General features: G+C 72.8%; 89 protein-coding genes (1 of these 89 cut by a window edge). 40 read left to right on the top strand and 49 right to left on the bottom strand.

Annotated elements, in window-relative coordinates; genetic code table 11:
• The 7 genes from AB7F12_RS13470 to AB7F12_RS13440 all read left to right on the top strand — a co-directional run.
• The coding region (locus AB7F12_RS13470; protein ID WP_428517941.1) for a YihY/virulence factor BrkB family protein at positions 1–537 on the top strand (537 nt) is incomplete at its 5' end.
• Positions 538–671: 134 nt separating this feature from the next.
• The gene (locus tag AB7F12_RS13465; protein WP_428501483.1) at positions 672–1,544 is read left to right on the top strand and encodes a Rieske 2Fe-2S domain-containing protein; all 873 of its coding nucleotides are present in this window, start codon (positions 672–674) and stop codon (positions 1,542–1,544) included.
• A gap of 15 nt (positions 1,545–1,559) precedes the next feature.
• Positions 1,560–2,537, top strand: coding sequence for a hypothetical protein (locus AB7F12_RS13460; RefSeq protein WP_428501482.1), 978 nt, complete (start codon positions 1,560–1,562; stop codon positions 2,535–2,537).
• A complete protein-coding gene (locus AB7F12_RS13455) occupies positions 2,422–3,495 on the top strand; it encodes a histidine phosphatase family protein (protein ID WP_428501495.1) in 1,074 nt (357 codons plus the stop codon). The genes AB7F12_RS13460 and AB7F12_RS13455 overlap by 116 nt, the downstream gene beginning before the upstream one ends.
• On the top strand, positions 3,473–4,384 hold the full coding sequence (locus AB7F12_RS13450; RefSeq protein WP_428501481.1) for an NAD(P)H-hydrate dehydratase: 912 nt from the start codon (positions 3,473–3,475) through the stop codon (positions 4,382–4,384). Before AB7F12_RS13455 ends, AB7F12_RS13450 begins: the two co-directional genes overlap by 23 nt.
• Before the next feature lie 184 nt (positions 4,385–4,568).
• Positions 4,569–6,251, top strand: coding sequence for a SpoIIE family protein phosphatase (locus AB7F12_RS13445; RefSeq protein ID WP_428501480.1), 1,683 nt, complete (start codon positions 4,569–4,571; stop codon positions 6,249–6,251).
• Positions 6,248–7,327, top strand: a complete 1,080-nt coding sequence (locus AB7F12_RS13440) for a cobalamin B12-binding domain-containing protein (RefSeq protein ID WP_428501479.1) — start codon at positions 6,248–6,250, stop codon at positions 7,325–7,327. Before AB7F12_RS13445 ends, AB7F12_RS13440 begins: the two co-directional genes overlap by 4 nt.
• Before the next feature lie 45 nt (positions 7,328–7,372).
• On the opposite strand, the gene AB7F12_RS13435 is transcribed toward AB7F12_RS13440, so the two are convergent.
• Positions 7,373–8,230, bottom strand: a complete 858-nt coding sequence (locus AB7F12_RS13435; protein WP_428501478.1) for a hypothetical protein — start codon at positions 8,228–8,230, stop codon at positions 7,373–7,375.
• A gap of 286 nt (positions 8,231–8,516) precedes the next feature.
• Between AB7F12_RS13435 and AB7F12_RS13430 the strand changes: the two genes are divergently transcribed.
• From AB7F12_RS13430 to AB7F12_RS13420, 3 genes are read left to right on the top strand one after another with little or no spacing between them, the layout of a single operon-like run.
• A complete protein-coding gene (locus tag AB7F12_RS13430) occupies positions 8,517–9,425 on the top strand; it encodes a hypothetical protein (RefSeq protein ID WP_428517171.1) in 909 nt (302 codons plus the stop codon).
• On the top strand, positions 9,422–10,096 hold the full coding sequence (locus tag AB7F12_RS13425) for a phage holin family protein (protein WP_428517173.1): 675 nt from the start codon (positions 9,422–9,424) through the stop codon (positions 10,094–10,096). The genes AB7F12_RS13430 and AB7F12_RS13425 overlap by 4 nt, the downstream gene beginning before the upstream one ends.
• 10 nt (positions 10,097–10,106) lie before the next feature.
• Positions 10,107–10,808, top strand: coding sequence for a DUF3618 domain-containing protein (locus tag AB7F12_RS13420; RefSeq protein WP_428517175.1), 702 nt, complete (start codon positions 10,107–10,109; stop codon positions 10,806–10,808).
• Positions 10,809–10,857: 49 nt separating this feature from the next.
• Here the strand turns inward: AB7F12_RS13420 and AB7F12_RS13415 are convergent, their stop codons facing one another.
• From AB7F12_RS13415 to AB7F12_RS13400, 4 genes are all read right to left on the bottom strand, one after another.
• The gene (locus AB7F12_RS13415) at positions 10,858–11,547 is read right to left on the bottom strand and encodes a PadR family transcriptional regulator (RefSeq protein WP_428517177.1); all 690 of its coding nucleotides are present in this window, start codon (positions 11,545–11,547) and stop codon (positions 10,858–10,860) included.
• Positions 11,534–12,478, bottom strand: coding sequence for a ParA family protein (locus AB7F12_RS13410; RefSeq protein ID WP_428517179.1), 945 nt, complete (start codon positions 12,476–12,478; stop codon positions 11,534–11,536). The genes AB7F12_RS13415 and AB7F12_RS13410 overlap by 14 nt, the downstream gene beginning before the upstream one ends.
• Before the next feature lie 9 nt (positions 12,479–12,487).
• Positions 12,488–13,888, bottom strand: coding sequence for a hypothetical protein (locus tag AB7F12_RS13405; protein ID WP_428502627.1), 1,401 nt, complete (start codon positions 13,886–13,888; stop codon positions 12,488–12,490).
• A gap of 593 nt (positions 13,889–14,481) precedes the next feature.
• Positions 14,482–15,399 carry an ATP-grasp fold amidoligase family protein gene (locus AB7F12_RS13400; protein ID WP_428517939.1) on the bottom strand — a complete coding sequence of 306 codons (918 nt, stop codon included), beginning with the start codon at positions 15,397–15,399 and terminating at the stop codon, positions 14,482–14,484.
• A 299-nt stretch (positions 15,400–15,698) separates the two neighbouring features.
• On the opposite strand from AB7F12_RS13400, the gene AB7F12_RS13395 reads away from it, so the two are divergent.
• From AB7F12_RS13395 to AB7F12_RS13380, 4 genes are all read left to right on the top strand, one after another.
• Complete coding sequence (locus AB7F12_RS13395; protein WP_428502625.1) at positions 15,699–16,082, top strand: ATP-binding protein; 384 nt, start codon at positions 15,699–15,701, stop codon at positions 16,080–16,082.
• 247 nt (positions 16,083–16,329) lie between these two features.
• Positions 16,330–17,448: a glutamate--cysteine ligase gene (locus AB7F12_RS13390; RefSeq protein WP_428502624.1), complete on the top strand. Its 1,119-nt coding sequence runs from the start codon at positions 16,330–16,332 to the stop codon at positions 17,446–17,448.
• Between the two features lie 82 nt (positions 17,449–17,530).
• Complete coding sequence (locus AB7F12_RS13385) at positions 17,531–18,049, top strand: hypothetical protein (protein WP_428502623.1); 519 nt, start codon at positions 17,531–17,533, stop codon at positions 18,047–18,049.
• A 22-nt stretch (positions 18,050–18,071) separates the two neighbouring features.
• Positions 18,072–18,551, top strand: a complete 480-nt coding sequence (locus AB7F12_RS13380) for a DUF421 domain-containing protein (protein ID WP_428516936.1) — start codon at positions 18,072–18,074, stop codon at positions 18,549–18,551.
• Positions 18,552–18,648: 97 nt separating this feature from the next.
• On the opposite strand, the gene AB7F12_RS13375 is transcribed toward AB7F12_RS13380, so the two are convergent.
• The 4 genes from AB7F12_RS13375 to AB7F12_RS13360 all read right to left on the bottom strand — a co-directional run bounded on the left by AB7F12_RS13375 (position 18,649) and on the right by AB7F12_RS13360 (position 24,443).
• Positions 18,649–19,920, bottom strand: a complete 1,272-nt coding sequence (locus AB7F12_RS13375) for a Rid family detoxifying hydrolase (protein WP_428500446.1) — start codon at positions 19,918–19,920, stop codon at positions 18,649–18,651.
• A 138-nt stretch (positions 19,921–20,058) separates the two neighbouring features.
• The gene (locus tag AB7F12_RS13370; protein ID WP_428500447.1) at positions 20,059–21,642 is read right to left on the bottom strand and encodes a Na+/H+ antiporter; all 1,584 of its coding nucleotides are present in this window, start codon (positions 21,640–21,642) and stop codon (positions 20,059–20,061) included.
• A 123-nt stretch (positions 21,643–21,765) separates the two neighbouring features.
• Entirely contained in the window at positions 21,766–23,289 is a 1,524-nt protein-coding gene (locus tag AB7F12_RS13365; RefSeq protein ID WP_428500448.1) for an aldehyde dehydrogenase family protein, read from the bottom strand.
• A complete protein-coding gene (locus AB7F12_RS13360; protein WP_428500449.1) occupies positions 23,289–24,443 on the bottom strand; it encodes an LLM class flavin-dependent oxidoreductase in 1,155 nt (384 codons plus the stop codon). The genes AB7F12_RS13365 and AB7F12_RS13360 overlap by 1 nt, the downstream gene beginning before the upstream one ends.
• A gap of 296 nt (positions 24,444–24,739) precedes the next feature.
• Between AB7F12_RS13360 and AB7F12_RS13355 the strand changes: the two genes are divergently transcribed.
• Positions 24,740–25,702 (top strand): MarR family winged helix-turn-helix transcriptional regulator, encoded by a 963-nt coding sequence (locus tag AB7F12_RS13355; protein ID WP_428516934.1) that lies wholly within the window; start codon positions 24,740–24,742, stop codon positions 25,700–25,702.
• Positions 25,703–25,780: 78 nt separating this feature from the next.
• On the opposite strand, the gene AB7F12_RS13350 is transcribed toward AB7F12_RS13355, so the two are convergent.
• On the bottom strand, positions 25,781–26,518 hold the full coding sequence (locus AB7F12_RS13350; RefSeq protein WP_428500451.1) for a class II aldolase/adducin family protein: 738 nt from the start codon (positions 26,516–26,518) through the stop codon (positions 25,781–25,783).
• A gap of 182 nt (positions 26,519–26,700) precedes the next feature.
• On the opposite strand from AB7F12_RS13350, the gene AB7F12_RS13345 reads away from it, so the two are divergent.
• The 10 genes from AB7F12_RS13345 (at position 26,701) to folP (ending at position 36,281) form a co-directional block, all read left to right on the top strand.
• Positions 26,701–27,840 (top strand): cupin domain-containing protein, encoded by a 1,140-nt coding sequence (locus AB7F12_RS13345; RefSeq protein WP_428500452.1) that lies wholly within the window; start codon positions 26,701–26,703, stop codon positions 27,838–27,840.
• Positions 27,837–29,129: an FAD-dependent monooxygenase gene (locus tag AB7F12_RS13340; RefSeq protein ID WP_428500453.1), complete on the top strand. Its 1,293-nt coding sequence runs from the start codon at positions 27,837–27,839 to the stop codon at positions 29,127–29,129. The genes AB7F12_RS13345 and AB7F12_RS13340 overlap by 4 nt, the downstream gene beginning before the upstream one ends.
• A gap of 16 nt (positions 29,130–29,145) precedes the next feature.
• Positions 29,146–30,051: a fumarylacetoacetate hydrolase family protein gene (locus tag AB7F12_RS13335; protein WP_428500454.1), complete on the top strand. Its 906-nt coding sequence runs from the start codon at positions 29,146–29,148 to the stop codon at positions 30,049–30,051.
• The gene (locus AB7F12_RS13330) at positions 30,048–30,737 is read left to right on the top strand and encodes a nuclear transport factor 2 family protein (protein ID WP_428500455.1); all 690 of its coding nucleotides are present in this window, start codon (positions 30,048–30,050) and stop codon (positions 30,735–30,737) included. The genes AB7F12_RS13335 and AB7F12_RS13330 overlap by 4 nt, the downstream gene beginning before the upstream one ends.
• Positions 30,730–31,254, top strand: coding sequence for a flavin reductase family protein (locus tag AB7F12_RS13325; protein ID WP_428500456.1), 525 nt, complete (start codon positions 30,730–30,732; stop codon positions 31,252–31,254). Before AB7F12_RS13330 ends, AB7F12_RS13325 begins: the two co-directional genes overlap by 8 nt.
• An 11-nt stretch (positions 31,255–31,265) precedes the next feature.
• Positions 31,266–32,630: an aminomethyl transferase family protein gene (locus AB7F12_RS13320; RefSeq protein ID WP_428500457.1), complete on the top strand. Its 1,365-nt coding sequence runs from the start codon at positions 31,266–31,268 to the stop codon at positions 32,628–32,630.
• Between the two features lie 130 nt (positions 32,631–32,760).
• Positions 32,761–33,639 carry a formyltetrahydrofolate deformylase gene (gene purU / locus AB7F12_RS13315; protein WP_428500468.1) on the top strand — a complete coding sequence of 293 codons (879 nt, stop codon included), beginning with the start codon at positions 32,761–32,763 and terminating at the stop codon, positions 33,637–33,639.
• Positions 33,636–34,517: a bifunctional methylenetetrahydrofolate dehydrogenase/methenyltetrahydrofolate cyclohydrolase FolD gene (gene folD / locus AB7F12_RS13310; protein WP_428500458.1), complete on the top strand. Its 882-nt coding sequence runs from the start codon at positions 33,636–33,638 to the stop codon at positions 34,515–34,517. The genes purU and folD overlap by 4 nt, the downstream gene beginning before the upstream one ends.
• The gene (locus AB7F12_RS13305) at positions 34,514–35,371 is read left to right on the top strand and encodes a methylenetetrahydrofolate reductase (protein WP_428500459.1); all 858 of its coding nucleotides are present in this window, start codon (positions 34,514–34,516) and stop codon (positions 35,369–35,371) included. The genes folD and AB7F12_RS13305 overlap by 4 nt, the downstream gene beginning before the upstream one ends.
• A 118-nt stretch (positions 35,372–35,489) precedes the next feature.
• A complete protein-coding gene (gene folP, locus AB7F12_RS13300; protein ID WP_428500469.1) occupies positions 35,490–36,281 on the top strand; it encodes a dihydropteroate synthase in 792 nt (263 codons plus the stop codon).
• A gap of 78 nt (positions 36,282–36,359) precedes the next feature.
• Here the strand turns inward: folP and AB7F12_RS13295 are convergent, their stop codons facing one another.
• Genes AB7F12_RS13295 through AB7F12_RS13275 form a run of 5 tightly spaced genes read right to left on the bottom strand, consistent with a single transcriptional unit; the run spans position 36,360 to position 41,557 of the window.
• Positions 36,360–36,677 (bottom strand): nuclear transport factor 2 family protein, encoded by a 318-nt coding sequence (locus AB7F12_RS13295; RefSeq protein ID WP_428500460.1) that lies wholly within the window; start codon positions 36,675–36,677, stop codon positions 36,360–36,362.
• Positions 36,674–37,780 (bottom strand): hypothetical protein, encoded by a 1,107-nt coding sequence (locus AB7F12_RS13290; RefSeq protein WP_428500461.1) that lies wholly within the window; start codon positions 37,778–37,780, stop codon positions 36,674–36,676. The genes AB7F12_RS13295 and AB7F12_RS13290 overlap by 4 nt, the downstream gene beginning before the upstream one ends.
• Positions 37,777–40,056 carry a xanthine dehydrogenase family protein molybdopterin-binding subunit gene (locus AB7F12_RS13285; protein WP_428500462.1) on the bottom strand — a complete coding sequence of 760 codons (2,280 nt, stop codon included), beginning with the start codon at positions 40,054–40,056 and terminating at the stop codon, positions 37,777–37,779. Before AB7F12_RS13285 ends, AB7F12_RS13290 begins: the two co-directional genes overlap by 4 nt.
• Positions 40,053–41,045: an FAD binding domain-containing protein gene (locus AB7F12_RS13280; protein ID WP_428500463.1), complete on the bottom strand. Its 993-nt coding sequence runs from the start codon at positions 41,043–41,045 to the stop codon at positions 40,053–40,055. Before AB7F12_RS13280 ends, AB7F12_RS13285 begins: the two co-directional genes overlap by 4 nt.
• Positions 41,042–41,557 (bottom strand): (2Fe-2S)-binding protein, encoded by a 516-nt coding sequence (locus AB7F12_RS13275; protein WP_428500464.1) that lies wholly within the window; start codon positions 41,555–41,557, stop codon positions 41,042–41,044. Before AB7F12_RS13275 ends, AB7F12_RS13280 begins: the two co-directional genes overlap by 4 nt.
• Before the next feature lie 253 nt (positions 41,558–41,810).
• Here AB7F12_RS13275 and AB7F12_RS13270 point away from each other — a divergent pair, with 253 nt between their 5' ends.
• On the top strand, positions 41,811–46,820 hold the full coding sequence (locus AB7F12_RS13270) for an AAA family ATPase (protein WP_428500465.1): 5,010 nt from the start codon (positions 41,811–41,813) through the stop codon (positions 46,818–46,820).
• Between the two features lie 9 nt (positions 46,821–46,829).
• On the opposite strand, the gene AB7F12_RS13265 is transcribed toward AB7F12_RS13270, so the two are convergent.
• The gene (locus AB7F12_RS13265) at positions 46,830–47,219 is read right to left on the bottom strand and encodes a LytR/AlgR family response regulator transcription factor (protein WP_428500466.1); all 390 of its coding nucleotides are present in this window, start codon (positions 47,217–47,219) and stop codon (positions 46,830–46,832) included.
• 99 nt (positions 47,220–47,318) lie between these two features.
• Between AB7F12_RS13265 and AB7F12_RS13260 the strand changes: the two genes are divergently transcribed.
• Complete coding sequence (locus AB7F12_RS13260) at positions 47,319–47,978, top strand: response regulator (protein ID WP_428500773.1); 660 nt, start codon at positions 47,319–47,321, stop codon at positions 47,976–47,978.
• A 156-nt stretch (positions 47,979–48,134) separates the two neighbouring features.
• Here the strand turns inward: AB7F12_RS13260 and AB7F12_RS13255 are convergent, their stop codons facing one another.
• The 5 genes from AB7F12_RS13255 to AB7F12_RS13235 all read right to left on the bottom strand — a co-directional run bounded on the left by AB7F12_RS13255 (position 48,135) and on the right by AB7F12_RS13235 (position 52,616).
• Positions 48,135–49,604 (bottom strand): catalase, encoded by a 1,470-nt coding sequence (locus AB7F12_RS13255; protein WP_428500772.1) that lies wholly within the window; start codon positions 49,602–49,604, stop codon positions 48,135–48,137.
• Between the two features lie 95 nt (positions 49,605–49,699).
• The gene (locus AB7F12_RS13250; RefSeq protein ID WP_428500771.1) at positions 49,700–50,338 is read right to left on the bottom strand and encodes an HD domain-containing protein; all 639 of its coding nucleotides are present in this window, start codon (positions 50,336–50,338) and stop codon (positions 49,700–49,702) included.
• Between the two features lie 51 nt (positions 50,339–50,389).
• Complete coding sequence (locus tag AB7F12_RS13245; RefSeq protein ID WP_428500770.1) at positions 50,390–51,223, bottom strand: alpha/beta fold hydrolase; 834 nt, start codon at positions 51,221–51,223, stop codon at positions 50,390–50,392.
• Between the two features lie 305 nt (positions 51,224–51,528).
• A complete protein-coding gene (locus tag AB7F12_RS13240; RefSeq protein ID WP_428500769.1) occupies positions 51,529–51,990 on the bottom strand; it encodes an ester cyclase in 462 nt (153 codons plus the stop codon).
• 47 nt (positions 51,991–52,037) lie between these two features.
• Positions 52,038–52,616, bottom strand: coding sequence for a TetR family transcriptional regulator (locus tag AB7F12_RS13235; protein ID WP_428500768.1), 579 nt, complete (start codon positions 52,614–52,616; stop codon positions 52,038–52,040).
• A gap of 235 nt (positions 52,617–52,851) precedes the next feature.
• Between AB7F12_RS13235 and AB7F12_RS13230 the strand changes: the two genes are divergently transcribed.
• Positions 52,852–54,054 (top strand): low temperature requirement protein A, encoded by a 1,203-nt coding sequence (locus AB7F12_RS13230; protein WP_428500767.1) that lies wholly within the window; start codon positions 52,852–52,854, stop codon positions 54,052–54,054.
• 517 nt (positions 54,055–54,571) lie between these two features.
• Positions 54,572–55,351, top strand: coding sequence for an IclR family transcriptional regulator (locus AB7F12_RS13225; RefSeq protein WP_428500766.1), 780 nt, complete (start codon positions 54,572–54,574; stop codon positions 55,349–55,351).
• A 44-nt stretch (positions 55,352–55,395) separates the two neighbouring features.
• Here the strand turns inward: AB7F12_RS13225 and AB7F12_RS13220 are convergent, their stop codons facing one another.
• The 11 genes from AB7F12_RS13220 to AB7F12_RS13170 all read right to left on the bottom strand — a co-directional run bounded on the left by AB7F12_RS13220 (position 55,396) and on the right by AB7F12_RS13170 (position 68,591).
• The gene (locus AB7F12_RS13220) at positions 55,396–56,643 is read right to left on the bottom strand and encodes an acyl-CoA dehydrogenase family protein (protein WP_428500765.1); all 1,248 of its coding nucleotides are present in this window, start codon (positions 56,641–56,643) and stop codon (positions 55,396–55,398) included.
• A 14-nt stretch (positions 56,644–56,657) separates the two neighbouring features.
• A complete protein-coding gene (locus tag AB7F12_RS13215) occupies positions 56,658–57,698 on the bottom strand; it encodes a phosphotransferase family protein (RefSeq protein WP_428500764.1) in 1,041 nt (346 codons plus the stop codon).
• Complete coding sequence (locus AB7F12_RS13210) at positions 57,695–58,861, bottom strand: CaiB/BaiF CoA transferase family protein (protein WP_428500763.1); 1,167 nt, start codon at positions 58,859–58,861, stop codon at positions 57,695–57,697. The genes AB7F12_RS13215 and AB7F12_RS13210 overlap by 4 nt, the downstream gene beginning before the upstream one ends.
• Positions 58,862–58,939: 78 nt before the next feature.
• Positions 58,940–59,656: an ABC transporter ATP-binding protein gene (locus AB7F12_RS13205; RefSeq protein ID WP_147115419.1), complete on the bottom strand. Its 717-nt coding sequence runs from the start codon at positions 59,654–59,656 to the stop codon at positions 58,940–58,942.
• Positions 59,649–61,505 (bottom strand): ABC transporter permease subunit, encoded by a 1,857-nt coding sequence (locus tag AB7F12_RS13200; RefSeq protein WP_147115415.1) that lies wholly within the window; start codon positions 61,503–61,505, stop codon positions 59,649–59,651. Before AB7F12_RS13200 ends, AB7F12_RS13205 begins: the two co-directional genes overlap by 8 nt.
• A 48-nt stretch (positions 61,506–61,553) precedes the next feature.
• Positions 61,554–62,435 carry a branched-chain amino acid ABC transporter permease gene (locus AB7F12_RS13195; RefSeq protein ID WP_186817241.1) on the bottom strand — a complete coding sequence of 294 codons (882 nt, stop codon included), beginning with the start codon at positions 62,433–62,435 and terminating at the stop codon, positions 61,554–61,556.
• Positions 62,436–62,478: 43 nt separating this feature from the next.
• Entirely contained in the window at positions 62,479–63,723 is a 1,245-nt protein-coding gene (locus tag AB7F12_RS13190; RefSeq protein WP_428516932.1) for an ABC transporter substrate-binding protein, read from the bottom strand.
• A 178-nt stretch (positions 63,724–63,901) separates the two neighbouring features.
• On the bottom strand, positions 63,902–64,792 hold the full coding sequence (locus AB7F12_RS13185) for a phytanoyl-CoA dioxygenase family protein (RefSeq protein WP_428500761.1): 891 nt from the start codon (positions 64,790–64,792) through the stop codon (positions 63,902–63,904).
• 500 nt (positions 64,793–65,292) lie between these two features.
• On the bottom strand, positions 65,293–66,108 hold the full coding sequence (locus AB7F12_RS13180) for a cyclase family protein (protein ID WP_147115405.1): 816 nt from the start codon (positions 66,106–66,108) through the stop codon (positions 65,293–65,295).
• A 43-nt stretch (positions 66,109–66,151) separates the two neighbouring features.
• Entirely contained in the window at positions 66,152–67,873 is a 1,722-nt protein-coding gene (locus AB7F12_RS13175) for a thiamine pyrophosphate-binding protein (protein ID WP_428500760.1), read from the bottom strand.
• A 370-nt stretch (positions 67,874–68,243) separates the two neighbouring features.
• A complete protein-coding gene (locus tag AB7F12_RS13170; RefSeq protein ID WP_428500759.1) occupies positions 68,244–68,591 on the bottom strand; it encodes an ArsR/SmtB family transcription factor in 348 nt (115 codons plus the stop codon).
• Between the two features lie 75 nt (positions 68,592–68,666).
• On the opposite strand from AB7F12_RS13170, the gene AB7F12_RS13165 reads away from it, so the two are divergent.
• A complete protein-coding gene (locus tag AB7F12_RS13165; protein WP_428500758.1) occupies positions 68,667–69,869 on the top strand; it encodes an MFS transporter in 1,203 nt (400 codons plus the stop codon).
• A 16-nt stretch (positions 69,870–69,885) separates the two neighbouring features.
• Here the strand turns inward: AB7F12_RS13165 and AB7F12_RS13160 are convergent, their stop codons facing one another.
• Positions 69,886–70,554: a TetR/AcrR family transcriptional regulator gene (locus AB7F12_RS13160; RefSeq protein WP_428517937.1), complete on the bottom strand. Its 669-nt coding sequence runs from the start codon at positions 70,552–70,554 to the stop codon at positions 69,886–69,888.
• A gap of 8 nt (positions 70,555–70,562) precedes the next feature.
• The gene (locus AB7F12_RS13155) at positions 70,563–72,449 is read right to left on the bottom strand and encodes a flavin-containing monooxygenase (protein WP_428500756.1); all 1,887 of its coding nucleotides are present in this window, start codon (positions 72,447–72,449) and stop codon (positions 70,563–70,565) included.
• A 157-nt stretch (positions 72,450–72,606) separates the two neighbouring features.
• On the opposite strand from AB7F12_RS13155, the gene AB7F12_RS13150 reads away from it, so the two are divergent.
• Positions 72,607–73,257 carry a nitroreductase family protein gene (locus AB7F12_RS13150; protein WP_428500755.1) on the top strand — a complete coding sequence of 217 codons (651 nt, stop codon included), beginning with the start codon at positions 72,607–72,609 and terminating at the stop codon, positions 73,255–73,257.
• An 11-nt stretch (positions 73,258–73,268) separates the two neighbouring features.
• On the top strand, positions 73,269–74,810 hold the full coding sequence (locus AB7F12_RS13145) for a class I adenylate-forming enzyme family protein (protein ID WP_428516930.1): 1,542 nt from the start codon (positions 73,269–73,271) through the stop codon (positions 74,808–74,810).
• Positions 74,811–74,865: 55 nt separating this feature from the next.
• On the opposite strand, the gene AB7F12_RS13140 is transcribed toward AB7F12_RS13145, so the two are convergent.
• Genes AB7F12_RS13140 through kdpF form a run of 5 tightly spaced genes read right to left on the bottom strand, consistent with a single transcriptional unit; the run spans position 74,866 to position 81,932 of the window.
• Positions 74,866–77,469: a DUF4118 domain-containing protein gene (locus AB7F12_RS13140; RefSeq protein WP_428499824.1), complete on the bottom strand. Its 2,604-nt coding sequence runs from the start codon at positions 77,467–77,469 to the stop codon at positions 74,866–74,868.
• A gap of 37 nt (positions 77,470–77,506) precedes the next feature.
• Positions 77,507–78,130: a potassium-transporting ATPase subunit C gene (locus AB7F12_RS13135; RefSeq protein ID WP_428499823.1), complete on the bottom strand. Its 624-nt coding sequence runs from the start codon at positions 78,128–78,130 to the stop codon at positions 77,507–77,509.
• Position 78,131: 1 nt separating this feature from the next.
• On the bottom strand, positions 78,132–80,171 hold the full coding sequence (gene kdpB, locus AB7F12_RS13130; protein ID WP_428499822.1) for a potassium-transporting ATPase subunit KdpB: 2,040 nt from the start codon (positions 80,169–80,171) through the stop codon (positions 78,132–78,134).
• Entirely contained in the window at positions 80,168–81,829 is a 1,662-nt protein-coding gene (gene kdpA / locus AB7F12_RS13125) for a potassium-transporting ATPase subunit KdpA (RefSeq protein ID WP_428499821.1), read from the bottom strand. Before kdpA ends, kdpB begins: the two co-directional genes overlap by 4 nt.
• A 1-nt stretch (position 81,830) precedes the next feature.
• Positions 81,831–81,932: a K(+)-transporting ATPase subunit F gene (gene kdpF, locus AB7F12_RS13120; RefSeq protein WP_428499820.1), complete on the bottom strand. Its 102-nt coding sequence runs from the start codon at positions 81,930–81,932 to the stop codon at positions 81,831–81,833.
• 457 nt (positions 81,933–82,389) lie between these two features.
• Here kdpF and AB7F12_RS13115 point away from each other — a divergent pair, with 457 nt between their 5' ends.
• Together AB7F12_RS13115 and AB7F12_RS13110 are read left to right on the top strand one after the other, a co-directional pair.
• Positions 82,390–82,665, top strand: coding sequence for a hypothetical protein (locus AB7F12_RS13115; protein ID WP_428499819.1), 276 nt, complete (start codon positions 82,390–82,392; stop codon positions 82,663–82,665).
• A 170-nt stretch (positions 82,666–82,835) separates the two neighbouring features.
• On the top strand, positions 82,836–83,291 hold the full coding sequence (locus AB7F12_RS13110; RefSeq protein ID WP_428499818.1) for a CBS domain-containing protein: 456 nt from the start codon (positions 82,836–82,838) through the stop codon (positions 83,289–83,291).
• A gap of 65 nt (positions 83,292–83,356) precedes the next feature.
• Here the strand turns inward: AB7F12_RS13110 and AB7F12_RS13105 are convergent, their stop codons facing one another.
• Together AB7F12_RS13105 and AB7F12_RS13100 are read right to left on the bottom strand one after the other, a co-directional pair.
• Positions 83,357–84,274, bottom strand: coding sequence for a universal stress protein (locus AB7F12_RS13105; protein ID WP_428499817.1), 918 nt, complete (start codon positions 84,272–84,274; stop codon positions 83,357–83,359).
• Positions 84,275–84,542: 268 nt separating this feature from the next.
• Positions 84,543–85,415, bottom strand: a complete 873-nt coding sequence (locus AB7F12_RS13100) for a universal stress protein (RefSeq protein ID WP_428499816.1) — start codon at positions 85,413–85,415, stop codon at positions 84,543–84,545.
• Between the two features lie 307 nt (positions 85,416–85,722).
• Between AB7F12_RS13100 and AB7F12_RS13095 the strand changes: the two genes are divergently transcribed.
• Entirely contained in the window at positions 85,723–86,583 is an 861-nt protein-coding gene (locus tag AB7F12_RS13095; RefSeq protein ID WP_428499815.1) for a universal stress protein, read from the top strand.
• A gap of 243 nt (positions 86,584–86,826) precedes the next feature.
• On the opposite strand, the gene AB7F12_RS13090 is transcribed toward AB7F12_RS13095, so the two are convergent.
• Together AB7F12_RS13090 and AB7F12_RS13085 are read right to left on the bottom strand one after the other, a co-directional pair.
• Complete coding sequence (locus AB7F12_RS13090; protein WP_428499814.1) at positions 86,827–88,590, bottom strand: GAF domain-containing protein; 1,764 nt, start codon at positions 88,588–88,590, stop codon at positions 86,827–86,829.
• A gap of 148 nt (positions 88,591–88,738) precedes the next feature.
• The gene (locus AB7F12_RS13085) at positions 88,739–89,329 is read right to left on the bottom strand and encodes an Rv1733c family protein (protein ID WP_428499813.1); all 591 of its coding nucleotides are present in this window, start codon (positions 89,327–89,329) and stop codon (positions 88,739–88,741) included.
• Positions 89,330–89,633: 304 nt separating this feature from the next.
• On the opposite strand from AB7F12_RS13085, the gene AB7F12_RS13080 reads away from it, so the two are divergent.
• Positions 89,634–89,891, top strand: coding sequence for a hypothetical protein (locus AB7F12_RS13080; protein WP_428499812.1), 258 nt, complete (start codon positions 89,634–89,636; stop codon positions 89,889–89,891).
• 111 nt (positions 89,892–90,002) lie between these two features.
• Here the strand turns inward: AB7F12_RS13080 and AB7F12_RS13075 are convergent, their stop codons facing one another.
• Together AB7F12_RS13075 and AB7F12_RS13070 are read right to left on the bottom strand one after the other, a co-directional pair.
• Complete coding sequence (locus AB7F12_RS13075) at positions 90,003–90,926, bottom strand: universal stress protein (protein ID WP_428499811.1); 924 nt, start codon at positions 90,924–90,926, stop codon at positions 90,003–90,005.
• Between the two features lie 41 nt (positions 90,927–90,967).
• Positions 90,968–91,582 carry a CBS domain-containing protein gene (locus AB7F12_RS13070; RefSeq protein ID WP_428499810.1) on the bottom strand — a complete coding sequence of 205 codons (615 nt, stop codon included), beginning with the start codon at positions 91,580–91,582 and terminating at the stop codon, positions 90,968–90,970.
• Between the two features lie 448 nt (positions 91,583–92,030).
• On the opposite strand from AB7F12_RS13070, the gene AB7F12_RS13065 reads away from it, so the two are divergent.
• Complete coding sequence (locus AB7F12_RS13065) at positions 92,031–92,252, top strand: hypothetical protein (protein WP_428499809.1); 222 nt, start codon at positions 92,031–92,033, stop codon at positions 92,250–92,252.
• Positions 92,253–92,482: 230 nt separating this feature from the next.
• On the opposite strand, the gene AB7F12_RS13060 is transcribed toward AB7F12_RS13065, so the two are convergent.
• The 4 genes from AB7F12_RS13060 to AB7F12_RS13045 form a co-directional block, all read right to left on the bottom strand.
• Complete coding sequence (locus AB7F12_RS13060) at positions 92,483–93,412, bottom strand: universal stress protein (protein WP_428499808.1); 930 nt, start codon at positions 93,410–93,412, stop codon at positions 92,483–92,485.
• A gap of 45 nt (positions 93,413–93,457) precedes the next feature.
• Complete coding sequence (locus AB7F12_RS13055; protein ID WP_428499807.1) at positions 93,458–94,342, bottom strand: universal stress protein; 885 nt, start codon at positions 94,340–94,342, stop codon at positions 93,458–93,460.
• A gap of 243 nt (positions 94,343–94,585) precedes the next feature.
• Positions 94,586–95,158, bottom strand: coding sequence for a hypothetical protein (locus AB7F12_RS13050; protein WP_428499806.1), 573 nt, complete (start codon positions 95,156–95,158; stop codon positions 94,586–94,588).
• A gap of 121 nt (positions 95,159–95,279) precedes the next feature.
• The gene (locus AB7F12_RS13045; RefSeq protein ID WP_428499805.1) at positions 95,280–96,521 is read right to left on the bottom strand and encodes an MFS transporter; all 1,242 of its coding nucleotides are present in this window, start codon (positions 96,519–96,521) and stop codon (positions 95,280–95,282) included.
• Positions 96,522–96,718: 197 nt separating this feature from the next.
• Here AB7F12_RS13045 and AB7F12_RS13040 point away from each other — a divergent pair, with 197 nt between their 5' ends.
• The 3 genes in view from AB7F12_RS13040 to narJ are tightly spaced (at most 2 nt apart) and all read left to right on the top strand, a layout consistent with a single transcriptional unit that may run on beyond the window.
• Positions 96,719–100,423 (top strand): nitrate reductase subunit alpha, encoded by a 3,705-nt coding sequence (locus AB7F12_RS13040; RefSeq protein WP_428499804.1) that lies wholly within the window; start codon positions 96,719–96,721, stop codon positions 100,421–100,423.
• 2 nt (positions 100,424–100,425) lie between these two features.
• A complete protein-coding gene (narH, locus tag AB7F12_RS13035) occupies positions 100,426–102,138 on the top strand; it encodes a nitrate reductase subunit beta (protein ID WP_428499803.1) in 1,713 nt (570 codons plus the stop codon).
• Positions 102,138–102,468 carry the 5' portion of a nitrate reductase molybdenum cofactor assembly chaperone gene (gene narJ, locus AB7F12_RS13030; protein ID WP_428499802.1) on the top strand. 311 nt of this gene lie beyond the right edge of the window, so the window shows 331 of its 642 coding nt (coding positions 1–331); the start codon lies at positions 102,138–102,140; the stop codon falls past the right edge of the window. The genes narH and narJ overlap by 1 nt, the downstream gene beginning before the upstream one ends.

Below are 102,468 nucleotides of genomic sequence, written 5' to 3'. Positions count from 1 at the left end.
TTCCTCAAGCTCCGCGGCACCGCGCTGCTGCTGACGCTGGGCGCCGTGGTGTTCGTGCTCGTCGCGGTGGCGCTGGTCGCGGCGATGCCGGCGCTGTTCGACGCGCTCGGCCTCGGCGGCGTCGGGCTCGTCCTCGCCCAGGTGGTGCGGTGGGTCCTGCTCGTGGCGCTCGTCGTCGTGGCGCTCGCCGTCGTGTACCGCGTGGCCCCCGACCGGGACGCGCCCCGGTTCCGGTGGGTCAGCGTGGGCGCCGTCGTCGCCACTGTGCTGTGGGTCGTCGGCAGCGTCGTGTTCAGCCTCTACGTCGACAACTTCGGCTCCTACAACAAGACCTACGGCGCGCTGGCCGGTGTCATCGTCCTGCTGCTGTGGCTGTACCTGACCGGCTACATCGTGCTGCTGGGCGCCGAGGTCAACGCCGAGAGCGAACGGCAGACCGCACGCGACACCACGCGCGGACCGGAGGAGCCGATGGGCACCCGCGGCGCGGAGGCCGCCGACACCGTCGCCGGCGACCCGCGGACCCCGCGCCGTTGAGCTGAGGCGCCGCGCGACGGGGCATCGACGAGCAGCAGGCGTTCGCGATCTCCGAGGTCGGGTTCGTCCGGGACCGTGGTGTGTTCGTCGGCGACGCGAGGTTTCACCGCGTCCTCGCGGTCTAGTACAGCGGCATGAGGATCCTCGACGCCATCACCGGCGGACTCGAAGGGGCGACCGCGCTCGACCGGCCCGCGGCCATCGCCCGCGGCGCGGTCTCCGCGGTCGTGGCCGACCGGCGCGTCAAGGACGCGCTGCACGGGGTGTGGCTCGGGCACTCCCTGCATCCGGCGCTGGCGCAGCTGACGCTGGGCTCGTTCACGTCCGCAGCCGTGCTCGACCTGACCCCAACCGCGCGCCGGGCCTCGTCCACGCTGATCAAGGTGGGGCTGGCGAGCACCCCCGTCACGGTGGCCGCGGGCTGGGCCGACTACGCCGAGAGCCACGAGGAGCAGCAGCGCGTCGGGATCGTCCACGCGGCGACCAACGCCACCGCGGTGCTGCTGTTCTCGGTGTCGCTGCTGCAGCGCGCCCGGGGCCGGAGCGGGCGGGTGACGTCGGTGCTCGCAGGCACGGTGGCCGGTGTCGGGGCCTGGCTCGGGGGTCATCTCGCCTACCGTCAGGCGTTGGGCCCCAACCAGGCCGAGTCGGTCCCGCACACCGGGCCCGACGACTGGCAGACCATCGGCCCGGTCGCCGACCTGCCCGACGGGACCCCCGTCTGCCGCCGCGCCGGGGCGGTCGACGTGCTCGTCGTGCGCCGCGGTGACGACGTGTCGGTGCTGTCGAACCGCTGCCCGCACCTCTCGGCGCCGCTGCACGACGGGGAGCTCGACGCCGCGACGGGCGAGATCACCTGCCCCTGGCACGGCAGCGTGTTCCGCCTCGACGACGGATCGGTCGTGCACGGCCCCGCGACCGCACCCGTCCCCGGGTTCGCGACGAGGGTCACCGACGGCGTCCTGCAGGCCCGGGTGCTCACCCATCCCGGCGTGCCGGCGAGCTGACCCGGAGACGACGAAATGACCACGGCGGCGCTCGGCACGCACCCGGTGACAGGAGGACTGACCGTGCTCGCGGCACTGGTCGGGCGCGCGACCGCGATGCGCACGCTCTGGAGCGGCCGGCCGGCTCCCCTCGACGACATCCCGCGGCGATGGCGCGGCAGCGGGCCGGTGATCGTCGTCGGCGGGGTGGGCACCGTCGCCGCGGGCCTGCAGCCGCTCGTCGACTGGATCGGACGGCTCGGGTACGACGTCACGACCCACACCGCCGGCATCGGGACGGCGTGCGGCGCCCGCAGCACCGAGGCCCTCGCGCAGACCATCGCCGAGGCCGACCGCGGCGGCGGCGTGCACCTGGTCGCGCACAGCCGCGGCGGGCTGTTCGCCCGGGCCGCCGTTGCCGCCGGGGCGCCCGTGCGGTCGCTGGTCACCCTCGGCAGCCCGTTCGACCTGCGCCGCCTCGGCTTCGCCCGCCTCGTGCTGGGCAGCCTGGTTAGCACAGCGGGCACCCTCGGGGTGCCCGACCTCGCCCGGCTGGAGTGCCTGTTCGGCGAGTGTTGCGCCGAGTTCCGGCGCGCCGTCCGCGGCCGGGTCGAGGTGCCGTTCACGTCGGTGTACAGCCGCCGCGACCGGGTGGTGCCGTGGCGCGCCTCCGTCGACCCCGCCGCCCGCAACGTCGAGGTCGACGGCAGCCACCTCGACCTGATGGACCACCCGGAGCCGCTCGCCGCGGTGGCCGAGGCCCTGGCACGCGGGAACCGGGCTGCCCCAGGACGGGAACGGCGCCGCGGCGCGGCGCGCACACGGGTGGACGCCGCCCGGCGCCCCGTGACGGTGACGGGCGGCCGGTCCATGCGGGCAGGGCAGGGTGACGGGGCCGATCCCCGCAACACTGCCGGGCCGCGCGTCGGTCACCTTCGTCGGCACGGCGACGACGCTGCTGCACCTGGGTCCCGTCACCGCCCTCACCGACCCGAACTTCCTGCACCGCGGTGAGCGGGCCCATCTCGGCCACGGCCTGTGGAGCCGGCGCCGGACCGCGCCCGCGTGCGGCCTGCACGAGCTCCCACCGCTCGACGTCGTCGGCCTGCCGCACCGCGGTGAGACCGCGCACCTGCGCGGGCGGGCCGACCCGGCCACGGCGGCGCCCGGCGACGGCCGGGGGATGACACCGGCAGGCATGGTCGGGGCCACGTCCGGGTACGGCCGATCCGTGTCCTACCGCGGCCCCGACTCGCTGTGGCTCGTCCGTCACGGCCAGAGCACCGGCAACGTCGCCAACGACGAGGCCCGGCGCGCCGGCGCCGAGCTGCTCGATCTCGAACGCGACGCCGACGTCCCGCTCTCCGATCTCGGCGCGCAGCAGGCCGACGCGGTCGGGAAGTGGTTCGCGGCGCTCCCGCCCGACCGGCGTCCCACCCTCGGCCTGAGCTCGCCGTACCGGCGCGCCCACGACACCGCCCGCCGGGTCCTCGAACACCTGCCCGAGGTGCCGCTGCGGGTCGACGAACGACTGCGCGACCGCGAGCTGGGCATCCTCGACCTACACACCGCCGCCGGCATCGCCGCCCGGTTCCCGCAGGAGGCCGCCCGCCGCCGCCACCTCGGCCGTTTCTACCACCGCCCGCCCGGCGGCGAGTCGTGGGCCGACGTCGCGCTCCGCCTGCGCGCCCTGCTGACCGACCCGATGCTCGACCTCGACGGCCGTCGCGTCGTCGTCGTCAGCCACGAGGCCCCGATCCATCTGGTGCGCTACATCCTCGAGCGGATGGACGAGGCCGAGGTGCTGGCGGCGTTGCGCGACGCCCCGATCGCGAACTGCTCACTCACCTGCTTCGAGCGCCCCGCACCCGGCGAGCCGCTGCGCGTCGTCGACGTAGGCCTCGTCGACCCCCTGCCCCGCAACGATGTCCCGACGACGAAGGAGCCACGTGTCAGCTCCGACGAAAAATGACCACGGCCCCGCCGACGGCACGGTCGTCACCCCGGCCGTCCTGCGCGACTGGGCCCTGCCCTCCCCCGAGGGCGGTTCCAAGACCGCCCGCGGCACCGCGCTCGTCGTCGGCGGCAGCCGCGGCACCCCCGGCGCACTGCTACTGGCGGGCGTCGCGGCGCTGCGCGCGGGGGCCGGTGTCCTGCAGATCGGCGCGCCCGCCTCGATCGCCACGGCGCTGGGCATCAGCGTGCCGGAGTCGCTGACCCTCCCGCTGCCCGAGAGCCCCGCGGGCTGCGTCGCCGCGACGGCCGTCGACGACCTCGCCGACGTCCTGCCCACGGCGGACGCCGTCCTGGTCGGCCCCGGGCTGTTCGACGACGAGGCCTCCCTGCAGACGCTCGTCGCCGCCGTCCTCGCCCGGGTGGGCGACGACGCCACGGTGGTCCTCGACGGCTACGCCCTGCGCGGGCTCGGCCCGGGCACGGTCGCCACGCTGGGCGGGCGGCTCGTCGTCACCCCGAACAAGGGCGAGGCCGCCGCACTGCTCGCCGGTGTGGACGGCGCCCCGGACCCGGCCGAGGAGGGGGCCGCCGCAGCTGCGGCCGTCGCCGACCGCTACGGCGCCGTCGTCGCGCTGGGCGGCGCCGTCACCACACCCGGCGGTCGCCGCTGGGTCGACGGCAGCGGGCACGCCGGGCTGGGCACGTCCGGCAGCGGCGACGTGCTGGCCGGGCTGGTCGTCGGCCTGCTCGCCCGCGGTGCCACGCCCGCGCAGGCGGCGTGCTGGGCGACCCATGTGCACGCGTCGGCCGGTGAGCGCCTCGGCACCCGCATCTCCCACGTCGGGTTCCTCGCCCGTGAGCTCCTCGACGAGGCGCCGCTGGTTCTCGCCGAACTGACGGGGTGACGTCTGCGCAGGTGGTGGCTCCGAGCAGGACAAGGGGTGGCCAGGCTGGGTAGGCTCACCGCGTCGGCCTCGGTCGACGAGCCCATCCGGCGCCTCGAGCCAGCGGGAGTCGGCACGTCGGCCGCGCGTGCAACGCTGCGGACGCGATCCGAAACAGGGAGACAGCGGCCCCGGCCGCGACGCCGTGACTCAGACCCGACGCGAACCGGTCGGGGTGCACCGACACTCCGACACCGCCCTGACCGAGAACGCGCCCTGTGCGGTGCTCTCGGTCGATCCCACCGGTGTCGTGACGGCCGCGAACCGGCACGCGAGAGTGCTGCTGCCCACCGCCGGGATCGGCGCGCCGCTCACCGCCGCGGCCCCGCGGTGGCTCGCCGACGCGCACGACCACATGACCGGGCACCCCATCCACGACGATGCCGACGACGTCGCCGGCATCGTCGGTTCCGTTCCGTCGGAGGGCGGGCCGCGCTGGGTCGAGGCGCACGCCCGCCCCACCGGGGACGGCACCGTCACCTGGTGGCTGCTCGACGTCACCGAGCTGCGCGAGGCCCGCGCGGCGCTGCACACCGAGCAGGGCCGGGCCGCGTTCCTGTCCGAGGTGTCGTCGAGGCTGCTGGGGTCGCTGAACGTGCAGCGTTGCATGGAGATCACCGCCGAGCTCGCCACCTCCCACCTGTGCGACGCCGCGGTGGTGATCGCACCGGCGCGCCGCGGCAGCCACGCGACGGTGGTGTCGGTCCGTGGCGGCGGGACGACGCTCGGCGAGCTGGGTGGCGACCCGGCCGAGGTCGCCGGGCTCGCCGAGGCGCTGCAGGGGTTCCCGCCGGTGCCGTCGCGCTGGCTCGATCCGACGACCGCACCGGCATGGCTGGTCCCGCCCGGTGTGGGCGGGGTCGGCTCGGTCGTCGTCACCCCGCTTCCCGGGCACGGTGTCCCCGCGGGCGCGCTGGTGCTGCTGCGCACCACCGACGGCGACGGGGCGTTCGCCGAGGACGAGGAGATCTTCTCCCGGCTGTTCGCTGTCCGCGCCGGGAACGCGATGTCCGCGGCCCGGCTCTACGCGCAGCAGGCGTCGATCACCGAGACGCTGATGCGCGAGCTGCTGCCGCCGACCGTGCAGCAGCTCGACGGTGTGGAGTTCGCCGCGCGCTACCGGCCCTCCCAGGACGAGGAGCGGATCGGGGGCGACTTCTACGACGTCCACCCCGTCGGCGGCGCCGGCAAGCCCGACGAGTCGCTGGTCGTGCTGGGCGACGTGTGTGGGAAGGGCCTCGACGCGGCCGTGATGACCGGCAAGATCCGCAGCGGGCTGCGCGCGCTGCTGCCCTTCGCCGACGACCACCTCCGGCTGCTGCAGCTGCTCAACGCCGCCCTGCTGGACGCCGACGACACCCGGTTCGCGACGCTGGTGCTGGCCTCCGTGCGACGCGCCGGCGGCACCGCCCGCCTGCGGCTGACCTGCGGTGGGCATCCCGCGCCGCTGGTCGTGCGCTCCGACGGGACCGTCGCGGAGGTCGCCACGGCGGGCACCCTCGTCGGGGCGCTCCCGGAGGTCACGGCGACCACAGCGGAGGTCACGCTCGGTCCGGGCGAGACCTGCCTGCTCTACACCGACGGCATCACCGAGGCGCGTGGCGGCCCCTTCGGCGACGAGCAGTTCGGCGACGACCGGCTCCACGACGCGCTGGCCGGGTGCGCCGGGATGCCGGCCGACGCCGTCGTGGAGCGGATCCAGATGCTCGCCTCCCAGTGGGTCGGTCGCCGCCGCCACGACGACATGGCGGTCTTCGCCGTGACGGCGCCCCGCGGACAGCACCTCACGGCGGTGGGTGGTCACGGACGGGGCAGGTACACGGCATGACCGGGGTCGACGCGGGCGCCCACGTCCCCGTCTCCGCCGACATCGGCGCGCTGTGGGACGCGGTGATCGGTGGCGACGAGTACACGGCCACCGACGTCGTCCTCGCCGCGCTCGACCGAGGGGTTGCGGCGGAGGCGGTCCTCCTCGACGTCATCGGGGCCGTGCAACGGCGCGTCGGCGCGGAGTGGGCCGCGAACCGCATCGACGTCGCCCACGAGCACACCGCCACGGCGATCAACGAACGCGCCGTCGCCGCCGTCGCGCAGCGCACGCGCGTCGAGCCCACGGGGCCGAGGATCGCGGTCGCCTGCGTCGACGGCGAGTGGCACGCGCTGCCCGCGCGGCTGCTCTCCGAGGTTCTGCGCCTGCGCGGGTTCCGGGTCGACTACCTCGGCGCCCAGGTGCCCACGCCGCACCTGGTCGGCCATCTGCACCGGACCGCGCCGGACGCCGTGGCGCTGTCCGGCTCGATCGTGACCCGGCTGCCCGCCGCGCACGCCACGATCACCGCGTGCGGGGCGACCGGGGTCCCGGTGATCGCCGGGGGCGCGGCCTTCGGCGTCGACGGCCGCCACGCCACGCGCCTGGGCGCCCAGGCCTGGGCCCCGGACGCCCGGTCGGCCGCCGACCTGCTCGCCGCCGGTCCGCTCCCCCGCCGCGCCGCCGACGCGCAGCCGTCCGACGACCTGCCGCACCTGGTCGACCAGGAGTACACGATGGTCAGCCGGACCACTCCGACGCTGGTGAAAGCGGTCTACACCGGACTCGAACGGCGCATCCCGGCGATGGCCGGGTACACCGACCGGCAGCGTCTGCACACCGCCGAGGACCTCGAACACGTCGTCACGTTCCTGGCGACCGCCCTCTACCTCGACGACGTCACGGTGCTGCACGACTTCCTGGCGTGGACGGGCGCGGTGCTCGACGCGCGTGGCGTGCCCGCGATGGTCCTCGACCCGGCCCTGGAGCTGTTGCTCGACGAGCTCCACGACTTCACCAGGGCGGCCGGGATGCTCACCGCGGCACGGGCCCGGCTGCGCGAGGCGGCGACCACACCGCCGGCCGCGACCGCCTGACCGCCGCCGACCCGGCCGGGCGCACGGGCCACGGTCCGGCCGAGGTCAGGGCAGGAGCGCCCGCATCACCGCTCCGGTCACCACCATGCGACCGATCATGATCGTCGCGAACTCCTCGACGACCGGGGCGATCCTCGTCCGGACGTCGTCGTCGACCGCGAGGCGGGCGTGCGGCAGCAGCGGGATCAGCTCGTCGACGACGACTCCCCGCGCGACCCCGATCAGCTCGCGCTGGGCGGCCTGCAGCGCGCCGGACCGGTGCAGGGGCGACAGCGCGACGTGGGCGGTCGCCAGGAACGGCGGCCACAGCGTGAGGTGCCGGTAGAGGCTGGCGTGGGCGGCGCTCGCCCCGAGCCGGCCCAGCCCGTCGCACGCGAGGACGAGTGCCCGCAGGTCCGGGGACAGCGCGTCCATCGGCGGGAGCGGTGCAACAGCGGCGGGCCGGGCGGCCGGCGCCGGAGCCCCACCGGTCCCGGCCCGCGTGTGGGTGCCCGGTGCAGGGCCGCCCCGCATGAGGACGTCGATCGCGGTGAAGACGAGGAAGTTCGTCGAGTTGGCCCGGTTGTAGGAGTCGATCAGGGCGGCGACGTCGAGGCGGGCCGTCTCGTCGAGGCCCAGCACGGCCCACACCGGCGGCGGCACCGGCTCGACGCCGTCGGTCCGTGCACCCGCGCCGATCTCGGCGGACCGGGCGGCGAGCTCGGCGGTCAGGTACAGCGGCCGCACGGCCCGCCACACCGCCGGCAGCGCGCCGGGGACGGTGGCCAGGTGCCGCCAGATCAGGTTGACGAACGGCAGCCCGAGCGTCGCGCGCAGGTCCGCGAACACGTCCGCGGTCTCACCGACCGCCTCCTGCTCGCGGATTGCCGGGATCGGGTCACCGGCCATGTCGGTGGTGCTCATGTCGGCGGCTCCTGACGTCGGGCGTGGCGGGTGCCGTCCACACATACACGACCCCGGCCGGGTGCCGGTCCCGGCCCTCCCCCGGTCCGCGACACGTCGACCTCCCGCCGGGCGCCGTCGAGGCCACGCCCGGGTCGACGAATCCGCGGACCGGGCAGCGCAGCGCCTCCGAGTGGGACGACCGCTCTCGCCGTTCGAGTGATTCGGTCACCGGTCGAACGCAGGCGGTGTCCGTCACCAGCGACCGGGTATCGCTGCGGACACCGATCGAGCGAAAGGAGCCGCAATGACAGGGACACCGACATGGGGCGCCGGCACAGCCGCGCACGACACCGGCGGCACCGTCACGCACACCGCAGACACCGCCCGCTCCGAGGGCGCCGAGGTGGCCCGGACGGCCGCCGACGCCGGTAGCTCCGTCGCGAGCACCGCCGCGGACGCGACCAGGGAGGTCGCCGGCGAGGCCCGCCGGCAGGCCAAGGACCTCGTCGGCGAGGCTCGCACCCAGCTCCAGCAGCAGGCGGGCGCTACGCAGCGGCAGGCCGCGGGCGGCGTACGCAGCATCGCCGACGAGCTGCGGCAGCTGGCCGGGGCCGGTGACGGGGGCCCGGTCGCCGACCTGGCGCACCAGGCCGCGGGCCGCGCCGACGAGCTCGCCGGCTGGCTCGAGGAGCGTGAACCCGGTGACCTCGTCGAGCAGGTCCGCCGGCTCGCCCGGCGGCGACCCGGCGCGTTCCTCGCCGGTGCCGCCCTGGCCGGGGTGCTCGCCGGTCGCCTGACCCGGGGCGTGGTGGACCACGAGCGCGGCTCGTCCGACGGTGCGGCGACCGCGGGACGGGCCCCGGTGACGCAGCCCGGCCGCCCGGACCCGGCGACCGCGCCGCCGAGGACCCCGGCCACGACGGTTCCGCCGGCGCCGACCACCCCCCACGCGCCGTCGACGTACTCCGACACGGATCCGGCGCGCACGGGTGGTCCCCCGCCGGGGCCCGGGTTCGGTCCACCCACGGGTCCCGGCGGTTCCGTGCCCGTCGCCGATCCGGTTGCCGGCGCCCGGACCGACCCGGCTCCGTCCGGGGCCGGAACCGACTCGGGACCCGCGCACGCACTCCGGCCGGGATCGCCCACCGTCGGCGACTACGTCGACGAGATCGGCCGTCGCGGTGATCCCCGCGTCACCGAGGACCCACGGTGACCGGGCCCGGCACCACCCCACCGGGCCACGGCGTCCCGACCGGCCCCGACCCCGCGCCCGGTCAGGGAGGCCGTCCGGGGTACGGCGCGCAGCCCGGGTACACGGAGCCCGGCCACGAGTACCCCGGCCGTGCGGCGCAGCCCGGGGACGGCACCCAGCCCGGACACGAGGCTGCACCGCGGCACGCCGCCCCGCCGCGGTACGACACGCCGCCCTCGTACGACACACCTCCGCGGTACGACACGCCGACCCGCCAGGAGCCCCACGGGGCCCTGCCGCACGACCCGCACCCGGACGTCGAGGAACTGTCCGTCGGTGACCTGATGGGCCGGGTCTCCCGCGACCTGTCCACGCTGCTGCGCCAGGAACTGGCGCTGGCCCGGGCGGAGCTGAAGCAGGAGGCCCGCACGGCCGGGCGCGCCGCCGCGGGGTTCGGCGGGGCCGGGTTCGCCGGCTACATGGTGCTGCTGTTCCTGTCCGTCGCGCTCTGGGCCGGCCTCACGAACGTGATGGACGGCGGCTGGGCCGGCCTGGTGGTCGCCGCGGTCTGGGCCGTGATCGCCGCCGTCGGCTACGCAATCGGCCGGTCCAACCTGCGCCGGACCAACCCCACGCCCGAACGGACCGTCGACACGCTCAAGCAGGTTCCCGACGCCCTGAAGAGCCGGTGAGGAGAGCCCCATGACGACCCCCTACGACACCCCCCACACCACCTCCGACGACGACCCCGAGGCCATCCGCCGCGAGATCGAGCGGACGCAACGCCGGCTCGGGGGCGACGTCGACGCCCTGACCGAGAAGGTGACCCCCAGCCGCATCATGGAGCGTCGCGTCGGTCGCGTCCGCAACCGCGTGGCCGGCTGGCGTGACGCGGTGATGGGCAGCGACGCCGGCGACAACCCGTCCGGAGCCCGCGGGCTCGCGAGCCAGGCCTCCGGCCGTCTCGACGACGTCACCTCCACGGTGTCGGACACGGCATCCGACGCCGCGTCGCGGGTCGCCGACACCACCCGCGACCTGCCCGACGCCGCACGCCGCCAGACCCGGGGCAACCCGCTGGCCGCCGGCCTGATCGCCTTCGGGGCGGGCTGGCTCGTCTCGTCGCTGCTGCCCGCGACCCGGCAGGAGCAGGAGCTCGCCGGCCAGGTCAAGGACAAGGCCGTCGAGGCCGGGCAGCCCCTCGTCGAGCAGGCGCAGGAGAAGGCGAAGGAGCTCGGCGAGAACCTCCGCGAGCCGGCCCAGGAGGCTGTGCAGTCAGTCCAGCAGACCGCGCAGGAGGCCGTCTCCACCGTCCAGGACGAGGGCCGCTCCGCGGCCGAACAGGTGCAGGGCCGGGCGCAGCAGGCCGGCAGCACGGTCAAGGACGAGGCGACAGGACGCTGACACACGACACGACCGGGGCCGGAGGAGTTCCTCCGGCCCCGGTCGTGTGTCAGCCGTCGATCAGCGCGTCCATCCCGTCGACGAACTGCCGCCAGGCCCGGACCCGCCCGTTCAGGACGCGCACGCCGAGGTCCGTGACGCGGTAGCGCCGCTGCCCCGGTGAGCGCACCAGCAGGCGGTTGCGTTCGAGGTAGATCAACCTGTGGGTGACCTGGTCCCGGGCGGGCACGAACCGGCCGAGTGATCGCGACGTGATCAGGTCGAGCAGCTCGGCGCGTGATCTCGGTGCGTGCTCGAGCACCGCGAGCAGGATCATGTCGACCTGACGGGGGTCCCGGACGACGACCGGCCGGGGTGCCCGCCGCCCCTGCGCGCGCGGGATCCCCTTCGCACGCGGGCTCCGTGACCTTCCGCGACGCGACGGCCCGTCGGACGGCCGGGCCGCTTCCACCGGCCCACGCTCGTCCTGCTCCGGCTCCGTGGTCGGCTCCTCCTGCGGCGTCGGTGCGGTGATGTCCACCCGATCCGCGGGCGCCGTCGCGTCCGTCCCCTCTGCACGCGTTGCGTCGTCGTCCCGGGTCGCGGCATCGTCCCGGGTCTCGGCGTCGTCCCGGGTCGCGCCGCCGTTCCAGGTCGCGGCGCCGTTGCGGATCGTCGCCGCCGGCAGCACGGCCTTCGTCGCCGCGGCCGGTCCGAACGTCGACGACAGACCCGCCGGCTCCCCGTCACGTCCGCTCATGTCGATCCCCTCCCTGCCCGGACCGCTCCGTCTCCTCGGCAGCCTGCAGCGCGGTCAGGATCTCCACGCCGAGAGCCCGGTAGTCACCGGCCACGTTCGCCGCCGTCGCCGCGATCCGCGGGGTCCGCACCCCCGACCGCAGCGACTCCCACCACGCCGGCTGGTGCGCGGCCTCGATCTCCAGCTCGTGCGCCAGCTTGCCCAGCCGCCGCGCGTCCTGCGCCGTCCGCTCCGCGTGCCGGATCGTCGTCCGGAACCGCGGCGAGGTGTCGCCGAACGCCCTGTCGATCGCCGTACCCGCCTCCGCGTGGATGGCACGCGACCGGCTGCCCGTCCCGAACAGGACGACGCCGAGCAGCCCCAGCCGCTCGTTGATCTCCCGGGCCAACGCGAACCGCTGCGCCACCAGCCCGATGCCGACGAGCCCACCGACGTCCGTCTTCGTCGGCATCAACACCCACCGGGCCGCGGCCAGCGCCAGGTCCGACAGGATCGTCGACTCCGGCGGACAGTCGACGAACACGATGTCGTAGCCGCCGGCCACCGGCGCGAGGACGTCACCCAGGACCGTGAAAGCGCCACGCCCGTGATGCTGCAACCGCGACACCATCACGGGCGTGAGGTCCTCCAGCCGGGAGCCACCGCACACGACGTCCAGGTCCGGGCGCACGTCCACCAGCGGCCGCAGCGGCGTCCCCGCGATCACCGCCGCCAGCAGCCCGGCGCCCTGGTCGTCACCCTCGGAGCCGCGGTAGCCGAGGTCGTCGGCCAGGTTGGCCTGCCGGTTCAGGTCGACCAGCAGGCAGCGGTACCCGGCCCCCGCGAACTGGCCGCCCAGGTTCGCGGCGATCGAGGTCTTCCCGACCCCGCCCTTGTCGTTGACTACCGCGACGACCCTGGCCAGCGCGGCGTCGCGATCCTTCCCTGCCACCCGCAACCCCTAGTCGGCGGTCCGCGACCGGCGTCCGCCGCCGCGACCCGACCGGCTCCGCGCCGGCCGTGCCTCCGTGGGCTCGGGCCCGCCCTCCGCGACCGGCGGACCCGCCTCCCGCGTCGCCTTCCGGCGCGTCGACCGCTCGCCGCCCCCGTCGTCACGGTCGGCCGCCCGGGCACGCCCGCCGCGCGGCGTCGCCCCGCGCTTCTCCTCGGCCGGTTCGTCGCGGGACGCCGTCCGCCGCCGACGCGGCTTCGCCTCCGCGGGCTCCTCGCGCGGCTCGGTACGACGCCGACGCGGCTTCGCCTCGGCCTCCCCGTCGCCCCGCTCTGCGGCGGCCGAACGGCTGCGGGGTCGGGCACGGCCCCGGTCGCCCTCGTCAGAGCGCTTGCGGCCCTTGCCGTCCCCACCTGCGGAGCCGCGGCGACGTCCGGTCGGCGGCTCCTCGACGTCAACGTCCGTCGACGAGCGCCGGGTCCGCAGCAGGCCCTGCAGGCCCGTGGGGCCCTGCGCCGCGCCCGCGAAGCGGTCGTCGGAGCCGGACTCCTCCTCGGACTCGTCGGCCTCGTCGGCCTCATCTTCGGCGTCCGCGTCCTCGTCGATGTCCTCCACGGCGTCGGCGTCAGCATCCTCGTCGATGGTCTCGTCGCCGGTCTCGTCCGATTCCTCGTCCGATTCCTCGTCGGCTTCGCCGGCCTCGGCGTCCTCTGCCTCGGGGCTCCCGTCGACCTCGGCGGATTCCTCGTCGACCTCGCCCACGTCCTCGTCCGCGTCCTCGTCGTCGCTGTCCGCGTCGGCCTCGTCCTCTTCGCCCTCGTCGTCGGCGGCCTCGCCCTCGAGGTCCTCGTCGCCGTCGTCCCCGAGGTCCTCGTCGCCATCGCCCCCGAGGTCCTCGTCGCCGTCGTCCTCGACGTCCTCGTCGCCATCGCCCCCGAGGTCCTCGTCCACGACGTCCACGACGTCCTCGTCGCCATCGTCCTCGACGTCCTCGTCCACGACGTCCACGACGTCCTCGTCGACGTCCCCGTCGGAGGTGTCCCCGTCGGAGGTGTCCCCGTCGAAGGCGCCCTCGTCGGAGTCGGCGTCCACGGCACCTCCCTCGGCGGCCTCGTCCTCCGCCTCGCCGACGTCGTCCTCGCCGTCGTCCTCGTCGGCGCCGTCGTCCGTCTCCGCGTCCGGAGCCTCGGCGGCGGACTCGTCGGCGTCGCCCTCGGAGTCCGCGTCGTCGCCGTCCTCCTCGACGGTGCCGGCGTCCTCCTGCTCGTCGAGGGCGGGAGCCTCCTGCTCCGCGGCCTCCTCGCCGCCGGCCGCGGTCTCCTCGACCACGATCTGCACGTCAACCCGCTTCGTGCCGATCATGAAGTACCCGCTGATGTTCGCCACCTCGGACGATGACCGTTCGGTCATGATGCGCTTCCTTCGTCGGACGGACTTCTGTCCCCACCACGTTCCCGGCACCCGGGAAGCGAAGCGGGTACGACCCACGTGCGAGGGCGACCGGGCCGAAGTTGCCCTGCTCGGGGGGTGCACTTGCGCCGGACGCGCACGACCGGGTCGGCCGATCGGGTTGCGATCGCCACCACGACGCCGCGCGTCAGGCCGTCGGGGCGCCGCGGGCCCGTTCCGGAGCGGCCGACTCCACCTCGCGACGACGCAGGTCGCTCACCCGTCGCCGGTCGGGCAGGACGTGGCTCGTACGACCACACTCCGGTGGCCGGCCCGGTTCCAGGCCCGCGGGGTGGCTGGATCGAGCGGGGGCTGGGATCGCCTGGGGGCGTTGGGCTCCGGTGAACTTCGCCGCCATCGCCGTGCATCTCGTCGGCTCGACGGGCTTGCACGTGGTCGCGGCTTCTCCTCGACCCGGATCCGGTACGGGCCGCGATATACCATCGCTCGCACGCCGACCTCCCTCGTCCGTGAGCGACGTGGGCGTCGCCGCCCCGGAGCACGTCCGGCCGGTCCAGGCGGCCCACCCGCGCCGGCACGTTCATGTCCTGCGCTCACCGGTAGCGGCGGGGTGGGGTCCAGGGCCTCCCGAACTCCCCGTCGAAGCTGTCCGGGTCGAAGGTGCTGTCGCCGCCCGCGGGGAAGCTGGTCAGTTCCCCGACGACGACCCGCCCGTCGAGGTCGTAGAGGTCGACGCGCACGAAATCGGTGTCCGCGCCCAGCCGCTCGGCGATCGCGATCATCTCGGTCAGGCCCGCCGGTGGGGCCGGCTCGGGCTCCGCCCACGGCGGTCCCCCGCTGAGCGGGAGGTGCTCCCAGTTCGGCCGGAAGAAGTCCTGGGTCCGCCGGCCGAACCGGCCTGCGTCGACCTGCACGAAGTGGCAACGCCCGTGGAACACGAAGAACTTGTGGTCCACCGGCAGCGCCCCGTCGACACCGGCCAGCAGCTCCTCGACGACGATCCGGCGCGGCACCTGTCCGTAGACCCACTCGCGGTTCGGTCCCTGCCCGTAGAGCTGGGCCAGCCAGCCGCGGCAGATGGCGACGACACACTCGCGGTCGGCGAACTCCGGGCGCACGTGCCGGTACACCCAGCTCCCCGGCTCGGTGGGCAGCCGCGCCCCGGCCGGGGCCGAGTCGGAGACGACGATCGCCGCTCCGCTGCCGTGCGTCGGCTTCACCACGTAGGCGGCCGGGAGCTGGATGCCACGCAGCACGGCGGGGTCGTCGACGAGCGCGTGGACCCGCGGCAGGTAGCGCTCCCCGACGACGTCGGCGACATAGCCGCGGACCGCCGCCTTGTCGGCGAAGGTCACCATGAGCTCGCGGTGGTCGCGCAGCATCTTGTAGCGCACCTTCTCCCGGAAGCCCCGGGGGTTCCGGGTGCGCCACAGGCGGACCAGGCGCACGAGCCGGCTCCGTTCACGCCACCGGATCCGTCGCTCCGGGACGACGGCAGGCCCGCGGGTCACGGCACACTCCTCTGTGGTCGGTCGACGACGGCTCCCGGTCACTACCGGGACGCATGCGATCGAAACCCGGCCGGCGACGGAACGCCGCGGCTCTCACCGGACCCCGACCTCGCGCGGCGTCCGAGCCCCGCAACGGCTGCGCTCGCGATCGGACGGCCCGCCCGGCCACACCAGGATGCGACGTACCCGTGCCCCGGCCCACCGGATGCGGCCGGCGGTTTGCGCTGATCCGCACCGGGGCATCCCGTCCCTGAACCGCGGCTCCCCGCAGGCCGACGGTGAGGATGGGAGGAACGCGCATGCGCCACCGCTACCGACCGGATCGCGAGTCGTGCGTCCAGGTCCGACGCGACATGCGCGCCTTTCTCGACCGATGCCGGGTCGATGCGGACGTCGCGGAGAACGCGATGCTGATCGCCAACGAGCTGGCGTGCAACGCCGTCGACCACGCCCATACCCCGTTCAGCCTCACGGCGACGCTGAGCCCGGGGAGACTGCGGATCGAGCTGACCGACGGCTCGGCCGAGGAGCCCCGCCTGCAGCCGCACGACACGACCGCCGTTCGCGGCCGCGGCCTGCAGATGGTCCAGCACCTGTCATCGAGCTGGTCCTTCCGGCGCGACACTGTCGGCAAGACCGTTGTCGTCGACGTCCTCCTCCCGGCGATGCACGTGCCCGCCTGACGTTCGTCGCCGCCGGCGGCTCGTTCGTGGTCGCCATCGGAACGCTCGTCGTCGTGACCGACGCGTTCGTCGCGGGGCACAGCAGCGCGGTTTGTCCGGCCCTACGGCCGGGAACGGTCGTCAGGACACCAGACCCGTACGCCGGTCCCCGATGCGAGGCCGTCCCGCCCGGGTCCCGCCCGCCACGCCGGCACGGCGCGGCCCGACCGTTGCGCGGTCCAGCACGACCGCGCGTGAGAGGACGCAGGTGCGTTCTGTCGGCATCGAGGAAGAGTTCGTGCTCGTCGACCCGGACACCGCGGCGGCGGCCGCCGTCGCGAGCACGGTCCTGCGCATCGACGAGGCCCGGCGCGGGGCGTCGGGTCCGCCGGCGGACGAGGGCGGCGAGCTCACCTCCGAGCTCCATCGCGAGCAGCTGGAGACCGGTACCCGTCCCAGCCTCACCCTCGCCGAGCTCCGCGCCGAGGTCGTCGCCCGCCGCGCGGACGCGCGGCGGGCGGCCGAGAACGCAGGTGTGGTACCCGTCGCCCTGGCCACCTACCCGCTCGCCGTCGACCCGACCGTCTCGGCGGGCGCGCGGACCCAGCGCATCCTCGAACGGTTCGGCCGGACCGCCCAGGAGCAGCTGACGTGCGGATGCCATGTCCACGTCGGGGTCGAGGGCGCAGACGAGGGGGTGGCTGTCCTCGACCGGATGCGCCCCTGGCTGGCGGTGCTCGCCGCCCTGTCGGTGAACTCGCCGTTCTGGGACGGCAAGGACTCGAACTACGCGAGCTACCGCAGCCAGGTGTGGTCACGCTGGCCATCGGCCGGACCGTTCTCCCTGTTCGGGACCGCGGCGCGCTACACCGAGGTGGAACGCACGCTGCTCGGCACCGGCACGTTGCTCGACGAGGGGATGGTCTACTTCGACGCCCGGCTGTCCCGCCGGCATCCGACGGTCGAGATCCGGGTGGCCGACGTGTGCCGCGACCCCGACGACGCCGTGCTGATCGCCGCCCTGGCGCGGGCGCTCGTCGACACCGCCGCCGCACAGTGGCGCGCCGGCGTCGACCCCGATCCGGTGCCGACGGAGGTGCTGCGGCTGGCGGCGTGGCGGGCCGGTCGGTCGGGACTGGCGGGCGAGCTCGTCCGCCCGGGCGTGTGGGTGCCCGCCCCGGCGCGCACCGTCGTCGACGACCTGGTCGCCCACGTCGGGCCGGCGTTGTCCGCCGCGGGTGACCTCGACGTCGTGGCCGGGCTGCTCGACGCGGTGGTCCGTCGCGGAACCGGGGCCGAGCGCCAGCGGGCGGTGTACGCCCGGACGCGGGACCTGCGGGCGGTGGTGCTCGACGCCGCCGACGCCACACACCTGGTCACGACGTGACGAGCGCGTACCTCGTCCGGGTCGTTTGCGGGCGCGCACACCGGGAAGGCCCCCCGCACATCGGGTGAGGCGTGGAGGGGTCATGCGTGGCGAGGAGGAGTCGACACTCTCCGACGTCCGCGATTCCGCGGCACCGCGCCGCGCCGGGATGCGGATCGTCGCCGTCGCGCTCCTCGTGGTCGTCGTGCTCGCCGGGCTGGCCGGGCTGCTCGGTGTCCGCAGCACGTCGAGCGTGACCACGGACGGGCCGTGGTCGGTGTCGGTGGAGTACGCGTGGGTCGCCCGGGCGGGCCTCGACGTCCCCTGGACCGTGACCGTGCACCGGGAGGGCGGGTTCCCCGGCCCGGTCACCGTGGCGGTGACCGCCGAGTACTTCGACATCTACGAGAGCCAGGGTCTCGATCCCGAACCCGCGTCGCAGACCGCCGACGCCACCCACCTGTACTGGACGTTCGACCCGCCGCCGGGCGAGGACCTCACCATCGACTTCGACGCCTACGTCCAACCCTCGAGCCAGCTCGGGGGATCCGGCGAGGTGTTCGTCCTCGACGCCGGCGCGCCGCGGGCCACGGTGTCGTTCTCGACCTTCCTGCTGCCCTGACGTGCCGAAGGAGCGGTGACCGATGGAACTCGTCGTACGGGCCGTCGTCATGTTCGGTTTCCTGTGGCTGATCACCAGGGTCGCGGGCCGGTCCACCCTCGGTGAGCTCAGCACCTTCCAGCTCCTGCTCTACGTGACGATGGGCGACCTGGTGCAGCAGTCGATCACGCAGCAGGACTACTCGGTGACCTCCGGGGTCCTGGCGGTGAGCACGTTCGCGTTGCTGACGATCGCCATCTCGTGGGCCAACACGCGCTGGCGAGGGGTCCGCCCGATCGCCCACGGCGTACCGGTCGTCGTCGTGCGCGGCGGCGACCCGCTGCTCGAGGTGATGACCCGGGAACAACTGCCCGTCACCGACCTGATGGCCGCGGCCCGGGAGAAGGGGATCCGGCGCTTCACCGAGATCGACCTGGCCGTGCTGGAGACCGACGGCAAGATCTCCTTCTTCACCGCGTCCGCCGGCGACAGCGGCTCCCCCGATCGCCCGTCCGTGGGGTGAGGTCGGTTCCGGACCCGGTGGCCCGGACGGCGGCGGGCGGATCCGGGCCGCCCCGTGACGGCGGGGTCGCAGCAGCCACGGGGACGGATCCGGGTGGTCACACCGCCGGCGGGGTTCCCTCGGCGTTGGCCACGACGGCGTCGACCTGGATCAGGGCGCCGCCCGGCAGGGTGGAGACGCCCACGGTCCGGCGGGCGGGCACACCACCCGGGAAGAACGTGGAGTAGACCTCGTCCACCGCGGGGATGTCGGCGAGGTCGGCGAGGAACAGGTTGACCTTGACGACGTCGTCGAGCGAGTGGTCGATGCTCTCCACGATCGCCTGGATGTGGGCGAGGCACTGGCGCGCCTGGTCGGCGACACCACCGGGGACCGGGTCGCCGGTCGTCGCGTCGATCGGCAGCTGGGCCGAGATGTGGTTGTAGTGGGAGAACGCGACGGTCTGGGTCGACAGCGGGCTGCGGGGCGCCGCGTCGGTGTTGTTCGCCCGGATGACGATCCCGTGCCGGTCCTCGACCTCCTGCGGCGGCGTGCCGTCGCCGTGGGAGACGACCGCCTCGATCTGGACGAGGGCACCGGAGGGCAGGGCCGACGCCTCCACCACGGTGCGGGCCGGCAGGTAGCCCACGGCGCGGGCGATCGCCGAGTCGGGGAAGAAGGTCGTGTAGACCTCGTCGACCACGTCGAGGTCCGCGAGGTCGGTGAGGAAGATCGTGATGCGGACGATGTCGTCGAAGGGGACGTCGATCCCCTGCAGCACGGCCTTCACGTTGGCCAGGCACTGCCTGGTCTGCTCGGCGACGCCGCCGGCCACGACCGCGCCCGTCGCCGGGTCGAGGGGCAGCTGCGTGGAGATGTTGTTGTAGTGCGAGAACGCCACGGTCTGTGACGACGCCGGGCTCTGCGGCGCGTTCGCCGTGTTGCCGACGACCTTGACGAGGTCGCCTGCCTGCGGGGCGTTCGGGATCGTGCCCTCGCCGCAGGAGATGAGCGCGTCCATCTGCACGGCGGCACCGAGCGGGAGCGCGGCGACGGCGACGGTCGTGCGGGTGGGCAGGTGGTCGGTGAAGGCGGTGGCGACCACCGAGTCGACGGCGTCGACGTCGGCGATGTCGGTGACGAACACGGAGAGCCGGACCACGTCGTCCATGACGTGGTCGATCCCCTCGACGACGGCGCGGAGGTTCGCGAGGACCTGCTTGGCCTGCTCGGTCACACCACCCGACACGATCTCGCCGGTCGCCGGGTCGATCGGCAGCTGCGCCGACAGGTTGTTGTAGTGGGAGAACGCGACGGTCTGGGAGTACGGACCGATCGGCGTCGGCGCCTGCTCCGGGTTCCGCGCCAGGACTGCGTTGTAGTCACTCATGTCGGGCACCACTTTCTGGTCGATAAACACAGGGATGGTGCCGGGCCGTTCCGGCGCGGGTCAGCCACGTCGGGGGGATCGGCCGGGGGAACAGTCGACGGATCGGGGGGTGGCGGTGGCGGCGGACCGGCCGCCGCCCTACTCGTCGGCGGCCGGGTCGGCCCGGGAGAACCGGACCTCGTCGATGTCGAGCCGGGCCTGGATGCGGCGCAGCACGATGTCGTCGATCCGCTTCTCGTCGCGCAGCTCGAGGAGGGCTTCACGCTTGCGGGCGAGCAGGGCGAGGTGCAGGCTCGCGTACTGGTCGTCGTGGCGGATCATCGGGTCGTCCTCGGCGCCCTCGGCCGCCAGCACCTGGCGCCGCTTCTCGATCTCGGTCCGCACCCGGGCCACGACCCGCTCGTCGATGCCCAGCTCGGCCGCGGTGTCGGGGATGGACCCGATCGCGACGTCGGTGATGAACAGCTCGGCGTAGCGCTGCTCCTCGGCCACGGAGTCGTCGGGTGGGAGCCGGGCGAACCGCACGACCCGCGGTAGCGCCAGCGCCTGGACCAGGCTCAGCACGATCACCCCGGACGTGATCACCACGATGAGGTCCCGGTCGGGGAAGGGCGCGCCGGAGTCCAGGGTCTGCGGCACGGCCAGGACCGCGGCGAGCGAGACCGCGCCGCGGAACCCGGCCACGCCGCTGACCGTGCGCTGGCGCGCCCCGATCCGGCGTTGCCGCTGCGCGGGCCGGCGGTCGAGCACCCGGATGACGTAGGGCGTGGTGTACAGCCACACCCAGCGCACCCCGATCACGACCGCGGTGATCAGCAGGATGTCCAGCAGCGCCCGCAGGAACGACACGCTGGACAGGCCGCGGAACGCGGTGTGGGCCTGCAGCCCGACGAGGACGAACAGCGCGCTGCTGAGCACCGTCGTGGTGACCGTCCAGAACGGCACGGACGTCTGCCGGGTGACCGCGTTGGTGATGCGCGGGGTCACCTGGCTGATGAACAGCCCGCACGCGACGACCGCCAGCACCCCGGACGCGTCGACCGACTCGGCGAGCAGGAACGCCGCGAACGGTGTCACGAGCATCGCGATGTTCTCGAGCATCGGGTCGTGCATGCGCCGCCGCAGCTGCCAGCTCAGCAGGCCCACGAGCGCGCCGGCGAGCAGCCCGCCGCCGTAGGCCAGCACGAGCAGGCCGCTGACGTGCAGCGTGGTCAGGTGTTCCTCACCGATGGTGACGCCGACCGCGAGGCCGTAGATCACCAGCGCCGTGCCGTCGTTGACCAGGCTCTCCGCGCGCAGCACCGTCACCGTCCGGCGGGGCAGTCTGCGGGCCAGGACGCCGACCGCGGTCGCGTCGGTCGGCGCGAGCGCGGCGCCGAGCACCCATGCCGCGCCCCACGCCAGGCCGAGCGCGTGGGCCACGGAAGCCACCGCGGCGGCCGTCGCGAAGACCAGCACGGTGCTGGTGAGCACCACGACCCGCAGGTTGTTGCGGATCTCGCGCAGCGAGGTGGTCAGGCTCTCCCAGTAGAGCAGTACCGGCAGGAACACCAGCAGCACGACCTCGGGAGGCAGCTGCGCCTCGCGCAGGCGCGGCGCGAACCCGATGAGCACCCCGACGAGCACCAGCAGGATCGCGGGCGCGATCGGGTAGCGACGCGCCAGCGCACCGCACACGACCAGGGCGACGCCGAGGACCACCACCATCTCCAGTCCCAGCACGTGCCCATCGTTGCGCCTGGCCCGGCGGCTCCGGCAAGTGGCGTGCGGACCGTCACGGCATCGGTACCGCCGCTCGGCGGCCAGGCGGCGGCCGCGGATCGTCGCGGCCGGCGGGCCCGCGGCTCAGGGAGCGCCGGCCAGGTTGACGTTCACGGACTTGACCTGGGAGTAGCTGAGCAGCTCCTCGAGACCTTCCTCCTTGCCGGTGCCCGAGTTCTTCCATCCACCGTAGGGCACACCGAGGTAGTGAGGCCCGGCCGCATTGATCCACACGAAGCCGGTCTGCAGTGCGCGGGCAACGCGGTGGGCTCGTCGGATGTCGTTGGTGAACACGCTGCCCGTGAGTCCGTAGCGCACGCTGTTCGCCAACGCGACCGCCTCGTCCTCCTCGTGCCAGCGCAGCACCGAGATGACGGGGCCGAAGATCTCCTCGTTCGCCACACGGTGATCCGGCTGCACACCGTCGAGCACGGTCGGCGCGATGAACAGCCCCTCGTCGACGCCGTCCGGGCGGCCGCCGCCGACGGCGACGCGGGCACCTTCGGTCCGGGCGGCCTCGACGTAGCCCAGCACCCGGTCGTACTGGGTGCGGTTGACCATGGTGCCCTGGACGGCCGCGGGGTCCAGCGGCGAGTGGTACGTCCGGTCCCGGAGCAGCCGGACGACCCGTTCGACCACGGCGTCGGCGATGTCCTCGTGCAGCAGCAGCCGCGACGTCGAGCCGCAGGACTGTCCCGACCAGGTGAAGTTCATCCCTTGCACGGCGGCGCGGGCGACCTCGTCGAGGTCGGCGTCCGGGAAGGCGATGAGCGCGTTCTTGCCGCCCAGCTCCAGGGTCACGGTCTTGACCGCCGACTCGGCGGCGGCGCGCTGGATCGCCCTTCCCGCACCTTCGCTGCCGGTGAACCCGATGCGGTACACGTCGGGGTGGCGCACGAGCGCGTCCGGGACCTCGATGCCGTCACCGACGACGACGTTGACCACCCCGGGCGGCAGCACCTCGCGGCAGATCTCGCCGAGCAGCAGCGCGGACAGCGGGGTCGCCTCGGCGGGCTTGAGGACGACCGTGTTGCCCGCGACCAGCGGCGCGGCGATCTTGCTCGCCGCGAACATGATCGGGTGGTTGAACGGGATGATCTTCGCGACGACGCCGTAGGGCTGGAGCTCGGTGTAGTGCAGGCCGGTGCTGGCGGGAACGGTGTAGCCCTTGCTCTCCAGCGCGAGTCCCGCGAAGTAGCGCAGCGCGTCGACCGCCATCTTCACGTCCGCGGACATGACGGCGATGGGGCTGCCGCCGTCGACCGTGTCGAGGAGCGCGAGGTCGTGCCCGCGGGCCTCGACCGCATCGGCCAGCGCACGCACGGCGTCGGCGCGTGCACCGGCGGACCGTGCCGCCCAGGCCGGGAACGCCGCGGCCGCGGCCGCGACCGCCCGGTTCGCGTCGTCCTTCGTGCCGTCGGGCACCGTCGCGACGACCTCGCCGGTGCAGGGGCTGGAGACGTCGAAGGTACGGCCACCCACCGAGCCGACCAGCTCGCCGCCGATGAGCAGCCGCCACTGCCGGTCCAGCAGCTCGGCGACCCGCTTCTCGTTGGCCTCCAACGTGGTCCCCGCGTCGGTGCGCCGGGTCGTGGTGTCCGCCGACATCAACGCACCCCGGCCTGGACCAGGAGCGGGTAGGTCTCTTCCTGGAAGCGCTTCATGTCCTGGACGTAGCGGGGCCAGGACAGCAGCACGCCGTCGAGTCCGCCCTCGTCGGCGAGCGCGATGAGGGTGTCGGCGACCTGCTCCTTGGTGCCGACGACGGGGTAGCCGGCCCAGCCGGCGATGAAGTGGTACTTCATGGCCTGCATCGTCTCGGGGGCGAAGGACTGGGAGTTCATCCCCATGCTGGTGACGAGGTTGTCCACGGCCTCCCAGTCGCCGCGCTGGTTGACGTAGTGGTCGAGGAACTGCTTGGCCTCGGCCTCGGTGTCCTCCTGGACGACGTAGGCGTTGGTCCACACCTTGATCTCGCGGCCGTACTCCTCACGGGCGAGCCGCTTGAAGTCGTCGACCTTCGCGCGCATCGCCTCGGGCGACTGCTGGGCGAGGTCGGAGCTGACGAAGACGACGTCGCAGTTGCGCGCGCCGAAGTGCCGCCCGGCCCCGGATCCACCGGCGTTCATGAGCACCGGGTGCGGCGCCTGGAGGGGCCGCGGGGCGATGGAGGCGTCGGTGACGGTGAAGTACTTGCCGTCGACGCTGATGGGCTCGTCGGAGGTCCACAGCTGCCGGATGATGTCGACCCATTCCTGGGCGACGTCGTACCGTTCGTCGTGGGGAAGCTGCTTGACACCGAACATCTCGATCTCGGGTGCGTGCCAGCCGGTGACGACGTTGAGTGCGAGCCTGCCCGCCGAGATGTGGTCGATGGTCGCGGCCTGCTTCGCCGCGAGCACGGGATGGATCGTGGGCACGTGCGAGGTGACGAACAGCCCGGCCTTCTCGGTGGCGCTGCCCATGCCGGCCGCCCAGGTGAAGCATTCGAAGCCGGCCCCGTTGAAGTTCGTCTCGCCGCCGAAGCCCCGCCAGCGACCGACCGGGACGAGCGCCTCGAAGTCCATCTGGTCGCCCATGGTGGCCAGGGCCAGCGTCTGGTCCCAGGTGGCTTCGAGGACGCCGTCGATCGTGGAGATCGCGCAGCCCCCGCTGAGGTTGGACGAGAAAGTCCCGAGGTGGAGCTTGCGGTCGTTGTGGACCGGGTGGCGCACTGCGGACTGACCGCTGCTGCCCGCCCCGGTGGTGGTTCGTTCGGTCACGGCGTCCTCCTCGACGGCACAGGCCCGTGTGCTCGTTGCTCGACAGATGACTCAGCGCCATCTCATCCTGGCCGCTCGCAATACAACGTGTACGGAGCAATTGGAGACGCTACGACGGTGTTACCAAGATGTCAACGGCATCACAGCTCGATGACAAGCACTGTTCGCGCACGAGATCAGCGGTTCGCCTGTCACACGAAGATCATGCGTACAGCAACGACCACACCCGTCTAGTATGGTTCGTGAGCGGAGGAACACCGACCCGCCGTGTCCACCGAAGGGGAGGACCACACCAGGTGTCAGGACCGTCGGCGAAGAGCCGCCCGGGCGGCGAGGCGACCCCGATGCTCGCGCTGGGTGAGGCCACCGGCCACTTGATCCGGCGCGCCCAGCAGCGTCACTCATCCCTGTGGAGCCAGGAGTTCAACGGCGACCTGACGGGCCCGCAGTACGCGGTGATCAGCGCCATCGGCTCGGACCAGGGACTGGACCAGCGCGCCGTCGGCGAACGCGCCTCGCTGGACAAGTCCAGTACCGCGAACATCGTCGCGCGCCTGGAGGGACAGGGCTGGCTGCGGTTCACCAAGGACCCGGGCGACGGACGCAGGAAGTCGCTGAGCCTGACGCCGCTGGCCCGGACCGCCCTCCCGGAGGTCACCCGTCGCGTGGCACTGGTTCAGCACCGCCTGCTCGACCCGGTGCCGGAAGGGACCGTCGAGGCGTTCGTCGCGGCGCTGCGTGAGGTCGCGTACGCCGGTCACCCGCCGCGTGCCGGGCAGGCCGAGGAACAGGTCCTCGTCCTCGGCCAGACGCCCGGGCACCTGATCCGCAGAGCCCAGCAGATGCACACCGTCGCGTGGAGCGAAGAGGTCGGGCGTGTCATGACCGCGCCCCAGTACGCGGTGCTCAGCGCGCTGTGGGCCCACCCGGAGGGGATCGACCAGGGCACCGGCGCCGAGCTGGCGTCGGTCGACAAGTCGAGCATGGCCGACATCGTGCAGCGGCTGGTCAGGCGCGACTGGATCGCGCGCACCCGGGACCCGTCCGACGCCCGGCGCCGGCTGCTCTGCCTGACCGACACCGTCCGGGCCGAGCTGCTCGACCTGACGCCGGCCGTGCGCCGGGTCCAGGACCGTCTGCTGGCACCACTGGACCCAGCACAGCAGCGGGAGTCCTTCCTCGCCGGGCTGCGGGCGCTGGCCTTCGCCACCGACGTCGAGGTGGCGGCCGGACCTGACGCTCACGCACCGGACGACTGACGCCGGGTCCGACCCACCCCGCCGGATCCCGGATCCCGCCGTCCGGTCCCCGTCGGCCGGCGCCGCCGCCGGCGGCGGTCAGCCGCCGTGGACGTCCGTACCGTGGGCAGCGTCGCCGAACCGGCGGTCGGCCGTGCGGACCAGATAGTCGTAACCCGCGGCCAGCTGCGCCGCGGTCCAGAGGTTTCGCCGCTTGGCGGCGACATCGGCATCCGACGACCAGACGACCGGACCTCCCCCGCCACCGGCCGACAGCTGGATGCGGCAGGCGCGCTCGAGCAGAGCCGCATGCATGACCGCGGTGGCGACATCGGGTCCGACGGTGACCATTCCGTGGCCGGGGATGAGGCAGCCGTTGGCGGTGCCGATGGCGGTGGCGAGCGCGTCGCCGAGGGCCCGGGTGGCGACGAGGTCGCTGGTGCCGGTGAAGCGCACGACGTCGGGCGCCAGGAAAGGCACCGCGTCGTGCGACAGCGGCCTGAGGGGTACACCGAGGGCGGCGAAGGCGACGGTCGCCTCGGCGTGGGTGTGGACGGTCGCACCGACGTCCGGGCGGGCACGCATGAGTGCGGCGTGGATGTGGAACTCGATGTGGCGCGGGCCGTCACCGGCGAGGACCTCGCCGTCGTCCGACAGCAGCACCACGCGTTCGGGGGTGATCTCCTCCAGCCCCCAGCCCGAGGCCTTGGTCCACAGACCCCGGCCCTCCGGGTCGCGGACCGCAGCGTGCCCCCAGACCATGTCGGCCTGGCCCGCGGCGGCGAGCGCGCGGTGGGCGGCTGCGACCTCGTCTGCCGCGGTGGTTCCGTGAGCCACTCGACTCTCCTCGATGACATGTCGACCGTCAGGACATCTTGGAACGTATGCGTAATAACTGTGCTAGTCAACGCCAGGACAGCCATCTGTGCACCTCCTGAGCTTGACCACGCTGCCGTCACGTCGTAGCGTCGGCGCAGTTAGTACGTATACATATGGATTTCCGCCAGATCGGAGTGGAGATGGCGACACAGCGCTTCGGCGCGACCGACCCCGACCTGGACCGGCTCTACCAGCAACTCGCCGACCGGTCCCTGCAACCGCTGTGGGAGCTGTCGGGCCTGCTCACCCCCGAACCCCGGGTGAAGGGCGTGCCCTTCCGGTGGGCGGGGCGGGAGCTGCGCGAGCTGGGCGCTCGCGCGGGCGACCTCGTCCCGGTCGACCGCGGGGGTGACCGCCGCGTCCTCGCCTGCTGCAACCCCGGACTCGACGGTGCGCCGTACGCGGTGTCGACGCTGTGGGCCGCGGTGCAGTACCTGCGCGGGCACGAGGTGGCGCCCGCGCACCGGCACACCCCGGCGGCGCTGCGCTTCGTCGTCGAGGGGAAGGGTGTGTGGACCCTCGTCGACGGTGACCCGCTGCACATGGGCACCAGCGACCTGGTCCTCACCCCGAGCTGGACATTCCACGAGCACCACAACCCGGGCCCCGAGCCGATGATCTGGATGGACGTTCTTGACCTGCCCGTCGTCGCCGCGCTCGACGCCGTGTTCTTCGAGGGAGGCCCCTCGGCGGACGCCGACACCCGGACCACCGCGCGGTCCGCCTCCGAAGGATGGTTCGGGGGCGGACCGGGCCTGGTCCCCGCGGACGGGCCTGCGTTGCCCCCGCACCGGTCTCCCCTGCTGGCGTACCGGTGGGCGGACACCGACCGGGCGCTCGACACGTTGCTCGACACCAGCGGTGGCCGCTGGGCGACCCTTCGCTACACCGACCCCGTGCGGGGCGGCGACGTCATGCCGACGATGCGGTGCGAGATCACCCGCACGCTCGCCGGGGCGTCGACCGACAGCGTCCGTCAGACCGGCGGCCGGGTGCTGTGCGTGCTGCACGGCACCGGCGAGGTCCGCATCGGGACCGAACACTTCGACGTGGCTCCCGGGGACATCCTCGCGGTTCCCTCGTGGACGCCCTGGTCGGTCCACGCCGTCGAGCAGCTGGACCTGTTCAGCACGAGCGACGCCCCGGTCCTCGATGCGCTCGGCCTGATGCGGACCGAGAACCTCACCTCCCGGGAGGCCGGGGCCGGCACCCGCGCCGCCGACGAGTCGCCCGGGCCGCACCTGCACACACCGACGGACCCGGCCGGAGCACCCCGATGAACGAGCACGTCCACGTCCCCGCACTCGTCGTCGGAGGTGGCATCGGCGGGTTGGCGACGGCACTGTCGCTGGCCCGCGCCGGGCAGCCCGTGCACCTGGTCGAGCGCGCCGCGGAGTTCGCCGAGATCGGGGCCGGACTCCAGTTCGGCCCCAACGCCAGCCGCGCGCTCGACGCCCTGGGGGTGCTCGACGACATCCTGCCCCTGGCGGTGCGGCCGCCCAGGGCGGTGATGATGGATGCACTGACCGGCGAACCGCTGACCACCCTGGACCTCGGCTCCTCGTTCACCGACCGCTACGGCTACCCCTATCTGGTGCTGCACCGCCACGACCTGCTCGACATGCTGGTCGAGCACTGTCGGCGGCATCCCCTGATCACCCTGGAGAACCGGCGCGACGTCACCGACGTCGAGCTGCACTCCGATGTCGCGCTGGTCAGGTGCGCCGACGGGACCGTCTACCGGACACCGGCACTCGTCGGGGCCGACGGGTTGAACTCGACGTTGCGCCGCAAGGTGGTCGACGACGAGCTGGTCTGCAGCGGGTACGCGGCCTACCGCGGGACGGTACCCAGCCACCAGGCCGGCCACGCGATCGCGCCGAACGACGTCGTGCTCTGGATCGGCCCGGGCATGCACCTCATGCAGTACCCGGTCCGGCGCGGGGAGCTGTACAACCAGGTTGCCGTCTTCCGGAGCCCGCGCTTCGCGGCCGGCCACACCGCACCGGGCGACTGGGGCGGCCCGGAGGAGCTGGATGCCGCATTCGCGGCCGGTGCGCGGCCGGTGCGCGATGCGGTGGCCAAGATCGGGCGGACCCGCAGGTGGTCGATGTTCGACCGGGCACCCGCGCGGACCTGGATCAACGGCCCCCTCGTCCTGACCGGTGACGCCGCGCACCCGATGCTGCAGTACCTCGGGCAGGGTGCCTGTCAGGCGCTGGAGGACGCCGTCGAGCTGGGGCACCGGTTCCAGCAGCACACCGCCGGCGGCGCGGTCGACGTGGCACGGGCCTACCGCGAGTTCGAGCAGGCCCGGCTGCCGCGCGCGACGCGGTGCCAGACCAGCGCCCGCCCGTGGGGGGAGCTCTGGCACACCGATTCCCCGCTCCTGCTCGCCCTGCGCGACCGGGTGCTGACCCAGCGTGCGGCCGACGACTACCGCGAGCTGGACTGGCTCTACTCGCCGGCGCCGTCGGGGACGGCGGCCCCCGCCCTGAGCATCCAGCCCTCGCAGTCCCCGATGCGTGCGCCCGCCCCTGCGGGCGCGTCGACGCTGCCGAGACCCTGAACGACCTGGAGCACACATGCGTTATCTGTCCTTCCTCGACGCGAGCGGCCGGCAGCGGGTCGGTGCGGTGCAGGCCGGTTCCCTCGACACCGCACGGGACCTGACCGACCTGCTCCCCGGCGGGGACGCCAGCCCGATGCGGCGGCTCATCGCCGCCGGGGCGGACGCCGCCGCCCTGCTCACCGCGGCCCCGGAGGTCGAGGTCGCCACGGTGCTGCCCGTCGTCCCCGATCCCGGCAAGATCGTCGCGGCACCGGTGAACTACCGCGCCCACCAGGCCGAGATGAACGAGGCGAGCCACATCGACTCGCTCGGTGTCTTCCTGAAGGCGCCGACCTCGGTCATCGGCCACGGTGACGTCGTGCGGCTGCCCTACACCGACCGCCGGTTCGACCAGGAGGGCGAGTTCGCCGCGATCATCGGGCGCCGCACCCGCGACGTCGACGAGACCGACGCGCTCGGTGCGGTGTTCGGCTACACGAGCCTGCTGGACATGACGATGCGCGGGGGCGAGGACCGCTCCGTGCGCAAGTCCTTCGACACCTTCACCCCCGTCGGGCCGACGGTCGTCACCCCCGACGAGGTCGCTCCGATCGACGAGCTCGAGCTGCGGCTGTGGGTCGAGGGCGACCTGCGGCAACGGGCGGACCTGCGGGACCTGATCTGGAGCCTGCCGAGGCTGATCGCCTACGTCTCGTCGGTGATGACCCTGCTCCCGGGTGACATCGTCACCACCGGGACCCCCGAGGGTGTCGGCGAGGTCCACGACGGCGACCGCATCGACATGGAGATCAGTGGGCTGGACCGGCTCGGCGTCGGGGTGAGCGACGCGGGGGCGGTCGTCTGTCCCACCCGTGGCGCCCGGAGCGGGCCGGTGCCGCCGCGGGACCTGACACCCGTGACCGAACGCGGCGTGCGATGACCAGCGCCGCCGTCGCGGCGGGTCTGCTCACCGACGGCGGTCGTGCCGTCGGAGTGGCGGCTCCGCCCTCGGTCTCGGAGGCGGTCCGGCACCTGCTGCTCGCCGAGCGGACCGCGAAGGACCTGGGCCACTGGGACGTGATGGCCCGGGCCTATGCCCCTGACGCCTGGGTGCGGGTGTCCTGGTTCGACGGACCCGTGACCGAGTTCGTCGCGGGGGCACGGGCCCGCGCGCAGCGTTCGGCCGTCCGGTCGTTCCACGAGGTGGGCCCGGTGTCGGTGGCCGTCGCCGGGCCGCGGGCCCTCGCCGACGCCTCGTGCGCGGTACACCTGCGGGGCACACTGGACGGTGTCGAGGTCGACGTCGTCAGCCGGGGCCTGCTGTGCTGGCGCGTCGTGCAGGTCGGCTGTGCCTGGCGGATCCGGTCCATGGACATGATCTACTTCCGCGACTCCCTGAGCCCCGTCCACGCCGGCACGACGGTCGCGGCGCCGCGCCCGGGCGGTACCGACCCCGCCACGGGGGCCCGGGCCGACTACCGGTTCCTCCAGCAGCTCCTGGGTGCAGCGGGCCACACCGTGCCGGGCGACCTCCCGGGACTCGATCGGCCCGATCTCGTCGAACGCCTGCTGGTCGGGCACCGTCGATGGTGGTCGGGGACGGACGAGGTGGGTCGCGATGAGTGAGCTCGAGACGGTCGGCGCCGACACCGACGCGGCCCTGCTGCGGCGGGCCTTCGGGTGCTGTCCCAGCGGTGTGGCCGCGGTGTGTGCGCTGGTCGGTGGCGAACCGGTGGGGATGGCGGTCAGCACCTTCACCCCGGTGTCCCTCGCGCCGCCCCTGGTCTCGATCTGCGCCGACCGGGCCTCCACCACCTGGCCCAAGCTCCGGAGCGCCCCGACGGTCGGGGTCAGTGTGCTGGCCGGCACCCACGAGGTGGCGGGCCGGCAGCTGGCCGCCCGCACCGGCGACCGCTTCGCCGGGCTCGAGATCCACCACGGCAGCGGCGGCGCGGTGCACCTGACGGGTGCGGCCGCGCAGCTCGAGTGCAGCCTTCACGACGAGGTGGTTGCCGGCGACCACACGATCGTCGTCCTGCGGGTGACCGCCCTCGCGGCGCACCACGCCACCGAGCCGCTGGTGTTCCACGGCTCGCGTTTCCACCGACTGACGACCTCGCAGGGCGAGGCAAGCGCACGATGAAGGGACATCCCATGCCCGAGAGCCTCGAGGACAAGTTGCAGCGCGCCGGGGACGCGGTGCAGATGCTGCGCAACTCCCCGGCCAACCGGTTCCGGTTCGACTACCCCGACCAGTACACGAACTGGCAGGACGAGCAGGCCGCCTGGACGCGGACGGCCGTCCTGTTCGACCAGTCCCACCACATGACGGACGTGTACTTCACCGGGCCCGACGTCGACAGGCTGTTGACCGAGACGGGCACCAACAGCTTCGCGACGTGGGGTCCGAACAAGGCGAAACACCTCGTCGTGTGCACCGACGAGGGCAAGATGATCGGCACCGCCGTGCTTTTCGGCCTGGACAAGGAGCACGTGAGTGTGGTCGGCCCGACGCCGACCGCCAACTGGCTCACCTATCAGGCGCAGACCCGCGGCTACGACGTCGAGGTCGTGCGCGACGAGCGCACCGCCGACCAGCCCGCCGGCGGGCGACGAAAGCTCTTCCGCTTCGAGATCGAGGGCCCGACGGCGCGGGCCATCCTGGAGAAAGCGCACGGCGGCCCCCTCGACCCGGTCAAGTTCTTCGCCATGACCGACTTCACGCTCGCCGGCCGGCCCGTTCGCGCGTTGTCCCACACCATGGCCGGTGTCCCGGGCGCCGAGTCGATGGGCCTGGAGATCTGGGGGCCGATGGAGGACTACCAGGCCTGCTGGGACGCGCTCCTGGAGGCGGGCGACGAGTTCGGCCTCGTCCGCGGTGGGGCGCTGGCGTACTACACGGGCGGGATCGAGTCCGGCTACGCGGCGCAGCCCACCCCCGCCATCTACTCCGCTCCCGAGCTGCGGGCGTACCGCGAGTGGCTGCCGGCGAACGGCTACGAGGGCAAGCTCAGCATCGGGGGCAGCTTCGCCTCCGACGACGTCGAGGACTACTACGTGTCGCCGTTCGACTTCGGCTACGGCCACCTCGTCCGGTTCGACCACGACTTCATCGGCCGCGAGGCGTTGGAGAAGGCGGCCGAGCGGCCCCGGCGCAAGAAGGTCTGGTTGCGCTGGAACACCGAGGACGTCGCGCGCATCTACGCGTCGAGCCTGTTCGACGGGGACCGGCGGGCGAAGTTCCTCGACACCCCGCTGGGGCGGTACTCGCGGGTACACCTCGACGACGTGCTCGTCGGGGACCGGCGGGTCGGGGTGTCGACGCTGTGCGGCTACACGGTCAACATCGGCTCCTGGATGTCGGTCGGCTTCCTCGACGAGGACGTGGCCACGGACGGGGCCGAGGTGACGCTGGTGTGGGGTGAGGAGAACGGCGGGACACCGAAGCGCAACGTCGAGCGGCACGTCCAGACCACCCTTCGCGCGCAGGTGCACACCGAGCCGCTGGTTGCCCATTGAGCCGGCCGACGGCGTGGGCCCAAGGCGACCCGACGTCCGAAGGAGAACCATCGTGACCACCCGTACCTCCGCCGACGCCCCCGCGGCCGAGAGCACGGCCAGCGCGGCCGCGTTGACGGCAGGTGGGCCCGTGGCGGCCGGCTTCGACGCGTCGACGGGCGCCGCCCGTCTCGTCGTCCAGGGTCCTGACAGGCCCGGCATCGTGTCGGCCGTCTCGACGCTGCTGGCCGAGCACGGCGCGAACATCGTCTCGCTCAAGCAGTACTCGTCCGATGCCGTGGGAGGCCGGTTCTACCAGCGCACGGTCTTCGGGCTGCCCGACCTCGAGGCGGCGCGGGCGGGACTGGAGAAGGACCTGGACGCTGTCCTCGCCGGCGAGCTGGGGCTGTCGTGGACCCTTCACGAGGCGACCCATCGCAAGCGGGTGGCGATCTTCGCGTCGAAGACCGATCACTGCCTGCTCGACCTGCTGTGGCGGCACCGGCGCGACGAACTGCCGATCGAGGTCGCGATGGTCGTCTCGAACCATCCGGACCTCGCCGCCGAGGTGCGCGGGTTCGGCATCGCGTTCCACCACGTGCCGGTCACCGGGGACAAGCGGGCTGCCGAGGACGAGCACCTGCGGTTGTTGGCGGGCAGCGTCGATCTCGTCGTCCTCGCCCGCTACATGCAGATCGTCTCCGACGACTTCCTCCAGCGGGTCGGGGTGCCGGTCATCAACATCCACCATTCGTTCCTGCCCGCGTTCATCGGCGCGGGGCCCTACCAGAAGGCGAAGCAACGCGGGGTGAAACTCATCGGCGCGACCGCGCACTACGTGACGAAGGACCTCGACGAGGGCCCCATCATCGAACAGGACGTGGTCCGGGTCTCGCACAACGACACCGTGCGGGATCTGGTGCAGAAGGGCGCCGACATCGAGCGGCTGGTGCTGTCGCGCGCGGTGCGCTGGCACTGCGAGGACCGGGTGCTGCGCGATGGCAACCGGACGGTGGTGTTCGCGCCGTGACCGCCACCGTCATCGATGGCCGGGAGATCGCGCGGGACGTGCGGAGCCGGGCGGCCGCGGCTGCGGAGAGGTTCCGGCTCGACCACGGCCGGGTGCCCGGCCTGGCCACGGTCCTGGTCGGGGACGACCAGGCCAGCGCGGTCTACATCGCCAACAAGCGCAGGTCGGCCGCGGCGGCGGGGATCGCCGACTTCCACGAACACCTCGACGCGGACGCGTCGGAGGCCGAGGTGGCCGCCGTCCTCGACACCCTCGCGGCGGACGACCGGGTCTCGGGGATCCTGCTGCAGCTGCCGCTGCCGGGCCACCTCGACCAGGCTCGGCTCATCGACCGGATCCCGCCGGCGAAGGATGTCGACGGTCTGACCACCCTGAGCCAGGGCCTGTTGGCCGGCGGGCGGCCCGGGTTGCGGCCGTGCACCCCGTCGGGCGTCATCGAGCTGCTCGATGCCGCGGGTGTGCCGCTCGCCGGTGCGCGCGCGGTCGTCGTCGGCCGTTCGGTACTGGTCGGCCGACCGATGGCGCAGCTGTTGCTGCAGCGGGATGCGACCGTGACGGTCGCGCACTCGCGGACCGCGGACCTCGCCGGTGTCACCGCGCAGGCCGACATCCTGATCGCCGCCGCGGGGGTGCAGGGCATCATCACCGGGCGGCACGTCAGGGCGGGCGCGGCGGTGATCGACGTCGGCATCCACCGCACCGGTTCCGGCCTGGCCGGCGACGTCGACTTCGACGACGTGGTCGGCACGGCGGGATGGATCACCCCGGTCCCCGGTGGCGTCGGCCCGCTGACGATCGCGATGCTGCTGACGAACACCGTCGCGGCGGCGACCGCGGCCGTCGCGGGGTCCGCCGCGCACACCGGGGTGGCCCGGTGACCTCGACCGGAGCCCCCGACACACGCACCGCGCTGCGCGGCGCCCTGACCAGCCTCGGCTACGAGGTGATGCCGTTCGCGAGGACCCACGACGCGGTCCTCCAACACGTGCCCCGGTCCATCCGGCTGACGGTCACCGCCTCCCCCCAGAAGGGTATGGACGCCACCGTGGATCTGGCGGTGCGGCTGGCGGCGGACGGGTACTGCGTGGCACCGCACCTGTCGGCGCGGATGATCGCCGGCCCGGCACAGCTCGACGAGCTGCTCGCCCGGCTCACCGAGAGCGGTATCCGGCGCCTGTTCGTGGTCGGCGGTGACGGAGACCCGTCCGGGACCTTCACCGATGCGCTCGGGCTGCTGCGGGCGATCAGGGGCAGCGGACACGAGTTCCGGGACGTCGGGATCGGCGGTTATCCGGAGGGGCATGCCCTGATCCCACCGGACCGGCTGGAGGCGGCGCTGGTGGAGAAGGCGACGCTCGCCGATCACATCACCACCCAGATCTGTTTCGCCCCGGCGACGCTGCTCGCCTGGTCCCGCAGGCTCGTCGAGCGGGGGGTGACGCTCCCGGTCGTCGTCGGGGTCCCGGGCGCCGTGAGCCGGCAGAAGCTGCTCCGGATCACCGCGAGCATCGGGGTGGGGGACAGTGCTCGCTTCCTGCGCAAGCAGAGCAGCCTGTTCTGGCGCTTCTTCGTGCCCGGCGGGTACAACCCCACCGCCCTGGTTCGCGGCCTCCGCTCCGGCGTGGCCGGGGAGTCGACCGTGAGCGGGTTCCACGTGTTCACGTTCAACGACGTCGAGAACACCGAACGGTGGCGGCGGCGCATGCTCCGCCGCGTCGACGATCTGTCGTGACCCCGTGACGACGCCGGTGGCGGCCCGCGGCGGCGGGCCGGTCCGCACCCTGCGCACCGGCCCCGTGGCGGGGTGCGGGGCCGCGCCCGATTTCCGGAACATCGGCGAATGCCTGGTCATGGGCATCGTGAACGTCACGCCCGACTCCTTCTCCGACGGCGGGGACTGCGTCGGGGTCGACCGGGCGGTTGCCCGGGGCCGGCTGCTCGCCGCGGAGGGCGCGGACCTCGTCGACGTCGGCGGCGAGTCCACACGCCCCGGGGCCGGGCGGGTGCCGGTCGAGGAGGAGCTGGCCCGGGTGCTGCCGGTCGTACGGGAGCTCGCCGCGGGCGGGGTCGGCGTCAGCATCGACACCTCACGGGCCGCTGTCGCCGCGGCAGCGGTGGCGACGGGCGCGGTGGTGATCAACGACGTGACCGGTGGGCTCGGGGATCCGCGGATGGCCGCGCTCGTCGCCGACGTCGATGTGCCCTACGTGGTGACCCACTCGCGCGGGCCCAGCCTCGACATGGACCGTCGCGCGGTCTACTGCGACGTGGTCGAGGACGTCCGGCGGGAGCTGCGGGTGCGGGTCGAGGCATTGACCGGGGCGGGGGTCTCCCCCGCTCGGCTGGTCCTGGATCCCGGCCTCGGGTTCGCCAAGACCGCCGAGCACAACTGGGCCCTGCTGGGCGGGCTGGACCGTCTGGTGGACCTCGGCCTTCCCGTGCTGATCGGGGCCTCGCGCAAGCGTTTCCTGGCCGCACCGGGCCACCCGGACGCGCCGGTGACCTCCCGCGACGACGCGACCGCGGTGGTCTCCGGGCTCGCGGCGGCGGCCGGGGCGGCGTGTGTGCGGGTGCACGACGTGCGTCGCTCGCGGGACGCCACGAGGGTGGCGCGCGCCTGGACGCAGGCCCGGCGGCGCTGACGGATCACGGGCCCCTCCCGGCCGCCGCCCGGTGTGCCCCGACCGCGACCCGGCCGACGCGACGACCGCGGCCTGCTCTCAGGCCTGACCGGTCTCGATCCGGCTGATCCGGTCGCCGGTCAGCCGGAAACGCCAGAAGGTCGACATCTCGCCCCACAGGTCGTTGCGGTAGCGGGTGAACAGCCGGAGCCCGCCGTCCTCCTCGCGGTCGACCGTGACCCGGCCGTGCGAGGAGAACACCTCACGGTCGACCCAGTCGACGAGCTCTCGCGGCGAGCCGTCGTCGGTCAGTGTCGCGTCCGGGGTCAGGGTCGCCAGGAACGCGTCCCGATCGCCGCGGTTGATCGCGGCGATCAGGTCGGCGACCACCGGGACGGACAGTTGCGTCGGTGTCATGTCTTCTCCTCGGTCGGGGTGGCGAACGGCCAGCGTCGGCCGATCGCGACGTGCAGGATGACGGAGGTCGACAGGGCGTTGAGGGCCGCGTGTTCGATCCACTCGTCGGTACCGGCACGGGTGAACTGCATGGTCTCGGCGAGCCCGGCGAGCCCGGCCGCGAGCAGCGCGGTCAGGGCGAGGGTCGCGAGCAGGAGCAGGGGGCGTGCGCCCCGGCCGGTGATCGTGTCCTCGAACAGCATTCCGAGGGTCAGGCCGGCGGCGATGAAGCAGCCGGCGAGGGCCCCGATCCAGGAGGCCTCGAGTCCCAGGACGCCGCGGGCGAGCAGGTAGGTCAGGATGCCGCCGCCGATCACGCTCGGGTGCGCGACGCCCAGTCGTGCCGTGGTCCGCCGGATCGCACAGAAGGGCCACCCCCGCCAGACGACGTAGAAGAGCACCTGCCACGCGCCGATCACGACGAGCGCGGCCCCGGCGTCCGCGCCGGTCACCGGGCCGGGCCGGGCGAGCACGTCCGAGCCCGCAACGGGGTCGATCCGGACGAGCGCGAGGGTGCCGACGACCGCGACGGCCCACGAGGCCGCCACCGCGAGCAGCCCGGCCGGTAGCCGGGGCAGGCGCTGCAGGGGCCGGCGTTCACCGACGAGCGTGATCTGCAGCATCACCACGAACGCCGCCCCGGCGACCGGGAGCGTGGCGGGGAAGGTCGGCACGTGCCCCGGTCCGGGGGTGGCGACGAACATGCCGGTCAGGTCGAGGCCTCCGACGAGGAGCTGCCCGAGCCCGGTCAGGACGACGGCACCGACGACGACCAGGGCCGTGTCGGCCCACCCGGACAGGGCGGACGGCAGCCGCGTGCCCGGCCAGTTCTGCCACCAGAACGCGATCATCGCCACGAGTGGCAGGGAATGGGTGACCAGTGGCCCGATGACCAGCGTCGAGCCCTCTCCCCCGGCGCCGATCGCCAGCGCGACCGCGATCGGCACGACCAGCAGCAGCCCGAGCAGACCCAGCGCCGGTTGGCCCGGGCCCGGCCGGTCCCGGGCCGGGGCCGGGGCGGTGCCCGGCGGTGAGCCGGGCACCTTCCCTCCGGCGACCGTCACGTCCGGACTTCCACGGGCACCGGGTCCATGACCGTCTCCGGTGTGATGGGCAGGCTTCGGACCCGACGGCCCGTCGCGTGGAAGACGGCGTTGGCGATGGCGGCGGCCACCCCGACCTGACCGATCTCCCCCACACCCTTGGCCCCGAGCGGGCCGACGACGTCGTCGCGCACCTCGACGAAGTCGACCGTGACGTCGGGGGCGTCGGCGTTGACCGGCACCAGGTACTCGGCCAGGTTCGTCTCCGCCCAGCGGCCGGTGCGGGGATCGGCGTGGTTCCCCTCCAGCAGGGCCTGGCTCATCCCCCAGAGCATGCCGCCCATCAGCTGGCTGCGGGCCAGCAGCGGGTTGAGCACCCGGCCCGGCGCGAACGCCCCGCTCAGCCGGCGGACGCGGACCAGGCCGAGCTCCGGGTCGACGGCGACCTCGGCGAACTGGGCCCCGAAGGTGAGCAGGCCGTGCGGGGTGTCCAGCGGCGGCGGGCGCCAGGTGCCGGTCGCCTCCGCATCGGACATGTGGTTGCGTCCGAGCAGCTCACGGTAGGTGTCCGCCGCACCTGCGCGGTCGGACGAGGTGAGCCGCCCCGCGCTGACGGTCACCGACGCCGGGTCGACCCCGTGCAGCGGCGACCCGGGGTCGCCGACCGCCAGGTCGACGAGCTGGCGGCGCAGCGCGGTGCCCGCCTCGTGGACGGCGGAGCCGACCATGCCCGCCCCGGCCGACCCGACGGCCGCCGTGCTGTTCGGCAGGTCGGTGTCGCCGGCCTGGAACTCGATGTCGGACAGCGCCACGCCCAGCGCGTCCGCCCCCACCTGGGTGGCCATCGTCAGGACACCGGTGCCGAACTCCTGGGTGGAGGTCGCGACCGTCGCGCTCCCGTCGGCGAAGATGCGGGCCCGGGCGCGCTGGGGCGGCATGAAGAACGCCATCGGGTACGCCGCCACCGCCATCCCGGTGCCGATCAGCCAGTCCCCGTCCGGCCGCGTGCGGGGGGCCGGGTCCCGCCCGGCCCAGCCGAACCGCTCGGCGCCGAGCCGTAGGCACTCCTCCAGCCCGCCGCTGGACCAGGGGTTGCCACGTGGGTCGGTCCGCGCGACGTTGCGCAGCCGCAGGTCGAGGGGGTCGAGGTCCACCCGCCGGGCGAGCTCGTCCATCGCCGTCTCGAGTGTGAACATGCCGAGCGTCTCGCCGGGCCCCCGGGTGAACGTCGGGGTCATGGTGTTGCCCTTGATGAGCCGGTGCACGCCGAGGTAGGCGTCGCACGCGTACAGCTGCGAGGAGACGCCGGTCGCGGGCTCGGCCCAGTCGTCGAACAACGAGGTGACCGAGAGCTTCTCGTGCCGGATCGCGGTCAGCCTGCCGTCGCGGGTGGCGCCGAGCGCGATGGTCTGCTCCTGCTCCTCGCGGTGGCCGGTCGAGGTGAACATCTGCGGGCGGGTGAGCATCAGCTTCACCGGCCGGCCAACGATCCGCGCGGCCATGGCGGTGAGCGTCGTGTGCGGCCACACCATCGCCTTGGACCCGAAACCGCCGCCGACGAAGTGGGTGATGACGCGGACGTGCGACACCGGAAGCCCGAGGAGCTGGGCCACGGTCTGCTGGGTCGCCCGCACACCCATCGTCGACTCGTAGAGCGTCAGCTCGCCGCCGTTCCACACGGCGACCGTCGACGGGGCCTCCAGCGCGTTGTGGTGGTTGGCCGCCATCCGGTAGCTCACGTCGACCCGCGGATCCGCGCGGGCCAGACCGCCCTCGACGTCGCCGCGTTCCTCGCGCCCGGGCATCAGCCCGGCGAACAGGCGGTCCGCGTCGTAGGCCTGCGCACGCCCCTGCTCGATCGTGGTGACCGCCGGGGCGACGTCGTAGGCGACCCGGACGAGGGAGGCGGCGTACTGCGCCTGCTCGTAGCTCTCCGCGACGACCAGGGCGACCGGCTGACCCGCGTAGTGCACGGACGTGTCCTGCATCGGGAAGAAGCTCTCCCCCGGCGCGGCGGCCCCCAGCAGCGACGGCAACAGGTGCGGCGGCGACGCGACGGCCGGGAGGTCCTCGTGGGTGAGTACGGCGAGGACGCCCTCGGCGGTGCGGGCCGCACCGGCGTCGATCGTGGTCACCCGGCCGGCGGCGACCGTCGCCCCCACGATCGCGAGGTGCGCCGTGCCCGGCGGGGTGATCTCCGCCGAGTAGAGCGCGGCGCCGGTGACCTTCGCCGGGCCGTCCACCCGGGTGACCGGTGTACCGACGGCGGTCGTGACCGGGTTGGCGGTCGAGGTCATGATCGGGTTCCCTTCAGGCTCTGGACGAGGCCGCGCACCATCGCCCGCTGCGCAAGTTCGATCTTGAACGTGTTGGGTCCGCGGGCGACGGCACCGGCGAGCTCGGCGGCCGCGGCCCGACGGAACGCCGCCTCGTCGGCCGGACCACCGACGAGCGCCGCCTCCGCGCGCCTCGCCCGCCACGGCTTCGTACCGACACCGCCCAGCGCCAGCCGGACCCCGGTCACCACACCGTCGTCCACCGCGATCGCCGCGGCCACCGACACCAGCGCGAACTCGTAGGACTGCCGGTCGCGGAACTTGAGGTAGACCGAGCCGGCGGCGATCGGGTCACCCGGCACGTCGACCGCGACGATCAGCTCCTCGTGCGCGATCGGGTGCTCGACCTCGGGCGTCGCGCCGGGGAGCAGGAAGAAGTCGTCGGCGGCGATCGCGCGTCCGCCGACGGCTCCCACCGTGTGCACGACGGCGTCGAACGCCACGAGCGCCACCGCCACGTCGGAGGGGTGGGTGGCGATGCACCGGTCGCTGGTGCCGAGGATCGCGTGACCGCGGTTCGGCCCGTCCAGCGCCGCGCAGCCCGACCCCGGTTCGCGCTTGTTGCACGGGGAGACACCGTCGCGCAGGTAGGGACAACGGGTGCGCTGGCACAGGTTGCCCCCCAACGAGGCCATGTTGCGCAGCTGCTCGGAGGCGCCCTGCAACAGCGCCTGTGAGACGGCCGGGAACCGGCTGACGACACCCGGCGCCCGCGCGACGTCGTTCATCCTGGCGAGCGAGCCGATGTGCAGGCCCCCGTCGGGACGGTCCTCCACCGCGGTGAGCGGGAGGTCGTTGATGTCCACCAGGTGACCGGACCGGGAGACACCGGCCCGGATCAGGTCGATCTCGGTGGTCCCCCCGGCGAGGAAGGCGCTGTCGGGTCCTGCCGCCACGAGGGCGAGCGCGTCGTCGACGTCCCTGGCACGGCTGTAGGTCAACGGCCTCACGCCGCACCGCCCACGTTGTCGCGGACCTGGCGGATCGCGGCCCGGATGTTCGGGTAGGCCGCACAGCGGCAGATGTTGCCGCTCATGAACTCGCTGATGTCCTCGTCGGTGCCGGCGTTGCCCTCCTCGATCAGCTTGACCGCGGACATGATCTGGCCCGGCGTGCAGTAGCCGCACTGGAACGCGTCGTTCTCGACGAAGGCGCGCTGCATCGGGTGCAGCTCCTCGCCGTCGGCGAGCGCCTCGATCGTCGTGACCTCGTGACCGGTGGCGGCGACCGCCAGCGTCAGGCAGGACAGCACGCGCCTGCCGTCGATCCACACGGTGCACGCTCCGCACGTGCCCTGGTCGCAGCCCTTCTTGGTGCCGGTGAGCCCGAGGTGCTCGCGCAGCGCGTCGAGCAGGCTCACCCGTGGCTCGACGTCGACGACACGATCCCGGCCGTTGATCTGCACTGTCACGGGCACGCTGCGCGGCCCCCGGACGTCCTGGCGGGATTCGGTGGTGGACATGGCTTTCCTCTCCATCTCGACGGCGCGGGCCGCCGGCGGCCGCCGCGCGGCGGCGAGGACCGGGGCGTGGGACGGGCGCTTGCGTCGTCAGAGCCTGCGCGCCGGACCCCCTGCTTGTCCGCCCCGCGACCGGCACTCCTCGATACCTGCCAGCCCCCACCCCGGCTACCGGGCGACCGGCACCTCCCCCGGGTCGAGCCGGTGTGCCACGTGCGTTCACGGCCGGGTGGTCGGCGGTGAGAGAATCGGGACCATGGGTCCGGACGTCGCGCCACCGGGTACGGGGTCGCCGCCCATCGGCACCGAGGTGCTGCGCGACGGGGAACGTTCCCGCGTCGTGCGCCTCGCAGTGGGTCGCGACACCGTGGTCCGCAAGGAGCCGCTCGGTCCCGATGCGCCGCAACGGCTGCGCCGCGAGATCGAGACGCTGGAGCGGCTGCGCGGCGTCCCGGGTGTGGTGCAGCTGCTCGACTCCCCCCGCTACCCCGGCTCGGTCGTCCTCGCGGACGTGGGTGGCCCGAGCCTGGCGCAGCGGCCCACCCCCCTGGAGCTCGACGACGTGCTCGCGGTCGCCGTCGACCTGGCCCGGGCGGTGGCGGCGATGCACCGCCGGGGCGTGATGCACGGGGACATCACCCCTGCGAACGTCCTGGTCGACCACGACGGCCGGCCGGTCCTGGTCGACTTCGCGTCGGCGACGACGTTCGCCGAGATCCGCCCCGGCTTCGGTCCGCTGGCCGGCGCCACCGACATCGCCGGCACGCTCGCGTACCTGGCGCCCGAGCAGACCGGGCGGACCGGCCGGGCGGTGGACCAGCGCGCCGACCTGTACGCGCTGGGCGCCACGCTGTACGAGCTGGCGACCGGTGCGCCGCCGTTCGGCTCGACGGACCCCGTGCGGCTCGTCCACGACCATCTGGCGCGCGTGCCGGTCCCCCCTGCCGAGCGCAACCCGCAGCTCCCGATCCCCTTCTCCGACGTCGTCGTCCGGCTGCTGGAGAAGGAACCCGACAACCGGTACCAGACCGCCGACGGGCTGGCCCACGACCTGCAGCTGATCCGCGACGACCGGGCGCGCGGCGCCCCCCGCCCGTTTCGCATCGGCCGCCGCGACGTCCCCCTGCGGCTGCTGCCGCCGTCACGGCTCGTCGGCCGGGAGCCCGAGACTGCTGCGCTGCGGGCGGCGTTCGAGGATGCGCTCACGGGCGGCTGCCGCGCGGTGCTGGTCGACGGCTCGCCGGGCGTGGGGAAGACGGCACTGGTCGACGAGCTGCGGCCCGTGGTGGCCCGCAGCGGTGGCTGGTTCGTGGCCGGGAAGTTCGACCAGTACCGGCGGGACCTGGCGTCCAGCGGCGTCCATCAGGCGTTCCGCGTCCTGGGCAGGCTGCTGCTGGCCGAGCCGGAGGACGAGCTCGCTGCCCTGCGGGAACGGGTCGCGGCCGGGCTCGGGCCGAACGCGGGCCTGATGGCGGCCGTGGTGCCCGAGTTCGCCGCGCTGCTGGGGGTGCCGCCCGAGCCCGGGGATGCGCTGACCGCACAGGTGCGGGGTCAGCGCAACGGCGTGCAGCTCCTGCGGGCGATCGCGTCACGGGACCGGCCGGTGCTGATGTTCGTCGACGACGTCCAATGGGCGAGCCGCACCCCACTCGGGTTCATCGACATGCTCCTCGACGAGGGGCCGGTCGAGGGCCTGCTGCTCGTGTGCGCCCACCGCGAGCCGGACGTCGGGGGGACAGAGCCCTTCGCCGCCCACCTGCCCCGGTGGCAGGAGCGCCCCGGGGTGCGGCGGGTGCCGTTGGCGGACCTGCCCGGTCCGGCGCTGCTGACGATGGTCGCCGACATGCTGCGCGTGCCCCGGGAGTCGGCGGCGGAGCTGGCCGGACAGCTGCACCTGCGCACCGCGGGCAACCCCTACGAGACCGTCGAGCTGCTGGGCGCGCTGCGCCGCGACGGCCTGCTCACCCCGGGCCCCGACGGCTGGCGGTGGGACACCGCGGCCGTGCTCGCCCAGCTGAGCCGGACCGAGGTCGGCGAGCTGCTGGTCGCGCGGGTCGCGGCCACCCCGCCGCCGACGCGGCGTGTGGTGGACGTGATGGCCTGCCTGGGTGGCCGGGTCGAGATGACGGTGCTGCAGGCGGCGGTCGACGAGCCGGCAGAGGCGCTGGAGCAGGCCCTGGCGCCGGCCCTCGCCGACGGCGTGCTCGTCGCCGAGGCCGGGGCGCGCGGAGCGGTCCGGTTCCGCCACGACCGGATCCGTGAGGCGATCCTGCGCGAGATCGACCCGCAGCGCCGCCGCGCGCTGCAGCTGGGCATGGCCCGGCGGCTGACGGCGCACCCCGAGCTGTTCACGACCGCCGCCGAGCAGTACCTGCCCCTCACCCGCACGCCGGAGGTCCTCGACGATCCGGCCGAGCGCGGCCGGATCGTCGAGCTGCTGCGCCGCGCCGCCGAGGAGGCGCGCCTGGTCGCCGACCACGTCGCGATGGACGCCCTGCTGACCGGCGCGCTGCAGCTCGTCGAACCCGACGACACGACCGCGCGGGTCGAGCTGTTGCGCGGCCGGCTGACCGCCCTGTACAGCCTGGGGCGGCTGGAGGAGGCCGACGAGCAGTACCGGTCCATCGAGGACCTGCACCCCGACACGGTGCAGCACGCGTTCGCGGCGGCGCTGCAGGTCAGGACCCTCACCTACCGCGGCCGGGTCACCGAGAGCATCGACATGGCCGTGGACCTGCTGCGCGAGCTCGGTATCGCCGTCCCGGTGGAGCGGACACCCGACGAGGTCGCGCACCAGATGCGCCACCTGTACCGGTGGCTGGACGGCAGCGAGCTGTCCGACGACCTCCGCCGCCCCGAGATCGGCGACCCGCGTCTGCTCGCCGCCCTGGAGCTGATGCAGGCGGTCCTGCCCGCGGTCTACTTCGTGCCCGACCTGCCGCTGTACAGGTGGCTGACTCTCGAAGCGCCGCGAATCCTGCTCGAGCACGGCCACTCCCGGTCGTTGATCGGGGCGGCCCGCATCGCCGTCAACGCCTCGACGATGCCGCGGGGTGAGGACCACGAGGCCGCCTACCGCGCGACGCGCCGGCTCCTGGCGCTCGGCGACGCCAACGGCTACGAGCCCGAGACCTCGGTGCTGCGCGCGCAGTACGCCAGCGTCGTCGTGTGCTGGTTCGAGCCGGTCGAGAACGCCGTGCGGGTGTCGCAGCAGGCCAGGGCAGGTCTGGTCGCCGGCGGCGATCTCGCGTACGCCGGGTACGCCTACCACCCGGCCGTCACCGGCATGCTGGAGTGCGCCCCGACCCTGGACGAGTACGTCGACGAGGTGGAGGCGGCGCTGGCGTTCACCCGGCGCACCGGCAACGAGACCGCCACCCGGTGGTTCGACAGCTACCGGTGGACGGCCGCTGCGCTGCGGGGGGAGGGTGCCGAGGGGCCGGCGCAGGCGGAGGCGACGATGCGGGCCGCCCCGTACGCCGACAACGCGGCCGCCAGGCTGTTCGACCACATCGCGCGGGCGACCGTCGCCGCCGTCTTCGGTGACGCATCCGGCCTGGTGCACCATGCCGCGGCCGCCATGCCGTTGCTGCCGGCGGCGTCGGGCCTCTACCCGACGGCGGTGGCCCGGCTGCTGCGCGGCATGGCCCTCGCCGAACAGGCGCGGGGTGCCGACGCCGCGGAGCGCGCCGCCCTGCTCGTCGAGCTGGACGAGCTGTCCGGGTGGCTGGCGGCGCGCGCCGCCGACGCTCCGGACAACTTCCTGCACCTGCTCCGGCTGCTCGAGGCCGAGCGGGCGTGGGCCGTCGGCGACTTCCGGGTGGCCACCCAGGCGTTCGACGCCGCCCGGCAGGAGGTCGCGCGGCGGCAGCGCCCATGGCACCGGGCGCTCATCACCGAGCGCGCGGCCCGCTTCCACCTCGCGCACGGTGTGGACCAGGCCGGCCGCGAGCTGCTGGCCGAGGCCCGGCGCCACTACGACGAGTGGGGGGCGGCCGCGAAGGTCGCCCAGCTGGACTGGGCCTACCCGGCCCTCCGCCCCCGGCCGGACGGCGGCGCCGGCCCCGACCAGCACGCCGCCGGGGCGCACCCGTCGGCGGCGGTCAGCACCGGGGTGATCGACCTGTTCGGCATCCTGTCCGCGTCGCACGCGCTCAGCTCCGAGACCGGCATCGAACAGCTGCACACGCGAGTCGTCGAGGTGCTCAGCACGATGACCGGCGCCACCGGGGTGCACCTGGTGCTGTGGGACGGCGACCGCCGCGACTGGCGGTCGCCGTCGCCGGACCCCACCGTCGACGCGTCCGCGCAGCGCGGCCGCGTACACGGCGACCACGCCCCGATGTCGGTGCTGCGCTACGTCCGGCGGACCGGCGAGACCGTGGTCGTCGACGACGTGTCCCGCGACGACCGGTTCGCCCGCGACCCGTACTTCTCGGGGGTCGACGGCTGCTCGCTGCTCGCGCTGCCCATCCTCAGCCGAGGGGCGCTGCAGGGGGTCCTGCTGCTGGAGAACCGGCTGATCCGGGCCGCGTTCACCGCGCAACGGCTCGACGCCGTCGGCCTCGTCGCCGCCCAGCTCGCCGTCTCCCTCGACAACGCGCAGCTCTACGCCGACCTCACCGCCTCGCGCGCCCGGATCGTGGCCGCCGCCGACCAGGCACGCCGACGCATCGAACGGGACCTGCACGACGGGGCTCAGCAGCGCCTCGTCACCCTCGCCATGCACGCCCGGTTGGCCAGGTCGGCCGTTGCCGCCGGGTCCGAGGCATTGACCGAGCAGCTCGACGCGCTGGTGGACGAAGCCACCACGGCGATGACCGAGCTGCGCGAGCTGGCCCGCGGCATCCATCCGGCGACGCTCGCCGAGGGTGGCCTGCGACCCGCGCTGAAGGCGCTCGCACGCCGGTCCCTCATCCCGGTCAGGGTGCAGGCACCTGCCGACCACCGGCTGCCCGAGCCGATCGAGACCGCGGCCTACTACGTCGTCAGCGAGGCGCTGACCAACGCCACCCGGCACGCCGAGGCCTCGGTCGTGACCGTCACCGTCGAGACCGACACCGGCCCGGCCGGTGCCGTCGTGCGTGTGCTGGTGCACGACGACGGCCGCGGCGGCGCCCGGCTGACCGCCGGGTCCGGCCTGCTGGGGCTCAAGGACCGGGTCGAGACACTCGGCGGCCGGTTCGTGGTGCGCTCCGTCCGCGGCAGCGGCACGACCGTGCAGGCCGAGCTCCCGGTGCCGGAGACCGGGGCGCGCCCGGGCTGACCGGGCGTCTCAGGTGGCGACGCCGTCGCCTCCGCGCGCGTCGGCGACCAGCGCCTCGATGGCGGCCGCCGACAGTGCGAGCTTGCCCACGAAGCCGATGGCCGGGCTCGCCTCGAGCAGGTCGAGGAGGTCGACCTCGGCGTGGACGGAGATCAGGATCACGTGGCCCGGGTCGATGTCCGGGGCGTCGGTGAGGCGTCGGGCCAGCTCGAACCCGCTGGTCGGACCGAGGTCGACGTCGAGCAGCGTCACGTCGGGACGAAGCTCGGCGACGTGCCGGAGAGCGGCCTCGCTCGTCGAGGCGACGCCGACGACGCGCAGCCCCTCCTGTTCGAGCAGCGCACGCGCGGACCGCAGGAAGTCCGGGCTGTCGTCGACGATCACGCACCGCAGAGCCACGAGGCACACACTAGAGCCGCGGCGGCGGCCGGCCATTGCAGCTAGCCGCCATCCGTAGGCGCTTCTCGGGTCGGTCGTGGCGGGGTCGATAATGGACCTATGGGAGAAAGCCGTACTCGCGTCGTCATCGCCGAGGACGACGTACTGCTGCGCGAGGGGCTGTCCCGGTTGCTCACCGAGGCGGGGTTCGAGGTCGCCGGGAACTACGGAACCTGCACCGAACTGGTGCCCGAGGTCGCGCGGCTGCGCCCCGACCTGGTGATCGTCGACATCAGGATGCCGCCCACCCACACCACCGAGGGCCTCGACGCGGCCCGCACGATCCGCCAGGAGCTGCCCGGTACCGCCATCCTCGTGCTGTCGGCGCACGCGGAGGTCGAGCAGGCCACCGAGCTGCTGCGCAGCGGGCAGCGCACCGGTTACCTGCTCAAGGACCGGATCAGCGACGTCGACGACTTCCTGGCCACGCTGGACCGGATCGTCAAGGGCGGGACGGTCGTCGATCCCGCTCTCGTGCAGGAGCTCCTGGCCACCCGCCGGGTCGACAACCCGTTGCAGGCCCTCTCGCCGCGCGAGCGCGAGGTGCTCGCGCTCATGGCCGAGGGCCTGTCCAACGTCGGCATCGCGAACCGGCTGTGGGTCGCCGAGGGCACCGTCGAGAAGCACGTCCGCAGCATCCTGACCAAGCTGGGCATCGCCGAGATGGCGGAGAGCCACCGCCGTGTCCTGGCGGTGCTCACCTTTCTCGACAACCACTGACTGCCGGACCCATGACCTGCGGGGCGGCGGCCGCCCCCCGACGACCGCCGCCCCCATCGCGCCACCCCGCTCTCCCCTGGGCCGCGCCCCACCCCCCGACGGTTAGGGGTGCAGCAGCGGAGTGGCGACGTCCTCACGTGCCCCGGCCGGGCCGGGCTAGAGGGCCCCGACGGCCTCGCACGCCCTGCGCACGCCCGCCCCGTAGGACGGGTCCGCCAGGGTGCAGTTCTCGATGTGCCGCTCCACGGTCCGGGCCCGAGCCCCCGTGATGGCACGGGCGGTGTTGAAGAACAGCGCCTCCTGTTGCTCGGCCGTCATCAGCCGGAACAGGTCGCGGGTCTGGGTGTAGTAGTCGTCGTCGTCCTCGCGGAAGTCGAAGTGGTCCGCTGTCGCCGACCCGAGCGCCAGCCCCGGCTCGGCGTAGGAGGGCTGTTCGGACCAGCGGCCGAAGTTGTTGGGCTCGATCCCGGGCACGCCGCCCTGGTTGCCGTCGACGCGCATCGCGCCGTCGCGGTGGTAGCTGTTGACCGTCGTGGCGGCGTGCGGGTGGTTGACCGGGATCTGGTGGTGGTTGACCCCGACCCGGTAGCGGGCGGCGTCTCCGTAGGCGAACAGCCTGCCCTGCAACATCTTGTCCGGGCTGAAGGAGATGCCCGGCACGAGGTTCGCGGGGGTGAAGGCGGCCTGTTCGACGTCGGCGAAGTAGTTGTCGGGGTTGCGGTTCAGCTCGAACTCCCCGACCTCGACGAGCGGGTAGTCCTTCTTGCTCCACACCTTGGTCAGGTCGAAGGGGTGGAAGCGGTAGGTGGCCGCGTCCCCCTCCGGCATGATCTGCACGAACAGCGTCCACTTCGGGAACTCGCCCCGCTCGATCGCCTCGAACAGGTCCCGCCCGTGGGACTCGCGGTCCGTCGCGATGACGGCGGCGGCCTCCGCGTCGGTGAGGTTCTCGATTCCCTGCTGCGTCCGGAAGTGGAACTTGACCCAGTGCCGCTCGCCGGCGGCGTCGATGAGGCTGAAGGTGTGGGAGCCGAACCCGTGCATGTGCCGGTAGGACCGGGGGATGCCCCGGTCGCTCATGACGATGGTGACCTGGTGCAGGGCCTCGGGGAGGTTCGTCCAGTAGCCCCAGTTGTTCTCGGGGTTGCGCAGGTTGGTGCGCGGGTCTCGCTTCACCGCCCGGTTGAGGTCCGGGAACTTCAACGGGTCGCGGTGGAAGAAGACCGGGGTGTTGTTGCCGACGACGTCCCAGTTCCCCTCCTCGGTGTAGAAGCGCACCGCGAACCCGCGGATGTCGCGCTCGGCATCGGCGGCCCCCCGTTCACCGGCGACGGTGGAGAAGCGGGCGAACATCTCGCACTCGTTGCCGACGGCGCCGAACAGTTTCGCCCTCGTGTAGCGCGAGATGTCGTGGGTGACCCGGAACGTGCCGAACGCACCGGCACCCTTGGCGTGCATCCGGCGTTCGGGGATGACCTCGCGGTCGAAGTGCGCGAGCTTCTCGATCAGCCACAGGTCCTGCAGCAGCACCGGACCGCGCGGGCCGGCGGTCGCGCTGTTCTGGTTGTCGACGACGGGTGCGCCTGCCGCCGTGGTCAACGGCTTGGTGTTCTCCGTGAATGCCATCTTCTCTCCGGCTGTGTCGGTGGGGACTGTTCGGACGAGGGCGGCCCGGCCCGCGGGGTGGTCGCTGGGGCGTCCGGGGCCGAGCCACCCACCGTTCACTCCGGCCAGGAGTTGTTCCGGATGATCTCGACGAAGTCCTTGCGGACGAACCCCGGGTCGAAGTGGGCGAGAACGTCGTCGTTCATGGTGCCGAAAGTGGTGTCCGGCCGGTCCACCATCGCGTCGTTGAACGCCCGCAGGATGCGGTTCTTGAAGTCCGGCCGGGGGTGTGCGGCCACGACCTCGGCGCGTTGCCCGGGGGTGATCTCGTCGAGGTCGAGGCCGAGCACGTCGGCCTCCACCCCGAGCGTCACGACCGCGACCTCCGGGGCCAGGTGGAGCGGGACGTCCGGGGTCGTGTGCAGGGCGATCCCGAGCCAGACGTTACCGGCCTCGGCCTCGCTGCGACCGTGGTCGCGCAGGAAGTCGCGGGCGAGGTTCGCACCGTCGATCTCGAACCGCTGGTCCTTCGTCGCGTACGCCGGGGTCAGCCCGAGGTCGTGGAACATCCCGCCCACATAGGCGAGCTCGGGGTCGACGTCGAGGCCCCGCGCGGCGGCCTTGAGACAACCCAGGAGGAAGACACGCCTGGAGTGGTCGAAGAGCGTGTCGTCCTCGGCCCCACGGACGAGTGCGGTGGCCTCCCGGACGAGAGCGGTGTCCGGAATGCTGATTCCTGCGATGGTCTCTGGCATGTGTGCTCCTTCAGCGGCTGGACCGGGCGGGCAGGGAACTCGCCGTGCCCGTCAGGTGGCCAGGAAGTCCAGGAGGGCCTTGTTGACGATCTCGGGGTGGGTCCAGGCGATGTTGTGGGGCCCGCCCTCGACCGTCACGGTGGTGAGGTCCTTGATCAGTCCGGGCAGCCGTGCCGCGGTGCTCGCGTAGGGCAGGATGCGGTCGGCGTCACCGTGCACGAGCAGGGTCGGGACGTCGATGTTCGGCAGGTCGGCGCGGAAGTCGGTGAGCCAGGTGTCGACGCAGGCCTCGGCTGCGAACGACGATGCACCGATCGCGGTGACGAAGCTGTTCTGCCAGGCCTGCTCGCTGATCAGCGTTCCGCCGAGGACGTCGACGTTGTAGAAGTTGTCGAGGAAGGTCTTCAGGTAGGCGGGCCGGTCGGCCACCACGGCGGCCTTGATGTCCTCGAACACCTGCCGGTCGACACCGTCGGGGTTGTCGTCGGTCTTGAGCAGGAACGGGGGGATCGCCCCGAGCAGCACGGCCTTGCGGACCCGTGCGGAGCCGTGGGTGGAGAGGTAGCGCGTCACCTCACCGGTGCCCATCGAGAAGCCGACGAGCGCGATGTCGTCCAGGGCGAGGTGGTCGAGGAGGGCCTTCAGGTCGGCGGTGAAGGTGTCGTAGTCGTAGCCGACGGTGGGCCGGCTCGACCTGCCGAAACCGCGCCGGTCGTAGGTGATGACGCGGTACCCGGCCGAGAGCAGGGCGCGCTGCTGCTTCTCCCAGGAGGCCCCGTCGAGCGGATAGCCGTGGATCAGGACCACCGGACGGCCCGCGCCGTGGTCCTCGAAGTAGATCTGGATGTCGGTGTCGTTCTCGCGGCCGACGGTGAGCATGGCCATGGGGTGCTCCTTGTGATCGAACGCGAGGGCTCCCCGTCGAAGTTCGTGCCGCGGATTCGGCACCGGGGGCCGCTCGGTGAGATCGAGTCTGCTCGATCCGCGGGCCCGCGGGCCGCCCGGCGAGCCGCAATCGTCGATGGCGGCGAGCCGGACCGTCCACTACCTGCTGGCGGGAAGGCAGCCAGGTGAACTGGGCCCGACGTGGTGCGGCCCCGCCGACACAGATGTGGTCGTGAGGTCGTCCGCTCCTCCGTCGGCGGTGGCGGAGGAAGACCCACGACCGGCGGGGCCGCGTCGGTCGACCGTCAGGAACTCAGCTGCCGCAGGAGTTCCAGTGCGTTGCGCTCGACGTAGTTGTGGGTGAGCCGGCCGTCGGGCAGCACGTGCCACACCGCGGTCCCGGTCATGCGGACCGGCTGTCCGTCCGGTTCGGTGCCGGCGAAACCGTTGTTGGTGCCGGTCAGCACCCACCGGGACGCGACACGCGAGCCGTCGGCGTTCTGGAACGTGTCGACGGGTTCGAGGTGGATGTCGCCGATCGCGGTGTGGAAGGCCCGCACCCACTCCTTGAACGCGGTGCGGCCGTGGATCTCGGTACCGCCGGAGATGATCACGAAATCGTCGGCGACGAGCTCGTCGATCGCGTCGAGGTTGTGCGGGGCCTGCCACACCTCGGCCCAGAAGTTGTGCACGATGTCGACCGCCGTGGGGTGGGCGAGGCGCGCGTCGTGGCCGGCGGCAGCGGGATCGGGGACGTCGGTACTCATCGGGTGCTGTTCCTTCGAGGTCGTGGTGCTCCCCCGCGGGCGCGGGGTCATGGTCCGGTGCCGGCGGGAGTTCCCGCGTCGATGAGGGTCGCCGCGGCGCGGGCGGCCACCAGCACGGGGCCGTCGTTGCCCGACATCGCGGCGTGCACGATCGCGCCGTCGAGCAGGACGAGCAGCGCCTCACCGGTGTCGGCGGGGTCGGGATGTCCCAGCTGCTCGAGCAGCCGGGCGAACGCGGCCGCCACGTCGTTCTTGTGGGCCAGCGCCAGGGTGGCGGCAGGCCCGTCCCGGTCGGGGCTCTGCAGCCTGGTCGCGACGAACGGGCAGCCGGCGGCGAGCCCGCCGGCCCTCGCCCGCTCCGCGATCCGGGTGAAGGCACCGAGGAGCCGGTCCCGCGGCGGGTCGGTGTCGGGACCGAGCAACCAGCGTCGCTGTGTCGTGCTGAACCTGGCCAGCGCGGCCGCGACGAGCTCGTCCTTGCCGGCGAAGTGCCGGTAGAGCGACATCTTGGCGGCGCCGGCGCGTTCGGCGACCGCGGCCGGCGTCGTTCCGATCCAGCCCCGTTCGAGCAGCAGCTCGACGGTGGCCCCGAGGGCCCTCTCGCGTGCGTCGTGGCGACCGGTCACCACCAAACGATACCTTAAGGTAGCGTTTCGCCGGTCGCGAGCCCGGCCGACGGCGATCACGGAGCGCACCGGACCCGCCGGAATCACAGGACCTGCGGTCCCACATGAACGGCACGGCGCCTTGCTCCCGAGCGCCGGGGAGGAGATCCTCGCGCGACCACGTGCCCGACCGGACGGTGCGCCCACGATGGCCCGGGCAGCCGGACGCCGGGAATCCCTCGTCGAAGGAACCGCGATGTCTCACCCCGCCGCCTCGCCCGGACGCTGGCGCCTGGTCCCCATGCTGGCGCGAGACCCCGGCGAGCCGGGCCGGACGGCCACCCCGCTGGAGCTGTTCTTCGACCTGGTCTTCGTCGTGGCCGTGAGCATCGCGGCCGTCCAGCTCCATCACGCGCTCACCGAGAACCACGTCGTCGACGGCCTGCTCGTCTACGGCCTGGTGTTCTTCGGCATCTGGTGGGCGTGGATGAACTTCACGTGGTTCGCCACGTCGTTCTCCACCGACGACTGGCTCTACCGGGTCGTCACGTTCGTGCAGATGGGCGGGGTGCTGGTCCTCGCCGCGGGCGTGGAGCCGGCGTTCACCGAGCACAACTTCGCCCCGCTCGTCGTCGCCTACGTCGTCATGCGGGTCGCGATGGTCTCGCAGTGGCTGCGGGCCTCTCGATCCGCGGGCGAACGCCGTCGCACGACCCGGATCTACGCCGCCGGCATCACCGTCCTGCAGGTCTTCTGGCTGCTGCAGCTCACCCTGTCAGGCCCGGCCGCGGCCGTCGCGATCGTCGTCCTCGTCCTCGCCGAGCTCGCCGTGCCGGTGATCGCTGAGCGGCAGGGCGCCACTCCGTGGCACCCGCACCACATCACCGAGCGGTACGGCCTGTTCACATTGATCCTGCTCGGCGAGAGCCTGCTGGCGTCGGCCAACGCGATCATCGAAGCACTCCACGACCAGCAGTCCCTCACCTCGCTGGTGTCGATCTCGGTCCTGGCGCTCGTCGTGACCGCCGCGATGTGGTGGATCTACTTCTGGCCGCCGCACCACGAGTCGATCAACTCGCTGGCCGGGTCACTCCGCTACGGATACGTGCACTACTTCGTCTTCGCCGCTGCGGGCGCTTTCTCGGCCGGCATCGAGGTCGAGGTCGACGTCCTGACGGGAACCAGCGAACTGGGCGAGGTCGCCGCATCCTTCACCGTCACCGTGCCGGTCGCCGTCTTCGTCCTCGGGATCTGGTGGATCGCGCTGCGGCCCAACGCCGACCGCGTCGTGAACACGGCGATACCGCTCGGCGCCGTACTCGTCCTGCTCGACCCGGTCATCCCCGTTCCGTTCACCGTCGCCGCCGTGGTCATGGTCCTGATGGTGGTGGTGCTGGTGCTGCGACAGCCGCTGGACCGGCGCGGGTCCGAGAGGCAAGACGTGGTGGCCGGCGACTGACCCTCCCCTTCCGACGTCGACACCGACGAGGGCCCGACGGCGGTTCCGGCGACACCTCGCCGGCCACCAGGACCCGACGGAGTCATATCGGGACGACGTCTGGTTCAGCGGGACGAGCTGCTGGAGCGCCGGGTGGGCCGGTCGGTGCGCGGCGCGTCCCGGTCCGACCGTCGGACCGCACCCGGGGCCGACCCGCACACGAGGAGACCGGACGGTCGCCGCGAGAACTCGTGCGGCAGTGAACGGGGCCGGCCGGCAGCGTGGGGACGCGGGCGTTAGCGCAGCTCGCCACGACGTCCGCCGTGCCGCGCCGCCGACACTGGACCGGGGTCACCCCGCCGATCGGACGGCCCCGCGCCGGACAGGACCGACACGAGGCGACGACGCCCCCGCGAACGCTGCCGAGCCTCCGGCAGCTGCATCCGCCGTCGTGGAGGACGATAAGCTGGCAGGCGCACACATCGGGACACTGTCCAGCGTTCCTGGCGCTCCTCCAGGATTCTACCGGGGAGGATCGATGGCTGGAGAGGACGACACGGAGCCGACCGCGGCCGCCGATGCCGGCGGGAAGAAGGACAGTACGACCGCGAGAGTGGTCGCCGTCCTCGACGCGCTCGCCCGGGCGGAGGAGGGCGGCGTCGGCGTCCGCCAGCTCGCGACGGTGCTCGGGGTCAGTCGCAGCGCGGTGCACCGCGTCCTGCAGAACCTGGCCGACCTCCGGGTGGCCCACGCGCTGCCGAGCGGGAACTACGAGCCGGGCGAGGTACTCGCGGCCTGGGCGACGTTCCTGGGGTACCGCCAGAACGTCCTCGAGCTCTCGAAGGGCCTGCTCGACCGGCTGGTCGAACGGGCGGAGGAGACGGCGTACCTCACGACCTATGCCGGAGGTCAGCTCACCACGGTCGCGGCAGCCGAATGCGACCGCCCGGTGCGCTACGTCCTTCCGATCGGGGGCCGGCTCCCGCTGGAGCGGGGTGCCGCGGGCAAGGCGGTCCTCGCCCACCTGGGTGAGGAGGTCCTCACCGAGCTGGCGCTGCCCGAGGCCGAGGCGACGCGACTCCGGGCCGATCTCGCGGAGACGCGCGCGCGCGGCTACGCCGTCAGCATCGGGGAGAACATCCCCGACGCCTGCGGGTTCGCGGCCGCCTACTTCACGAACGGCCGGCCGGCCGGGTCGATCACGGTGACCGTTCCGCGCTACCGGGCGGCCGACGACGCGGCGGACAGGTTCGGCCCGCTGGTGAAGGACACGGCGCGGGCACTCACGAACCTGCTCACCGCTCGCCCGGACGACTGAGGACGTCCGCCCCGCGGCGGTGGGACGACGTGGGCCGGGCCGGCTCAGGCCTCGGCCCGGCCGTCGGGTCCCCCGACCCTCAGGTGCGCCGGCTGACCGGCGAGCACCGAGCGGGCGACGGTGCGCAGGTGCACGTCCTCGGGGCCGTCCACGATGCGCAGGGTGCGGGCCCGTGACCAGATCTCGGCCAGTGGCGTGTCGTCGGTGACGCCCATGCCGCCGAAGAGCTGGATCGCCCGGTCGAGGACGTTCTGCGCCACCTCCGGCGCGACGACCTTGATCGCCGACACCGAGGCACGGACGTCGTCGACGCCGTAGCGGTCGACCAGCCACGCGGTGTGCAGGACCAGCAGCCGCGCCTGGTCGATCTCGATCCGCGACCGGGCGATGGTGCTGCGGACGACGCCCTGGTCGCTGAGCGGGGCGCCGAAGGCGACGCGGCTCTGCGCACGCTCGACCATCATTTCCAGGGCGCGCTCGGCCATGCCGATGGCCCGCATGCAGTGGTGCACCCGGCCCGGCCCCAGGCGTGCCTGCGCCACCTGGAACCCCCGGCCGGGCTGACCGAGGACGTACTCCCGGGGCACCCGGACGTCGTTGTACTCGATCTCGCAGTGGCCCTGTTGGTCGCGGTACCCGAACACGGGAAGCGCGCGCACGATCCGCACCCCTTCGGCATCCCGCGGGACGAGCAGCATCGTGTGCTGTCGATGGCGGGGGGCGTCCGGGTGCGACCTGCCGAGGAGGATCAGCAGCCGGCACCGGGGGTCCGCGGCGCCGGTCGTGAACCATTTCCGGCCGTTGACGATGTAGTGGTCGCCGTCCTCGACGATGCGGGTGTCGATGTTCGTCGCGTCGCTGGAGGCGACGTCGGGCTCGGTCATCGAGAACGCCGACCGGATCTCGCCGTCGAGCAGCGGCTCCAGCCAGTCGGTCCGCTGGCGGTCGGTGGCGAACCGGTCGAGCATGTCCATGTTCCCGCTGTCGGGGGACAGGCAGTTCATCGCCGCCGGCGCGATGAACGGGCTGCGGCCGGTCTGCTCGGCGAGGATCGCGTAGTCGACCTGCGCCAGTCCGGCCGCTCCGCCACGGAACAGGTTCCACAGCCCCTGTGCCCGTGCCTCGGCGATGAGGTCGAGCATGACGGCCGGTGGATCGTGGGGTCGGCCGGCGGCGGTGAGTTCCTCGCGCTGGGCCGCGTACACCGGCTCCGCCGGGTAGACGTGGTCGGACATGAATCCGCGGACGCGCTCCAGGTGGTCGAGCGCGCTCGCGGAGATACTGAAGTCCACGGGGAGTTCCGTTCCTATGTCAGCAGCTCGTCGGCCCGCGCGAGCCGATCGGCCAGCTCCGCTCCGACGACGTCGAGGTCGAGCCGGGTGGCCGACGCGTGCCCGGGGCGGGAGAAACGCCTGCGGATCCCGGCGTCGATGCAGGCCCACTTCCACTCGGCGAACGCCTCGAAGTACGCCAGCCCGTCGAGCGGCGCGTCGGCCCGTCCGGCGTAGGCGTCGATCAGGTCGTCGCGACCGCAGTAGCCGGGTACACGTCCCGGCGGGGGGACGATACGGGTCCCCGACTCCCCCGGTGCGGACCAGCTGGCCAGGAACCAGCCCAGGTCGGCGCGGGGGTCGCCGGTCGATGCCAGCTCCCAGTCCACGACGGCACGCAGCTGTCCGTCCGCCGTGAGCAGACAGTTCCCGATCTTGAAGTCGCCGTGCAGCAGTGCGACACGCGGCTCGCCCGGGAACCGCTGCTCCAGGGTCCGGGCGACGGATTCCAGACCTGGATGGTCGGCGACGTCCTGCTCGGTCAGCAACCCTCGCCACCGCCGCAGCTGCCGCAGGACGAAGGGCTCGGCGCGCAACAGCGAGGCGAGTCCTGCGGCCTCGACCCCCACCCCGTGGATGTCGGCGAGTGCACGGACCAGCTCCGCGCCGATCGTCGCCCGGTCCCCCGGCGCCACCGCCCGCAGCGCGTCGGTCGAGTCGAGCGCCGCGCCCTGCGCGAACGACATCAGGAAGAACGGAACGCCGATCACCCCGACGTCGGTACAGACCGCGTAGGTCGTGGGGACGGGAACGGCGGTCGCGCCCAGCGCGGTGACCAGCTCGTACTCCCGCTGGATCGCCTTCGCCGCGCCGCCGTCGTCGCTGGTCGAGCACCGCAGGCAGTACGTGGACCCGTCGTCGGTGTCGATGCCGTAGACGAGGTTCGACCGACCCCCCGAGATCGGCCGGACCGACCGGACGGCCCCCAGCTCCGGTGCGCGCGTCGGCAGCCAGGTACGCAGCCCGGAGAGCACACGTTCCTCCCGGGCGACCCCGACGTGATCGACGTCGGTCATCGGAGCTGGTCCCGGTACTCGTCGAGGTCGGGAGCCGCTGCCACGGCCAGCCGCGCGCCGCTGCCGAACTCGATCGGGGAGCCCAGCAGCGTGACGGTGCCGAAGCCTTCCTGGTCGTAGGACTGCACCATCGGTGCCACCTCGGTCCGCGCCGCCTCGAGCGCCTCCTTGACGGTTCGCACTCTCGCCGACGGGACGCCGAACTCGGCCAGCCGCCGGAGCCAGTGGTCGGCGCCGTGGCCGGCCAGGCTCTTCTCCAGGATCGACCGCAGTTCGTCGCGGTTGCGCATCCGTACCGAGTTCGACTCGAAACGGGGGTCATCGATCAGGTCGGGACGCTCGATCGCATGGCACAGCCGCTGCCAGAACCGCTCCGCGCGCACAGCGAGGACCACGTCGCCGTCCGCGGTGGCGACCGCCTGCCACGGCACCGTGTGCTCGTGCTCCACACCGGTTCGGACCGGTTCCTTCCCTGACGTCAGATAGAGCGTCGCGGTATAGGTGAGGAGGCTGAGCGTGGCGTTGTACATCGGGACCCGGACGAGCTCACCACGGCCGGTGCGGCCGCGCGCAACCAGGGCGGCGAGAATCCCGTTCACGGCGAACTGCGCCGAGGACAGGTCGGCGATCGGCAGGCACATTCGCAGCGGCGGGTCGCCCGGCTGTCCCTCGAACAGCATCAGCCCCGACAGCGCCTGGTGGGTCAGGTCGTAGGACGGCGCGTCGGCGCGCGGGTCGTCGCCGGAGAAGCCCTGGATGGCACAGAGGATCAGCGCCGGGTTGAGCGCGGCCAGCGTGTCGTAGTCGGCCGAGAGCGACCGCAGCACCCGCGGTGTCATGTTGGTGAGCACGACGTCCGCGGACGTGACGAGGCCCGCGAACGTCGCGTAGTCGTCGGGGGACTTCAGGTCGAGCGCCAACGACCGCTTGTTGTGGTTGAACGTCACGAAGGTGGCGCTGAGCTCCCCGATCCCCGTGATCTCAGCGTTGCGCGAGCTGTCCCCACCGTCCGGTGACTCGATCTTGATCACTTCGGCGCCGAGCTCGGCGAGCAGGAGCCCACCATAGGGCGCGGAGATCACCTGGCCGAGCTCGAGCACCCGGATGCCGGCGAGCGGCAGAGGCGGGGACCCGCCCGGGTCGGTGTGCGCGGCAGTCTGCACGTTCCTCATCCTGTTCGTCTGCGGGCGATCAACTGGCCGGGACGACGTCCCGGCAGCTGTGCGGGCTGGCGGTCGTCCTCAGATGACGCGCGTCGTGTCGAGATCCGAGATCGGCTTGTCGTCGGGCGTTCCGGTCACCAGCGATGTCGCTCCGTCTCTCAGATGGAAGGTCCGGTCACACTTGGCGATCACGCGATCGGTGTTCTGGTCGATGATCAGGATCGCCGTCTGATGCTCGTCCCGCAGCGACAGCAGCGCGGCCCACGTGAAGTCCACGATGATCGGAGCGAGGCCGAGGCTGAGCTCGTCGACGATCATGAGCACGGGATGGGACGCGATCCCCCGCGCGATCGTGACCATCTGCTGCTCGCCGCCGCTGAGCAGCCCTGCCCGCCGCCCGAGCAGCTTCTCCAAGGGCGGGAAGATCCGCAGGATGTCGTCGACGGTGGCCCGGTCGAGATCACGTCCCACCGCGTACGCGCCGGCCCTGAGGTTGTCCATGACCGACAGCCCCGCGAACAGGCCGCGGCCCTGCGGCACGTGCGCGATCCCGGCCCGTGCGGCCCGGACCGGCGATCCGCGCAGGTCGTCGCCGCGGAACCGGACGTCACCGCTGCCCGGGGTGAGCAGACCGGACACCACGCGGGCGGTGGTGGTCTTCCCGGCACCGTTGCGACCGATGAGGCCCACCACCTCACCGGGGGCCACGGTGAGCGACACGTCGTGCAGGACCCGGTTCTTGCCGTACCCGGCCTCGACCCGGGTCAGTTCGAGCAGCGGCGCGACCTCAGACATCCGCGGCCGTCCGTTCCGTGCCCAGGAACGCCGCCGCGACGGCCGGGTCCTTCATGACCTCGGAGGTGGCGCCGTCGGCGATCACCCGCCCGAAGTTCAGGACCGTCGTGTGCTCCGCGATGTCGCGGATGAACGCGACGTTGTGGTCCACGGTCAGGACCGTCGTGCCGGCGGCCCGGACCTGGCGGATCGCGCGGGCGATCGCATCGGTCTCCTCGGCCCGCACCCCCGACGTCGGCTCGTCCAGCAGCAGCAGGTGCGGCTCGGCCGCGATCGCGCGGGCGATGTCGACGAGCTTCCGGTGGCCGCCGGTCAGGGTGTCGGCGGCCTCGGACCATGTGGCCGGGTCGACGTCGACGACCGTCAACGCCCAGCCGGCCCGCTCGCTGTTCTCGGCGCGAACGCGGCGACGCCGCGCGAGCCCGAGCGGCGGCCGGTTCGCCGCTTCGGCGGCCATCAGGACGTTGTCGAACACCGTCAGGTCGCCGACGAGCGCGGGATGCTGGAACGCACGCCCCATCCCCAGCCGGATCCGCTTGCGGGTGGGCACCGTGAGGACATCGCGGCCCCCGACCCGGACGTCCCCCGCCCGTTGCCGGGTGATGCCGGTCAACACGTCGAGTACCGTCGTCTTGCCCGCACCGTTCGGGCCGATGAGGGCGTGGATCGAGCCCGCCCGCACCGAGAAGCCCACCGAGTCCACGGCGACCACCCCGCCGAACGTGACCCGCACGCCCTCGACGACGAGATCCCCTGCCTCCTGGTCCGATGCGGCCGGCCTCACCACGTCCGCCTCGGCGACGACCGGGATCGCCCGCCCGCGCCGCCTCCCCAGGCCGTCGAGCCGTTCGCGGACACGCTCCGGTAGCCGGATGCGCCCACCCCCGACCCGCCGCCACGTCGCTCCCACCATCGCGAAGACGCGGGACACGAGCTCGAACCCACCACCCGGCGCCAGGATGAGCACGACCATGAACAGGATCGGCCACCACATCCCGGCCGAGTCGTTGGTCGACCCCGCGTCCTGGATCACGACGTAGACGATCGCGGCCAGGATCGGCCCGCACACGGTGCCGAGCCCGCCGACGGCGACCAGGCTGAACAGCATGATCGACAGCATCACGTTGAACGTGTCGGGCGAGATGGTGCCCTGGCTCTGCGCCAGCACGACGCCGCCCAACGCACCGCAGACACTGGACCAGACGTAGGCCAGCATCTTGACCGTCAACGGGTCGACACCGATCGCAGCGGTCATCGTCTCGCTGCGCTTCACCGCCATCAGCCAGCGGCCGTACTTGGAGAACAGCAGCAGCTGGGTGAGCCCGATGACGACGGCGAGCAGGATCACGCTCATGATGAGCCCGTCGCGCTCGGAGGTGAAGCTCAGCGGCCCGACCGACACCTGATCGACGATGAGCCCATTCACCGAGTGCGTCCAGTCGCCGAGCATCGTCCCGTTCACGAGCACGTTGACGACGTAGGCGAAGCAGAAGGTCACGATCGCCAGTCCCAGGTGCGGCAGCCGCAGCGCCCCGAAGCCGAGCAGGAGCGCGACCAGGATGCTCGCGACCAGGGTGACGCCGAGCGCGCCGGCGATGGACATGCCCCAGTCGTTGATCGCGATCGTGGACATGTACGCGCCGATCGCCATGAAGCCGCCCTGCCCGATCGCGGGCTGACCGCCGTAGCCGGAGATCACGTCCAGCCCGACCGCGCCGAGGGCGTAGGCGATCGCCGTCACCAGCACCAGCTGGAACGACGCGCCGGAGCTGAGCCCCCAGATCAGGATCACGACCAGGCAGAGGTAGCTCCATTTGATCGCGCCGAGACGCGCGGCCACCGTGAACATGTCAGTTCTCCCCAGGGTGGGCCGCCGCGGCACGGGCCGACGCGGTGCTCACAGCCGCTCCGCGAACGTGCGGCCGACGATTCCGGCCGGTCGGAAGACCAGCACGCCGAGCAGCAGGACGAACACGATGAGGGCCCCGATCTCCGGCTTCCAGTAGGCGGCGGAGACGTTGACGGCGATCCCGACGATCACTCCCCCGACCAGCGCCCCCGACCAGCTGTACAGCCCCCCGATGAGCAGCCCCGCGAAGGCGAACAGCACGAACGGCGTGAACATGGCGGTGTAGACGTTGGTGATCGGCGCGTTGAACACCGCCACGAACACGCAGATGACGGTGGAGGCCGCCCACGCCGTCGCCGCCAGCCGGCGTCGTGGCATCCCCAGGACGGCGGAGTTCTCGCCGGACTCGGCCAGGCAGCGCAGCATCAGCCCGGTCCGGGTCCGGGTGAGCAGCAGGTAACAGACGACCAGCAGGACTACGGTGATCGCGGCGATGGCGATCGTCTGCCGCGCGACCATGATCCCCGCGCCGAGTGACACCGACGGCCCGCCGATCAGCGGCGGGAAGGCGAACGGCTCCCCCCGGCTCCACCGCCACGCCACGAACTGCTCGATCAGCAGGAAGAGGCCGAGGGTGCGAACGACCAGGTTGAACTGGCCGTGGCCGTCCCCGGGCCGGAACGCGACGTAGTAGACGCCCGCCCCGACCGCCGCCGCGATCACCAGCAGCAGCGGAAGGGCGATCCAGAAGCTCAGCTTGAACTCCCCGATGAGGAAGTACGCGAAGAAGGCCAGCAGCGTGGCGATCATCGGCTGGGCGAAGCTGAAGATCCCGGTCGTCTTGAACAGGATGCTCGCCGACAGGCCGACGAGCCCGTAGGTGAAACCCGCGACGACGCCACTGACGACGATCTGCAGGAGGAGGGTCACAGGGGCTCCCGGTTCCGATGGGCCTGCGCGAGAGGGACGGGCGTCAGAAGTTGGTGTCGATGTCGACACTGCCCTGCTGTTGCCACTTGCCGTCGTCGCCGAGCTGCACGACGTAGACCTTCTTCGTCGCGAGATGGTCCTGCGCCGTCAGCGTCACGGGCAGGGCGTTCGGCGCCAGCGAGACGTCCTTGAGACCCTGCAGCGTCGCGATCAGGTTGTCGCGGGTGAGGTCGTCACCCATCTTCTGCAGCACCGACGTCATGAACACCGCGCCCGTGCAGCCGGCGAGCGTCACGTAGTTGACCGTGTACTTCGGTGCGTACTGAGTGATCGCGGCCGCGCACTCCGCCGACGTCGGATCCTCCGGAGACGCAGTGGCCACCGTGGCGAGGACCTTCCCGCCGAGCAGGTTCTTCCCGCTGCTCATCAGCGGATCGGTGAACTGCGCGCTGGCCAGGGCCTGCGCGTTCAGGTACGCCTTGCCCGGGGCGAATCCCTGGGCCTGTGCGGCCTTCTCGAACTGCAGCATGTTCGCCGGCGGCAGGTTGGTGAGGACGTAGTCCGGGTTCGCCTGCTTGAGCTTGAGCACGAACGGCGTGAAGTCCGACGTCGTCGCCGTCAGGTAGTCGCTGTCGACGTACTGGGCTCCGGCCTCCTGGACATCTTTCTTGATCTCCGCGAGTGCCTGGTCGATACCGGGCGTCTGCAGCATGACCGCGCCGACGGTCCCCTTGCCGTACTTGTCGAACGCATAGGGGACGAGGCTGACCAGCTGGGTGCCGTAGGACGGGAACTGCGCGAACGTGTACTGCTGCACGGGGTTGTACAGCGCCGGCAGGAACGCGGTCGGGAAGAGGTACGGGACCTTGGCCTTCTCGGCCTGCTGCTCGACGACCGGCGGCTGGATCGACCCACAGCCGCCGTAGATCGCGAAGATGTCGGAGTCGACGAGCGTCCGCGCGTTGGCGCCGGCCCGGGCCAGGTCGTAGGCGTCGTCGAGCGGGTCCCACACGATCTGGCGGCCGTTCACCCCGCCCTTGTCGTTGACGTGCTTGAACCAGGCCTCCGCCGATTCGGTGTACTCCAGACAGCTCGCGGCGACCGGGCCGGTCAGCGGCGCGGTTCCGCCCAGCACGATCTGGGTGTCGGTCACGCCCTTGGCCGACGCCGTACCGGACTGCTCGTCCGACGAACCGCAGGCCGCCAACGTCGCTGCCAGCGCCAGCCCTGCGAGCGCAGTACCGACGCGACGGCCTGCGCGCCCGCGTGTTGTCTGAATCAATCCCACGATCTTCAGCTCTCCTCGATGAGAACCCGCCAGCAAACGGATTGGACCTGCCTTGCAGAAGACCCCGATCACGACCGGACGCCGGCGGCGGCCCATCGACACGATCTCGGTACCACGCGTGGACCACGGACCGCCGACGGCGGCACCGAGGTCCACGCGGCTCGGCGCTACATCTCGTTCAGTTGAGCCACGGCGGGCGGACCGCGCCCCAGCCCGACGCCTCGTCCTCCTTCAGGAGTTGGCCGTCGTAGGAGCTGACGCCGGCCTGCCCGCCGATGAATGCCTTGTCGGCCCTGGGGCCGCCGAGCGAACGCCACATCTTGAACCCCATCAGCTCGCGCAGCAGGGGCGAGGCGTCCTGCACGATCTCCGGGGGGGTGAGGAAGGCCCAGTTCTCCTTCACCCGCAGGTAGGGAACCGAGTAGAACATCAGCGCACCATGGCGCCAGAAATCGCTCGTACGGTTCTTGCCGATCGAGTGCCAGACCCGTCCGTCCATGACGATGACCGATCCGGCCGTGCCGGTCGCCGTCACCCGGCCCGCGGCGAACGACTCCGGGGTCAGCTCGTCGCGGTGGCGGCGGTGGCTGCCCGGCACCACGAAGGTCGCGCCGTTCTCGTCGGTGAAGTCGTCGAGCATGTAGAGGAACGCGCACACGACCGGCCACGTGATGTCGCTGGGCATCGGGCCCTGGTCGATGTGTGCGCCGCCGGCCGGGCCGCCGGGGGGTACCCGGTTGGCGAAGGCCTCCCACAGGAGGAGGTCCGGCCCGAGAATGTGCCGCGCCAGCTCCAGCGCTGTCGGGTGCACCGCGAGATCGCGGAACTCCTGCGCCTTGGCCACCAGGGTGCGGACGAACTGGGCTTCGTCGGACTCGGGCGCCCCGAGGGCGCGCGCTGCCTCGCGCTCGTCGGCGGCGAGTTGCACCAGCCGGCTCCGCAACGCCGCCACCTCGTCCGCGGTAAGGACGTCGGGAACGACGGCGTAGCCATCGGTGCGCAATTGTTCCTTCACCGGCCCGAGGTCCTTCGCCGGTTCGGTCAGGGCGGCCCTGCCCTCGTCGCTCATCTGGCAATCTCCATTGATCTTCCGATGCGGCCCGTACGAGGTTCGTTCTGCAGTGACGGGAAGCTATCACCCACCTGGGCGATGAACAAGAAGCGATCGAGACGGCGTCCCGATTTCCTCCGGGCCGGGCCGGAGCCATCGTGCACCTCCGCGCACAGGGGCCGGAATCGCGGACGCAGCGCAGCCGCAGCCGGGACATGGACGGACTCACCGGGACAGGGCCGGGTGCGGCGTCGGGGTCCGCGTCCACGGCCGGGCCGCCGCGCGCCCGAACCGGGACGCCGGGCGGCCACCGACCCTCGAACACCGCGGAGCGACCCTCGAACATTGCGGAGCCCGACCGTGCCATGGCGTCGCCGGGCGGATACACGACGCGCCGCACGTCCCGCGACGCGGGCCGACGCGACACGCAGCGCGACAGCGACACCGAGGGAGGGCCCGACGTGCGCCGGCCCGGCGGCAGGGCACAGGCCTCCCAACGGACGTCATGGCCGCTGGGCTCAGACCAGCGCGAAGGGGCGCAACGGCGATCCCGTCGCACCGACCAGGCGCAGCGGCGCGGCCACGAACACGAACTCGACGACACCGCGACCCGCGACGCCCTCGAGCCAGAGGTTCTCCAGGATGCTGATCTGCTGCTCGACCAACAGCACCCGATGACACGCCAGATCGTGCGGGATGCCGCCGTCCGGGACCGCGTCGAACTGCAGGGTGTCGGTCCCGACCGCACACACGCCCCGGTCGGCGAGCCAGTGGGCGGCCGACTCGACGAGACCCGGGCAGCCTCCGTCCGTCCCGAGATATGCCGCGGCATCGCCGTAGCGCCGAGCCCAGCCCGTCCGGACGCAGACGACGTCGCCGCTCCCGACGGCGACGCCTGCCGCTACTGCCACATCCGCGAGGTCGTCCGCGGTGACGACGTCGCCGCCGTCGAGATGGTCGCGACCCCGGTGGGCGGCTACATCGAGCAGCACGCCCCGTGACACCAACGGCGGCAGCTCGTCGATCGACCCGGTGTCGAAAGCACCGCCACGCTGGCTGGCGACGGCGTCGACACCACCGTGCAGCTGCCCGTTGTGGGAGATGTGGCAGAACGCGTCGATGTGCGTCCCGACATGGGTACCCATCACCATCATCTCGTTCGCGGCCGACAGCCCGCCGTCGAACGTCCGATCACCGTGGCGCTGCATGAGCGCCGACCGGAAGCCCGGCTGCGTCGGGAGTGCCGGGACGGCGCTGTGCAGCGGATGCCCCAGCTCGACGATGTCCATGCCGGCGTCGAGGGCGGCGAGGACCGCCCCGAGCCGGCTGCTCATGCCCTGTTCCACCGACGACACGAGCTCGTGCGCCCGCTCGACATCAGTACGGCCCCTTCGGGATCGCCTCGTAGTAGGGAACCGCGATCTCGTCGGTCGACGGCTTGCGCCCCATACCGGCGGCGGTCCGCGGCTCGGGTCCGTAGGCCACCGACAGGTTGATCAGCGCGGGCCGCCCGCAGTCCAGCGCCCGCCTCATGGCCCCAGCGACCTCGGAGAGCGTGGTGACCCGCTCCCCGTAGGCCCCGAAACCGGTCGCCACCTGGTCGTAATCGGTGTCGGTGAGATGACTGATCACCTCACCCCGCGGCCCGTAGTCACGGTTCTGGCTACGGACGGACTGGGCCCACAAGGCGTTGTTGACCACGACCGTCACGACGGGGAGCCCGTGGCGGACCATCGTGTCGAGCTCCTGGATGTGGAAGCCGGCCGCGCCGTCGCCACAGAAGACCACGACCCGCCCGCCCGGGCGAGCGACCTGCGCCCCGATGCCCAGTCCGGTACTGAGCCCGAGGATCCCGAGGTAGCCACCGAAGCCCATGACGTCGAACGGTCGAGCCTCGGCCAGGCTCTCCCACACCCAGCCCGCCGCCTCGCCACCGTCGACGACGACCGTCGTGGACGGGTCGAGCGCCCGCAGCGCGGCACGAACCCCGTGGTAGGGATGGATGCGACCGTCGACCTCGGACGGCTCGTCGGCGAACGACGACCGGCGATGGTTGACCGCAACGACACCTTTCGCCCACCCCGCCCGTTCAGCCCCTCCGTCTCGCAGCCCGGCCGTCACCGCCAGCAGCGTCTCGCGTGCATCGGCGACCACCGGCAGGTCGACCGCCCTGACCCGGCCGATCTCGGACGGGTCGATGTCGATCTGCACGAGCGTCGCGTCGTCGGGGACCATCGAACCGGTCCGCCCCCCCAAGAAGCGGCCCAGTCTCGCCCCGACCAGGAGGACAAGGTCGGGGCGCTCCCCGAGCTCGGTCTCGAGCATCCCGAGGTTCCACGCCCCCCCGGCGTTCGACACATGGTCAGCAGGCAGACCGGCCGTCCCCATCTGGCCGAACACCGGAACCCCCGAGCGGTCGGCGAAGGCGACCAGTGCGTCCAGGCCGTGGGAGTAGCGGATGCCGTTTCCCGCGATGACCACCGGCCGTCGTGAGGCCTCGAGACGTTCGACTATCGCCGCGACGACCTCGGCCGAGGGCGCCGGCGGAGCGGCGGCCGGAGCTCCCGCGGTGGCGATCCGCGACTCCTCGACCTCCGAGAACATGACGTCCACCGGAATGTCGAGCAGGACCGGCCCCGGGGGGCCCGCCAGCGCCTTTCGGACCGCGAGGCCGACCAGGTCGGGGATGCGGTCCGTCGAGGTGACCCGATGCGCCCAGCGGGTGACGGGCCGGACGATACCGACCTGGTCGATCCCACCCTGCAACTCGTTGAGCTCGCTCTCGCGCAACGGCGGCGAGCTCGTGACGACCAGCAGGGGAACCCTGTCGAGGTGGGCACTCACGATCGCCGGCAGACAGTTCGCGTACCCGGCGCCCGCCGTCACCGCGACGACGCCCAGGCCCCCGGTGGCACGCGCATACCCGTCCGCGGAATGGCCGCTGGCACCCTCGTGACGACCGTCGACGAGTCGGACCCCGAGGTCCGCACACGCCAGGAGGAACGGGTTGAGATGCCCTCCGTGGATCGCGAACACAACGTCGACACCGTGTTCTGCCAGCGCACGCGCTGCCAGCTCACCGCCGCTCACCAAGCCCATCCGGCCCTCCGCTCGCTCGTCCGCCCGCAGCTCGCACCGCTCGCGTCCCGCTCATCAGGACTGTGTCCCACTCCACCACTGTCGGAACGGGCGGTCAAGACCGTCACGTCGCGGATCGAGGCACCGGTGGAGCCCGTCGGGACCGCGGTCCGCCCTCCCCTGCGACGCCGGGTGCGGGTACCGACCACGACATCGGTCGGGTCGAGGTCCCACGACACGCACCACATCGCAGCGCAGCGATCCCCCACTCCCCGCGTGGATCCACCTCAGGCCACCGCAGCCCGAGTCGATCAGCTCATGACCGCGTCGGCAGTGCCGGTGCTCCGACGGCCGGCACGGACCACCTGTCGCCCTTCGACGAGGGTCCGGGCTACGTCGCCGCGACGAGTTCGAGCAGTCCGGGGAAACGCGCGTTCAGGTCCTCGGTACGCAGCCGGCTGCGCCGTTCGAGGCCGTACTGCCGCTGGTGGATCACTCCCGCCTCGCGGAGCACCTTGAAGTGGTGGGTGAGGCTGGACTTCGGGCGGTCGAAGCCGAACCAGCCGCACGGATGGTCGAACTCGTCCGAGTCCAGCATGAGCTTGCGGGCCACGGTCATCCGCAGCGGCTCGGCGAGTGCGCCCATGACGGTCTCGAGACGCAGCTCGTCGACGGCGGGCTCGGGCAGCAGCGGCGGCCTCTCGTCCGGGCCGGCCGCCTTCATCACACCTTGTCGCACGTCACCATCGTAGCTCGCTGTACGAGAATAGTCGTACTTTGACTGTACGAGTTCTTTCGTACAAGGGGTTGACAGGTGACGATCGCAAGCGCGGACCCGACGCGGGTGAGGTCCCGGTGGCAGCTGGGCAGAGCAGCATGGGCGGTGACGGCGGTGTTCGCCCTGTCCAACTCCCCGACCCCGCTGTACGTGTACTGGCAGCAGGCGCTGGGGTTCTCCCCCGGCGTCCTGACGGTGGTCTTCGCCGCCTACATCGCCGGCCTCGTGCTCACCCTGCTGGTCGCCGGGCGCGCCGCCGACCGCTACGGGCGCAAGCGCGTGGTCGTGCCGGGGATCGTGATCGCGCTGGTGTCGGCCGTGCTGTTCACCCTCGCCCACGACGTGACAGCCCTGATCGTGGCCAGGGTGCTGGTCGGGATCGCAGTCGGGATCATGGTGTCCGCGGGCATGGCCGCCGTCGTCGACCTCGCGGGGGACGGCCGTCGCGACGCGGGGTCGATGCTCGCATCGATCGCCATGGTCATCGGAGCCGGCCTCGGCCCGCTGCTGAGCGGGCTGGTCTCCGCGGTCACCGACCAGCCGGTCGTGCCGGTCTTCGCCGTCAACGTCCTGCTACTGGTGCTCGCCCTGATCGGCTACCTCGGCCTGCCTGCGGACCGACCGGCGGCGGGAGCCTCGGGAGTTCCGTGGCCACGCCTGCCTCGCGTCGCGCTACAGCACCGCCGGCACGTGTGGAGCGGCGTGGGTGTCTTCGCGCCCGGCTTGACCGCGACGTCGTTCGTGCTGTCACTCGGTCCCTCACTGCTGGTGCTCGTACTCGGGAACACCTCGCCGCTGCTGGCCGGTGGCGTCGCCTGTGCGATGTTCCTGGCTGCCACCGGATCGCAGCTACTGCTCAGGCAGCTCGCCGTGCCGCGGCTGTTCGCATTCGGAACCGCGAGCACCGTGCTGGCGATGGGGGCCGTAGTGCTCACGATCGTCACCGCGAGCCCGGTGCTGTTCGTGGCCTCCGCCCTGCTCGCGGGCACCGGCCAGGGACTCGGCCAGCTGGGCGGCCTGCGCCTCATCGCCCGGCACGTCGCCGGTGGCCGGCGGGCAGAGGCGAACGCAGCGCTCAACATCGGCGCGTACCTCCCCGCAGCCGCGCTCACCGTCGCCACCGGGTACGCCGCGGGCGCGTGGGGCATGCCCGGCGGGGTCACCGCACTCGCAGCGACGCTCGCCCTGCTCGGACTCGTCCTGGGGGTGGGGGCACACCGCCGCTCCGCGGCCGGCTGAGCCCCGGTCGCCGCGATCAGTGGCGCGGGCCCGCCCGCTCCGGCGCCAGGCGTTCGGCCAGTCCGTGGAACAACATGGCGGTGTAGGTCTCGACGACCTCGTCGGTGTCCGCGTCCTGCTCGCCCCGGATCCAGCTGCTGACGCCGTTGAGCATGTCGAGCAGGCCGAGCGCGGCCAGCGAGGGGTTCAGCTCACGGAACTCGCCACCACGCATCCCCGCGGCGAGGACGTCGCGGACCCGACGGTTGTAGAAGTGCAGGTAGCCGTCGATCTCGGCACGGTGCTCGGGGGTGAGCGACGACCGCTCGTGCAGCCCCACCAGGAACTCGACCCGCCGGCGCAGCAGGTGCCGGATGTGCGCCCTGACGAGCGCGGTGAGCCGCTCCGCCGGGGTGCCCGCGGCGTCGAGCAGCGGCAGGTTCTCCTCGACCGGCTCCCGGGTCACCGACAGGCAGATCGCGTAGAGGATCTCCTCCTTCGAGGAGAAGTGGTGGTAGAGGCTCGCGCTGCGGATGCCGAGCGCGTCGGCGATGTCGCGCATCCCGACGTTGCTGTAGCCCTGCTCGGCGAAGGTCCGCGCGGCGACCGTGACGATCTCGGCACGCCGTTCCCCGGTGCGTTTGCGCCGGACCGCCGGCTCCACGGCGGGCACGACCGTCCCGCACGGCTCGGACGGGACCGGCACCGGGCCGCTCACCGCTCGACCCGGAAGTCCGCCAGGTCCGCCTCGTGTGTCATCCGCCAATAGTCGACGATCCGCCACGGCATCGTGGACACGACCCGGCCCGCGGCGTTGCGGTACCAGTTCGTCATGCCGGGGTGGGTCCACAGCATCCGCGCATGCGCCTCGTCGTGGCGGCGCGTGTAGTCGGCCTCCACCTCCGGGCGCACCTCGACGGCGCGCAGCCCGCGCTCGGCCATCCTCGTCAGCACGTCGACGATGTACCTGACCTGGCATTCCGCGATGGTGATGTAGCTGCCGCCGTGGCCCAGCACCGTGCCGGGGCCGCAGGTGAGGAACAGGTTGGGGAAGTCCGGCACGGAGATCCCGAGGTGGGCCCGCGCGTCCTCGGCACCCCACGACCCGGCCAGCGTCGCGCCGGAACGGCCGCGGATCTCCATCGGCCAGAGGTAGCGGTGGGTGTGGAAGCCCGTGGCCAGCACGACGACGTCGACCTCGACCTCCGTGCCCCCGCTGCCCCGCACCCCGGTGGGGGTGATCGCGGCGACGCCCTCGGTGACCAGGTCGACGTCGTCGTGGCGCAGTGCGCGGTACCAGCCGTTGTCCAGCAGCATCCGCTTGCCGAACGGCGGATAGTCCGGCAGCGACTTGGCGACCAGGTCGGGACGCCCAGCGAGCTCGGCCTCCAGGTAGCGGGTGAAGACGCGGCGGTGGCCGTCGTTGATCGCGTTGACCGACTGTTCGGGGTGCTCCCAGTCCGGGTCGACCTGCAGACTCGGATGCACCCGGTCGTTGAAGTTCCAGGCCAGCCGCGCCCGGTACCAGCCCCGGTAGAACGGCACCCGCCTCATCACGAGGTGGACGGCGTCGTCGATCTCCCGGAAGTAGTCCCGGTTCGGGGCGATCCACTGGGGTGAGCGCTGGAAGACGGTCAGGTGCGCGCAGCGGTCGACGATCGCGGGGACGACCTGCATCGCGCTCGCCCCCGCCCCGACGACGGCCACCCGCAGCCCGGTGAGGTCGAGGTCCGCAGGCCAGTCGGCGGTGTGGAAGATCCGGCCCTGGAAGCCGTCGAGGCCCGGGATGGCGGGGATCCGCGGCCGGTTCAGCGCACCGGTCGCCGAGATCAGCACGCGGGAGGTGTAGACCTCGCCCGCCGCGGTGCGGACGGTCCAGCCGGCCGCGTCGGGGTCGTAGTCCGCGGAGACGACCTCGGTGCCGAACCGGATGACGCGGCGCAGGTCGTGGGCGTCGGCGACCTCGCGGAGGTACTGCTCGACCTCGTCACGCCTGCCGAAGTAGGTGCTCCAGTCCCGCGGTGCGAACGAGTAGGAGTAGAGGTGGCTCGGGGTGTCGACCCCGGCGCCGGGGTAGGTGTTCTCCCACCAGCCGCCGCCGACCTCGGTGTTCTTCTCCAGCACGACGTGCGGGATCCCGGCCTCGCGCAGCTTGATCGCGGCGAGCAGCCCGGACACGCCGGCGCCGATGACCACCGCGTCGATGTCGGTGCCCGCAGCCGCGCGAGGGGCCGGGGCGGGCGCGTAGCCGAGATCCTCGGCGAGCATCTCGGCGTACTCGGGCGGCGCCGGCTCACCGTTGGCCACCTCGAGCAGCGTGCGCATCAGCTCGCCCGTCGGAGCGGGCACGGCGGGCGGGCGGCCCGCCTCGTGGGCGCACACCGCCTCGCCGACGGCCAGCCGGATCTCCTCGGCGACCTCGTCGGGGAAACCACCGGAGTCGTTGTCGTCCATCCCGCGGCTGCGGGAGGGCCGGTACGGCTCGTGGAGCCAGCGGGCATCGCCGGTGAGCTGGAAGAGGACCGGCACGAGGGCGGGCAGGTTGGCGTGCCGCAGCGCCTCGTGCAGTGCACTGTCCGTCGTGACGTCCGAGTGAGGCAAATCGACCCCAAGCTATCCGCCGATAGGTTAGTGCGGACCAGTCTGCCCACGACGACCCCGCACTGGTCAAGCTCGGCCACTCGCTTGACACGTGCGGTGCCCCACAGCACGATCGGACCCCGTCAACCTAACAGCTGATAGGCAAGGGGCGTTGGCAATGGAGCTGACCGAGGCGATGCGCACCGTCGGGACGTGCCGGTACTTCGAGACCACCCCCGTCCCGGACGACGTGCTGCACCAGGCGTTCGACGTGGCCCGGTTCGGTCCCCAGGGCGGCAACCGTCAGCCCGTCCGGTGGATCGTGGTCCGCGACGCCGCACGCAAGCAGGCCCTCGCCGACCTGTACCTGCCCATGTGGAAGGCCTACCTCGCCGCCGTCGGCGCGGGCACCGTCAACGTCGGGGCGCTGCCGAAGACCGTCCAGGACGCGGACCACTTCGCCGAGCACCTCGCGCAGGTCCCCGCGATCGTCGTCGCCTGCGCGGAGATCGACGGCCTGCACCCCACCGACACCGAGCTCGACCGGGTCTCGGTCGTGGGCGGGGCCTCCATCTACCCGACGGTCCAGAACTTCTGCCTGGCCCTGCGCGACCAGGGAGTCGGGTCGGCGGTGACGACGCTGCTCTGCCACCACGAGCCCGCCGTGAGCGAGCTGCTCGACATCCCGGCAGGCGTGCTCACCGCCGCGCACATCGCGATCGGCTACCCGGCGAAGGGCTTCCCCCGCAAGCTCACCCGGTCCCCCGTCGAGGACATCGTGGCGGCGGAGACCTTCGGCCGGCCCTACTTCACCACCGCCGCCGTCTGAGAGGGACGCCCGTGCCCGACCTCGCACCGCACCATCGCACGCTCCTGGGCCGCGCGACCATCGGTGACCAGCTCCGCAGGCACGCCCGCACCCAGCCGGGCAAGCCCGCGATCATCGCCTACGACCTCGCGGGCAACCGCACCGAGACCACCTACGGAGCCCTCGACGAGCGTGCGAACCGCTTCGCCGCGCTGTTCGCGGCCCGCGGGATCGGCCGCGGCGGACGGATCGCCTCGATGGCGCGCAACGGCGTCGACGTCGTGGCGGCCTACTACGGCGCCCTCAAGATCGGCGCGGCGTTCACCGGGATCAACCCGCTCTACCGCGAGGCCGAGGCCGGCCACCAGCTCCGGCACAGCGGGGCGGCTCTCGTCCTGACCGAGGACGCGTTCGCCGACGTCGTCGCGCCCGCCGGGGTCGACCTGCTGACCTACGGTCCCGAGCTCGACGGGCTGCTGGCCGCACAGCCCACCGACGAACCCGACGTCGAGCTCGACGAGAACGACGTCGCACTGATCGTCTACACGTCCGGGACCGAGGCCGAGCCGAAAGGCGTGCTGATCCCGCACCGCAACTACCTGGCGTCGACCGCGCCGGCATGGGGCTGGGGCCTGCAGACCGGACCCACCGACACCTGGCTGTTCGTGATGCCCTTCCACACGATCGCCGGCCTCGGCTCGATGACCAGCCTGACGCTGATGGGCGCCACGCTCGTACTGCCCGCCACCGCCGATCCCGCCACCGCGCTGCAGATCATCGGGCGCGAAGGCGTCACCGTGATCGCCCAGACCCCGACCTTCTACATCGCACTGTCCACCCAGGACTCCTTCGGTGCGGACACGGTCGGGCAGGTGCGCCGCTGCATGACCTACGGCGGCCAGATCCCCCCGCACGTGATCGACGCCTGGGCAGGCGCCGCACCCGAGGTCATGTGGGGCACCTACTGGGGCCAGTCCGAGCTGTCCCAGCTCGGCACCGTCGGCTTCTTCAAGACGCTCGCGGACGTCCCGGGCGCCGACCCCACCTGGATCGGCAAGCCGGTGACCCACCTGGAGATCCGGGTCGTCGACGCCGAGGACAGCGACGCCGAGGTCGGCGAGCTGATCTGCCGCACCCCCTCGGCCATGCTGGGCTACCTCGACGATCCCGAACGCACCGCCGCCGTCTTCCGCGACGGGTGGGTCCGCACCGGCGACATCGTCCGCGTCGACGCCGAGGGCAACCTGTTCTTCCACGACCGGCTCAAGGACATGATCAAGTCCGGCGGGATGAACGTGTCGAGCCAGGAGGTCGAACGGGTCGTCCACCGCCATCCCGCGGTGGAGCGCGCCGCGGTCGTCGGGATGCCCGACCCCTACTGGTCCGAAGCCGTCACCGCCTTCGTCGTGCTCCGCGAGGGCTGCACGCTCACCCCGGAGGAGCTCGTCGAGCACTGCCGCGGGGAGCTGGCGAGCTACAAGGTCCCGAAAGCGGTCCACCTCGTCGACGAGCTCCCCGTCGACCCGCAGGGCAAGATCCTCAAGCGCCGCCTGCGCACCGTCGCCACCCCCTGAGCCGGGTCAGGAGTCGACCGGCCCGCCGGCGGGCCGGGCGCGCTCGCGCGCGGGCTCATGTCGTCGGACCCGTCGCCGCAGGGCCGCGGGGGGCGACCGCGACCGTCGTCGGCGGCCCGGTCCGCACCTCACCCCGAGTCGCGACGGGCAACGAGACGACCATCGTCAACCCGCCCCCGGGCGTGTCCTCGGCCTCGAGGGTTCCCCCCATGACCTCGGCGAGTCCGCGGGCCACCGACAACCCCAACCCGACACCCGTACCGGTGTGGCGGTCGCCGAGCCGCTGGAACGGCGCGAACAGCTTCTCGCGCTGCTTCTTGGGCAGGCCCGGGCCGGAGTCGACGACCCGCAGCTCGCCCCGCCCCTCGTGTGTGCTGGCCCGCAGCACGACCGGGACACCCTCGCCGTGGCGCAGCGCGTTGTCGACGAGGTTGGCCACCACCCGCTCCAGCAGCCCGACGTCGGCGACGACGTCGGGTAGACCGGCGGGGATCTCGATCGTGACCCGGCCGGCGTCGGGGAGCTCGAGCAGTGTCTTCGCGGCGACCTCGTCGTAGCCGATCCGCTCGAGCAGCGGTTCGACCGCGCCCGAGGCCAGCCGGGAGGAGTCGAGCAGGTTGTCGACGAGTCCGGTCAGCCGGTCCGCCGACTCCTCGACGGTCTCGAGAAGCTCGCAGCGGTCCGCGCCGGAGAGCCTGAGCAGCGGGTCGCGCAGGCTCCCGACGGCCGCCTTGATCGAGGTGAGCGGGCTGCGCAGGTCGTGTCCGACCGCGGACAGCAGGGCACCCCGGGTCTCGTTGATCTCGGCCCGGCGTTGTGCACGCGCCGCCTGCTCGGCCGCGCGGAGGCTCCGCAGCGCGAGCAGGGCCTGGCCGCCGACCGTCTCGAGCAACCGCCGGTCGTAGGCCGGGAGGGACCGCCCGGTGCCGACGAGGTGCAGGCCCGCCTCGACGGCGACGTCGACGTCCGCGTCCTCGGGCCGGACGCACTCGGCCGGCCCGGACACGGCGATCTGGCGCCAATGGTCGTCGCGGTCCTCCTCCAGCAGCGCGACGCACCGCAGCCCGAACGCCTCCCGCACCTTCTCCAGCAGCCGTGGCAACGGCTCGGCACGGGTCAGGACCGTCCGGGCGAACGACGCGAGCAGTGCGGCCTCGGTCCGCGCCCGGGCGGCCTGCTCGCCGCGGCGCGCGGCCCGGTCCACGACCAGGGCCACCAGGACGGCGACCAGGAGCATGACGACGACCGTGATCGCGTTCTCCGGTTGCGCGATCGTCAGCGAGTACAGCGGTGGGGTCAGGAAGAAGTTGAGCAGCAGCCCGCCCAGCAGCGCCGCCAGCAGCGCCGGCCCGAGCCCGCCCACGAGCGCGGAGACGATGGTGGCCAGGAAGAACAGCACGACGTCGGTGGACAGCCCGACCACGCCTTCCAGGGTCGTCCCGATCAGCGTTGCCGACGCGGGCGACGCGACCGCGAGCCCCCAGCCGGCGAGCCGCCTGGTGAGCGGGAGTGCGTTGTGCAGCCGCGGCACGCGCAGCGCGGGACCGGCCGCGGCGTGGGTGACCATGTGGACGTCGATCGACCCGGACTCCTGGACGACCCGGGCCCCGATTCCCTCGTCGAACACCCGGGCCAGCCGCGACCGCCGGGAGGTCCCGAGCACGAGCTGGGTGGCGTTGACCCCGCGGGCGAACTCCAGCAAGGCATCGGTGACCCCGGTCGCGCCGCTGTCCCCGACGACGGTGTGGAAGCTGGCGCCCACGTCGTCGGCGAGGGTGCGCAGCGCGTTCGTGGCCCCGACCGGCACGCCGGCCAGACCGTCCGCGCGCAGGACGTGCACGGCGATCAGGTCGGCCTGACCGGCACGCTTGGCGATCCGGGTGGCGCGCCGCAGCACGGTCTCGGACTCGGGCCCGCCGGTGAGCGCGACGACGACCCGCTCACGGGTCTCCCAGGTCTCGGAGATCCGCTTCTCCGTGCGATAGCGCTGCAGCGCGGTGTCGACCTCGTCGGCGACCCACAGCAGCGCGAGTTCGCGCAGCGCGATGAGGTTGCCGACCTGGAAGTAGTTGGCCAGCGCGGCGTCGACCTTGTCGGCGGCGTAGACGTTGCCGTGCGCCATCCGCCGCCGCAGCGCCTCCGGCGTGATGTCCACGAGCTCGATCTGCCCGGCCCGTCGGACGAACTCGTCCGGCACGGTCTCGCGCTGGTGCACCCCGGTGATCTTCTCGACGACGTCGTTGAGCGACTCCAGGTGCTGCACGTTGACCGTCGACAGCACGTCGATGCCGGCGTCGAGGAGGTCCTGGATGTCCTGCCAGCGCTTGTGGTGCCGCGACCCCGCGGCGTTGGTGTGGGCGAGCTCGTCGACCAGCACCACCTCCGGGCGCCGGGCGATCACCGCGTCCACGTCGAGCTCGCCACCGAACCGTGTGGGGCGGCGGGGGATCACTTCGAGGCCGTCGACCAGCGCGGCCGTCCTGGGCCGGTCGTGTGTCTCGACGAGCCCGACGACGACGTCGGTGCCTCGTTCCGCCCGCCGGCGGGCCTCGCACAGCATCGCGAAGGTCTTGCCGACGCCCGGGGACGCACCCAGATGGATCCGCAGCTCTCCGCGCGGCGCGGAGGCGTGGTCCGGCCCCGGCTCGGTCGTCGTCATGTCTCCACCAGGTTCGTGCGAGGCCCGCCCATCCGGATCAGCCGCCGGACTCGCGGGCGTTCGCGACCGCCAGGTTCAGCTCGGTCACGTTCACGGTCGGTTCACCCAGGAAGCCGAGTATGCGCCCGTCGGTGGCCTGCGCGACGAGAGCCCGGACCCGGTCGACCGGCAGCCCGCTCACGCGGGCGACCCGCGCTTGCTGCAGCGCCGCGTAGTCCGGGCTGATGTCCGGGTCCAGCCCCGACGCCGACGCCGTCACCGCGTCCGTCGGCACCGCCGCCGGGGCGACGCCCTCGCGCGCCGCGATCACCGCCCGGCGCCGGGACACGGCGTCGAGCAGGTCCTGGGAGTCACCCGCCTTGTTCGACCCTCCGGAGGTCGAGGTGTCGGCGGGGCCGAGCACGTCCTCGGCCGAGGCCGCCGGCCGGGTGTGGAAGTAGGGGTCCGCGGCCGGGTCGGCAGGGACGGGGTCGACCCCGATGAACGACGACCCCACCGCCCGTCCCTGCTGGGTGATGACGGCGCCCTCGGCGCTGTCGGACAACCCGGGGATGCGCGAGACACCCCAGACGACGAGCGGATACACGACGCCGCACAGCACCGTGAACACGACCAACAGCAGCAGACCCGTGCCGGTCTGCCTGCGCAGAGTGGTGAGCACGTCACATCCCCGGAACGAGTCGGACCAGCAGGTCGATGAGGAAGATCCCGACGAACGGCGTCACGACGCCGCCTAGGCCGTAGATCAACAGGTTGCGCCGCAGCAAGGACGCCGCGGAGCTGGGGCGGTACCGGACCCCGCGCAACGCCAGCGGGATGAGCGCGATGATGACGAGCGCGTTGAAGATCACCGCGGACAGGATCGCCGACTGCGGCGAGTGCAGGCCCATGATGTCGAGCAGCCCCAGCGACGGGTAGAGCGCGGCGAACATCGCCGGCAGGATGGCGAAGTACTTCGCCAGGTCGTTGGCCACCGAGAACGTGGTCAACGCGCCGCGGGTGATGAGCAGCTGCTTGCCGATCTCGACGATCTCGATGAGCTTCGTCGGGTCGGAGTCGAGGTCGACCATGTTGCCGGCCTCCTTGGCCGCGGCCGTCCCCGTGTTCATCGCGACGCCGACGTCGGCCTGCGCGAGCGCGGGGGCGTCGTTGGTGCCGTCGCCGGTCATCGCGACCAGCCGCCCGCCCTCCTGTTCCTTCGTGATGTAGGCCATCTTGTCCTCGGGGGTGGCCTCGGCGATGTGGTCGTCGACGCCGGCCTCGGCCGCGATCGCCCGGGCGGTGCGCGGGTTGTCACCGGTGACCATCACCGTCCGGATCCCCATCGCCCGCAGCTCCGCGAAACGCTCGGCGATGCCCGGCTTCACGACGTCCGACAGCCGGATCACGCCGAGAACCCGGTCGTTCTCCGCGACGACGAGCGGGGTGGCGCCCTCGTCGGAGATCGCATCGACGATGCGCGTCACCTCGGCCGAGCCCGGCATGCTCGCGGCCGCGCCCTTGCGGATGCGGCGTCCGTCGATGTCCAGTCCCGACATGCGGGTCTGCGCGGTGAAGGGCACGAACTCGGCGCGGGCCTCGTCGGCCGACGCCTCGGACGCCAGGCCGTGCTCGCGCGCGACGAGGTCGACGATGCTGCGGCCCTCGGGCGTCCGGTCGGCCAGGCTCGACAGCCGGGCAGCCGCCGCGAGCTGCGTCAGGCCCGCCCCGCCCGTCGGGATCAGCTCGGTCGCCTGCCGGTTGCCGAACGTGATCGTGCCGGTCTTGTCGAGCAGCAGCGTGTCGATGTCGCCGGCCGCCTCGACGGCGCGCCCGGACGTCGCGAGCACGTTGCGCTGCACCAGCCGGTCCATGCCGGCGATGCCGATCGCCGAGAGCAGCGCCCCGATCGTCGTCGGGATCAGGCAGACCAGCAGCGCGACGAGCACGACCACCGGCTGCGGCCCGCCCGCGTAGGCGCTCATCGGCTGCAACGCCACGACGGCCAGCAGGAAGATGATCGTCAACGCGGCGAGCAGGATCGTCAGCGCGATCTCGTTGGGTGTCTTCTGCCGCGACGCCCCCTCGACCAGCGCGATCACCCGGTCGACGAACGACTCCCCCGGCTTCGTCGTGATCTCGACGACGATGCGGTCCGACAGCACGGTCGTCCCGCCGGTGACGCTGGACCGGTCGCCGCCCGCCTCCCGCACGACGGGCGCGGACTCGCCGGTGATCGCCGACTCGTCGACGGTCGCGATGCCCTCGACGACGTCCCCGTCGCCGGGGACGGTCTCGCCCGCCTCGACGACGACCCGGTCTCCGATGCGGAGCTCGGTGCCGCCGACCCGCTCCTCGGACCCGTCGCGGGTCAGCCGGCGGGCGACGGTGTCGCGCTTGGTGCGGCGCAACGACTCCGCCTGCGCCTTGCCGCGCCCCTCGGCGACGGCCTCGGCCAGGTTCGCGAACAGCACGGTGAACCACAGCCAGATCGCGATCAGCCAGCCGAACAGCGTCGGCGCGACGACCGCGTCGAGCGTGACCAGCACCGACCCGACCCAGACGACGAACACGACGGGGTTGCGCAGCTGCGTGCGCGGGTCGAGCTTGCGCAGCGCGTCGGGCATCGACGCCCAGAGCTGCGCCGGCCGGAACGCGCCGGCCCTGACCGCGCTGCCGGCGGCGACCGCCTTCTGCGGCTCCTGTTCGACAACGATGCTCATGCGAGTGCCTCCGCGAGCGGACCCAGCGCGAGCGCGGGGAAGAAGGTGAGTGCGGCGACGAGGACGACGGTGCCGGCGACCAGGACCCCGAACAGCGGTCTGTCCGTCGCCAGCGTCCCGGCGGTCGCCTCGACGCGTCGCTGCCGGGCCAGTGAGCCGGCGAGCGCGAGCACGGCGAGGATCGGCACGAAGCGGCCGAACAGCATCGCCAGCCCGAGCGCGGACTGGAAGAAGTCGCTGGTCACCGTGATGCCGGCGAACGCGCTGCCGTTGTTGTTCGCGGCGCTGGCGAAGGCGTAGAGCACTTCCGAGAAGCCGTGCGCGCCGTCGTTGTTCAACGCCCCGACGGTGCCGGGAAGGGCGATGGCCAGCCCCGCGCCGACGAGTACCAGGACCGGCATGGCCAGGATCGACACGGCGGCGGCGGTGACCTCGCGGCGGCCCAGCTTCTTGCCCAGGTACTCGGGGGTCCGCCCGACCATCAGGCCGGCCAGGAAGACCGCGATGATCGAGAGCAGCAGAATCCCGTACAGGCCGGTGCCCACACCGCCCGGCGCAACCTCTCCGAACAGCATGTTGAGCAGGAAGGCGCCGCCGCCGGCCCCGGTGAAGCTGTCGTGCATCGAGTTGACCGCACCGGTGGACGTACCGGTCGTGGAGACACCGAACAGCACGCCGGCCGGGATCCCGAACCGGACCTCCTTGCCCTCCAGCGCCCCGCCGGCGGCGAGCGTCGCCACGCCGTTCGGGTGGGTCTCGGCGAACCACGCGACGGCGAGCATCGCGGTCCACAACGCCCCCATCACCGACAGCAGCACGGTCCCCTGCCGGCGGTTGCCGACCATCGTGCCGAACGTGCGGGTGAGACACACCGGGATGACCAGGAGCAGGAAGATCTCGAACAGGTTCGACAGCGCGTTCGGGCTCTCGAACGGGTGCGCGGAGTTGGCGTTGAAGATGCCGCCACCGTTGGTGCCCAGCTCCTTGACCGCCTCCTGCGACGCCGTCGGCGCCAGCGGCAGCGTGTGCGTCGCGCCGTCGACGCCGGTCACGTCGACGCCCGACCGCAGCGACATCGTCACACCCATGATCAGCAGCAGGACGGCCGCGACGAAGGCGAACGGCAGCAGGATCCGCACGACACCGCGGGTCAGGTCGACCCAGAAGTTCCCGAGCCGGTCGGTGCCCGAACGGACGAACCCGCGGATCAGGGCGACGGCCACGGCCAGGCCGACAGCCGCCGAGAGGATGTTCTGCACGGTCAGGCCGGCCATCTGGACCGTGTTGCCCATGGTCGACTCGGGGACGTAGGACTGCCAGTTCGTGTTGGTGACGAACGAGACCGCGGTGTTGAACGCGACCGCGGGCGACACCGGACCCCGGCCGAAGCTCGCCGGCAGCACCGCCTGCAGCCGCTGTAACAGGTAGAGGAGCACGATCGAGGCGAACGAGAAGCCCAGCACGCCCGCGGCGTAGGTGGGCCAGCGCTGGCCGCTCGACGGGTCGACGCGGACCAGCCGGTAGAGCACGGCCTCACCGCGCCAGTGGCGCTCCGCGGTGAAGACGCGGGCCATGTAGTCCCCCAGCGGGACGTAGCACGCGCCGAGCAGGACCAGCAGCAGCGCGACCTGCAGCAGCCCCGCGAGCGTGTCGCTCATGTCAGAACCTCTCCGGGCGCAACAGGGCCACGACGAGATGGATCAGCAGCGCGAGCGCGACGACCCCGCCGATCACATTGGTCACGACGTCGGCGGTACTCACAGGCGTTCCAGACCGCGCAGGCACAACACCAGCACGACGAACCCGCCGACCAGCAGCAGTGCGTAGAGCACATCGGCCACCGGACAACTCCTCACCGTCGGCCGCCGGTCCCTCCGGCGAGCCGCGGCAAGTGTGTGCGCGCCACGCCATCGGGCACGCCGTCGCGACGCGACCTTGACGTCGACGGCGGAGATCTTGACGCGATCCTGACGGGTCGGGAGACCGCCGTCACCGGCGGTGTCGCGCTGCCGCCACCGGGGGCAGGACTGCGGGTCGGCCGAGCGGGACGTCCCGCCGCGTCGACCCCGCGACGGCGCTCGCCACGACGGCCGCGGGCGCGAGCTCGCACCCGCCCACGGACACCGAACCGTCGCACCCGGCCGCGACGACTCTCGACCCGGCCGGGCGGGGGCTTTTGCCCCTGCAGCCGGGGTCGGCGAGACAACAGCATTGCGTCATGACTCTCACCTCGTATCCGTTCACCGTCCAGCTCGGAGAAGGGATCGACCCCGCGGTCGCCCACTACGCACACGTCGCGTTCGCCCGCCTCCCGGAGGCCGGCGCCCCGACACACCTGCGGATCATCACCGACCACGACCCCGCGAACACCCACCCGATCCGGGCCCGCGTCCTTCTTCCGGGCCACCACAGCGCGACCGCCCTCGCCGAGAACCCGCGGAAGGCCGTGGACGAGCTGGTCGAGCGCCTGCTCGCATCTGCAGGACGCTCCTGATCACGGCCGGGCCGCGACGGCGTGCACAGGGCCCTTCGGCCCGCCGACGCACGGCTCTCGGCCACTGGCAGGAGGGGTCGGCACGCAGGACGCTGGGGACGTCGCAGCGAGGACGCGGCGCCCCTGGGGCCCAGGACAGGACCTGGGCCCCAATCCTTCCGGAGCCTGCCATGACCGCTTCCGAGCGCCCCGCACGTCCAGACACGGCCGACGACGACCCGACGGTGCGATCGGTGATGTCGACGCAGCTCGTCGGTATCGTGCCTGCGGCGACCCTCGACGTCGCGCTGCGGTTGATGGTCGCGCGGCAGGTCCGTCACCTCCCGGTGGTCGACAGACGTGACCACCGCCGCGTGGTGTCGGAGGCCGACCTGCTCCGGGGGATCCTGGCCTCACACTGGTCCTTCGCGCTGGAGCCGCTGCGCGTGGAGGACGCCGCACGACCCGCAGCCGTCGTCCGGCCGGATGACCGGCTCTCGGCGGCCGCCCGTGCGATGCACCGGTGCGGCGCGGACGTCGTTCTCGTCGAGGACGACGGGTCCCTGGTCGGAATGCTCACTGCCACGGACATGATCGTCGCGGCAACCCGGGTGACCGCGCGAGGCGGTCCGGGACGGTCGTCCTGAACGTCGAGGACGTCCGGGGCGCCGGGGCGGGCGATCCCGCGGCCGATACCACCGGGCACGCCTGGTCACGGCCGGTCCGCGGGTTCCTCGTCCTCCTCGCGGGCGGGCCGCACCACCGCGACAGGGCAGGGCGCGTGCTGGAGCAGGGACTGGCTGACCGATCCGAGGAGCAGGCCCCGCATCGAGCCGTAGCCGTGGGTACCGACGACGACCAGGTCCGCGCCCTCGGCGGCCGTCACCAACGCACGAGCTGCTCCGTCACGGACCACGGACCTGCGCACCTCGACGCCCGGGAACTCCGCTTCCCAGGGCGCCAGCGTGTCGGTCAGGACGCGCTCCTCCTCGACGGCGACGGCGTCCCAGTCGATGTAGGGGGCGACGTCGGGGTCCATCACCTCCGCCACCCACGCGTGGACCGCCAGCAGGGGAACGCCGCGACGCGACGCTTCCTCGAAAGCGAACACCAGTGCCGGTTCCGTGTCGAGCGAGCCGTCGACACCCACGACCACGGGTCCGTCCGGACGATCGCCATGATCAGTCGTCCCACGGACCACGACGACCGGGCACGTCGCGCGGGCCGCGACCGAGATGCCCACCGACCCGAGCAGGAGGCCGGCGAAGCCCCCGTTACCCCGGTTCCCGACGACGAGCAGCGTGGCCCGGGCCGACTCCTCCACGAGCACGTGCGCCGGGACGCCGCCCCGGACCACGACGTCGACCGCGACACCAGGTGCTTGCTCGGTCGCCGCGGCAGCCGCCAGGTCCACGGCGGACCGGGCGGCCTTCAGCAGGATGTCCCGCCGGTACTCCTCCCCCGCTCCCGGTAGCGCGATCGGGGCGTGGCCGGCCCAGGCCACCGCCGCGACGAGCCGCAACGGCAGGTCGCGCCGGTGTGCCTCGACGGCAGCCCAGCGCGCAGCGGCGAGGGAGCCGTCGGATCCGTCGATGCCGACGACGATTCGGCCGCCGATGTGGGTGTCCACCAGTCTCTCCCGTCGGTCGGTTGCACCCACGATCGCGTCGGGACCGGTTCGTCCGCTGCGGCTCTCCGGCCCGGCAGCAGGGGTCCAACGTCCCGGTGGGCAGTGACGGCGGACCTCCGGCCGGTCGCGCGGGCCACGGCCCGGCCGTTCGCGGTCCGCCGGAGGTACGCGGCTCGGGGCGAACCCGGGTCCGTCCCCGCTCCGGCCGCGACACGCCCGCAGGCGGGACCCGCGGTCGTGCCGTCGGCCGGGACGGCCGCTGGACCGTTCAGGGCTTGACGACCGCGACCGGGCACTCGGCGTGCCGTAGGACCGCCTGGCTGACCGAGCCGAGCAGGAGGCCGCGCAGGCCTCCCCGTCCACGGCTGCCGACGACGACGAGCCGGGCATCGGTGGACCGGGCGACCAGGACAGCAGCGGCGTTGTCCCGCACCACGTCGCGGGTGACCGCGACATCGGGGTACTTCTCCCCCCAGCCGGCGAGTCGTTCGGCGAGGACGGCGTTCTCCGCGGCGGCGAGCGCCTCCCAGTCGACCAGCGGCCCGGCGAACGGGTCGATCGCCGCATCGCTCCAGACGTGCACGGCGACGAGCCCGGCGCGCCGGGCGGACGCCTCGGCGAAGGCGAACGCCAGCGCGTTCTCGCTCACCCGTGAGCCGTCGACACCGACAACGACCGGTCCGTCGACCCGGTCCGCCCGTCCACGGACGACCACGACGGGGCACCGCGCCGACGCCGCGACCGAGACGGCCACCGAGCCGGCCAGCAGCCCGCTGAAACCCCCCGCCCCCCGACTGCCCACGACCATGAGTGCCGCCGATCCGGACACGTCGCGCAGGACCGGTGCCGCCGGTCCGCTGCACACCTCGGAGCGGACATCGAGGGCCGGGGCGACGTCCTCCACCACCCGCCGCGCCGCGTCGATCTCGGCCTCCGCAGCCTGCACAGCGACGTCGTGGAGCCGTGCCGCCGCCAGCGCGGTGAGTCCGACCGGTCCCGGGTGCATCCACTGCACCGCGGACACGAGCCGCAGGGGTAGGTGCCGGCGCTGCGCCTCCTCGGCCGCCCACCGCACCGCACCGAGGGACCCCGGCGAACCGTCGACACCGACAACGACGGCCTGATCTCCTCGTACGTCCATCCCGCTCCTCGTTCCGTGTGGTTGCTCCCCACGGTGGCCGGGCCCGACCCCGGGGGCTTCGGCCGGCCGTCACGGGCCGGCGGGTCCGAAGTCCCTACCCGGCTGGACCGACGGTCCCCCCGTCGGGTCATGCCGCCGTCGTCGTCCGCGGCCACACGCGAGGGGCCGTCCGGACCTGCGGTCCGGGACGTTCGCCTCCGGCGTGCCTGCACGGGCGCGGGGCAACGTCGGCGGGGGCGACGCCACCGACGAGCCGGACCAGGGCCGCCGCCGAACCCCGCCGGCCGGCGCGAGAGGACGTGATGACGTGAGCTCCGGCGACATCGAACCCAGGGTCGTCGTCGGTCTCGACGACACCGCTCCCGGCCTGCACGCGGTCGCCTGGGCAGCCACGGAGGCGGCGGCGCGCAACGGCGCGTTGTGGATCGTCCACGCAGCCCCCCATGGTGCGGACACGTCGTCGCCGGGCTGCCGCCGACGACTGCTCGACGCCGGCCGGGCCGTCGCCGCCACGAGCCACCCGCTGCTGCCCGTGTCGACGCTGCAGGTGACCGCCGAGCCTGCGGCGGCCCTGCTCGACGCTGCCGAGGACGCAGCCATGCTGGTGACGGGGGTGGCCTCGACGACCCTCGCCGACTCGATCCTCGGCTCCATCGGCCTGGACGTGCTCGGGCCCGCGTCGTGTCCGGTCGCCGTCGTGCGACGGTCCGACGCCGTCGCCGGCACCGTTGTCGTCGCCGGTGTGGAGCCGGACCGCGACAACTCGGCCGTCCTCGCCGCGGCCTTCGCCGCGGCCGCGGCCCACCACGTCGCCCTCACCGTCGTCTACGTGCGGAATCGACGCGCGGCGGCGACGTCCGACGACCTGCACGACGAAACCCGGATCTGGTCCCTGGCCCACCCGTCGGTCGAGGTCGACGTCAGGAGCGTGGCGGGCGAACCGGCGGACGTCCTCGCCGAGGCGTCCCGCGGCGCGCGGATGCTCGTGGTCGGCGGCCCGAGCGGTCACGGCGCCACACGCGCGCTCCTCGGATCGACGACCCGTTCGCTCACCTGGAACAGCAGGTGCCCGATCGTCGTCGCCCGCGCACCGAAGGCGGCCGGTCACCGCGCTCCGCGACGAGCCGGTATGAGCGCTCACCCGGCGGCCCCGCCCCCACCCGGCTGACCGCCCGCCGCCGACGGCGCGGCCGCCCCGACGCCACGGCAGCCGCGATGCCCGGCCTCAGCCCCGCGGGTACGACATCGGGCTCGCCGTGGTGGTCATCGCGGCGGCGTCCGACGACACGCTGTCGTGGCTGCGGGCCGGCGAGGCCCTCGGCGCGATCGCCCTGCGCGCATTCGGGCTCGGCCTTTGCGTCCTGGCCCGCCGGTCCGGCCGCCCGCGGTGTGGGATACGCACGTCGGGGCGTCACGGCGCCGGCACGGTCCACGTGAGCCGGCTCCCACCCGCTGCTCCGGGAACGAGTGCGAACGAGCCGCCCCGTCGTTCCGCCCGCCGCCGGAGGTTCTCCAGCCCGCTACGGCGGCCGGATGGCCCGGGCCCGTCGCCGTCGTCGGCCACCGCGACCGCGATGTCGCCCTGCGGCTGGGCAACGACGTCGACCTCCACAGCCGACGCGCGGGCGTGCCTGGCCACGTTGCTGAGCGCCTCCCGGAGCACCGCGATCAGGTCGTCGGCCAGACCCGGGTCGACCATCGTGTCGACGGGCCCGGTGAACCGCAGGACCGGTCTGAAGCCCAGAACCCGTCGGGCCTCGTCGACGACCTGCAGGACCGCCGCGCGGACCCCGCTGTCGTCGGTCTGCTGCAACGCGAAGATCGACGTCCGGATCCGGGCGATCGTCTCGTCGAGGTCGCTGACGACGCTGCGGAGACGGTCGGCGTGCGCGGGCTCGTCGAGGCGCGCCGCCACGCTCTGCAACGACAGTCCGGCGCCGAAGAGCCGCTGGATGACGTGATCGTGCAGGTCGGCGGCGATCCGTTCGCGCTCGTCCAGCACTCGGGTGCGTTCGCGCTCCGAACGGGCCTCCGCGAGCTCCAGCGCCACAGCGGCCTGGTTGGCGAACCCGGACACCATCGCGAGGTCGCTCTCGCGGAACACCGGCCGACCGCGGACACGGATCACCGCCAGCACCCCGTCGGTCCGGGACGGCCCCAGGAGCGGTACGACGAGCATCGGACCGGCGTCGAGATGGCCGGCCATCAGTGCGGGGGTCAGGTCCGGACGCTCGTCGGGTTCGGTCAACCGCAGCGCGGCCGACGACGTGAACACCTCGCCCGCGACAGAGCCGCGCATCGGGAGACGACGCCCCCGGAGCTCGCCGAGAAGGCCGCCGAGGCCGGGTCTGCAGTCGGCGATGTCCACCCGGAGCGTGTCCTGGTCCCGCTCGTCCGGGCGGACCAGCACCGCGAGATCTGCCCCGGCCAGCTCCCGGCTCCGCTCGACGATCAACGTCAACGCCTCGCTGCCCGCCACGCCCAGCATCTGGCGGGTGACGGCCGCCGTCGCCGCCATCCACTCGCCGCGGGCGGTCGTCTCGTGGAACAGTCGGGCGTTCTCGATCGCAACCGCTGCGGTCGCCGCGAGAGCCCGCGCGAGCTCCTCGTCCTCGGGGCTGAACTCCCCCCGCGCGCACTCGGTCAGATAGAGGTTGCCGAAGACCTCGTCCCTGATCCGGATCGGCACCCCCAGGAAGCTGCCCATCGCGGGATGCCCGACCGGGAAGCCCGACGATCGAGGGTCCGCAGCGATCCGCCGTAGCCGGATGGGCTCGCCGTCGTCGATGACCGCCCCGAGCAGGCCTCGTCCCTTGGGCAGGTCGCCGATCTGCTCGACCGTGTCCGCGTCCATACCGGAGTGGACGAACTCGGCCAGCCCACCCTCGGGCGCGAGCACGCCCAGCGCGGCGTATCGCGCGTCGAGGAGCGTTCGTGCAGCCTCGACGACGCGGCGCAGCACGACCGGCAGCGCCAGGTCGGAGGTGATCGCCTGGTTCGCCTTGAGCAGGCCACGCAACCGTCCTTGTGCGGCCATGACCTCGCCCGCCCGGTCCACGAGCTGGCCGAGCAGCTCGTCGAGCTCGAGACGAGGCAGGTCCGGGAACGTCAACTCCGGTGGTTCTGCCGCGAGGCCGGCATCCGCACCCTCTTCGGGCCGCTGGTCCGCGGTCATCCCGCCTCCGGTGCTGCGGAATCGGCTCGGCCCACGCCCAGCCGTCGAGCCCACCCGGGCTCCGGGACACGGTACGCCCGCCGCTCGGAGCGTGTCACGGGGTCGCTGGTGCCCGGACAGGTCACCGAAGGCGCTGCAGCCGTCGCCGTCAGCGACGTCCGGACCCCTCCCGACCGGTCCACCCGGGCTCGACCCGGCGCCACTCGGCGGCCCACTCGGCCGCCCGGAGCCGATCCAGCCACCGCCGCTCGGCCCACACGACGAGCGCGAGCACCGCCGCACCGGCGCCGAGCATCCCCAGCACACTCACTGCCGTCATGATCGCCGGGAACGCCGGGCCCGGCGGCGATGCGACGACGTCACCGTCACGGTCCGTCCAGATCGTGACGGTGCGGCCCTCCTTCGTCAGGGCGGGCACCTGCGTGTAGCCCGTGTGCACCGCCCCCCGGGAATCCGTCCACCGGACACCGCCGTACACGTGGGCGAGTGCTCCGTCCCTCGGAGCTGCGGAGACGTCGGACAGCGTCGTCGCCGACGTCTGCGTCAGGTGCGCGGCCCCCTGGCGAACCGTGTCGGACGCCCCGCCGTGGACCCAGGTCCCGACGGCCGCCGCCACGACCAGCACGGCTGCGGCCAGGCCGCAGAACATCCATGTCGTCAGTACTTCGATCCGGTCGCTCCGACGGCGTGGCGGGTGGCGCCGGCCCGTCCGACGACCGGGCTGCTCGTCAGCGCGCATGGCGTCCTCCTGTGGTGCTCGTCGGCGTGACGGCAGCCGGTCCCCGGGCCGGGCACCGCCGGGTGCATCGGCTACCAGCACACCGCGGCGGCGCAGCCCCGCCCCAGGGCCGAGCGGTCCGTCTCGATGCCCGGAGGTCCCTCATGCCAGGGCGAACGGCCCCGAAATGGACTCCTCGTGCTGTGTCAGCGCATACGCCCTGACCCAAGTCACGTCCCGGCCGTGCCGATAGGCGGGACGCGAGGAGCCCACGGACGCGATCGGCCTGCGGGAGTGGCTGCAGGCGCTGGAACCGGCCCGCCGCGTGGTCACGGCAGCCGCGTTCGACACCCGCGTCCGCCGGCCACGGCTCCCTGGTTCCGCCGCCCGTCGCGCCGCTGCCCGCCTGCGACGCCTGGGGTTCGCGATCCTCAGGGACCCGATCACGTTCTGGGTCGGCGCCACCCCGGGTCCGCTCCTGCCCGACGAGCTGGAACGCGCCTACCGCTGGGGTGAGCAGCTCGCCGCGTGGGTCGTCCCGGCCCGCGGCTGCGCCCCCGACGGGACGGTCACCTCCGGTTGAACCGACCTTCCGGTTGAACCGACCTACCGACGACGGGGACTGCGACGCGCGGGCCGGCACCGGAGCAGGCGACATCATCGGTCCCGGGCCGGGGATCGCGTGGCCACCGCGTCACGCGGTCGTGGCGTCGGCGTCCGGCGGCGGAACGACGAGAACCGAGCACATCGCGTGGTGCACCAGTGCACGGCTCACAGAACCGAGCAGGAAGTCACGAACCGCGCCGCGTCGCCGGCTGCCGACGACGACCTCGCGGGCGTCCTCCGACAGAGCGGTCAGGGCGCCGGCGGCGCCGTCGCGGACGAAGACCCGCCGGACCGCCACCTCGGGGAACTCCTTCTCCCAGGGCGCCGTCCACGTCGCGACCACGTCGTCGGAGGTCGATTCGACGAGCTCCCAGTCGAGCAGCGGCAGCGCGAGGGGATCGAGCGTGGCGGTGTTCCAGGCGTGGACGACGAACAGCTCACAACCGTGGGCGGCTGCCTCGGTGAAACCGACCCGCAGGATGTCCTCGCGTCCCGGGGAGTCGTCGACGCCGACCACGACCGGCGCATCCGCGCGGGTCACGTCCCGGACCACCGCCACCGGGCAGCGTGCATGCGCGGCCAGCGCGAGCGCGGTCGAGCCCAGCAGCAGCTCGCCGAAACCACCGGTGCCCCGGCCACCGACGACCAGCAGCGAGGCACCGACCGATTCCCGCTCGAGCGCCGCCGCGGCGGCCCCGCCGATCACGTCCCCGGCGACCTCGAGCGCCGGGAAGAGCGCGGCGACGCGCGCCTGCGCGGTGGCCAGATGACCGCGCGCCTGCTCGACCAGCACCTCACGGAGGTGGTCCTGCCCCGACGCGGGCAACCCGACAGCCCGGTAGGTGGCCCACTCCACAGCGGCGACCAGCCGCAGGGTCGTGGAGTGCGCCGCCGCCTCGGCCGCGGCCCGCTCCACCGCGGCGAGCGCCGAGTAGGAGCCGTCCACACCGGCCACCACCGGCTTCCGCCAGACGAGCCCCCCACGCGCACTCGTGCCGCTCGTGCTGTTCACGACTCCCCCTCACGAACGACGGCGACGGCCAACACATGCCGTCATGTGCCGGCGGCGATCGGCACCTCTGCGGCGATCGTGCATCGGGCGGTCCCGATCACCGATTCCGCGATCCGGATCGCCAGGCTGCGATCCGGCACGTCCGCGGCGTGTTCGGACGTCAGCACGACGTCCCCGTCATCGACCCGCACCGCCCACCGGTCCCCGAACCGCAGCGCGAGCCGGCGCCGCACGTCGGCGTCGATGTCGGCATCGGGCCGTGCGAAGGCGTGGATGAGGTCGCGCCAGGTCACCACGCCGGCGACGACGCCGTCCTCGACGACCGGGATCGATCGCAGACCTCCCTCGCGCATCACGACGAGCAGGTCCCCCGCGTTGTCGCCCGGGGCCGCGGTGAGCACGTCACGGCGAACGACATCGCCCACGAGCCTGCCGGGCCTGCGGGGGCGTCGGCCCGGCACGGGCAGGCGCGGGTCCGGCGGGAGGCGGTCGGCGAGGACGTCCGCCTCGCCGACCACACCGACCAACCGACCCACGTCGTCGACCACGGGAAGCATGGTGAAGCCGCCGTCGTCGAGCAGCCGCGACGCCTCCTTCACGGTGACGCCGCACCCCACCACGACAGCCGGCGCCGACATGAGTTCCCGGACACGCATCGTTCCTCCTCCGCACAGCGGGCCCCGACGTCCCGGCCCTCGGGTCGACGCTAGGACGCCGGAACCCCCGCCGATGCCGACGAAGGACCCGAGCAGGCGGGACCTCCCTCCCGAGCTGCCCGGCCGCCGGGACCGTCCGGCCCGGCGGTCACCACCTCACGGGACCGGGCCGGTGGCCTTCGCCGAGGGGCGTGCGGCCGGTGTGATCACGGCCGGCAGCGGACCGGCGCCCGACGGCCCGAGCGCCGTCGTCCCGGTACGTCGGGCGGGACGATGCGCGTCCACGTCGGACGTCGAGCGCCGAGACCTCGCGGTCGGGCGCGGCGGCACGGCGGGGGTCCGACGGCCCGCCCGGCCGGCGCCGTCCGGCCCTGGTACGACCGGCCACGGCGGCGGAGCGTGGGCCGCACCGCCCGCGCAGACCGGGCACGAGCCCAGAGGAGACCTCATGACCACGTCAGCTCCCGTCGCCACAGCCGCCGGTTCCGTCGAGACGGAAGGGGCTGTCGTCGTGACCGACAGCGGCATCAGGGTCGGCGTCGCGGACGGGCACGGACAGGTGCGCGATTTCTCGGGAGTCCGCATCGGCGCAGTGGCGCCGGGCCACGACGGAGCGGTCGTGGACTTCGCGGGCGTGCGCATCGGCCACGTCGTCCGCGGCAGCCGATGAGACGCTGACGCCACGCGCCGGCCGCGCCGGGACCCGCCGGTGCACGACGGGGCCCGGCGCGGCTCGCCGGTCCCGGGCGGTGACCCGGCACACCCGCTGCGCCCGCTGCCGGGCCGGGTCGGGTCGGGTCGGGTCGGGTCGGGTCGGGTCGGGTCGGGTCGGGTCGGCACAGCGTCACGCGGGTGCACCGGAGGAGCTCGGCGGCACCACACGGGCCGCCACGCCGGAGATCAGTCCGCGGTGCGGACCTCACCGGCGAGGGCCGAGGCGATGCGGGCTCGCGCGCGCGGCCCGACGACCATCACCGGGCACCGGGAGGTCGTGATCAGGCGACGCCCGACCTGCCCGAGCGCCAGACCCCCGGACCGCCCACCAGCCCCGATCACGACGAGACAGGCATCCGAGGAGAGCTCGCGCAGCGCGCGTTCCGGGTGGTCGCGCACCGAGCTGTACCGGACCTCGACCGCGGGACGGCGCGAGGCGTGGCGCGCGACCCACTCGTACACCGACTCCCGGACGTCCGCGGAGAAGGCGCCGAACTCGATCGCCGGTCCGGCGGCGGTGTCGAGCGGGACGTCGCTCCATGCATGCAGGACCTGCAGGTACACCCCCCGGTCATGGGCCTGCGCGAACGCGACGTCCAGTGCGGCATCGGAGTCCGGCGACCCGTCGATCCCGACGACGACCGGGGCATCGGCAGCGGTCCGGGCGATCCGGCTGACGAACACGAGCGGGCACGCGGAACGGCCTGCCAGCGCCACCCCCAGGAGAGTCCCTTCCCAGCCCCCGACGGGACGACCGACCACGAGCAGATCGGCGTCGTCGGAGCTGTCGCCGAGCACCTCGACGGGCACACCGTCACAGACCTCCGCCGATACGGCCGCGGTCGGCATCCTTTCCCCGACGAGCGCCACTGCACCGTCGACGTGCCGACGGGCGACGGTCCTCAGCTCGGCGCGGACGTGGGCGGCCGCCCGGACGGCGTCGGGGTGCCCCGCCACCTCACCCTGCCACTCGACGACCTCGATGAGGCGGAGCCGGCTGCCGCGGCGATCCGCCTCGCGCGCAGCCCACACCGCCGCGTCGAGGCACGACGGCGAGCCGTCGATCCCGACGACGATGGTCCGCGCGTCGTGCGGGTACGCGTCCGAGCCACTCATCCGGTACCTCCTCGCTGTGTTCGGTCGCGTGTCGGCGGGCGGTGCTCACCCCGGGGGCGGAACCACCGCGGCGTCCGCGGGAGCCCGCTCGGGGACGGCCGAGACGTATCGGTCGGGCAGCGGCGGAACGGCCACGACCGGGCACGGCGCGAACTCGATCATCTGACGCATCGTCGACCGGGCCGACGCCGGCTGTTCGTGGTGGCCGACCACCAGCACCCGGGCCGACGCGGCGAGGCCCACCAGATGCGCGGCCTCGCCCTCGATCACCTTGCCCGCCACCGAGACGCCGGTGCCCTGGTCCGTCACCCAGCGCATGCCCCATTCGACGAGACGGCGCGCCGCGGACTCCTCCTCCGGTGACACCTCGCCGCAGGTCTCCCGACCGGCGGCACAGTGCGCGACGAGGACCGGCGCCCCCCACGCCTGGGCGAGGAACAGCGCCGTGTCGAGGACCTCCGGTCCGGTCCTGACGTCCTCCACCGCAGCGACCACCGGACCGCCGCGGGCCGGCGGCATGCCCGGGGTCGACCCACGTACGACGGCGACCGGGCACCCCACCCGGCCCGCCAGTCCGAGAGCGACGTGCCCGACGAGCGTGCCCGACCATGCCCCGTCGCCGTAGCTGCCGACGACGAGCAGGCGGGCATGACGGGCCCGGCTGCGCAGCAGGTCCACCGTGTTGCCCTGGACGATCTCCACCGAGGCGCGCGAGACGCCGCACCGCTCGGCGTCGGTGAGCAGTTCACGCAGGTAGGGCGGGTGTGGCGCCGAAGCCAGTCGGGCGGAGCCGTGCAGCTGGGCGTGCAGCAGCACCAGCGGGGTGCCCGTGGCTGCCGCGAGCTCGGCCGCCCAGTGCAGGGCAACCCGTGACGAGGCTGACTCGTCGACTCCGACGACGACGGGGCGGGGTCGGTGCTTGTCGGACATCTCGGCCTCCATGACGACGCGTGTGTCGCGCTACGTCCCAGCCTCGCCACGATGAACACGCTGTTCCAGGGGCCTCGGCAGGTTCGGCCCGGGACGAAGGTCCCCTGTCGTCGATCTCCGCGTGGGGTCGTGGCAGACCGTCCGGGCGACATCGCGTCGCTGTGGGCGCGGCAGGCCGGACGAGGCTGGGGTCGAAGACGTGGCCCACCCGACGCGGTCATTTGTCACGAGCCGACGAAGGGCTCACGCGTGCGGGCGCGGCGCGGCGCCGCCCCTGGGGCTCGGGGGTGCGCCCAGGCCGGGCAGGCGGACACGACCAGCGACGACATCTGCGCGACCGACCCCCTCCAGAACTGCGTACGAGACCGAGCCCGGCACCGTGACCAGCCGCAGGACCTGCCCGAGCCGCTGTGCGTACGCGTCCGCCGCTGATGCTCCGGCCCACTCGTACAGCCCCCGGTAGACCCCGCTGGACCGGTCGGTGAGCCAGAGCTTGCTCACGAATCCCGGAAACCCCGCGAACAGCGGGGTGTTGACGACACAGGATGTCCGGAACACTGCGTGGGCCCACCGGCTGCTCCCCACCCAGCGCAGGCGGAACGCGACGACGAGCAGAACCGTGTCGGTTCCGCGTCCTGCGGCACGAGTCTCCCGGAACACGGTCGACCCGCCGCCGTCGGCGTCCCGCAGCACCGTCCCCGCCAGCGTCCTCGGTGCGGTCAGCCGCCCCTGCAGGAGGAGGCGGGCGGTTCTCGCGACGGAGCGGGCCACCGCGGCGACGACGTCGCCCGGGCGGGGCTTCGCGTCGGCGGTCATGACGACCCGGCCCGGTAGCCGGCCGGACTGTTCCGCGAGTGCTCGACCGACCCGGACACGGCGTCGGCGCACCCCACGAACGCGTCTGCTCCCGCGGTGATCTGCGCGGCGTCTCGGCCGGTCATGGCTGCGCCGCTCGGGCTCCGACCGACGCCCGACGCCTGACGGCCGTGGCCGTGGCTGCGGCCGCCGTGGCGGACGTGGCTGCGAGCAGGACGAACCCGACCAGATAGCTGCTGGTGAGGCCATGGACCAGCCCCATCACCAGCGGGGGGAAGAACCCACCGAGTCCTCCTGCCGCACCCACCACACCGGTCACCAGGCCGACTCGTTCGGCCGGGACCATCCGGGCGACGAGAGCGAACACCGCCCCGGTAGCCGCGCCCAGCGCAGCCGCCATGCCCAGGAACGCGATGGTCTCCGCCGGCAGCAGCGGCAGGTGGGCTCCCGCGACGACCGCCAGCAGAGTCGTGGCACCGAACGCGCTGAGCAGCACCGGGATCGGGTCGAACCGATCGGACAGCCAGCCTCCGACCGGCCGCATCGCGACAGCGAGCACGACGAAGCCTGCGGTGCGCAGGGCGGCGTCGGTCGTGTCGAGCTGGTACGCGCTGACCAGGTAGGTCGGCAGGTAGACACTGAACGCGACGAAGCCGCCGAACGCGACGGCGTAGAGGAACGACAGCTGCAGCGTCGCCGGGAGCCGGAGGGTCGCCCGCAGCCGGGTCCACATCGTGCCGGGTGCGATGGCACGGTCCTGACGATCGCGCAGCACGACCCACGCGAGTACCGCGAAGACGACCAGCACGACGGCGACGACGTCGAACGGGAAACTCGGTCCGAAGGTCTTCGCGAGCTGCACCGTCGTGAACGCGGAGATGGCGGTGCCGCCCATCCCGGCGCCGAACACACCGAGCGCGAGGCCCCGCCGGGCGGGCGGGAACCACGAGTTGACGAACGGGACCCCGATGGCGAAGGTCGTGCCGCCGAGGCCCAGGAAGAACCTGCCGACGAGGTACCCGGCCAGCGAGTGCGCGACATGGCCGAGGTAGAGCACGGGGAGGACGGTGAGCAGCGCGACGGCGGGGAACATCCGTCGCGCGCCGAGCCGGTCGGCCAGTGCCCCGACGGGAATCCGTCCGAGCGAACCGACGACGACCGGCACGGCGACCAGCAGCGACTGCTGGAACGAGCTCAGCTGCAGTTGCTCGCGCAGCGTCGCACCGAGCGGGGACAGCAACGCCCAGGCCCAGAACGTCGCGGCGAAGCCGACCGTCGCGACGGTCAGCATGACTGCCGGCCTGCCCGGACCACGCGTCGCGGCGCCCTGGCGGTTCCGTGCTCGTGCGGCTGCGTCGGCCATGGCCCCTCCTCCTGTCCCGCCGGCCCGGACGGCCCGACCTCGTCCGAACGCGGGGCGTTCCACCTGTCGAGGGTCCGGGGCCGACATCCGCTGCGGGAGAGTCGATGGTTCCCTCCGGTCGGGACCATCGACCGGTCCTGCACCGGGTCGGATGCTGACAGGGTCATGTGCGTGAGCACCGATACCCGGAGGCCTGCATGACACTCGACGTCGGTGACGGCCCGGAGGTCGGCGGCGGGACCGACGGCCCGGCTGCGGACGCGCTGCTGCGCGCGGGTCGGTTCTTCACCCGTTCCACCACGTCGAAGGACCTGCGTGCGGTCTACCGGGAGGGCGGCCGCGAGGGTGACGTGTTCTACCGGGACCGGTGGAGCCACGACAAGGTCGTCCGGTCGACGCACGGGGTGAACTGCACCGGGTCGTGCTCGTGGAAGGTCTACGTCAAGGACGGGATCATCACCTGGGAGACCCAGCAGACCGACTACCCGTCGGTCGGCCCGGACTCACCGGAGTACGAGCCCCGCGGTTGTCCCCGCGGTGCGGCGTTCTCCTGGTACACCTACTCCCCCACCCGGGTGCGGTACCCGTACGCGCGCGGGGTGCTCGTCGAGATGTACCGCGAGGCCAAGGGAAGGCTCGGCGACCCGGTCGCGGCGTGGGCCGAGGTGACCGGCGACCCCGAGAAGCGCCGTCGCTACCAGTCGGCCCGCGGCAAGGGCGGTCACGTACGGGTTTCGTGGGACGAGGCGGCGGAGATCGTCGCCGCCGCTCACGTCCACACGATCCTTGCCCACGGGCCCGACCGGATCGCCGGGTTCTCGCCGATCCCGGCGATGTCGATGGTGTCGCACGCTGCCGGCTCTCGGTTCATCGAACTCGTCGGTGGGGCGATGACCTCGTTCTACGACTGGTACGCCGACCTTCCGGTCGCGTCCCCGCAGGTGTTCGGCGACCAGACCGACGTCCCGGAGTCCGGTGACTGGTGGAACGCCACCTACCTGCTGATGTGGGGATCCAACGTGCCGGTGACCCGTACACCGGACGCGCACTGGATGGCGGAGGCCCGTTACAAGGGGCAGAAGGTCGTGGTGGTCTCCCCCGACTACGCGGACAACACGAAGTTCGCCGACACCTGGCTGCCGGCTCAGCCGGGTACCGACGGGGCGCTGGCGATGGCCATGGGCCACGTGATGCTCAAGGAGTTCTTCGTCGACCGGCGGGTGCCGTTCTTCGTCGACTACGTCCAGCGCTTCACCGACCTGCCGTTCCTGGTGACGCTGCAGGAGCGGGACGGGGCATACGTCCCGGGCAAGTTCCTCACCGCTGCCGACCTCGGCGACACCGGCGAGGGCGCGGCCTGGAAGACGGTGCTGATCGACGGCCGCACGGGCGACCCCGTGGTCCCCAACGGTTCGCTGGGCTTCCGCTACACCGATTCGGGCGTCGGCCGCTGGAACCTCCGCCTCGACGACGTCGCCCCGCAGCTCACCCTTCTCGACGGTCAGGCCGCCGAGGTCCTCCTGCCACGGTTCGACAACCTCGACGGAACCGGCGCGGTCCTTCGCCGTGGCGTACCGACCCGCCGGATCGCCGGGCGTCTCGTCACCACGGTGTTCGACCTGATGCTGGCCCAGTACGGCGTCGCCCGCGAGGGGCTGCCGGGCGTGTGGCCGACCGGCTACGACGACGCGGACGAGCCGTACACCCCGGCCTGGCAGGAGGCGATCACCTCCGTTCCGGCGCAACAGGTCGTCCGGATCGCCCGCGAGATGGCAGGGAACGCGGAGGAGTCCGGCGGCCGAACCATGATCATCATGGGGGCCGGCATCTGTCAGTGGTTCCACGGCGACGCCACCTACCGCGCCGTGCTGGCCCTGCTCATGCTCACCGGGTCGATGGGTCGCAACGGCGGCGGGTGGGCTCACTACGTCGGGCAGGAGAAGTGCCGGCCCGTCACCGGGTGGGCCACGATGGCGATGGCCACCGACTGGCAGCGCCCGCCGCGCCAGATGATCGGTACGGCTTACTGGTACACCCACACCGACCAGTGGCGCTACGACGGATACCGAGCCGATGCGCTCACGTCACCACTCGCCGACGGAAAGCTGTCCGGCCTGCACACGATGGACACGGTCGCCCTCTCGGCCCGCCTGGGCTGGATGCCCTCCTACCCCCAGTTCGACCGCAACCCGCTCGACCTCGCCGACGACGTCGGGGACGAGAACGTCGCCGACCATGTGGTGAGGCGGCTGCAGGACGGGACACTGCGGTTCGCGATCGAGGACCCGGACGCCCCGGAGAACTGGCCGCGATGCCTCACCCTGTGGAGGGCCAACCTGCTCGGGTCCTCGGCCAAGGGCGACGAGTACTTCCTCAAGCATCTGCTGGGCACGCACAACAACCTCGCCGCCGAGCAGACCGGTCCGCAGCGGCGCCCCCGCGATGTCGTCTGGCGGGGGGACGACCCGCCCGAGGGCAAGCTCGATCTGCTGCTCTCGTTGGACTTCCGGATGACCAGCTCCACCCTGCTCTCCGACGTCGTGCTGCCCGCCGCCACCTGGTATGAGAAGCACGACCTCAACACCACCGACATGCATCCCTTCGTGCACGCGTTCACCCCGGCGATCGACCCACCCTTCCAGTCCCGAACCGACTTCGACGCCTTCCACACCATCGCCCGCAGGTTCTCCGAGCTGGCCCGGACCCACCTCGGGGTCCGCCGGGACGTCGTGGCCGTACCCCTGCAGCACGACACCCCGGGTGAGACGGCACAGCCGGGCGGCCGCGTGCTCGACTGGCGCGCCGGGGAGTGCGACCCGGTGCCCGGCCGCACGATGCCGAACTTCGTCGTCGTCGAACGCGACTACCCCGCCGTGGCGGCGAAGATGGCCGCACTCGGGCCACTCGTCGACCGTCTCGGCGTCACGACCAAGGCAGTCACGTACCGCCCCGACGAGGAGGTCGCTCACCTCGCAGCGGCGAACGGGGTGATGCTCGGCGGCGTCGCCGACGGCAGGCCTGCCATCGACACCGACGCCAAGATGGCCGAGGCCATCCTCGCCCTGTCCGCCACGACCAACGGCCGCCTCGCGGTCCAGGGATTCCGGGAGCTCGAACACCGGACCGGCACACCGCTCGCCGACCTCGCCGAGGGCAGCGAGGAGAAGCGGATCACCTTCGCCGACACCCAGGCCCGCCCCGTCCCGGTGATCACCAGCCCGGAATGGTCCGGTAGCGAGACCAGCGGGCGGCGGTACGCGCCGTTCACGGTCAATGTCGAGCGGTCCAAGCCCTGGCACACCCTGACCGGGCGGATGCATTTCCTGCTCGACCACGACTGGATGCACGAGATGGGCGAGACGCTGCCCATCTACCGCGTGCCGCTGGACATGTCTCGGCTGTTCGGCGAGAACCGGCCCGGTGAGGTCGCCGCGGACGGCGCGTCGGTGACCGTCCGGTACCTCACGCCGCACTCGAAGTGGTCGATCCATTCCGAGTACCAGGACAACCTGTTCATGCTCTCGCTCTCCCGCGGCGGACCTGTGGTGTGGATGAGCGACCGGGACGCGGCTGCGATCGGTGTGCGGGACAACGACTGGGTCGAGGCCGTGAACCGCAACGGTGTGATGGTGCTGCGCGCCGTGGTCAGCCACCGCATGCCGGCCGGCACCGTGTTCGTCTACCACGCCCAGGAACGCGTCGTGAACGTCCCGAAGTCCGAAGCCACCGGCCGCCGCGGCGGCATCCACAACTCGCTCACCCGCATCCTGGTCAAACCCACCCATCTCATCGGCGGCTACGCTCAGCTGTCGTTCGCCTTCAACTATCTCGGCCCGACCGGCAACCAGCGCGACGAGGTCACGGTCATCCGCCGCCGCGCCAGCCAGAAGGTGGAGTACTGACGATGCGTGTGATGGCCCAGATGGGCATGGTCATGAACCTCGACAAGTGCATCGGCTGCCACACCTGTTCGGTGACCTGCAAACAGGCCTGGACCAACCGCAGCGGTGTCGAGTACGTGTGGTTCAACAACGTCGAGACCCGACCCGGCCAGGGCTACCCCCGCCGCTACCAGGACCAGGAGCGGTGGCGGGGCGGCTGGGTGCGCAACCGCCGTGGGCGGCTGCAGCTCAAGGCGGGCGGGCGCCTCCGCAAGCTGCTCACCATCTTCGCCAACCCGGTGCTGCCCGACATCCGCGACTACTACGAGCCCTGGACCTACGACTACGAGACCCTCACCGACGCGCCGCTGGGCGACGACTTCCCTGTCGCACAGCCGAAGTCGCTGCTGTCGGGCAGGCCCCTCGCGGTGGAGTGGAGCGCGAACTGGGACGACGACCTCGGCGGGGCCCCGGAGCACGGGCAGCTCGACCCGATCGTGCAACGCCTGCGCAGCGAGTCCGAGGAGAAGGTCCGGTTCGACTACGAGCGCGCGTTCATGTTCTACCTGCCGCGGATCTGCGAACACTGCCTCAACCCGTCGTGCGTGGCGTCCTGCCCGTCGGGGGCGATGTACAAGCGCGCCGAGGACGGCATCGTGCTCGTCGACCAGGACCAGTGCCGCGGGTGGCGGATGTGCGTCACCGGGTGTCCCTACAAGAAGGTCTACTTCAACCACCGCACCGGCAAGGCCGAGAAGTGCACCTTCTGCTACCCCCGCGTCGAGGTCGGGTTGCCGACGGTGTGCAGCGAGACCTGCGTCGGCCGGCTCCGCTACCTCGGACTCGTCCTCTACGACGCCGACAAGGTCACCGCCGCCGCATCCGTCGAGGACGAGCACGACCTGTACGAGGCCCAGCTCGACCTCCTGCTCGATCCGAACGACCCCGAGGTCGCCACCGCCGCCCGCCGCGACGGCATCGCCGAGGACTGGCTCGAGCACGCGCGCCGATCACCGGTGTACCGGCTCGCGAAGGACTACCGGGTGGCGCTCCCGCTGCATCCGGAGTTCAGGACGATGCCCATGGTCTGGTACATCCCGCCGCTGTCCCCTGTCGTCGACCGCCTCGCCGAGACCGGGCACGACGGCGAGTCGGCCCCCAACCTGTTCGGCGCCATCGACGCGCTGCGCATCCCGGTCGAGTACCTCGCCGAGCTGTTCACCGCGGGCGACACCCGACCCGTGACCCGGGTCCTGCGCACGCTCGCTGCGATGCGCTCGTTCATGCGCGACGTCAGCCTGGGCCGCGAGCTCGACGAGTCGGTGCCCGCATCGGTCGGCATGGACATCGAGCAGATCATGGAGATGTACCGCCTGCTGGCGCTGGCCAAGTACGACGAGCGCTACGTCATCCCCACCGCCTACGAGGGCGAGGCCCACCAGCTCGAGGAGCTGGGGTGCAGCCTCGACGTCGACGGTGGTCCCGGCATGGGGGGCAGTGGCCCGTTCGGCGAGGCCTCCGGCCGCCCCGTGCCGATCTCGGTCGAGACGTTCCACGCACTGCGCGAACGACAGACCAGCGAGAACCTCGCCGACCCGGGAACGCCTGGCGCGCGGATCAACCTGCTCAACTGGGACGGCAAGGGGCGACCCGCCGGTCTCTTCCCCGCACGTGAGGGGCGCGACGAACCGCCCCGCGTCCCCGGTCCCGGCCGGTCCACCCCCGAGGAGCAGTGATGACCGATCGGCCGACGGATGTGGTGGCGACCCGGATCGCGCTCCAGGCGGCCTCGGTGTGCCTCCAGTATCCCGACGAGACACTCCGGGCGGAGTTCTCGTCGGTCCGGCGGGCCGTCGAGGTGCTCGACGTCGGGCTGACGCGGGAGCGGTTGACGTCGTTCCTCGACCACGCCGCCGCGACCGGCCCGCTCGCGCTGGCCCAGCACTACGTGGCCACGTTCGACCAACGGCGGCGTTGCTGTCTCTACCTCACCTGGTGGAGCGACGGTGAGACCCGGCGGCGCGGCGCATCACTCGCGGCGCTCAAGGCCCGCTACCGTGCCGCAG

This window comes from Pseudonocardia sp. (assembly GCF_050250275.1).
GTDB lineage: Bacteria > Actinomycetota > Actinomycetes > Mycobacteriales > Pseudonocardiaceae > Pseudonocardia.
This window is presented reverse-complemented; position numbering and strand designations above follow the sequence as displayed.

Excerpts from the sequence above, each read along its gene's own strand:
- AB7F12_RS13465 (WP_428501483.1), top strand. The coding sequence starts at position 672 with ATGAGGATCCTCGACGCCATCACCGGCGGACTCGAAGGGGCGACCGCG.
- AB7F12_RS13460 (WP_428501482.1), top strand. The coding sequence starts at position 1,560 with ATGACCACGGCGGCGCTCGGCACGCACCCGGTGACAGGAGGACTGACC.
- AB7F12_RS13440 (WP_428501479.1), top strand. The coding sequence starts at position 6,248 with ATGACCGGGGTCGACGCGGGCGCCCACGTCCCCGTCTCCGCCGACATC.
- AB7F12_RS13435 (WP_428501478.1), bottom strand. The coding sequence starts at position 8,230 with ATGAGCACCACCGACATGGCCGGTGACCCGATCCCGGCAATCCGCGAG.
- AB7F12_RS13430 (WP_428517171.1), top strand. The coding sequence starts at position 8,517 with ATGACAGGGACACCGACATGGGGCGCCGGCACAGCCGCGCACGACACC.
- AB7F12_RS13420 (WP_428517175.1), top strand. The coding sequence starts at position 10,107 with ATGACGACCCCCTACGACACCCCCCACACCACCTCCGACGACGACCCC.
- AB7F12_RS13415 (WP_428517177.1), bottom strand. The coding sequence starts at position 11,547 with ATGAGCGGACGTGACGGGGAGCCGGCGGGTCTGTCGTCGACGTTCGGA.
- AB7F12_RS13405 (WP_428502627.1), bottom strand. The coding sequence starts at position 13,888 with ATGACCGAACGGTCATCGTCCGAGGTGGCGAACATCAGCGGGTACTTC.
- AB7F12_RS13395 (WP_428502625.1), top strand. The coding sequence starts at position 15,699 with ATGCGCCACCGCTACCGACCGGATCGCGAGTCGTGCGTCCAGGTCCGA.
- AB7F12_RS13385 (WP_428502623.1), top strand. The coding sequence starts at position 17,531 with ATGCGTGGCGAGGAGGAGTCGACACTCTCCGACGTCCGCGATTCCGCG.
- AB7F12_RS13380 (WP_428516936.1), top strand. The coding sequence starts at position 18,072 with ATGGAACTCGTCGTACGGGCCGTCGTCATGTTCGGTTTCCTGTGGCTG.
- AB7F12_RS13375 (WP_428500446.1), bottom strand. The coding sequence starts at position 19,920 with ATGAGTGACTACAACGCAGTCCTGGCGCGGAACCCGGAGCAGGCGCCG.
- AB7F12_RS13365 (WP_428500448.1), bottom strand. The coding sequence starts at position 23,289 with ATGTCGGCGGACACCACGACCCGGCGCACCGACGCGGGGACCACGTTG.
- AB7F12_RS13345 (WP_428500452.1), top strand. The coding sequence starts at position 26,701 with ATGGCGACACAGCGCTTCGGCGCGACCGACCCCGACCTGGACCGGCTC.
- AB7F12_RS13340 (WP_428500453.1), top strand. The coding sequence starts at position 27,837 with ATGAACGAGCACGTCCACGTCCCCGCACTCGTCGTCGGAGGTGGCATC.
- AB7F12_RS13335 (WP_428500454.1), top strand. The coding sequence starts at position 29,146 with ATGCGTTATCTGTCCTTCCTCGACGCGAGCGGCCGGCAGCGGGTCGGT.
- AB7F12_RS13330 (WP_428500455.1), top strand. The coding sequence starts at position 30,048 with ATGACCAGCGCCGCCGTCGCGGCGGGTCTGCTCACCGACGGCGGTCGT.
- AB7F12_RS13325 (WP_428500456.1), top strand. The coding sequence starts at position 30,730 with ATGAGTGAGCTCGAGACGGTCGGCGCCGACACCGACGCGGCCCTGCTG.
- AB7F12_RS13320 (WP_428500457.1), top strand. The coding sequence starts at position 31,266 with ATGCCCGAGAGCCTCGAGGACAAGTTGCAGCGCGCCGGGGACGCGGTG.
- folP (WP_428500469.1), top strand. The coding sequence starts at position 35,490 with ATGGGCATCGTGAACGTCACGCCCGACTCCTTCTCCGACGGCGGGGAC.
- AB7F12_RS13295 (WP_428500460.1), bottom strand. The coding sequence starts at position 36,677 with ATGACACCGACGCAACTGTCCGTCCCGGTGGTCGCCGACCTGATCGCC.
- AB7F12_RS13285 (WP_428500462.1), bottom strand. The coding sequence starts at position 40,056 with ATGACCTCGACCGCCAACCCGGTCACGACCGCCGTCGGTACACCGGTC.
- AB7F12_RS13275 (WP_428500464.1), bottom strand. The coding sequence starts at position 41,557 with ATGTCCACCACCGAATCCCGCCAGGACGTCCGGGGGCCGCGCAGCGTG.
- AB7F12_RS13270 (WP_428500465.1), top strand. The coding sequence starts at position 41,811 with ATGGGTCCGGACGTCGCGCCACCGGGTACGGGGTCGCCGCCCATCGGC.
- AB7F12_RS13260 (WP_428500773.1), top strand. The coding sequence starts at position 47,319 with ATGGGAGAAAGCCGTACTCGCGTCGTCATCGCCGAGGACGACGTACTG.
- AB7F12_RS13255 (WP_428500772.1), bottom strand. The coding sequence starts at position 49,604 with ATGGCATTCACGGAGAACACCAAGCCGTTGACCACGGCGGCAGGCGCA.
- AB7F12_RS13250 (WP_428500771.1), bottom strand. The coding sequence starts at position 50,338 with ATGCCAGAGACCATCGCAGGAATCAGCATTCCGGACACCGCTCTCGTC.
- AB7F12_RS13245 (WP_428500770.1), bottom strand. The coding sequence starts at position 51,223 with ATGGCCATGCTCACCGTCGGCCGCGAGAACGACACCGACATCCAGATC.
- AB7F12_RS13240 (WP_428500769.1), bottom strand. The coding sequence starts at position 51,990 with ATGAGTACCGACGTCCCCGATCCCGCTGCCGCCGGCCACGACGCGCGC.
- AB7F12_RS13230 (WP_428500767.1), top strand. The coding sequence starts at position 52,852 with ATGTCTCACCCCGCCGCCTCGCCCGGACGCTGGCGCCTGGTCCCCATG.
- AB7F12_RS13225 (WP_428500766.1), top strand. The coding sequence starts at position 54,572 with ATGGCTGGAGAGGACGACACGGAGCCGACCGCGGCCGCCGATGCCGGC.
- AB7F12_RS13215 (WP_428500764.1), bottom strand. The coding sequence starts at position 57,698 with ATGACCGACGTCGATCACGTCGGGGTCGCCCGGGAGGAACGTGTGCTC.
- AB7F12_RS13205 (WP_147115419.1), bottom strand. The coding sequence starts at position 59,656 with ATGTCTGAGGTCGCGCCGCTGCTCGAACTGACCCGGGTCGAGGCCGGG.
- AB7F12_RS13200 (WP_147115415.1), bottom strand. The coding sequence starts at position 61,505 with ATGTTCACGGTGGCCGCGCGTCTCGGCGCGATCAAATGGAGCTACCTC.
- AB7F12_RS13185 (WP_428500761.1), bottom strand. The coding sequence starts at position 64,792 with ATGAGCGACGAGGGCAGGGCCGCCCTGACCGAACCGGCGAAGGACCTC.
- AB7F12_RS13180 (WP_147115405.1), bottom strand. The coding sequence starts at position 66,108 with ATGAGCAGCCGGCTCGGGGCGGTCCTCGCCGCCCTCGACGCCGGCATG.
- AB7F12_RS13175 (WP_428500760.1), bottom strand. The coding sequence starts at position 67,873 with ATGGGCTTGGTGAGCGGCGGTGAGCTGGCAGCGCGTGCGCTGGCAGAA.
- AB7F12_RS13150 (WP_428500755.1), top strand. The coding sequence starts at position 72,607 with ATGGAGCTGACCGAGGCGATGCGCACCGTCGGGACGTGCCGGTACTTC.
- AB7F12_RS13140 (WP_428499824.1), bottom strand. The coding sequence starts at position 77,469 with ATGACGACGACCGAGCCGGGGCCGGACCACGCCTCCGCGCCGCGCGGA.
- kdpB (WP_428499822.1), bottom strand. The coding sequence starts at position 80,171 with ATGAGCATCGTTGTCGAACAGGAGCCGCAGAAGGCGGTCGCCGCCGGC.
- kdpA (WP_428499821.1), bottom strand. The coding sequence starts at position 81,829 with ATGAGCGACACGCTCGCGGGGCTGCTGCAGGTCGCGCTGCTGCTGGTC.
- AB7F12_RS13115 (WP_428499819.1), top strand. The coding sequence starts at position 82,390 with ATGACTCTCACCTCGTATCCGTTCACCGTCCAGCTCGGAGAAGGGATC.
- AB7F12_RS13110 (WP_428499818.1), top strand. The coding sequence starts at position 82,836 with ATGACCGCTTCCGAGCGCCCCGCACGTCCAGACACGGCCGACGACGAC.
- AB7F12_RS13100 (WP_428499816.1), bottom strand. The coding sequence starts at position 85,415 with ATGGACGTACGAGGAGATCAGGCCGTCGTTGTCGGTGTCGACGGTTCG.
- AB7F12_RS13090 (WP_428499814.1), bottom strand. The coding sequence starts at position 88,590 with ATGACCGCGGACCAGCGGCCCGAAGAGGGTGCGGATGCCGGCCTCGCG.
- AB7F12_RS13085 (WP_428499813.1), bottom strand. The coding sequence starts at position 89,329 with ATGCGCGCTGACGAGCAGCCCGGTCGTCGGACGGGCCGGCGCCACCCG.
- AB7F12_RS13070 (WP_428499810.1), bottom strand. The coding sequence starts at position 91,582 with ATGCGTGTCCGGGAACTCATGTCGGCGCCGGCTGTCGTGGTGGGGTGC.
- AB7F12_RS13065 (WP_428499809.1), top strand. The coding sequence starts at position 92,031 with ATGACCACGTCAGCTCCCGTCGCCACAGCCGCCGGTTCCGTCGAGACG.
- AB7F12_RS13060 (WP_428499808.1), bottom strand. The coding sequence starts at position 93,412 with ATGAGTGGCTCGGACGCGTACCCGCACGACGCGCGGACCATCGTCGTC.
- AB7F12_RS13055 (WP_428499807.1), bottom strand. The coding sequence starts at position 94,342 with ATGTCCGACAAGCACCGACCCCGCCCCGTCGTCGTCGGAGTCGACGAG.
- AB7F12_RS13050 (WP_428499806.1), bottom strand. The coding sequence starts at position 95,158 with ATGACCGCCGACGCGAAGCCCCGCCCGGGCGACGTCGTCGCCGCGGTG.
- AB7F12_RS13045 (WP_428499805.1), bottom strand. The coding sequence starts at position 96,521 with ATGGCCGACGCAGCCGCACGAGCACGGAACCGCCAGGGCGCCGCGACG.
- AB7F12_RS13040 (WP_428499804.1), top strand. The coding sequence starts at position 96,719 with ATGACACTCGACGTCGGTGACGGCCCGGAGGTCGGCGGCGGGACCGAC.
- narH (WP_428499803.1), top strand. The coding sequence starts at position 100,426 with ATGCGTGTGATGGCCCAGATGGGCATGGTCATGAACCTCGACAAGTGC.